Source organism: Terrabacter aeriphilus, from assembly GCF_039542985.1.
Taxonomy (GTDB): Bacteria; Actinomycetota; Actinomycetes; order Actinomycetales; family Dermatophilaceae; genus Terrabacter; species Terrabacter aeriphilus.
Genome location: NZ_BAABIW010000014.1, coordinates 1 through 110,839 on the forward strand (window position 1 = coordinate 1; position 110,839 = coordinate 110,839).

116 protein-coding genes and 1 tRNA gene (1 of these 117 cut by a window edge) are annotated in these 110,839 nt (G+C 73.6%); 72 read left to right on the forward strand and 45 right to left on the reverse strand.

The window, feature by feature from the left end; genetic code table 11:
* Nucleotides 1-171 precede the first annotated feature (171 nt).
* The 5 genes from ABD979_RS09095 to ABD979_RS09115 are packed head-to-tail and all read right to left on the reverse strand — an operon-like array spanning nucleotide 172 to nucleotide 4,119.
* Nucleotides 172-882 (reverse strand): haloacid dehalogenase type II, encoded by a 711-nt coding sequence (locus tag ABD979_RS09095; RefSeq protein ID WP_345507152.1) that lies wholly within the window; start codon nucleotides 880-882, stop codon nucleotides 172-174.
* 37 nt (nucleotides 883-919) lie between these two features.
* Entirely contained in the window at nucleotides 920-1,282 is a 363-nt protein-coding gene (locus ABD979_RS09100) for a flagellar assembly protein FliW (protein ID WP_345507153.1), read from the reverse strand.
* The gene (gene flgL / locus ABD979_RS09105; protein ID WP_345507154.1) at nucleotides 1,279-2,160 is read right to left on the reverse strand and encodes a flagellar hook-associated protein FlgL; all 882 of its coding nucleotides are present in this window, start codon (nucleotides 2,158-2,160) and stop codon (nucleotides 1,279-1,281) included. The genes ABD979_RS09100 and flgL overlap by 4 nt, the downstream gene beginning before the upstream one ends.
* Nucleotides 2,161-2,162: 2 nt before the next feature.
* Nucleotides 2,163-3,581: a flagellar hook-associated protein FlgK gene (gene flgK / locus ABD979_RS09110; protein WP_345507155.1), complete on the reverse strand. Its 1,419-nt coding sequence runs from the start codon at nucleotides 3,579-3,581 to the stop codon at nucleotides 2,163-2,165.
* Nucleotides 3,582-3,594: 13 nt separating this feature from the next.
* Complete coding sequence (locus ABD979_RS09115; protein ID WP_345507156.1) at nucleotides 3,595-4,119, reverse strand: flagellar protein FlgN; 525 nt, start codon at nucleotides 4,117-4,119, stop codon at nucleotides 3,595-3,597.
* A 226-nt stretch (nucleotides 4,120-4,345) separates the two neighbouring features.
* On the opposite strand from ABD979_RS09115, the gene ABD979_RS09120 reads away from it, so the two are divergent.
* The 34 genes from ABD979_RS09120 (at nucleotide 4,346) to ABD979_RS09285 (ending at nucleotide 36,291) form a co-directional block, all read left to right on the forward strand.
* Nucleotides 4,346-5,173, forward strand: a complete 828-nt coding sequence (locus ABD979_RS09120) for a flagellin N-terminal helical domain-containing protein (protein WP_345507157.1) — start codon at nucleotides 4,346-4,348, stop codon at nucleotides 5,171-5,173.
* Nucleotides 5,174-5,285: 112 nt separating this feature from the next.
* On the forward strand, nucleotides 5,286-6,695 hold the full coding sequence (gene fliD, locus ABD979_RS09125) for a flagellar filament capping protein FliD (RefSeq protein ID WP_345507158.1): 1,410 nt from the start codon (nucleotides 5,286-5,288) through the stop codon (nucleotides 6,693-6,695).
* A gap of 10 nt (nucleotides 6,696-6,705) precedes the next feature.
* The gene (gene fliS / locus ABD979_RS09130) at nucleotides 6,706-7,125 is read left to right on the forward strand and encodes a flagellar export chaperone FliS (RefSeq protein ID WP_345507159.1); all 420 of its coding nucleotides are present in this window, start codon (nucleotides 6,706-6,708) and stop codon (nucleotides 7,123-7,125) included.
* A complete protein-coding gene (locus ABD979_RS09135; RefSeq protein WP_345507160.1) occupies nucleotides 7,118-7,435 on the forward strand; it encodes a hypothetical protein in 318 nt (105 codons plus the stop codon). Before fliS ends, ABD979_RS09135 begins: the two co-directional genes overlap by 8 nt.
* A gap of 100 nt (nucleotides 7,436-7,535) precedes the next feature.
* Complete coding sequence (locus ABD979_RS09140) at nucleotides 7,536-7,877, forward strand: flagellar basal body rod protein FlgB (RefSeq protein ID WP_345507161.1); 342 nt, start codon at nucleotides 7,536-7,538, stop codon at nucleotides 7,875-7,877.
* Entirely contained in the window at nucleotides 7,874-8,266 is a 393-nt protein-coding gene (locus ABD979_RS09145; RefSeq protein ID WP_345507162.1) for a flagellar basal body rod protein FlgC, read from the forward strand. The genes ABD979_RS09140 and ABD979_RS09145 overlap by 4 nt, the downstream gene beginning before the upstream one ends.
* Nucleotides 8,266-8,568 (forward strand): flagellar hook-basal body complex protein FliE, encoded by a 303-nt coding sequence (fliE, locus tag ABD979_RS09150; RefSeq protein ID WP_345507163.1) that lies wholly within the window; start codon nucleotides 8,266-8,268, stop codon nucleotides 8,566-8,568. Before ABD979_RS09145 ends, fliE begins: the two co-directional genes overlap by 1 nt.
* Nucleotides 8,568-10,181, forward strand: a complete 1,614-nt coding sequence (gene fliF / locus ABD979_RS09155) for a flagellar basal-body MS-ring/collar protein FliF (protein WP_345507164.1) — start codon at nucleotides 8,568-8,570, stop codon at nucleotides 10,179-10,181. Before fliE ends, fliF begins: the two co-directional genes overlap by 1 nt.
* The gene (gene fliG / locus ABD979_RS09160; RefSeq protein WP_345507165.1) at nucleotides 10,178-11,215 is read left to right on the forward strand and encodes a flagellar motor switch protein FliG; all 1,038 of its coding nucleotides are present in this window, start codon (nucleotides 10,178-10,180) and stop codon (nucleotides 11,213-11,215) included. The genes fliF and fliG overlap by 4 nt, the downstream gene beginning before the upstream one ends.
* Nucleotides 11,205-12,062: a FliH/SctL family protein gene (locus ABD979_RS09165; RefSeq protein ID WP_345507166.1), complete on the forward strand. Its 858-nt coding sequence runs from the start codon at nucleotides 11,205-11,207 to the stop codon at nucleotides 12,060-12,062. The genes fliG and ABD979_RS09165 overlap by 11 nt, the downstream gene beginning before the upstream one ends.
* Complete coding sequence (locus tag ABD979_RS09170; RefSeq protein WP_345507167.1) at nucleotides 12,059-13,366, forward strand: FliI/YscN family ATPase; 1,308 nt, start codon at nucleotides 12,059-12,061, stop codon at nucleotides 13,364-13,366. The genes ABD979_RS09165 and ABD979_RS09170 overlap by 4 nt, the downstream gene beginning before the upstream one ends.
* Nucleotides 13,363-13,800, forward strand: coding sequence for a hypothetical protein (locus ABD979_RS09175; RefSeq protein WP_345507168.1), 438 nt, complete (start codon nucleotides 13,363-13,365; stop codon nucleotides 13,798-13,800). Before ABD979_RS09170 ends, ABD979_RS09175 begins: the two co-directional genes overlap by 4 nt.
* Nucleotides 13,797-14,939, forward strand: coding sequence for a C40 family peptidase (locus ABD979_RS09180; protein WP_345507169.1), 1,143 nt, complete (start codon nucleotides 13,797-13,799; stop codon nucleotides 14,937-14,939). Before ABD979_RS09175 ends, ABD979_RS09180 begins: the two co-directional genes overlap by 4 nt.
* The gene (locus ABD979_RS09185) at nucleotides 14,936-16,468 is read left to right on the forward strand and encodes a flagellar hook-length control protein FliK (RefSeq protein ID WP_345507170.1); all 1,533 of its coding nucleotides are present in this window, start codon (nucleotides 14,936-14,938) and stop codon (nucleotides 16,466-16,468) included. The genes ABD979_RS09180 and ABD979_RS09185 overlap by 4 nt, the downstream gene beginning before the upstream one ends.
* Nucleotides 16,469-16,484: 16 nt before the next feature.
* The gene (locus ABD979_RS09190; RefSeq protein ID WP_345507171.1) at nucleotides 16,485-16,919 is read left to right on the forward strand and encodes a flagellar hook assembly protein FlgD; all 435 of its coding nucleotides are present in this window, start codon (nucleotides 16,485-16,487) and stop codon (nucleotides 16,917-16,919) included.
* Nucleotides 16,920-17,096: 177 nt separating this feature from the next.
* Nucleotides 17,097-18,272 (forward strand): flagellar hook protein FlgE, encoded by a 1,176-nt coding sequence (locus tag ABD979_RS09195; protein ID WP_345507172.1) that lies wholly within the window; start codon nucleotides 17,097-17,099, stop codon nucleotides 18,270-18,272.
* Between the two features lie 79 nt (nucleotides 18,273-18,351).
* Nucleotides 18,352-18,621, forward strand: coding sequence for a flagellar FlbD family protein (locus ABD979_RS09200; RefSeq protein ID WP_345507173.1), 270 nt, complete (start codon nucleotides 18,352-18,354; stop codon nucleotides 18,619-18,621).
* Nucleotides 18,622-18,630: 9 nt separating this feature from the next.
* Nucleotides 18,631-19,452, forward strand: coding sequence for a motility protein A (locus ABD979_RS09205; RefSeq protein WP_345507174.1), 822 nt, complete (start codon nucleotides 18,631-18,633; stop codon nucleotides 19,450-19,452).
* Nucleotides 19,449-20,246: an OmpA/MotB family protein gene (locus ABD979_RS09210; RefSeq protein ID WP_345507175.1), complete on the forward strand. Its 798-nt coding sequence runs from the start codon at nucleotides 19,449-19,451 to the stop codon at nucleotides 20,244-20,246. The genes ABD979_RS09205 and ABD979_RS09210 overlap by 4 nt, the downstream gene beginning before the upstream one ends.
* 76 nt (nucleotides 20,247-20,322) lie before the next feature.
* Nucleotides 20,323-21,363: a flagellar motor switch protein FliM gene (locus ABD979_RS09215; RefSeq protein ID WP_345507176.1), complete on the forward strand. Its 1,041-nt coding sequence runs from the start codon at nucleotides 20,323-20,325 to the stop codon at nucleotides 21,361-21,363.
* Nucleotides 21,360-22,076: a flagellar motor switch protein FliN gene (fliN, locus tag ABD979_RS09220; RefSeq protein WP_345507177.1), complete on the forward strand. Its 717-nt coding sequence runs from the start codon at nucleotides 21,360-21,362 to the stop codon at nucleotides 22,074-22,076. The genes ABD979_RS09215 and fliN overlap by 4 nt, the downstream gene beginning before the upstream one ends.
* Nucleotides 22,077-22,691, forward strand: a complete 615-nt coding sequence (gene fliO, locus ABD979_RS09225) for a flagellar biosynthetic protein FliO (protein WP_345507178.1) — start codon at nucleotides 22,077-22,079, stop codon at nucleotides 22,689-22,691.
* Entirely contained in the window at nucleotides 22,688-23,560 is an 873-nt protein-coding gene (gene fliP / locus ABD979_RS09230; protein WP_425583949.1) for a flagellar type III secretion system pore protein FliP, read from the forward strand. Before fliO ends, fliP begins: the two co-directional genes overlap by 4 nt.
* Nucleotides 23,557-23,832, forward strand: coding sequence for a flagellar biosynthesis protein FliQ (gene fliQ, locus ABD979_RS09235; RefSeq protein ID WP_345507179.1), 276 nt, complete (start codon nucleotides 23,557-23,559; stop codon nucleotides 23,830-23,832). Before fliP ends, fliQ begins: the two co-directional genes overlap by 4 nt.
* Before the next feature lie 7 nt (nucleotides 23,833-23,839).
* Complete coding sequence (locus ABD979_RS09240) at nucleotides 23,840-24,598, forward strand: flagellar biosynthetic protein FliR (RefSeq protein WP_345507180.1); 759 nt, start codon at nucleotides 23,840-23,842, stop codon at nucleotides 24,596-24,598.
* The gene (locus ABD979_RS09245; protein WP_345507181.1) at nucleotides 24,598-25,746 is read left to right on the forward strand and encodes an EscU/YscU/HrcU family type III secretion system export apparatus switch protein; all 1,149 of its coding nucleotides are present in this window, start codon (nucleotides 24,598-24,600) and stop codon (nucleotides 25,744-25,746) included. The genes ABD979_RS09240 and ABD979_RS09245 overlap by 1 nt, the downstream gene beginning before the upstream one ends.
* Nucleotides 25,743-27,794: a flagellar biosynthesis protein FlhA gene (locus ABD979_RS09250; protein WP_345507182.1), complete on the forward strand. Its 2,052-nt coding sequence runs from the start codon at nucleotides 25,743-25,745 to the stop codon at nucleotides 27,792-27,794. The genes ABD979_RS09245 and ABD979_RS09250 overlap by 4 nt, the downstream gene beginning before the upstream one ends.
* Nucleotides 27,772-28,866 carry a hypothetical protein gene (locus tag ABD979_RS09255; protein WP_345507183.1) on the forward strand — a complete coding sequence of 365 codons (1,095 nt, stop codon included), beginning with the start codon at nucleotides 27,772-27,774 and terminating at the stop codon, nucleotides 28,864-28,866. Before ABD979_RS09250 ends, ABD979_RS09255 begins: the two co-directional genes overlap by 23 nt.
* 52 nt (nucleotides 28,867-28,918) lie before the next feature.
* The gene (locus tag ABD979_RS09260; protein ID WP_345507184.1) at nucleotides 28,919-29,182 is read left to right on the forward strand and encodes a carbon storage regulator; all 264 of its coding nucleotides are present in this window, start codon (nucleotides 28,919-28,921) and stop codon (nucleotides 29,180-29,182) included.
* 253 nt (nucleotides 29,183-29,435) lie between these two features.
* Nucleotides 29,436-30,272 carry a sigma-70 family RNA polymerase sigma factor gene (locus ABD979_RS09265; protein ID WP_345507185.1) on the forward strand — a complete coding sequence of 279 codons (837 nt, stop codon included), beginning with the start codon at nucleotides 29,436-29,438 and terminating at the stop codon, nucleotides 30,270-30,272.
* Between the two features lie 154 nt (nucleotides 30,273-30,426).
* Nucleotides 30,427-33,087, forward strand: a complete 2,661-nt coding sequence (locus ABD979_RS09270; protein ID WP_345507186.1) for a response regulator — start codon at nucleotides 30,427-30,429, stop codon at nucleotides 33,085-33,087.
* Nucleotides 33,084-33,479 (forward strand): response regulator, encoded by a 396-nt coding sequence (locus ABD979_RS09275; protein ID WP_345507187.1) that lies wholly within the window; start codon nucleotides 33,084-33,086, stop codon nucleotides 33,477-33,479. The genes ABD979_RS09270 and ABD979_RS09275 overlap by 4 nt, the downstream gene beginning before the upstream one ends.
* A complete protein-coding gene (locus tag ABD979_RS09280; RefSeq protein WP_345507188.1) occupies nucleotides 33,476-34,633 on the forward strand; it encodes a response regulator in 1,158 nt (385 codons plus the stop codon). Before ABD979_RS09275 ends, ABD979_RS09280 begins: the two co-directional genes overlap by 4 nt.
* On the forward strand, nucleotides 34,630-36,291 hold the full coding sequence (locus ABD979_RS09285; protein ID WP_345507189.1) for a peptide ligase PGM1-related protein: 1,662 nt from the start codon (nucleotides 34,630-34,632) through the stop codon (nucleotides 36,289-36,291). Before ABD979_RS09280 ends, ABD979_RS09285 begins: the two co-directional genes overlap by 4 nt.
* A 4-nt stretch (nucleotides 36,292-36,295) precedes the next feature.
* Here the strand turns inward: ABD979_RS09285 and ABD979_RS09290 are convergent, their stop codons facing one another.
* Nucleotides 36,296-36,490 (reverse strand): hypothetical protein, encoded by a 195-nt coding sequence (locus ABD979_RS09290; protein ID WP_345507190.1) that lies wholly within the window; start codon nucleotides 36,488-36,490, stop codon nucleotides 36,296-36,298.
* Nucleotides 36,491-36,625: 135 nt separating this feature from the next.
* On the opposite strand from ABD979_RS09290, the gene ABD979_RS09295 reads away from it, so the two are divergent.
* Nucleotides 36,626-37,300, forward strand: a complete 675-nt coding sequence (locus tag ABD979_RS09295) for a Crp/Fnr family transcriptional regulator (protein ID WP_345507191.1) — start codon at nucleotides 36,626-36,628, stop codon at nucleotides 37,298-37,300.
* Between the two features lie 71 nt (nucleotides 37,301-37,371).
* On the opposite strand, the gene ABD979_RS09300 is transcribed toward ABD979_RS09295, so the two are convergent.
* From ABD979_RS09300 to ABD979_RS09315, 4 genes are all read right to left on the reverse strand, one after another.
* Complete coding sequence (locus ABD979_RS09300; protein ID WP_345507192.1) at nucleotides 37,372-39,606, reverse strand: MMPL family transporter; 2,235 nt, start codon at nucleotides 39,604-39,606, stop codon at nucleotides 37,372-37,374.
* Nucleotides 39,607-39,620: 14 nt separating this feature from the next.
* Entirely contained in the window at nucleotides 39,621-40,367 is a 747-nt protein-coding gene (locus ABD979_RS09305; protein WP_345507193.1) for an aquaporin, read from the reverse strand.
* A 681-nt stretch (nucleotides 40,368-41,048) separates the two neighbouring features.
* Nucleotides 41,049-42,278, reverse strand: a complete 1,230-nt coding sequence (locus ABD979_RS09310) for a hypothetical protein (RefSeq protein ID WP_345507194.1) — start codon at nucleotides 42,276-42,278, stop codon at nucleotides 41,049-41,051.
* Complete coding sequence (locus tag ABD979_RS09315) at nucleotides 42,275-42,775, reverse strand: SigE family RNA polymerase sigma factor (RefSeq protein WP_345507195.1); 501 nt, start codon at nucleotides 42,773-42,775, stop codon at nucleotides 42,275-42,277. Before ABD979_RS09315 ends, ABD979_RS09310 begins: the two co-directional genes overlap by 4 nt.
* A gap of 154 nt (nucleotides 42,776-42,929) precedes the next feature.
* On the opposite strand from ABD979_RS09315, the gene ABD979_RS09320 reads away from it, so the two are divergent.
* Entirely contained in the window at nucleotides 42,930-43,256 is a 327-nt protein-coding gene (locus ABD979_RS09320) for a DUF952 domain-containing protein (RefSeq protein ID WP_345507196.1), read from the forward strand.
* Between the two features lie 4 nt (nucleotides 43,257-43,260).
* On the opposite strand, the gene arfB is transcribed toward ABD979_RS09320, so the two are convergent.
* From arfB to ABD979_RS09335, 3 genes are all read right to left on the reverse strand, one after another.
* The gene (gene arfB / locus ABD979_RS09325; protein WP_345507197.1) at nucleotides 43,261-43,716 is read right to left on the reverse strand and encodes an alternative ribosome rescue aminoacyl-tRNA hydrolase ArfB; all 456 of its coding nucleotides are present in this window, start codon (nucleotides 43,714-43,716) and stop codon (nucleotides 43,261-43,263) included.
* Nucleotides 43,717-43,827: 111 nt separating this feature from the next.
* Complete coding sequence (locus tag ABD979_RS09330) at nucleotides 43,828-44,604, reverse strand: SDR family NAD(P)-dependent oxidoreductase (protein ID WP_345507198.1); 777 nt, start codon at nucleotides 44,602-44,604, stop codon at nucleotides 43,828-43,830.
* Between the two features lie 43 nt (nucleotides 44,605-44,647).
* Nucleotides 44,648-45,793, reverse strand: a complete 1,146-nt coding sequence (locus tag ABD979_RS09335) for an acyl-CoA dehydrogenase family protein (RefSeq protein ID WP_345507199.1) — start codon at nucleotides 45,791-45,793, stop codon at nucleotides 44,648-44,650.
* Nucleotides 45,794-45,926: 133 nt separating this feature from the next.
* Between ABD979_RS09335 and ABD979_RS09340 the strand changes: the two genes are divergently transcribed.
* A complete protein-coding gene (locus ABD979_RS09340) occupies nucleotides 45,927-47,198 on the forward strand; it encodes an MFS transporter (RefSeq protein WP_345507200.1) in 1,272 nt (423 codons plus the stop codon).
* Between the two features lie 4 nt (nucleotides 47,199-47,202).
* Here ABD979_RS09340 and ABD979_RS09345 read toward each other — a convergent pair whose 3' ends face one another.
* Genes ABD979_RS09345 through ABD979_RS09360 form a run of 4 tightly spaced genes read right to left on the reverse strand, consistent with a single transcriptional unit; the run spans nucleotide 47,203 to nucleotide 50,378 of the window.
* Nucleotides 47,203-48,324: an ABC transporter ATP-binding protein gene (locus tag ABD979_RS09345; RefSeq protein WP_345507201.1), complete on the reverse strand. Its 1,122-nt coding sequence runs from the start codon at nucleotides 48,322-48,324 to the stop codon at nucleotides 47,203-47,205.
* Nucleotides 48,321-49,106 carry an ABC transporter permease gene (locus tag ABD979_RS09350; protein WP_345507202.1) on the reverse strand — a complete coding sequence of 262 codons (786 nt, stop codon included), beginning with the start codon at nucleotides 49,104-49,106 and terminating at the stop codon, nucleotides 48,321-48,323. The genes ABD979_RS09345 and ABD979_RS09350 overlap by 4 nt, the downstream gene beginning before the upstream one ends.
* A 37-nt stretch (nucleotides 49,107-49,143) precedes the next feature.
* A complete protein-coding gene (gene modA / locus ABD979_RS09355) occupies nucleotides 49,144-49,986 on the reverse strand; it encodes a molybdate ABC transporter substrate-binding protein (protein ID WP_345507203.1) in 843 nt (280 codons plus the stop codon).
* Complete coding sequence (locus tag ABD979_RS09360) at nucleotides 49,983-50,378, reverse strand: TOBE domain-containing protein (RefSeq protein WP_345507204.1); 396 nt, start codon at nucleotides 50,376-50,378, stop codon at nucleotides 49,983-49,985. The genes modA and ABD979_RS09360 overlap by 4 nt, the downstream gene beginning before the upstream one ends.
* Nucleotides 50,379-50,530: 152 nt before the next feature.
* On the opposite strand from ABD979_RS09360, the gene ABD979_RS09365 reads away from it, so the two are divergent.
* The 4 genes from ABD979_RS09365 to gabT all read left to right on the forward strand — a co-directional run bounded on the left by ABD979_RS09365 (nucleotide 50,531) and on the right by gabT (nucleotide 53,394).
* Nucleotides 50,531-50,923 (forward strand): ArsR/SmtB family transcription factor, encoded by a 393-nt coding sequence (locus ABD979_RS09365; protein WP_345507604.1) that lies wholly within the window; start codon nucleotides 50,531-50,533, stop codon nucleotides 50,921-50,923.
* Nucleotides 50,920-51,438: an SRPBCC family protein gene (locus ABD979_RS09370; RefSeq protein WP_345507205.1), complete on the forward strand. Its 519-nt coding sequence runs from the start codon at nucleotides 50,920-50,922 to the stop codon at nucleotides 51,436-51,438. Before ABD979_RS09365 ends, ABD979_RS09370 begins: the two co-directional genes overlap by 4 nt.
* Nucleotides 51,439-51,443: 5 nt before the next feature.
* A complete protein-coding gene (locus tag ABD979_RS09375) occupies nucleotides 51,444-51,884 on the forward strand; it encodes a VOC family protein (protein WP_345507206.1) in 441 nt (146 codons plus the stop codon).
* Nucleotides 51,885-52,056: 172 nt separating this feature from the next.
* Nucleotides 52,057-53,394 carry a 4-aminobutyrate--2-oxoglutarate transaminase gene (gene gabT, locus ABD979_RS09380; RefSeq protein ID WP_345507207.1) on the forward strand — a complete coding sequence of 446 codons (1,338 nt, stop codon included), beginning with the start codon at nucleotides 52,057-52,059 and terminating at the stop codon, nucleotides 53,392-53,394.
* Nucleotides 53,395-53,398: 4 nt separating this feature from the next.
* Here the strand turns inward: gabT and ABD979_RS09385 are convergent, their stop codons facing one another.
* From ABD979_RS09385 to ABD979_RS09395, 3 genes are all read right to left on the reverse strand, one after another.
* Complete coding sequence (locus ABD979_RS09385; protein WP_345507208.1) at nucleotides 53,399-54,388, reverse strand: DUF559 domain-containing protein; 990 nt, start codon at nucleotides 54,386-54,388, stop codon at nucleotides 53,399-53,401.
* Nucleotides 54,389-54,600: 212 nt separating this feature from the next.
* Nucleotides 54,601-55,425 (reverse strand): SGNH/GDSL hydrolase family protein, encoded by an 825-nt coding sequence (locus ABD979_RS09390; RefSeq protein WP_345507209.1) that lies wholly within the window; start codon nucleotides 55,423-55,425, stop codon nucleotides 54,601-54,603.
* A complete protein-coding gene (locus tag ABD979_RS09395; protein WP_345507210.1) occupies nucleotides 55,422-56,099 on the reverse strand; it encodes a uracil-DNA glycosylase in 678 nt (225 codons plus the stop codon). Before ABD979_RS09395 ends, ABD979_RS09390 begins: the two co-directional genes overlap by 4 nt.
* Nucleotides 56,100-56,143: 44 nt before the next feature.
* Here ABD979_RS09395 and ABD979_RS09400 point away from each other — a divergent pair, with 44 nt between their 5' ends.
* The 6 genes from ABD979_RS09400 (at nucleotide 56,144) to ABD979_RS09425 (ending at nucleotide 61,433) form a co-directional block, all read left to right on the forward strand.
* Nucleotides 56,144-57,322: an N-acetylglucosamine-6-phosphate deacetylase gene (locus ABD979_RS09400; protein WP_345507211.1), complete on the forward strand. Its 1,179-nt coding sequence runs from the start codon at nucleotides 56,144-56,146 to the stop codon at nucleotides 57,320-57,322.
* Nucleotides 57,323-57,331: 9 nt separating this feature from the next.
* On the forward strand, nucleotides 57,332-57,982 hold the full coding sequence (locus tag ABD979_RS09405; RefSeq protein ID WP_345507212.1) for an HAD family hydrolase: 651 nt from the start codon (nucleotides 57,332-57,334) through the stop codon (nucleotides 57,980-57,982).
* Between the two features lie 36 nt (nucleotides 57,983-58,018).
* Entirely contained in the window at nucleotides 58,019-59,380 is a 1,362-nt protein-coding gene (locus ABD979_RS09410; protein ID WP_345507213.1) for a pyridoxal phosphate-dependent decarboxylase family protein, read from the forward strand.
* 123 nt (nucleotides 59,381-59,503) lie between these two features.
* Nucleotides 59,504-59,848 (forward strand): nucleoid-associated protein NapA, encoded by a 345-nt coding sequence (napA, locus tag ABD979_RS09415; RefSeq protein WP_486389409.1) that lies wholly within the window; start codon nucleotides 59,504-59,506, stop codon nucleotides 59,846-59,848.
* 71 nt (nucleotides 59,849-59,919) lie between these two features.
* Nucleotides 59,920-60,384 carry a GNAT family N-acetyltransferase gene (locus ABD979_RS09420; RefSeq protein WP_345507215.1) on the forward strand — a complete coding sequence of 155 codons (465 nt, stop codon included), beginning with the start codon at nucleotides 59,920-59,922 and terminating at the stop codon, nucleotides 60,382-60,384.
* Nucleotides 60,381-61,433: a P1 family peptidase gene (locus ABD979_RS09425; protein WP_345507216.1), complete on the forward strand. Its 1,053-nt coding sequence runs from the start codon at nucleotides 60,381-60,383 to the stop codon at nucleotides 61,431-61,433. Before ABD979_RS09420 ends, ABD979_RS09425 begins: the two co-directional genes overlap by 4 nt.
* Before the next feature lie 74 nt (nucleotides 61,434-61,507).
* Here the strand turns inward: ABD979_RS09425 and ABD979_RS09430 are convergent, their stop codons facing one another.
* Both ABD979_RS09430 and ABD979_RS09435 read right to left on the reverse strand, forming a co-directional pair.
* Nucleotides 61,508-62,758 carry a M48 family metallopeptidase gene (locus ABD979_RS09430; RefSeq protein ID WP_345507217.1) on the reverse strand — a complete coding sequence of 417 codons (1,251 nt, stop codon included), beginning with the start codon at nucleotides 62,756-62,758 and terminating at the stop codon, nucleotides 61,508-61,510.
* A 140-nt stretch (nucleotides 62,759-62,898) separates the two neighbouring features.
* Entirely contained in the window at nucleotides 62,899-63,786 is an 888-nt protein-coding gene (locus ABD979_RS09435; protein ID WP_345507218.1) for an MBL fold metallo-hydrolase, read from the reverse strand.
* Between ABD979_RS09435 and ABD979_RS09440 the strand changes: the two genes are divergently transcribed.
* Both ABD979_RS09440 and groL read left to right on the forward strand, forming a co-directional pair.
* Nucleotides 63,785-64,255, forward strand: coding sequence for an HIT family protein (locus ABD979_RS09440; protein WP_345507219.1), 471 nt, complete (start codon nucleotides 63,785-63,787; stop codon nucleotides 64,253-64,255). The two genes, ABD979_RS09435 and ABD979_RS09440, sit on opposite strands and share 2 nt — an antisense overlap.
* A gap of 222 nt (nucleotides 64,256-64,477) precedes the next feature.
* Nucleotides 64,478-66,109, forward strand: a complete 1,632-nt coding sequence (groL, locus tag ABD979_RS09445) for a chaperonin GroEL (RefSeq protein ID WP_345507220.1) — start codon at nucleotides 64,478-64,480, stop codon at nucleotides 66,107-66,109.
* A gap of 94 nt (nucleotides 66,110-66,203) precedes the next feature.
* Here groL and ABD979_RS09450 read toward each other — a convergent pair whose 3' ends face one another.
* The 3 genes from ABD979_RS09450 to ABD979_RS09460 form a co-directional block, all read right to left on the reverse strand.
* Nucleotides 66,204-67,478 carry a hypothetical protein gene (locus ABD979_RS09450; protein WP_345507221.1) on the reverse strand — a complete coding sequence of 425 codons (1,275 nt, stop codon included), beginning with the start codon at nucleotides 67,476-67,478 and terminating at the stop codon, nucleotides 66,204-66,206.
* A complete protein-coding gene (locus tag ABD979_RS09455; RefSeq protein WP_345507222.1) occupies nucleotides 67,475-67,987 on the reverse strand; it encodes a SigE family RNA polymerase sigma factor in 513 nt (170 codons plus the stop codon). The genes ABD979_RS09450 and ABD979_RS09455 overlap by 4 nt, the downstream gene beginning before the upstream one ends.
* A 99-nt stretch (nucleotides 67,988-68,086) precedes the next feature.
* The gene (locus tag ABD979_RS09460; protein ID WP_345507223.1) at nucleotides 68,087-68,377 is read right to left on the reverse strand and encodes a WXG100 family type VII secretion target; all 291 of its coding nucleotides are present in this window, start codon (nucleotides 68,375-68,377) and stop codon (nucleotides 68,087-68,089) included.
* A gap of 142 nt (nucleotides 68,378-68,519) precedes the next feature.
* Between ABD979_RS09460 and ABD979_RS09465 the strand changes: the two genes are divergently transcribed.
* A complete protein-coding gene (locus ABD979_RS09465; protein ID WP_345507224.1) occupies nucleotides 68,520-69,308 on the forward strand; it encodes a DUF4031 domain-containing protein in 789 nt (262 codons plus the stop codon).
* A gap of 84 nt (nucleotides 69,309-69,392) precedes the next feature.
* On the opposite strand, the gene ABD979_RS09470 is transcribed toward ABD979_RS09465, so the two are convergent.
* Nucleotides 69,393-69,887 (reverse strand): YajQ family cyclic di-GMP-binding protein, encoded by a 495-nt coding sequence (locus ABD979_RS09470; RefSeq protein WP_345507225.1) that lies wholly within the window; start codon nucleotides 69,885-69,887, stop codon nucleotides 69,393-69,395.
* 154 nt (nucleotides 69,888-70,041) lie between these two features.
* Between ABD979_RS09470 and ABD979_RS09475 the strand changes: the two genes are divergently transcribed.
* Nucleotides 70,042-70,122: transfer RNA gene (locus tag ABD979_RS09475), tRNA-Tyr, on the forward strand.
* 58 nt (nucleotides 70,123-70,180) lie between these two features.
* Here ABD979_RS09475 and ABD979_RS09480 read toward each other — a convergent pair.
* The 3 genes from ABD979_RS09480 to ABD979_RS09490 form a co-directional block, all read right to left on the reverse strand.
* Complete coding sequence (locus ABD979_RS09480; RefSeq protein ID WP_345507226.1) at nucleotides 70,181-71,491, reverse strand: RNA polymerase sigma factor; 1,311 nt, start codon at nucleotides 71,489-71,491, stop codon at nucleotides 70,181-70,183.
* A gap of 32 nt (nucleotides 71,492-71,523) precedes the next feature.
* Complete coding sequence (locus ABD979_RS09485) at nucleotides 71,524-71,880, reverse strand: YciI family protein (RefSeq protein WP_345507227.1); 357 nt, start codon at nucleotides 71,878-71,880, stop codon at nucleotides 71,524-71,526.
* A gap of 149 nt (nucleotides 71,881-72,029) precedes the next feature.
* Complete coding sequence (locus ABD979_RS09490) at nucleotides 72,030-72,782, reverse strand: FadR/GntR family transcriptional regulator (protein WP_345507228.1); 753 nt, start codon at nucleotides 72,780-72,782, stop codon at nucleotides 72,030-72,032.
* Between the two features lie 87 nt (nucleotides 72,783-72,869).
* Between ABD979_RS09490 and ABD979_RS09495 the strand changes: the two genes are divergently transcribed.
* The 3 genes from ABD979_RS09495 to ABD979_RS09505 are packed head-to-tail and all read left to right on the forward strand — an operon-like array spanning nucleotide 72,870 to nucleotide 76,224.
* A complete protein-coding gene (locus ABD979_RS09495) occupies nucleotides 72,870-73,796 on the forward strand; it encodes a proline iminopeptidase-family hydrolase (RefSeq protein ID WP_345507229.1) in 927 nt (308 codons plus the stop codon).
* 47 nt (nucleotides 73,797-73,843) lie between these two features.
* The gene (locus ABD979_RS09500; protein WP_345507230.1) at nucleotides 73,844-75,295 is read left to right on the forward strand and encodes an APC family permease; all 1,452 of its coding nucleotides are present in this window, start codon (nucleotides 73,844-73,846) and stop codon (nucleotides 75,293-75,295) included.
* On the forward strand, nucleotides 75,292-76,224 hold the full coding sequence (locus ABD979_RS09505; protein ID WP_345507231.1) for an acetamidase/formamidase family protein: 933 nt from the start codon (nucleotides 75,292-75,294) through the stop codon (nucleotides 76,222-76,224). The genes ABD979_RS09500 and ABD979_RS09505 overlap by 4 nt, the downstream gene beginning before the upstream one ends.
* 52 nt (nucleotides 76,225-76,276) lie before the next feature.
* On the opposite strand, the gene ABD979_RS09510 is transcribed toward ABD979_RS09505, so the two are convergent.
* From ABD979_RS09510 to ABD979_RS09550, 9 genes are all read right to left on the reverse strand, one after another.
* Nucleotides 76,277-77,296 carry a sensor histidine kinase gene (locus tag ABD979_RS09510; RefSeq protein ID WP_345507232.1) on the reverse strand — a complete coding sequence of 340 codons (1,020 nt, stop codon included), beginning with the start codon at nucleotides 77,294-77,296 and terminating at the stop codon, nucleotides 76,277-76,279.
* Nucleotides 77,293-78,072, reverse strand: a complete 780-nt coding sequence (locus ABD979_RS09515) for a response regulator transcription factor (RefSeq protein WP_345507233.1) — start codon at nucleotides 78,070-78,072, stop codon at nucleotides 77,293-77,295. The genes ABD979_RS09510 and ABD979_RS09515 overlap by 4 nt, the downstream gene beginning before the upstream one ends.
* Nucleotides 78,073-78,107: 35 nt before the next feature.
* Nucleotides 78,108-79,232, reverse strand: a complete 1,125-nt coding sequence (locus ABD979_RS09520) for a glycosyltransferase 87 family protein (protein WP_345507234.1) — start codon at nucleotides 79,230-79,232, stop codon at nucleotides 78,108-78,110.
* Nucleotides 79,229-79,981, reverse strand: a complete 753-nt coding sequence (locus ABD979_RS09525) for a class I SAM-dependent methyltransferase (protein WP_345507235.1) — start codon at nucleotides 79,979-79,981, stop codon at nucleotides 79,229-79,231. Before ABD979_RS09525 ends, ABD979_RS09520 begins: the two co-directional genes overlap by 4 nt.
* Nucleotides 79,978-80,607 (reverse strand): TIGR04282 family arsenosugar biosynthesis glycosyltransferase, encoded by a 630-nt coding sequence (locus ABD979_RS09530; RefSeq protein WP_345507236.1) that lies wholly within the window; start codon nucleotides 80,605-80,607, stop codon nucleotides 79,978-79,980. The genes ABD979_RS09525 and ABD979_RS09530 overlap by 4 nt, the downstream gene beginning before the upstream one ends.
* The gene (locus ABD979_RS09535; RefSeq protein WP_345507237.1) at nucleotides 80,604-81,347 is read right to left on the reverse strand and encodes a glycosyltransferase family 2 protein; all 744 of its coding nucleotides are present in this window, start codon (nucleotides 81,345-81,347) and stop codon (nucleotides 80,604-80,606) included. Before ABD979_RS09535 ends, ABD979_RS09530 begins: the two co-directional genes overlap by 4 nt.
* Complete coding sequence (locus ABD979_RS09540) at nucleotides 81,331-81,759, reverse strand: hypothetical protein (protein ID WP_345507238.1); 429 nt, start codon at nucleotides 81,757-81,759, stop codon at nucleotides 81,331-81,333. Before ABD979_RS09540 ends, ABD979_RS09535 begins: the two co-directional genes overlap by 17 nt.
* Nucleotides 81,760-82,350, reverse strand: coding sequence for a molybdopterin-dependent oxidoreductase (locus ABD979_RS09545; RefSeq protein ID WP_345507239.1), 591 nt, complete (start codon nucleotides 82,348-82,350; stop codon nucleotides 81,760-81,762).
* Nucleotides 82,351-82,445: 95 nt separating this feature from the next.
* Entirely contained in the window at nucleotides 82,446-83,003 is a 558-nt protein-coding gene (locus tag ABD979_RS09550; RefSeq protein WP_345507240.1) for a cytochrome b/b6 domain-containing protein, read from the reverse strand.
* A 113-nt stretch (nucleotides 83,004-83,116) separates the two neighbouring features.
* Here ABD979_RS09550 and ABD979_RS09555 point away from each other — a divergent pair, with 113 nt between their 5' ends.
* Together ABD979_RS09555 and ABD979_RS09560 are read left to right on the forward strand one after the other, a co-directional pair.
* Nucleotides 83,117-84,553, forward strand: a complete 1,437-nt coding sequence (locus ABD979_RS09555; RefSeq protein ID WP_345507241.1) for a glycosyltransferase 87 family protein — start codon at nucleotides 83,117-83,119, stop codon at nucleotides 84,551-84,553.
* Complete coding sequence (locus tag ABD979_RS09560) at nucleotides 84,550-85,686, forward strand: NAD-dependent epimerase/dehydratase family protein (RefSeq protein WP_345507242.1); 1,137 nt, start codon at nucleotides 84,550-84,552, stop codon at nucleotides 85,684-85,686. Before ABD979_RS09555 ends, ABD979_RS09560 begins: the two co-directional genes overlap by 4 nt.
* Before the next feature lie 9 nt (nucleotides 85,687-85,695).
* On the opposite strand, the gene serA is transcribed toward ABD979_RS09560, so the two are convergent.
* A complete protein-coding gene (gene serA, locus ABD979_RS09565) occupies nucleotides 85,696-86,904 on the reverse strand; it encodes a phosphoglycerate dehydrogenase (protein WP_425583952.1) in 1,209 nt (402 codons plus the stop codon).
* Between the two features lie 46 nt (nucleotides 86,905-86,950).
* Complete coding sequence (locus tag ABD979_RS09570; RefSeq protein ID WP_345507244.1) at nucleotides 86,951-87,682, reverse strand: GntR family transcriptional regulator; 732 nt, start codon at nucleotides 87,680-87,682, stop codon at nucleotides 86,951-86,953.
* Nucleotides 87,683-87,698: 16 nt separating this feature from the next.
* On the opposite strand from ABD979_RS09570, the gene ABD979_RS09575 reads away from it, so the two are divergent.
* Nucleotides 87,699-90,521 carry an FAD-binding and (Fe-S)-binding domain-containing protein gene (locus ABD979_RS09575; protein ID WP_345507245.1) on the forward strand — a complete coding sequence of 941 codons (2,823 nt, stop codon included), beginning with the start codon at nucleotides 87,699-87,701 and terminating at the stop codon, nucleotides 90,519-90,521.
* Between the two features lie 24 nt (nucleotides 90,522-90,545).
* On the opposite strand, the gene ABD979_RS09580 is transcribed toward ABD979_RS09575, so the two are convergent.
* Both ABD979_RS09580 and ABD979_RS09585 read right to left on the reverse strand, forming a co-directional pair.
* Entirely contained in the window at nucleotides 90,546-90,833 is a 288-nt protein-coding gene (locus tag ABD979_RS09580; RefSeq protein WP_345507246.1) for a hypothetical protein, read from the reverse strand.
* Between the two features lie 134 nt (nucleotides 90,834-90,967).
* Nucleotides 90,968-91,690: a FadR/GntR family transcriptional regulator gene (locus ABD979_RS09585; RefSeq protein WP_345507247.1), complete on the reverse strand. Its 723-nt coding sequence runs from the start codon at nucleotides 91,688-91,690 to the stop codon at nucleotides 90,968-90,970.
* A 171-nt stretch (nucleotides 91,691-91,861) separates the two neighbouring features.
* Between ABD979_RS09585 and ABD979_RS09590 the strand changes: the two genes are divergently transcribed.
* From ABD979_RS09590 to ppsA, 6 genes are read left to right on the forward strand one after another with little or no spacing between them, the layout of a single operon-like run.
* Entirely contained in the window at nucleotides 91,862-93,655 is a 1,794-nt protein-coding gene (locus tag ABD979_RS09590) for an L-lactate permease (RefSeq protein ID WP_345507248.1), read from the forward strand.
* Nucleotides 93,652-94,422 carry a (Fe-S)-binding protein gene (locus tag ABD979_RS09595; RefSeq protein ID WP_345507249.1) on the forward strand — a complete coding sequence of 257 codons (771 nt, stop codon included), beginning with the start codon at nucleotides 93,652-93,654 and terminating at the stop codon, nucleotides 94,420-94,422. Before ABD979_RS09590 ends, ABD979_RS09595 begins: the two co-directional genes overlap by 4 nt.
* The gene (locus ABD979_RS09600) at nucleotides 94,419-95,927 is read left to right on the forward strand and encodes a LutB/LldF family L-lactate oxidation iron-sulfur protein (RefSeq protein ID WP_345507250.1); all 1,509 of its coding nucleotides are present in this window, start codon (nucleotides 94,419-94,421) and stop codon (nucleotides 95,925-95,927) included. The genes ABD979_RS09595 and ABD979_RS09600 overlap by 4 nt, the downstream gene beginning before the upstream one ends.
* Nucleotides 95,924-96,631, forward strand: coding sequence for a LutC/YkgG family protein (locus ABD979_RS09605; protein ID WP_345507251.1), 708 nt, complete (start codon nucleotides 95,924-95,926; stop codon nucleotides 96,629-96,631). Before ABD979_RS09600 ends, ABD979_RS09605 begins: the two co-directional genes overlap by 4 nt.
* A complete protein-coding gene (locus tag ABD979_RS09610; protein WP_345507252.1) occupies nucleotides 96,628-97,500 on the forward strand; it encodes a pyruvate, water dikinase regulatory protein in 873 nt (290 codons plus the stop codon). The genes ABD979_RS09605 and ABD979_RS09610 overlap by 4 nt, the downstream gene beginning before the upstream one ends.
* A 25-nt stretch (nucleotides 97,501-97,525) precedes the next feature.
* A complete protein-coding gene (ppsA, locus tag ABD979_RS09615) occupies nucleotides 97,526-99,934 on the forward strand; it encodes a phosphoenolpyruvate synthase (RefSeq protein ID WP_345507253.1) in 2,409 nt (802 codons plus the stop codon).
* Between the two features lie 81 nt (nucleotides 99,935-100,015).
* Here ppsA and ABD979_RS09620 read toward each other — a convergent pair whose 3' ends face one another.
* A complete protein-coding gene (locus tag ABD979_RS09620) occupies nucleotides 100,016-100,756 on the reverse strand; it encodes a GAF and ANTAR domain-containing protein (RefSeq protein ID WP_345507254.1) in 741 nt (246 codons plus the stop codon).
* A 182-nt stretch (nucleotides 100,757-100,938) separates the two neighbouring features.
* On the opposite strand from ABD979_RS09620, the gene ABD979_RS09625 reads away from it, so the two are divergent.
* Nucleotides 100,939-101,601, forward strand: a complete 663-nt coding sequence (locus tag ABD979_RS09625) for an HAD family hydrolase (RefSeq protein ID WP_345507255.1) — start codon at nucleotides 100,939-100,941, stop codon at nucleotides 101,599-101,601.
* Nucleotides 101,602-101,630: 29 nt separating this feature from the next.
* Here the strand turns inward: ABD979_RS09625 and ABD979_RS09630 are convergent, their stop codons facing one another.
* Together ABD979_RS09630 and ABD979_RS09635 are read right to left on the reverse strand one after the other, a co-directional pair.
* The gene (locus tag ABD979_RS09630) at nucleotides 101,631-103,847 is read right to left on the reverse strand and encodes a catalase (RefSeq protein WP_345507256.1); all 2,217 of its coding nucleotides are present in this window, start codon (nucleotides 103,845-103,847) and stop codon (nucleotides 101,631-101,633) included.
* A gap of 49 nt (nucleotides 103,848-103,896) precedes the next feature.
* Nucleotides 103,897-104,454: a DUF2231 domain-containing protein gene (locus tag ABD979_RS09635; protein ID WP_345507257.1), complete on the reverse strand. Its 558-nt coding sequence runs from the start codon at nucleotides 104,452-104,454 to the stop codon at nucleotides 103,897-103,899.
* A 115-nt stretch (nucleotides 104,455-104,569) separates the two neighbouring features.
* Between ABD979_RS09635 and ABD979_RS09640 the strand changes: the two genes are divergently transcribed.
* From ABD979_RS09640 to ABD979_RS09675, 8 genes are all read left to right on the forward strand, one after another.
* Nucleotides 104,570-105,751 carry a glycosyltransferase family 2 protein gene (locus ABD979_RS09640; protein WP_345507258.1) on the forward strand — a complete coding sequence of 394 codons (1,182 nt, stop codon included), beginning with the start codon at nucleotides 104,570-104,572 and terminating at the stop codon, nucleotides 105,749-105,751.
* A 23-nt stretch (nucleotides 105,752-105,774) separates the two neighbouring features.
* Complete coding sequence (locus ABD979_RS09645) at nucleotides 105,775-106,434, forward strand: hypothetical protein (RefSeq protein WP_345507259.1); 660 nt, start codon at nucleotides 105,775-105,777, stop codon at nucleotides 106,432-106,434.
* Nucleotides 106,434-106,982, forward strand: a complete 549-nt coding sequence (locus tag ABD979_RS09650; RefSeq protein ID WP_345507260.1) for a phage holin family protein — start codon at nucleotides 106,434-106,436, stop codon at nucleotides 106,980-106,982. Before ABD979_RS09645 ends, ABD979_RS09650 begins: the two co-directional genes overlap by 1 nt.
* Nucleotides 106,979-107,623 (forward strand): DUF3618 domain-containing protein, encoded by a 645-nt coding sequence (locus tag ABD979_RS09655; RefSeq protein WP_345507261.1) that lies wholly within the window; start codon nucleotides 106,979-106,981, stop codon nucleotides 107,621-107,623. The genes ABD979_RS09650 and ABD979_RS09655 overlap by 4 nt, the downstream gene beginning before the upstream one ends.
* 41 nt (nucleotides 107,624-107,664) lie before the next feature.
* Nucleotides 107,665-108,162, forward strand: a complete 498-nt coding sequence (locus ABD979_RS09660) for a DUF4383 domain-containing protein (protein ID WP_345507262.1) — start codon at nucleotides 107,665-107,667, stop codon at nucleotides 108,160-108,162.
* A gap of 76 nt (nucleotides 108,163-108,238) precedes the next feature.
* Entirely contained in the window at nucleotides 108,239-108,985 is a 747-nt protein-coding gene (locus tag ABD979_RS09665) for a histidine phosphatase family protein (protein ID WP_345507263.1), read from the forward strand.
* A complete protein-coding gene (locus ABD979_RS09670; RefSeq protein ID WP_345507264.1) occupies nucleotides 108,982-109,869 on the forward strand; it encodes an NAD(P)H-hydrate dehydratase in 888 nt (295 codons plus the stop codon). Before ABD979_RS09665 ends, ABD979_RS09670 begins: the two co-directional genes overlap by 4 nt.
* 305 nt (nucleotides 109,870-110,174) lie before the next feature.
* On the forward strand, nucleotides 110,175-110,839 hold the 5' portion of the coding sequence (locus tag ABD979_RS09675) for an ANTAR domain-containing protein (protein WP_345507265.1). It continues 79 nt past the right edge of the window; the window shows 665 of its 744 coding nt (coding positions 1-665); its start codon is at nucleotides 110,175-110,177; its stop codon lies beyond the right edge, outside the window.

A 110,839-nucleotide genomic window follows, 5' to 3' on the forward strand; every position in this document is an offset into this window, starting at 1 on the left:
ACCTCACCCGGAGGTTCTCCTCATCGTCAACGCCTACGTGTCACCAACGTCCAGGCCGAGTACAGCTAGACGTCGTCGACCGACGCCGCGTCGCTCACGCAGCCTGTCCACCCGCACGTATGCCGCGCGTGTGCCGCGCGTGTTGACCGTCGGTCCACGCCCCCGCCCGCGTCAGGGCGCGGGCAGCCGCTCCAGCCGCGCCGCGAGCTCGGGCAGGGAGGAGATGACGAGGTCGGGCGCCCGGAACGGCTCCGGGTAGGGCGCCCCGGTCCGGTTCAGCCAGACCCCGCCCAGCCCGGCGGCCTCGGCTCCGTGCACGTCCCACGGGTGCACCGCGACGAGCGCGGCGTCGTCCGTGGCGACGCCGCACGCCGTCAGGGCGTGCTCGTAGGCGGCGCGCGCGGGCTTCCACGCCGGCGCGTCCTCGACGGAGAGGAGCCGCTCGAACCGGTCGGCCACGCCCCCGCGCTCGAGCAACGCCTCCGCCACCGACGCCGAGCCGTTGCTTAACGTGACGAGCCGGATGCCGAGGGCGGTGAGGTCCCGCACGCCCGCCACGACGTCGTCGTGGAGCGGGAGGGCGAGGAAGCCTGCCATGACGTGCGCGGTCGCCGCCTCGACATTGGCCTTGCCGTGCAGCACGGTCCGCAGCGAGGCCCGGGCCACGTCGGCGAAGGCGGGGTTGTCACCGGTCACGGTGAGGGCGAAGCCGTCACGCAGCAGCCCGGCGAACCACGACGCGGCGAGGTGGGGCGGCACGCCGACCTCGGTGAAGCGGTCGCCGAGGTGGGTCATGTCCGACAGCGTCTCGTTGACGTCGAAGACGAGCAGGCGGGGGCGTCGGTCGAGCCGGTCGCGCGGAGCGTTCGTCGGTGCGGTCATGCCCCCATCGTCCACCCGGCGCGCGCCGGAGGAGCGGTCAGACGCCGAGCGGTGCCCGCAGCGGCCAGTCCTCGAGGATCGCCTGGACGGCTCGGCCCTCGGCCTCGTTGACGAGCACCGGGGCGGCGAGGTTGACCGACGTGCCCGCCTCGCCGGGGGTGGCGACGACGAGGGTGCGAGCCGGCTCGTCCCGCTCGAGACCGATCTGGGCGCGGTGGTCGGCGACGTCGGGGGCGTAGGACGGCGCATACAGCGAGGCGTCGAGCACGAAGAGGCGCACGTCGGGGGCCTCGGTCGGCCGGAGGCTGAAGACGCCGTCGGCGCCCTCGACCGGGTCGAGGTTGTAGACGGTGTGCGGCGCGAGGCCGGGCAGGGGCTGCTCGAAGACGAGGGTGCTCATCGCAGGAACTCCGTGAGGCTGGGCTGCAGGACCTTGGCTGTGACGGCGAGGGCGGCCTGGTAGGCGGTCTGCTGGAGCTGCATGTCCATGACCGCCTTGCCGAGGTCGACGTCCTCCACCGCGCTGCGGTGCGCGTCGAGGGCGGTGATCGCCGTGGTGTTCGCGGCTGACGCCCGGGTGAGCACGCCGAGCCGGGTGCCCACGTCGGCGCGGGTGGCGACGACCGTGGTCATGGCCGAGTCGAGCGCGGCGAGCCGTGGCGCCGGGTCGACGCCCGCGCGCAGGTCGGCGGCGATGTCGTCGAGCAGGGAGAAGACCGACGTGGCGCCGGACCCGAAGGCCGCCTGCCCGTCGGCGTCGACCGAGACCGAGTCGGTGGGGCCGATCCGTCGCGAGACGCTGCCACCCGAGCCGTTGAAGGTCGGGGGAGTGCCGTCGGTGAAGGCGGCCTCCGCGTCCGACGTGCCGGCGAAGACGCTGCGGCCGAGGTAGCGGGTGTTCGCGGCCGAGAGGAGGTCCTTGCGCACGCCGTCGATGACGGTCGCGAGCGCGTCGCGGGCGGTCTGGTTGAGCGTGCCGTTCGCGCCCTGGATCACCGTGTCGCGGGCCTGGCGCAGCAGGCCCGTGGCGCCGTCGAGGGCCGCGTCGAGGGTGTTGAGCCAACCGGTGCCGTCGTCGATGTTGCGCTTGTACTGGTTCTGCGCCGCGATCTCCGCGCGCACCCGCATGGCCTCTCCCGTTCCCGTCGGGTCGTCGGACGGGCGCGTGATGCGCTCGCCGGAGGTGGCGACCTCCTGGGCCGTGGCCAGGCGGGCCTGCCGTGCGGCGAGGGCACGTTGGGCGGCCATGGACATCGTCTGGTCGGTGACTCGAAGCATGATCAGCGTCCTACGGATCCGGTGCGGTTGATGAGCGTGTCGAGGGCCTCGTCGATGGCCGAGAGCACCCGGGCGGCCGCCTGGTAGGCGTGCTGGGAAGCGATGAGGCTCACGCTCTCCTCGTCGAGGCTGACGGAGGCCCCGGAGGCCTGGGCCGACTTCGCGCCGGAGGCCGAGGTCTCGGCGATGCCGGCCTGCTGGGTGGCAGACCGGCTGGCGCTGCCGGTCGATGTCACGAAGGCCGACCACCGGGCCCCGGCCGAGTCGGTGCGGCGGGCCAGCTGCGCGATGGCGTCGGCGTTCGAGCCGTCGAGCGGCCCGGCGCCGGCCGCGGCGTTCGCGACGCCGGCCGCCGAGGTCGGCACGACCGAGAGGGCGCGCGCGGCCGGCAGGGTGGGGTCGAGGCGGAAGAAGTCGAGACCGGTCGCGCCCGTCGAGGTCTGCCCGGTGCGGTGCACCGCGTTGACGGAGGTCGCGAGGGTCGTCGCGACCGCGTCGTAGGAGGCGGCCGCCTCGGCGATGGGGCCGCCGGCGCCGCTCGCGTCCGCGGGGGCGAGCACCGAGAGCGTGCCGGCGAGCGTGCCCCCGTCGAGGCCGACCTCGAGGTCGGGGCGGTCGGTCCAGGAGAGACGGGGGGTGGTGCCCGCCGACATGCTCGTGACGCCGTCGAGCTGCACGGCGCGCGCCTGGTCGCCGCGGACGAGGGCGTTGCCGCCGAGGTAGACGGTCACGGTGCCGTCGGGCTCGTCGCGCACGCTCGCCCCGGAGATGGTCGCGATCGTCTCGGTGAGCCGGGCCCGCGCGTCGATCATCTCGTTCGCCGAGCCACCGCGCGCGATCGTCGAGCGGATGTCGGTGTTGAGGGCGGCGACCTGCGTGGCGGCGTCGTTCAGCGAGGCGACCATCTGCTGCGCGTCGCCCGCCGTGTCGCTCCACTGCGCCTCGAGGGCGGTGCGTCCCGCCGAGAGCGTCGACGCGAGCTGGCCGGCCGAGCGCAGCAGGGCGCTGGTCGCGCCGGCCTCGCCGGGACGGTTGGCCACGTCCTGCCACCCGGCGAAGAACGCCTGCAGCTGCGCCGACAGCCCGGACGCGCCGGGCTCCTTGAGGTTGGCCTCGATGCGGTCGAAGGCCGCAGCCCGGGCGCCGGTGTAGCCGGCCGAGGAGGCCGTCGTGCGCACCGACGCGTCGAGCAGGGCGTTGCCGAGGCGGGCGATGCGGTCGACCGAGACACCCTGGCCGGCCTGCACGCCCGTGGTGCCGAGCCCCATCGGGGCGGGGGCGCCGATGGACGACTGCTCGATGCGCTGGCGCGTGTAGCCCGCGGTGCCGGCGTTGGCGACGTTGTGCCCGGCGAGGTCCATCGCCTGCTGGGCCGCGGACAGACCGCGGTAGGCGGTGTTGAGGGCGCCGAAGGTGCTCATCGTGCCTTTCCGGTCAGAACGAGTGGTCGAACAGGTGGGCGTCCCCCGAGGTGGCCGACCGTCCGTGGGCGTCGTAGGTCGTGGGCGCGGGGTCGGTGGTGGCCAGCGTCTCCTGCGTCGAGCGCGAGGCGGCGCGCAGGAACTGGGCGTTCGCGTCGCGCAGCTGCCGGATGGCGGCCGCCTGGTCGGTCATGGCCGTGAGGTGCGCGGAGAGCAGCTCGGCCCAGGGGCCGTCGGTCGCGCCGGCCGCGAGGTCGCGGAGCGTCGCGTCGGGCGGCAGGCCCCAGTCGTGCGCCACGGCCGCGGCCGCGGTGGCCCGCTCGAGGCCGGCGATGCGGAGGCGCTCGAGCACCTGCTCGACCTCCCGCGTGGCGTGGGAGAGCCAGCGGGCCCTGCCCGCGGAGAGCAGCAGCTGCTCCTCCTCGAGCTTGAAGGTCAGCAGGTCGAGGAGCTCGCGCTCACGCCACAGGTGCGCCGACAGGTCGTGGACCGTGGTCCGCCCGCCGTCGTCAGCACCCCATCGAGCTCCGGAATCCACTCGAGCCCTCTCCCATCCAGCGACGTCACGAAACGGTGCGCGTCTTCGCACCTGCAGTCTGGACTATCGGCAGGGGTGGGTGGCGCTTAAGCACGGAGGGGGCGCAGGGTCCGGAAAAGAATTTTCTCCGCCGGCACTTAACGCAGCCCGAGCCCCTGCCGATAGGGGCAGCTGAAGGCCCACGGACGGGCCTTGCACGACACCACCACTTCATGGAGGAACTTCAATGGGTCTCACCGTCAACACCAACCTCTCGGCCATGCAGGCCTACCAGAACCTCAACCGCACGTCGGCCAACATGGCGAGCTCGATGGCCAAGCTCTCGAGCGGTCTGCGCATCAACACGGCGGCCGACGACGCGGCCGGCCTGACGATGTCCGAGGGTCTGCGGGCCCAGGTCAACGGCTTCGGCGTCGCTGCCCGCAACGCCCAGGACGCCATCAACCTCGTCCAGTCGGCCGACGGCGCCCTCGGCGAGGTCCACTCGATCCTGCAGCGTGTGCGTGACCTCGCCGTCCAGGCGGGTAACGACACGAACAACGCCGACGCCCGCACCGCCATCAAGACCGAGGTCGGCGACCTCGCGAAGGAGCTGACCCGCATCGCCGGGGCCACCAACTTCAACGGGATCAAGCTGCTCGACGGCACCAACGCCTCCCTCACCATGCACATCGGTGCCGGTGGCGAGGCCGCCGACGACCAGATCGGCGTCACCCTCACGAACGTCACCACCGTCGCCACCGCGGTGGACGCGCTGACGTTCGACACGGCGGCCAACGCCGCCACGTCGGTCAAGGCGATCGACACGCAGATCGCGGCCATCTCGACGGCCCGGTCGACGCTCGGTGCGCAGCAGAACCGCATCAACCACGCGATGACGATCGCCAACGTGTCCGCCCAGAACCTCGCCGCGTCGCAGTCGCACATCACCGACACCGACATGGCCTCGGAGATGGTCAACTACACGAAGGCGAACATCCTCTCGCAGGCCGGCACGGCCATGCTCGCGCAGGCCAACCAGTCCGGCCAGGGCATCCTCAAGCTCCTCGGCTGAGCCCTCACCGGTGCGCTGACGGCGGCCGGGTGCCTCGCACCCGGCCGCCGGCAGGGCTCCTCACGCACGCCCGGCGTCGGTTCCGGGCCCCGGACTCACGCAAGGAGCTGTCGTGGCAGTCTCGGTCAACGGGCTCGGCAGCGGGCTCGACATCACCTCGATCGTCAACTCGCTCATGGCCGTCGAGGCGCTGCCCCAGCAGCAGCTGAAGTCGACGCAGAGCCAGCAGGAGCAGCTGATGGGCGTGCTCCGCGGGCTCAACACCAAGGCCGCCGCGCTCGCGACGCTCGCCACCAAGACCGGCAAGCCGAACGCCGCGAACCTGCTGACGGCCACCTCGAGCGCACAGAACGTCACCGCGACGGCGACCGGCGCGGCGAGTCCCGGTGCCATCGACGTGCTCGTCTCGCAGGTCGCCCGCACGCAGCTGGCCGTCACGGCACCGATGTCGGCCTGGCCGGCCGACGGCGCCGGCAGCGCAGCCAGGCTGACGTTCGTCGACAGCACCGGCGCCACGACCGAGGTCGCCCCGAAGAGCACGTCGCTCGACGACGTCGTCTCGGCGGTCAACGCCTCCGGCGGACCGGTGCGCGCGCTCAAGGTGAGCGCCGGCACCGACGGCTCCGGCACCCCGCTCTACCGCCTCCAGCTGACCGCCGCCCAGGGCGGCGCGAAGGGCGCGTTCACGGCATACGAAGGCTCGGCCGCCGAGGTGACGGCAGGGACGGCGACCGACCTCATGTCACGAGCCGGCTCGGCGGTCGTCTCGACCGCCCAGGACGCGAAGGTGACCCTCTACGCCGGCACGGCCGCCGAGCAGGTGGTCTCGTCGTCGACGAACACCTTCACCGACCTGCTGCCCGGGGTCAGCGTCACGACGACGCCCGCCGCGGTGGGCACGTCCGCGACGATCACCGTCGCGAGCGATGCCGCCGGCATCTCCAAGCAGGCGAACGACCTCGTGACGGCGGTCAACGACCTCCTCGGCACGATCGCCGCCAACTCGAGCGTCAGGACCACCACGTCCTCCTCGGGGACGTCCGGCGCATCGGGCGGGGCGCTCACGGGCAACTCGACGATGCGCTCGGTCGCGGCGTCGATCACCGATGCCGTCTACCGTCCCACCGCCAACGGCCGGTCGCCCTCGGAGCTCGGCATCGCCATCCAGCGTGACGGCACCATCGCCTTCGACCAGGCCAAGTTCTCCGCCGCGCTCGCGGCCGACGGGGCCGGCACCCGCGCCGCCCTCGAGGAGATCTCGAGCCGGGTCGGTGCTGCCGCCACGAGCGCCTCGGCGCCCGCCAGCGGCTCGATCAGCCAGCTCATCGCGGGGCGCCAGTCCATCGTCAACGACCTCAGCAGCCGGGTCGCCGGCTGGGACCAGCGTCTCGCCGACCGCCGCACGGCCCTGTTCAAGATGTACAACGCGATGGACACCGCCCTCGGCACCCTCAAGTCCCAGCAGACCTGGCTCACGAGCCAGATCGCCGGACTGCCGACCACCTCCTCGAACTCGAAGTAAGGACACCCCGGTGATCAGTGCCACCCTCGCCCGCCAGCAGTACGCCCGCGACGCGGTGCTCTCCGCCAGCCCGGCCCGCCTCCTGACGATGCTCTACGACCGGCTCCTGCTCGACCTCCACCGCGCGCAGGCCGCGCAGGAGGTCGCCGACTGGCAAGTGGCGAGCAACCAGCTCATCCACGCCCAGGACATCATCATCGAGCTCTCCGCGACCCTGAAGCCGGGCGTCTGGGACGGCGCCGACAACCTCCGCGCCCTCTACGAGTACGTGCGGATGGCCCTCGTCAACGCCAACATCCACCGCGACGTCGCCCGCACCCGCGAGGCGATCACGCTGCTCACCCCGCTCCAGGAGGCCTGGTACGCCGCGGCCGAGCACGCGCGCGACGGTGCCGTTCCCGTCGGGGTCGGCGGGCCGGCTCTTGGCTGAGACCTGGGAGGCCGTGCTCGACCAGCTCGAGGGCGACCTCGCGGGCGCCCAGCGCGTGCTCGACGCCGAGGTCACCGCCGACGACGCGGGCGCGCTGCGCCCCGTCCCCGATGCCTGGCTGCCGCCGTCGGGCCTCGGCCCGCTGCCCCCCGAGCTGGCCGCACGGGCGCACGACCTCGCCGCGGCGCAGGTCGAGCTGGCCCGCCGTCTCGAGCAGGCCCGTCGCCGGGCCGCCCGCCACCTCACGGTCCTCGACGCCGTGCCGGCCGCGCCCTCACCGGCGCCGGTCTTCGTCGACGCCCGGGGCTAACGCATCTGCCAGCCCTGCCGATAGTCCCGGTCGAGCACGGATTGCTCACCGCGTCAGGCCACGGATCGGCCACCCACCTTGCGAGTCATGCAGGAGAAGTGTGCTCGATTCCGTGACGTCCGCCGCCCTGACCAGCGCCCTCAACGGGCTCTCCCAGCGTCAGCGCGCCATTGCGGACAACATCGCCAACGTCAACACCCCGGGCTACCACGCCCAGCGGGTGCAGTTCGAGAACGCCCTCGCCGCCTCCGTGCGCGCCGGTGACGGTGCCGTCTCCGCGTCGACCTCGATCTCCGAGGAGCCCACGCGGACGAACGGCAACAACGTCAACCTCGACACCGAGACGCTCTCCAACATCGACACCGTGCTCCGGTTCCAGTTCGCGAGCCAGGCCCTCAACGGCAAGTTCTCGGCCCTCCGCACCGCGATGAAGACGTCATGACCTTCGACGCGATCGGGATCGCGGGCAGCTCGCTGACGGTGCACCGCAAGTGGCTCGACGCCGTCGCCGACAACCTCGCCAACGTCAACACGGCCACCGCGACGAGCGGCCCGGCCTTCCAGGCTCGCTACATCGAGGCGCAGGCCGGCCCCGGCACGTCGGGCGTCTACGTCGCTGCCATGCGTGAGGGCGACGCCACCGGCCGCCTCGTCTACGAGCCCGGCCACCCCCTCGCCGACGCCGAGGGCTACGTGCGCTACCCGGAGATCGACCTCAACGAGCAGATGGGCTCGCTCATCATGGCCCAGCGCGGCTACCAGGCGAACGCCCAGGTCGTCGACCGTGCCAAGACGATCTACGAGGCCGCCCTGCAGATCGGCAGGCCGTGATGAGCATCGCCCCCATCGGTCCGCTCGGGCCCGTCGGCGCCTACGCCCCGACGTCCGCCGTGTCGGCGACCGGCACGGGCGGCGGCGGCTTCGCGGCCAGCCTCGCCGGCGCCGTCGACAACCTCCAGCAGCTGCAGTCGACCTCGAACCAGCTCTCCGTCCAGGCCGTCACCGGCAGCCTCGACGACATCCACACCGCCACCATCGCGGCCTCCCGCGCCCAGGTGACCCTCGAGCTCGCCGCCACCGTGCGGAACAAGGGCGTCGAGGCCTTCAACGAGATCATGAGGATGCAGGCCTGATGCCCCCGTTCCTGACGTCGGCCGTCTCGCGGTTCGGCACCACCCTCAAGGGATTCACCGTCGGCCAGCGCACGGTGGCCGCCATCGGCATCGCGCTGCTCGCGCTCGGCGGCGTCGCGCTCACGACGTGGGCCACGCAGCCGAGCTACGCCCCCCTCTTCACCGGGCTGGCGAGCGCCGACGCGAGCGCCGTCGTGCAGCAGCTCGGCAAGGACAACGTGCCCTACCAGCTCGCCGACGGCGGCTCGACGGTGCTCGTGCCCCAGGAGAAGGTCTACGACGAGCGCCTCAAGGCCGCGTCGGCGGGCCTGCCCGCGGCGCCCGCCTCGGGCTACTCGCTCCTCGACAAGATGGGCGTCACGACCTCCGAGTTCCAGCAGAACGTCACCTACAAGCGCGCTATCGAGGGCGAGCTCGCCACGACGATCAGCCACCTCGAGGGCGTGCAGGCCGCAACCGTGCAGCTCGCGATCCCGGAGAAGACCGTCTTCACGGCCCAGCAGGGCAAGCCGACGGCATCCGTCTTCGTGCAGACCCTGCCCGGCCAGACGCTGCCGACCGACCGCGTCGAGGCCATCGTGCACCTCACCTCGGCCGCCGTGCCCGACCTCGTGCCGGCCAACGTCACCGTCGTCGACGCCCAGGGCGCCGTCCTGTCGGCCGTCGGCGTGGGCACGAGCGGCACCGGCGCCAAGCAGGCGACGGAGTACCAGCAGCGCACCGAGTCCTCGGTCCAGGCCGTGCTCGACCGCGTGCTCGGCCCCGGCAACGCCACCGTCGCCGTGACGCCGCAGGTCGACCCCCGCTCGGCGCAGCAGAAGTCCGAGACCTACGGCAGCGCCAAGGGCGTCGCGCCGCTCAGCCAGTCGACGACGACGGAGAAGTACACCGGCAACGGCGCCTCGGGCGCCTCGGGCGTGCTCGGGCCGGACAACATCGCCGTGCCCGGCGGCACGGGCGGCACCGGCACCTACGACTCGACGAAGGACACCCGCGACAACGCCGTCAACAAGACGATCGAGGAGCGCACCATCCCCGCGGGCGCCCTGCAGCGCCAGTCGGTCTCGGTCGCCGTCAACCAGACCGCGGCCCGCGCCGTGAACATCCAGAACCTCACCGACCTCGTCTCGGCGGCCGCCGGCATCGACACGAAGCGCGGCGACGTGCTCTCGATGCAGGTCATGCCCTTCAGCACGGCGTCCGCCGACCAGGCCAAGGCGGCGCTCGCCGCCCAGCAGGCCGAGGCCGCCGCGGAGGCGAGCGCCCGCACCACGACGACCCTCATCTGGGCCGGTGCCGCGCTGCTCGTCGTCGGGCTCGTCGCCTTCCTCTGGATGCGCTCGCGCCACCGTGCGGTGCGCGAGCCCGTCGAGCTCGACGGCGAGCTGCTGCCCGACGAGGACACCGTCGCCATCGAGGGCGGTCCGACCCTGACCGTGCCGGCGACGCCCGTCCTGCCCGACCTCACGGCCGTGCCGGCACTGCCCGACCCGAGCGAGGACGCCCTCGACGCCGAGCGCCGCCGCGCCCAGGTCAACCGGCTCGGTTCGACCGAGCCGCAGAAGACCGCCGAGCTGCTCCGCGGCCTGATGGACGAGCGGCAGCCGGTATGACCCTGACCACGACCGCGGCCCCGACGACGCACCTGACGGGCACGCAGAAGGTCGCCATCGTGCTCATGCAGATGAGCCCCGACGCCGCCGCCAAGGTGATGAGCCACTTCAGCGACGCCGAGGCCGAGGACGTCGCGGCGGAGATCGTGCGGCTCAGCCGCGTCGACTCCGACCTGTCCGAGGACGTCATCGCGGAGTTCCACGAGATCGCCGTCTCGGGGCGCCGCACGACGATCGGTGGGCGTGACTTCGCCGCCGGGCTGCTCGAGTCCTCCTTCGGGGCCAACCGGGCCGCCGGCGTCATGGACCGGCTCACCTCCACCATGGCCGGCAAGTCCTACGAGTTCCTCGAGACGGTCGACCCGGCGCAGCTCGTGACGCTCCTCGACGGCGAGCTGCCCGAGACCATCGCCCTCGTGCTGGCCCACCTGCGCCCCGAGCAGGCCTCGCACGTCATCGCCGGCCTCGGCCCCGCGCGCGCGGCCGACGTCGCGCTCGCCCTCGCGACGATGGGCCCGGCCACGCCGGAGGCCGTGCGCGTCGTCGCCGACAACCTGCGTGCCCGCACCGGCTCGTCGGTGGGCTCCGGCCCGCGCCCGCAGCGGGCCCTCGGCGGCATCCAGCCCCTCGTCGACATCATCAACCGCTCCGACGCCGCCACCGAGCGCGCGGTCCTCGACGGCCTGGCCGCGCTCGACCCCGCCCTGGCGGACGAGGTGCGCGGCAAGATGCTGACGTTCGTCGACATCGTCAAGCTCGAGCGCAAGGACGTGCAGCTCGTGCTCCGCGGCCTCGACGCGGCCGTGCTCGCGCGGGCCCTCAAGGGCGCGCCGCCCGCGGTGCACGAGGCCATCACGAGCAACATCTCCGACCGCATCCGCGAGATCCTCGACTCCGAGACCGCCGCCCTCGGGCCGGTGCGTGCCTCGGAGGTCGAGGAGGCCCGCGCCGAGATCGTCCGCTCGATCCGCGACCTCGAGGAGGCCGGGACGATCACCCTGCGCCGCGGCGAGGAGGACGACCTTGTCTACTGACACCTCGCTCGCGCCCCGGTCGCTCGCGCCGGCCGGCCCGGCCGTGCACCGGGTCACGTGGCCCCTCGTCACCGACCTGCACGACGCGCGGGACACGCCCGCGCCCGCGACCGTCCCCGCCCGGCCGACGGTGCCCGCCGTGCCCGCCACCCCAGCCGCCACCGTCGGCGCGGACGGCGCGGTCGCGCTCGCGGTGCAGGCCCTGGACGTCTCCGCCCCCACGGCGTCCGCGGTCGCCACGGCTCCGGTGGCCCGCGGTGCGGCCGAGGCGGTCGTCTTCCCGGCCCTCGACGCGACCGGCGACCCCGCCGGCTACGCCCGGGGCCACGCCGCCGGCTACGCGGCCGGCCTGACCCGAGCGGCCGCCGAGGCCGTGGCCCGGGACGAGCAGCGTCGCGCCGAGCACGACGCCGTCGTCGCGGCCGCCCGGGCCCGCACGGAGCGCGCCGTCGCGGCGCTCGAGGCCGCGGCGCAGCACCTCATGGCCCGCACCGCCCCGGTGCTGGCCGACGCCGACGCGCACCTCGTCGCAGCCGCCGTCGACCTCGCTGAGGCGATCCTCGTCCGCGAGCTCTCCGACGCACCGGACGCGGCCCGCGCAGCGCTCGCGCGCGCCCTCTCGGCGCCGGACCGGGCCGGCGTCGTCACCGTGCGGATGCACCCGGAGGACGCCCTCGTCGTCGCCTCCGAGGGGCAGCCGTCCGGCGTGACCGGCGTGACCGTGGTGCCCGACCCGAGCCTGGGACGGGGCGACGCGGTCGCCGTCTACCCGGACGGCGAGCTCGACGCCCGCATCGGCTCCGCGCTCGACCGGGCGCGCACCGCGCTCCTCGAGGACCGGTCGTGAGGGGCCTCGCGCAGGCCGTGGCCGCTGCCGCGCCCGAGCGCATCGGCGCCGTCACCGCCGTGCGCGGGCTCGCCCTCGAGGTCGCCGGCCTGCCGTGCGCCGTCGGGGACCACATCGACATCGCCTCGGACACGGTGGCCCCCACCCGTGCCGAGGTGGTCGCCTCCGCCCGAGGGACGTTGACCTGCATGCCGTTCGGGCCGCTGGCCGGGCTGCGCGTCGGCCAGCCGGTGCGTGCGGTGCGCGCCGGTGCCGGCGTGCCGACCGGTGCCGGCCTGCTCGGTCGCGTGCTCGACGGCCTGGGCCGGCCCATCGACGGCCGCGGCCCGCTCGTGGCCGGCCGGGTGCCGGCGGACGACCGCGCGCCCTCGCCCATGGAGCGCGCCCGCATCGACACCCCGCTCGCCACCGGTGTGCGCGCCCTCGACACGCTCGTGACCCTCGGCCGCGGACAGCGCATCGGCCTCTTCGCCGGCTCGGGAGTCGGCAAGTCGTCGCTCCTGTCGATGGTGGCCCGCGGCACGGAGGCCGAGATCAGCGTCATCGCCCTCGTGGGGGAGCGTGGCCGTGAGGTGCGCGAGTTCCTCGAGGACGACCTCGGACCGGAGGGCATGGCCCGCTCGGTCGTCGTCGTCGCCACCTCCGACGAGCCCGCCCTCATGCGCCTCCGGGCTGCCGAGACGGCGACGAGCGTCGCCGAGTCGTTCCGCGCGGCGGGCGCGCACGCGCTGCTGATGATGGACTCCCTGACGCGAGTCGCCATGGCACAGCGCGAGATCGGGCTCTCGGCGGGCGAGCCGCCCGCCACCCGGGGCTACCCGCCGTCGGCGTTCGCCCTGCTCGCGCGCCTGCTCGAGCGCGCCGGCACCGCCCGCACCGGCTCCGTCACCGGCATCTACACCGTCCTCGTCGACGGCGACGACCACAACGAGCCCGTCGCCGACGCCGCCCGGTCGATCCTCGACGGCCACGTCGTGCTCGACCGCAAGCTGGCCGTCATGGGGCACTACCCGCCCATCGACGTGCTCGGCTCCATCTCGCGCGTCGCGACCAAGGTCAACCCGCCCGCCCGGACCGCGGCCGCGACCGCGCTGCGTCGGGTGCTCGCGGCCCGCCGGTCCGCGCAGGACCTCATCGACGTGGGCGCCTACACCCGCGGGGCCAACCCGCTCGTCGACGCCGCGCTCGACCACTCCGACCAGATCGAGGCGTTCCTCACCCAGCGCCTCGAGGACCAGACGCCGGCCGAGCTGGCGTGGGCCACCCTCACCGACCTGTCGACGACCCTGGGAGGTCTGCGATGACCACGTCCTTCTCCCTCGCCGGCCTGCTCCGGCTGCGCCGCCTCGAGGAGGACCAGGCCGCTGCCGTCTACGGCGCGGCCACGGCCCGTCATGCGGCCCTCGTGGCCCGCACCGACCGCGCGATCGCCGACGCCGACGCCATCAAGGCCGAGGTCGACACGATCGCCGAGCTCCAGGCGATCGCCGCGGCCCGCGCCGCCTCGAGCGCCATGCTCGCCGAGCTGCACGTGCTGACGGTGACCGCTGCCGACGAGCGCACCTGGGCCGAGCGGGGATTCGCCACCGCGCGCGCCAAGACCCTCGGTCTCAAGAAGCTCGAGACGAAGCACGTCGCGGCCCGGCACACCGCCGAGCTCGCCGCCGAGCAGGTCGTGCTCGACGAGCTCGGCTCCACGGCCCGCGTTCGGGCGGCGCTGCGGGGGGCCGACGCGTGACGTTCACCGAGTCGATGGGGCGGATCCAGCAGATCCAGAGCACCCTCGCGAGCTTCCAGACGCCGGCGACCGCGCGCGCCGCATCCGTCGCCGCCACCGCCCAGGGCTCTGCCTCGGGCACGGGCACCGGGGCGGGCGCGACCGCGTTCGCCGACACCCTCGCGGCGACCCTCGGTGCCGGCGCGACCGGTGCCACCGGTGCGACCGGTGCGACGGGGGCGGCCGCCGCCCTCGGCGGCGCGACCTCGGGCTCCACCGGCGTCAGCGGGTCCGACATCGCCGCCGCTGCGAAGAAGTACGTCGGCGTGCCCTACGTGTGGGGCGGCACCGACCCGCGCAAGGGCATGGACTGCTCGGGCTTCGTGCAGCGCGTCTTCGGTGACGTCGGCATCGACCTGCCCCGCGTCGTCTCGCAGCAGATGAAGCACGGCACCCCGGTCGCGTCGATGGCGCAGGCCAAGGCCGGCGACCTGCTGATCAGCCACGGCGGCAAGCACATCTCCATCTACCTCGGCGACGGCAAGGCCATCGACGCGCCGATGCCCGGCAAGACGATCCAGGTGCGCGACGCCTGGGAGATGCGCTCGAACCTCTACGCGATCCGGCGCATCGTGCCCGAGGGTGGCGCCTCGGCCGCGGCTGCGGTCTCGGCCGCCGGGGCCACCGCGGCGGCGGGGCCGGCCACGGCCAAGCTCGACGCGAGCCAGCGCCGCTACGCCCAGATCATCGTCGACGAGGTGCGCGCCAAGGGTCTGCCGGCCCAGGCGGCGGTCAACGCCATCTCGACGGCCCTGCAGGAGAGCTCGCTCCGGATGTACTGGAACCCCAAGGTCCCCGGCTCCCGCGAGCTCGCTCCCGACGTGTCGGCGCGCGGCACCGACGGCTACTCCGTCGGCCTCTTCCAGCAGCAGGTGCACGGCAACCACTTCTCGTGGGGGACCGTCGCCGAGGCGATGGACGCGCGCGCCTCGACCCGGATGTTCCTCGACCGGCTCACCAAGGTGCCCGGCTGGCAGAGCATGTCGGTGGCCGCCGCCGACCAGGCCGTCCAGCGCTCGGCGTTCCCCCACGCCTACGCCAAGTGGGAGCACACCGCCCGCCAGATCGTCTCCGAGCTCGGCAGGGGCGCGTCCTGGTGACCCCCTCGATGTCACCCTCAGGCTCCGTCGGCCCCGCCGTCACCGGCCGCGCCACCGGCGCTGCCTCGTCAGCGGTCCCCGGCCGTGGCACCGCAGCCGACGGCGACGCCTTCGGTCGTGCCCTCGCCACGGCCCTGACCCCGTCGGGGCCCGCCCGAGACGCGGCAGCGCCCGCGTCGGCGAAGGGCGCCCACCCCTCGAAGGACGCCCCGGCGTCCGCGGCCGCACCGGCTCGCGACCGGGCGACCCGCAGCGGCGAGCCCGCCGGCGCTGCCGCGTCGAGGCGTCCCAGCACGGCGACGGCCCGACCCGATGCGACGTCCTCCGCGGAGGCGACGGCCTCGGCGGACGCGACGGCCTCCACCGACTCGACGACCGCCGCGGCTGGCACGGCGCCCGTCGACCCGACGGCCGGCGCGTCCGTCGCGCAGCCGACCACCGCCGCGCAGGCCGCCACGGCGGCTGCCGCTGCATCGGCCGCCCTCGCGGGGACCGCCGCAGCCGCGGCGACCTCCGCCGAGATCTCCGCCGCGGCACCTGCCCCGGTGTCTGCGTCGACGGACACGGCCGCGGCCGGCGCCACCGGCGCGGTCACGACGACGCCCACGACGCCGGGTGCGACGACGGGTGCGTCCGCCACGGCGACCACCGGCCTCGCCGCCGCCCCGGCCGCCTCCGCCTCGACGGCCGCCGACGCGGACGGCGCTGCCGGGTCGGGGGCTGGCGGCGAGAGGGGCGACGCGCAGCCGGGCTCCGCTGCAGCCGAGACGATCCCGCCGACCGATGGACCGGCTTCCGCCCTCGCGGACGCGAACCGGGGCCCGCTCACGGCCGTCGCCGGTGCGCGCGCGGCCGGGCACGGGGGAGTGGCCCCCGTCTCGACCGCACCCGTCGTCGTCACCGGCGTCGCGGCCCCCGCCGCGACGTCGGACGACACCTCGGCGACCGCGACCACGCCGGCGAGCGGCGCGCCGGCCCTCGACGGCGCGAGTACCCCCGCCGCCCCCATCGGCGTGCCGGTCGTCGCCACGCCGCCGGCGACGGTCGCCGTCGCGGCCGCCGGTCAGGCCCCCGCGGCGGGTCCGACCGCACGACCGGTCGTCGAGCAGCTCTCCCGCCCGGTGCTCGCCATCGCCGCCGCCGGTGCCGGCGAGCACGTGCTGACGCTCAAGGTGACCCCGGAGCACCTCGGGTCGGTGACGGTCCGCGCGCACATCGGGACCGACGGCATCCGGATCGAGCTGTTCTGCCCGACCGACGCAGGACGAGCGGCCGTGCACGCGGTGCTCGGCGACCTGCGGCGCGACCTCGCCGGCACCGGTCTCGGCGCGAGCCTCGACCTCTCCGACCACGGCGCGCCCCAGCCCGACGTCTCGGGTCGCCAGGGCGGGGGCGACCCGGGCTCGGGTGGCCGGGGGAGCGGGGCGCCGGCCCACGCCCGCCCGGCGTCGCACGACGACCCGCCCCGACATCGGCTCGGCACCGCTGCGTACCTGCCGTCCACCACCCGCCTCGACGTCCTCGTCTGACCCGAAGGAAGACCCCATGACCGCGATCCCGTCCGGACCCGTCGGCGCCGTCGGCGCCGCCGGCGCGTCGAGCATGACGTCGACGGCGCCCACCCGCACCCCGAAGCAGGAGATGGACTCCGAGGTCTTCATGAGCCTGCTCGTCACGCAGCTGAAGAACCAGGACCCCAGCTCTCCCATGGACACCAACGCCATGATCGGGCAGTCCACGCAGCTGGCGATGATGGAGAAGCTGACCCAGCTCGCGACCGACTCCGCGCACGGGCTGCAGACGCAGCAGCGCGCGGCCGCCGCCGCCCTGCTGGGCCGCACCGTCAGCTACCTCGGCGCCGACGGCGCCACCGCGACCGGTGCCGTCTCCGGCGTCTCCTACGCGGGCACGAGCCCGACCGTGACCATCGGCTCGGTCTCGGTCCCCATCGACTCGATCACCACCGTGACCGGCGGCTGAGCCGGCGTCCGCGACCTGCGCCGGCGCCACCCCGGCGCCACCCCAGCGCCACCCCAGCGCCACCCCAGCGCCACCCCAGCGCCGTCCGCAGCCCGCGCCGCCCGCACACGACCTGCACCTCACCCGCACGACGACACACACCACACCACGTTCTGACCGCCAAGAAAGGCAGCCACCATGCTCCGCTCGCTCTACTCCGGCATCTCGGGCCTGCGCGCCCACCAGACGATGCTCGACGTCACCGGCAACAACATCGCCAACGTCAACACGACCGGCTTCAAGGGTTCGACGACGCAGTTCCAGGACACCCTGTCGCAGATGACGCAGGGCGCCACCGGCCCGCAGGCCGCCACCGGCGGCACGAACCCGGCCCAGGTCGGCCTCGGGGTGCGCATCGCCAGCGTCACGACGAACTTCACCCAGGGCTCCGCACAGAGCACCGGCAAGGCCACCGACATGATGATCTCGGGCGACGGCTTCTTCGTCACGAACCGCGGCGGCCAGACGAACTACACCCGCGCCGGCGCCTTCGGCCTCGACGCGAACGGCCACCTCGTCGGCCCCGACGGCGGCGTCCTGCAGGGCTGGAGCGCCGACGCGACCGGACAGGTCAACACCGGTGGCCAGATGGGCGACCTGCTGCTCTCCCCGACGACGATGATCCCCGCGCGGGCGACGACCACCGTCGACGTGGCGGGCAACCTGCCCTCCGACGCAGCGACCGGCACGACGCTGAAGCGCGACATCCAGGTCTTCGACGCGGCCGGCAACGCCCGCTCGCTCGCGCTGTCGTTCACGCGGACCGCCGGTGGCTGGAACGTCGCCGCGGCCGACGCCTCGGGTGCGACCGGGGCCGGCGCGCTGACCTTCGCGAACGGCCAGCAGACCGGCGGCGGCTCGGTGACCGTCGGTGGCATCGCCGTCGACCTGAGCACGGTCACCGGCTACGCCGGCAGCAGCACCGTGGTCGCCAAGGGCCAGGACGGCTACAAGGCGGGCAGCCTCGAGGCGTTCAGCGTCGGCACCGACGGCTCGCTCGTCGGCTCCTTCAGCAACGGCGTGCGCCAGGCCGTCGGCCGCGTCGCACTGGCACAGTTCACGAACCCCTCGGGCCTCGAGAAGGTCGGCGGCTCCTCGTTCGCGCCGACCGCGAACTCCGGCAACCCGCAGGTCGGCGCGGCAGGCGACGCCGGCTTCGGCACCCTGCTGGGCGGCGCGCTCGAGATGAGCAACGTCGACCTGTCCCAGGAGTTCACGAACCTCATCGTGGCCCAGCGCGGTTTCCAGGCCAACGCCCGCATCATCACGACCTCCGACCAGGTGCTGCAGGAGCTCGTCGACCTCAAGCGCTGAACCTAATGCCGCACGCGTCCCTGCCGATAGAGGGGGGCGGAGGCACGCAGCAGCCCCGCCCCCCGACAGGAACGACCCCATGATCGCCGTCACCCGCCTCAACGGGTCGCGCTTCGCCGTGAACCCCGACCTCATCGAACGCATCCAGGAGAACCCCGACACGACGCTCGTCATGGTCGGGGGAGCCACCTACGTCGTGCGCGAGGGGCTGCCCGAGGTCATCGGCCTCATCGCCGACTTCCGTGCCCTCGTCATCGCCACCGCCCAGCACGTCGTGCCCGGCGAGCTGCGCCAGCTGAGCGTCGTCCCGTCCCCGTCACCCACGCCCCTGCGGCCCACCGAGCGATAAGGAGCAGCGATGGATCCGTCACTCATCATCGGGCTCGTGCTCGCCTTCGGCTCGGTCGTCGCCATCGTGACGCTCGAGGGCTCGCACATCGGCTCGCTGCTGCTCCCGCCGCCGATGATCCTCGTCTTCGGCGCCACCATCGCGGTGGGCCTCGCCGGCAACACCATCAAGGACACCCTCAAGGCGTTCAAGGCGGTGCCGCGCGCCTTCCTCGGCAAGCCCCCCAAGCCGCAGGACAGCATCGAGAAGATCATCTCCCTCGCCGAGAAGGCCCGTGCCGAGGGCCTGCTCGCTCTCGAGGCCGAGGCGAGCGACAGCAAGGACGCGTTCCTCTCCGGCGCCCTCCAGAACGTCGCCGACGGCACCGACGCCGAGGAGCTGCGGATCCTCATGGAGGACCAGATCGCCTCCAAGGCGCGGGCCGACCACGCCGACTCGAAGTTCTTCGCCTCCCTGGGCGGCTACGCCCCGACCATCGGCATCATCGGCACGGTCGTGTCGCTGACACACGTGCTCGAGAACCTCTCGTCCCCCGACGAGCTCGGCCCGATGATCGCCAGCGCCTTCGTCGCCACCCTGTGGGGGCTGCTCTCCGCGAACTTCATCTGGCTGCCCATCTCGGCGCGCATCGCCCGGCTCAGCGAGCTCGAGGTCGAGTCGATGACCCTCGTCATGGAGGGCGTCCTCGCGGTCCAGGGCGGCGCCCAGCCGCTGCTGCTCGCCGACCGCCTGCGGGCCATGGTGGGCGACACCGGGGACGGCGGCAAGGACAAGGGCGGCAAGGACAAGGGCAGGTCCAAGGGCTCGGACGACGAGCAGGCCGCGGCATGAGCCGGCGGCGGCGGACGCGCAAGGCGCCGGAGGGGTTCCACGTCGACGAGCGGTGGGCCGTGTCCTACATGGACATGATCACCGTCCTCTTCTGCCTCTTCGTCGTGCTCTACGCGATGTCGACCGTCGACAAGAACCGCTTCGAGAAGCTGCGCAACTCGCTCGCGACCGGTTTCGGCACGACCGTCAGCGCGAAGATCGACACCGCGACGGGCACCATCGTGCCGCCGTCGGCGGCGAGCAAGGACAAGGAGGGCTTCGGCGACCTCGCCATGGCCACCAAGGACGTCAAGAAGTTCAGCGGCCTGGCCGAGAAGATGGGCAAGCGGCTCGCGGCCGAGGGGCTGCAGAAGGACGTCCAGTTCCACATCGACCAGCGCGGCCTCACCGTGCGCCTCGTCGGCTCGCAGACCTTCTTCAGCCCCGACAGCGTGACGCTCACCGCGCGGGCCTACAAGATCATGCGCGCCATCACGCCCGTCATCGCGGGCACCGAGCTGCAGGTGTCGGTCGAGGGCCACGCGGCCAACCTCATCACCGCGTTCCCGTCGGTCTGGGAGCTCTCGGCCGAGCGGGCCACCAAGGTCGCGCGCTTCATGGTCGAGCAGGGCGGGCTGCCGGGGGCGCGGGTCGGTGCCACGGGCTACGGCTCCTCGCGACCCGCGCGCAAGGGCACGAGCGCCGCCGACTACCGCCAGAACCGTCGGGTCGACATCGTCGTGCTCTCGAACCAGTCGGAACGGGTGCGCGCCCTCATCCCGGGTGTGCTGAAGGCGCAGGCCAGGTCGTCCTGAGCCCCGCCTGACACCCTCCTGACACCGCCGGCGCGGCGTCCTTACCATGTCGCCGCGCCTGCCGATAGAGGGGTGCGTGACTCTGCTCGAGGTCGACGCGCCCCCCGTCGAACCGTATGACTTCCGCCGCCCGACCACGCTGGCGCGGGAGCACAGCCGCATCCTCGAAGCCGCCTTCGACTCGTTCGCGCGGCAGTGGGGCACCCAGCTCACGGCCAAGGTGCGCACGAAGTCGACGGCGACGACCGAGTCGGTCATCGTCGCGACCTACGACGAGTATGTCGCCTCGCTGCCGACGGTCACCTGCATGGTCCGCTGCGTGCTCGGTGACACCCCCGCCAAGATGGTCGTGCAGTTCCCGACGCCCGCCGCCCTCGGCTGGGTCGCCCGGATGCTCGGAGGCAACTCCGACAAGGCCGGCCTCGAGCGCAAGCTCACCCCGATCGAGCACGCCCTCGTCAAGGCGCTCGTCGAGGAGGCCCTCGAGGTGCTCGCCTACTCGCTCGGGCCGCTCCTGACGCAGGAACCGCGCGTCGAGTCGATCCAGTACAACTCGCAGTTCGCCCAGGCCGCCGCGACCTCCGACCTCATGGTCGTCGTCACCTGCGGCCTGCAGGTGGGGGAGACGACCTCGGCCGTCACCTTCGCCATCCCGGCCGACACGCTCCTGCCGCAGCTCGGGGCGGTCAACCCCGTCGCGAGCACGCACGGCGCCGCCGACCTCGCCCGCCAGCAGGTCGCCCACGTGCCCGTCGAGGTCGCCGTCTCGCTCGCACCCGTCACCGTGACGCCCGAGCAGGTGCTGAGCCTCGCCGTGGGTGACACGCTCGCCCTCCCGCACCACTCGCGCGAGCCGTTCCTCGTGACGGTCGGTGGCGAGGACCTCGCCCGCGCGATGGTCGTGCGCACCGGCTCGCGCGTCGCCGCCCGCATCGTCTCGGTGCTGGCCCCCGAGCCCGACACCCGCGCCGGGCAGCCGCACCCCTCAGGCCCCTCCGGCACCGCCGTGTCCTCGGCGCTCGAGCCGGTCGCCCCCCACGCCCCCTCGCCCTTCGGGTCGACCGGGGCCCCCAGCCCGTATGCCGCCCTCCCACCCCTCCAGGAGAACCACCCGTGAGCACCGCCGCCTCCGCCGCCGAGCACCTCGCCGCCTCCCTGCCCGTCCCCGGCCTCCGGGTGCTCGGCCAGGTCGCCCCCGAGACGGCTGCCGCCGCCCGCGCCGAGGTGCTGGGAGCGGTCGTCGTGTCCGCCTCGCTCGTCGGCCCGGCGCCCGCCGACCTCTCGATCATCGTGCTCGACCCCGGCTTCGTGGCCGAGGCCGGCGGCGGTCCGGGCGCGCCGACGACGGCCGTGCTGCGCCCCGCGTTCGAGCGCGCGGCGCTGACGCTCGGCGACGGCGTGCTCTCCGAGCTCGTCGAGGGCGACCCGGCCGGCCTCTTCGTCGGCGGGGTGGCGAGCGCCGACGGCGAGACCTCCGTCTTCGAGATCTCCGACGGCGTGGCCCCCTTCGGGTGGCTCGCCGTCCGGGTCGGCGCGGCCGCCCCCATCACCTCCTTCGCCGACCACGGCAGCGCCTACGACGGTCGCCTGCGCCGCATCCAGGACGTCGAGATGGCCCTCACCGTCGAGATCGGCCGCACCCGCATGAGCGTGCGCGAGGCACTGTCGATGGAGCCGGGCACCGTCGTGGAGCTCGACCGCTCCGCCGGCGCACCCGTCGACGTGCTCCTCAACGGTCGCCGCATCGCCATCGGCGAGGTCGTCGTCGTCGACCAGGACTACGGCGTGCGCATCTCCCGCATCCTCGACACCGCCGAGGCCCGGCCCTGAATGGACACCCTCCTGCTGGCGGCTCGCGTCGTCGTCTCGCTCGTCGCGGTCTTCGGACTCATGTGGCTGGTGCAGCGGAAGGTGCGCACCGGTGGTGCCGCGACCCGGGCCAAGGCCCTCAGCGTCGTGGCCCGTCAGTCCGTGGGCCAGAAGGCGTCGGTCGTGCTCGTCGACACCGACGGCAAGCGCTTCATGCTCGGCGTGACGGAGCACGGCATCTCGGTGCTGCACACCGGTGAGGCCCCCGTCGTCCCCGAGCCCGTGCCGTCGCCCGTGCAGTCGCCGGTCGGGTCGTTCCTCGGGTGGCCCGTCGACGCGTCGACCGACGCCCCCGTCGACCCGACGACCGACGCTCCGGTCGACCCGACCGCCGACGCGCCCGTCGGGCTCGACGACGCCACGGACCCGCAGTCGACCTCCCAGCCGACCCCGCTGCCGACGCCCCTGCCGACGCGCCGCGAGGTGCGTCAGGCCTCCTTCCAGGCCGAGCTCGCGCGTCAGCGCGCCGGGCTCGCACCGTCGGCCGGCGCTGCCCCCAAGGGCACCGGCTCGATCCTGGAGCCGGCCACGTGGCGCCTCGCCGCCGACGCGATCCGCGCCGGTCGACGCTCGTGACCGCCCTCCTCGCGACGGTCGCCACCCGACCGGCCCGGCCCACCGGCTGCGTCCGCCGCCTCCTCGTGCTCCTCGCGCTCGCCGTGCTCGCCGCCGCCGTCGTGATGGTCGTCTCGGCCTCGGCGGGTCATGCAGCCGGCCTCGCCTCGGCCCTGCCGGCCGCTCCGACGCCGCCCTCGCCGGGCGACGGCAAGGGCGTCATCAACCTCGAGATCAACTCGCCCGACAACGGTCCCTCGTCGTCGGTCGTCACGCTGCTCGGGATCACGCTGCTGTCCGTGGCCCCCGCGCTCCTGCTCATGATGACCTCGTTCACGAAGATCTTCGTGGTGCTCTCGATGACCCGCAACGCCCTCGGCCTGGCCTCCGTGCCGCCGAACCAGGTGCTCGCGGGCCTGACGCTCTTCCTGTCGATCTTCATCATGTGGCCCGTGCTCTCGCACGTGAACGAGCTGGCCGTGCAGCCGTACCTGAACGGACAGCTCGACTTCGGCGGCGCGCTCACCGCCGGCGCGAAGCCGCTGTCGACCTTCATGCTCGCGCACACCCGCGAGGAGGACATCGCGCTGATGACCCGGGCCGCGGGCATCGCGAACCCGGCGACCCCGGAGGCGACGCCGCTGCAGACGCTCGTGCCGGCATTCATGATCTCGGAGCTGCGCGCGGCCTTCATCATCGGCTTCGTCATCTTCATCCCGTTCCTCGTCATCGACCTCGTCGTCTCCTCGGCGCTCATGTCGATGGGCATGATGATGCTGCCGCCGGTCATGGTGTCGCTGCCCTTCAAGGTGCTGCTCTTCGTGCTCGTCGACGGGTGGGGCCTCATCATCACCTCCCTCGTGCAGAGCTACGCGGGGAGCGTGACATGAACCCGTCCGCCGTCCTCGACATCGGCCTCCAGGCCCTGACGACCGCGGCCAAGCTGTCGGCCCCGGTGCTCGTCACCGCCCTCGTCGTCGGCCTCGCCATCTCCCTCGTGCAGTCGATCACGCAGCTGCAGGAGGTGACGCTGTCGTTCGTGCCCAAGGCCGTCGCCGTCGTCATCGCGCTCGCCGTCAGCGGCCACTGGATGATCGCCGAGATGATCACCTTCACCAACGACCTGTTCGCGCGCATCCCCAGCCTGCTCGGATCGGCCTGACACGACGATGAACATCCCCATCGACCAGGCGTGGGCGGAGGCGACCCTGCTCGCCATCGTCCGCATGACGGCGTTCCTCTTCATCGCACCGCCGTTCTCGCACAACGCCTTCCCGGCCCGGATCAAGGCGATGCTCGGCGTCGGCCTCGGACTCGCCGTGTCGATGCGCGCCGGCGCGACGTACTCGGGCCGCGGCGACGCGGCCTTCGTCACCGGCCTCGTCCTCGAGCTCGTCACCGGCTTCGCGCTGGGCTTCATCGTCTACCTCGTCTTCGCGGCCATCCAGTCCGCCGGCGCCCTCATCGACCTCGCCGGCGGCTTCCAGCTCGCGCAGGGCTACGACCCGCAGACCATGGTCAACGGCGCGCAGTTCACGCGCCTGACCCAGATGACCGCGCTGGCCCTGCTCTTCAGCAGCGACGGCTACCAGCTCGTCATCGGCGGGCTCACGAGCACCGTCGGCGCGATCCCGCTCGGCGGCGGCATCGACCTGTCGCGGCCCGTCGAGATGATGACGACGTCCGTCACGGGCATGTTCGTCTCCGCCGTGCAGATCGCCGGCCCGCTCATGGCGGTCCTCTTCCTCGCCGACGTCGGCCTCGGCCTGCTGACGCGCGTGGCCCCCGCCCTCAACGCCTTCCAGCTCGGCTTCCCGCTCAAGATCCTCATCACGCTCGGCCTCGCGGGCTTCATGTTCCTCGCCCTGCCGCGCATCGTCTCGGCCCTCGCCAACCAGGCGGCGCGCATGCTGATGGGGGTGAGCTGATGGCTGACGACGGTCAGGAGAAGACCGAGCAGGCCACCGACAAGCGCATGCGCGAGGTGCGCCAGAAGGGCCAGCTGTCGAAGTCGCAGGACCTCACGGCCTGGCTCGCGGTCGGGCTCGGCGCCGCGATGATCCCGATGACGATCTCGCGCGGCGCCGACGCGAGCGTCAGCCAGCTCTTCACGATGCGCTCGGTCGCCCAGGACCCCGACCCCGCGCGGGCGCTCGCCGCCCTGGGAGAGGGGCTGTCGTCGGTCGGCTGGACCCTGATGCCCATGGTGGCCGCGGTCTTCGTCGGTGTCATCGTGGGCGCGGTGCTCCAGGGGGGCGTGCACGTCAAGAAGCTCTCGCCCTCGTTCCAGAACTTCAACCTCGTCCAGGGCATCGGCCGGATGTTCGGCAAGCAGGCGCTCTGGGGCGGGGCCAAGGCCCTGCTCAAGACCGCCGTCGTCGGGCTCGTGCTGTGGACGGTCGTGCAGGACCTCGTGCCGGTGCTGCTCACCGCCGGCGGCCTGCCCGTGTCGGGCCTCATCGACGTCACGAGTGACGGCGCGGCCTCGCTCCTGCGCTTCGCGGTCCTCGCCGGCCTCGTGCTCGCCGCCGCCGACGTCATGGTCGTCATGCGCCGCAACCGCAAGAAGACCCGGATGAGCAAGAAGGAGGTCAAGGACGAGGCGAAGACGAGCGAGGGCGACCCGTTGCTGCGCTCGCAGCGCCGCTCGCGCCAGCTCGCGATGTCGCGCAACCGCATGATCGCCGCGATCGCCGACGCCGACGTCGTGCTCATCAACCCCACGCACGTCGCCGTCGCGCTGCGCTACGAGCCCGGCAAGGCCGCCCCCCGCGTCGTCGCCAAGGGGGCCGGCACCATCGCGGCCCGCATCCGCCAGGAGGCGGAGGACAAGCGGGTGCCGATGGTCCGCGACGTGCCACTCGCCCGTGCCCTGCACGCCGGTTGCGAGATCGGCCAGGAGATCCCCGTCGAGCTCTACACCGCCGTCGCCGGCGTGCTCGCCTTCGTCATGGCCCTCAAGGCACGGGGCTCCGCCGCCGGCGTGCACACCGTGCCCCGCCAGCCGCCCACCCCGGGCGGCCGCCACCGTCCCGCACCCGGACCCACCGGTCACACCCAAGGAGCGCACCCGTGAACCGCGACCTCGCCCGGCTCGCCGTGCCCGTCGGCATCGTCGGCATCGTGCTGCTGCTCGTCGTGCCGATCCCGTCGGGGCTGCTCGACGTCCTCATCGTCTGCAACATCGCGCTCGCGCTCGTCATCCTGCTCACGAGCATGTTCGTCAACAAGCCGCTCGACTTCTCGGTGTTCCCCTCGCTCCTGCTCGTGGCGACGCTCTTCCGGCTCGGCCTCAACGTCGCGTCGACGCGGCTCGTGCTCGGCGAGGGCTTCGCGGGCCACGTCATCGAGGCCTTCGGCAAGGTCACCGTCGGCGGCTCGCTCATCATCGGCATCGTCGTCTTCCTCATCCTCGTCGTCATCCAGTTCGTCGTCGTCACCAAGGGTGCCGAGCGCGTGGCCGAGGTCGGGGCGCGCTTCACCCTCGACGCCATGCCGGGCAAGCAGATGGCCATCGACGCCGACCTCAACGCGGGGCTCATCACCGACGTCGTGGCGCGCGAGCGGCGCGCCGAGGTGGCCGCCGAGGCCGACTTCTACGGCGCGATGGACGGTGCGTCGAAGTTCGTCAAGGGCGACGCCATCGCCGGCATCATCATCATCATCGTCAACGTCGTCGGCGGCATCGGCGTCGGCATGGTGCAGCGCGGCCTGTCGATCACCGACGCGCTCAACACCTACAGCCTGCTCACCGTCGGCGACGGCCTCGTGACCCAGATCCCCGCGCTGCTCATGGCCGTCTCGACCGGCATGATCGTCACCCGCTCGAACTCCGAGACCGACCTCGGCCGCAGCGCGTCCAAGCAGCTGTCCCAGTCGCGCACCGCCCTGCTCGTCGCCGGGTGCGCGGCGCTCGTCATGGCGCTCCTGCCCGGCATGCCGCCGCTGCCCTTCCTCGGCGTCGGTGGTCTGCTCATCATCGCCTCGCGCCGCGTCGGCGCCACCCAGGCGTCCGAGGCGGCCGCCGCCTCCGCCGCCGCCGCGGCCGCGGCGGAGGCGCCCGAGCAGGACCCGAACCAGGCGATCCTCGAGAAGATGCGGGTGCACCCCCTCGAGATCCTGCTCGCCCCCGACCTCGTCGACCTCGTCGGCAGCTCGCCCGACGACCTGCTCGGGCGCGTCAAGGCGCTGCGCCAGACGATCGCCATGGACCTCGGGGTCGTCATCCCGCCCGTCCGCACGCGCGACAGCGTCGAGCTGCCCCCGACGACGTATGCCATCCGCGTCGCGGGCGTCGACGTGGCCCGGGGCGTCGCCCCGTCGGGCAAGCTGCTCGCCCTCGGCGAGGCGCTCGACTCGCTGCCCGGTGACGCCGTCATCGAGCCGGTCTTCGGCCTCGCCGGCAAGTGGATCCCGACCGAGCTGCGCCACAGCGCGGAGATGACGGGCGCGACCCTCATCGACCGGGTCAGCGTGCTCGTGACCCACCTGTCCTCGATCGTCAACGTCCACGCGGCGCGGCTGCTCTCGCGGGAGGACGTGCGCGTGCTCACCGAGGGCGTCAAGGCGGTGAGCCCCGCCACCGTCGACGAGCTGACCCCCTCCCTGCTCTCGCTCGCCGAGCTCCACCGGGTGCTGCAGGGGCTGCTCGCGGAGCAGGTGCCGATCAACGACCTCACCCGCATCTACGAGGCGCTCAGCCTCCGGGCCAAGGTGGCCAACGACCCCGAGTCGCTCGTCGAGGCGGCCCGGGCCTCGCTCGGCCCGGCCCTCGTGGCGCGCTTCGCCGACAACGGGCACCTGCCGGTCATCACCATCGAGCCGTCGCTCGAGCAGAGCCTGGTTCAGGACCTGCGCCCGGCCGAGGGCGGCACCCAGCTCGTCGTCGACCCGGCCCGGCTCGACGCCGTGCTCGCCTCCCTGAGCGCGGCCGTGGCCGCCGCGGAGTCGGCCGGCAAGGCGGCCGTGCTCGTGTGCGCGCCCGTGCTGCGGCCGGCCATGCGCAAGCTGCTGCCGCCCGCCCCGCGCGGCGTGCCCGTCCTCTCCTACGCCGAGGTGACCTCGGCCGACGTCAGCATCGAGACGATCGGGGTGGTGCGCCTTGGCGCCTCAGTTCCTGCTTGAGGGTCGCTCCCTCGACGAGCTCACGCGTGAGGCGACCGAGCTCTACGGGGCCGACGCACGCATCGTGCGCGCCGAGCGCGTGCTCGACCCGGGGGTGGCCGGCTTCCTCGGACGTCGCCACCTCGAGGTCATGGTCGAGGTGCCGGACCTGCCCCGGGTGCCGACCGAGGCGGGCCCGGACGTCTGGACGACGGAGGTCGTCGTGGCGCCGGCCGGGCACGTGCTGAGCGACCGCGCCGGCATCCTCGCGCTCCTCGACGACGCCGACAGCAGCGAGGACGACGTCAACGCCGACCTCGTCGGCCGCGCCGACCGCGCCGACCGCGCCGACCGCGCCGACCGCGCCGACCGCGCCGACCGACCGGCCGGCGCCGCGGGGGCGCTGGGCCCGGCGGGGGCGGTCGGCCCGGCTGCGCCCGCGGTCGCCCCCTGGGCGCCCGTGACCGGGACCCCGCTCGTCGGTGCGCCGGTGCGCCCGGCCGCCGTCGTGCCCGACGTCTCCACGGAGTCGCACCAGCTGACCGAGCTGCTCGCGCGCCTCGGCGACGACCGGGCCGGGCGGGCCGTGCCGGCGCCGCTCTCCGCGCCGGGCGACCTCGTGCTCGTCGTCGGCCTCGGCGACAGCGCCCTGCACGTGACGGCCTCGATGATCGAGGTGGCCGGCGGCGGCGCTGCCGGCAGCAGCGGGTGGGCCGTCTACGGCGCCGGCGCGACCGCGCCCGCCACCCGTCCTCGCCTCACCGGCCGGTGGGACGCCGTGCGCTCGCGGGCGCTCGCCGTCGAGGTGGGCGCCGCGGTGCTCGTGGCGTGCGACCCGGGCTCGCCCACCGGTGGGCTGCCGCACCTCGAGGCAGCGGCCTCGCTCGCCCCCGACCAGGTCTGGGTCGTCGTCGACGCCCGGCACAAGCCGGACGACACGAGCGCCTGGGTCGACCGGGTGCGCGCGGTGCTGGAGGTCGACGCGCTCGCCGTCGTGGGAGCGGGGGAGTCGCTCTCGCCGCACACCGTCAACTGGCTGCGCGTTCCCGTAGGGTGGGTGGACGGGATGCCTGCACCACGGACGGTGCTGTGAGGCGCCGCAGGCGACCGGGCTGACGACTCGCACCCACGGAAGGGGATCCCCAATGCTCGTACTCACCCGCAAGCCCGGCGAGAAGATCATGATCGGCGACGACATCGTCATCACGTTCCTCGAGAGCCGCGGCACGGACGGCATCCGCATCGGCATCGATGCCCCACGCCACCTCGAGATCAAGCGCGAGGAGATCTTCGGGGCGGTGGCCGACGCCAACCTCGAGGCCACCCAGGCCAGCGCCGACGACGTGCTGCGCGGACTGCTGGGCCACGGCCCGGACGCACCGTCCGGCACGGCGTCCGACACCAAGTAGGGCACCCCGTCCGACCCCGCGTCGGAGGGCCTCGCCGCAGCCCCTCCGAGGGGTCCCGCGGCGCGCCCCGGGACCACCCGGGAGCGTGACGCGCCGGGCGACACGCCGGACGAAAAGAATTTTCTCGGCATTTTTCTGATTCCGGATACAAACCGAACATAGCGACCCAAAATGGACACGTCCGGAGGCGCCGACATCCCGTCGCACCCGCCCGTGCCGGACGCCACGTCATCGTGTACGTCTGAGGGGTCCAGTGGAAACTACGGAGCGCAACCAGCTCGTCGTCGACAACCTGCCGCTCGTCGGCTACCTGGTGTCGGACCTGTGTGCGCGCTCCACCCACCTCTCGCGTGAGGACCTCGCCTCGGTCGGGGCGATCGGCCTCGTGCTCGCGGCCGACTCCTTCGACCCGACCGCCGGCGTGCCCTTCGGGGCGTACGCCCGTCGCCGCATCTCCGGCGCCCTGCTCGACGAGCTGCGCTCGATGGACTGGGCGGGCCGGGGCACGCGCCAGCGCATCACGGCGCTCAAGTCGATGAGCAGCACGCTCTCGGCCCAGCTCGGTCGCACCCCGACCGACGACGAGATGGCCGCGGCCACCGGACTGACGCGGGAGCAGGTGCGCTCCAGCCTCGCCGACGCCGCCCGCACCGTCGGCACCCTCGACGACACGGCCGACGCCATCGTGGCCGACCTCGCCGCGCCCGAGGACACGCTCCTCGCCCGCGAGCGCACCGAGTACCTCCGCGCGGCGGTCGCCTCCCTGCCGGAGCGCCTCCGGCTCATCGTCACGGCCATCTACCTCGAGGGCAAGGCGGTCAAGGACGTCGCGGCCGAGCTCGGCCTCACCTCCTCGGCCATCTCGCAGCAGCGCAGCGAGGCCCTCCGCCTGCTGCGCAGCGGCCTCGAGGCCCACTACGCCGACGACGTACACCCGGGTGGGGTCGCGCCGCAGACCGAGTCCGGCTCGACGCGCCGAGCGGTCTACCTCGAGACCCTGGCCGGCGCGGTGCCGGCGCTCGGCCGGGCCCGCACGAGCGGCTACGGCCGTCAGCCCGCGGTCGCCGGGTCGCTGGAGGCCGCCGGCTGACCCACGCCGCTGCGCCCGAGGGCGCCGCCGGCTCGTCCGCGGCCACCTCGTCGGCCGCGGGGACCTGAGCCGATTCCGTGGTGCGACGGCGCGTCGGAGAGGACACTCGGGTGGGGGGAGCCCAGGGACTCACCGCGCACGATGGAGGACTCGCATGGGCGGGTTCGGGACGGCCACGGAGGACTCGGCGAGCAGCGACCGCGCCGAGCTGGAGTCGCGTCTGGCCGACGTCCGGGAGCAGTTCCGGGCGACGAGCGACATCCTCAAGGTCCTGACGAGCGGGGCGTCGGCGCAGGCACAGGTCTTCGAGGCGGTGGTGCACAACGCGCGCCGCCTGCTCCACGCGGACGTCGCCCAGATCCACCTGCTCGAGGGCGAGGAGTACCGCCTGCGCTGGTCGAGCGGCCACTCCAGGGCCTACCTCGACGTCGTCGATCGCTACCCGGTCCTGCGCGACCGAGGAACCCTCATCGGGCGCGTCGGGATGGACCGCACGGCCCAGCAGATCACGGACGTCCTCGCCGACCCGGACTACTCGCAGCTCGCCCTGCAGAAGCTCGGCGGCTGGCGATCCATCCTCGGTGCGCCGATGCTCGTCGAGGACGAGGTGGTCGGGGTGCTGACCGTGTGGCGCAACGAGGTGGCCCCCTTCGAGGACCGTGCGGGCGAGCTGATGACGACCTTCGCCGAGCAGGCGGCGCTGGCCCTGCGGCACGTCGAGCTCGTGGGCGCCCTCGAGAACCGGTCGGCCGAGCTGGGGCGCAAGGTCGAGCAGCTCGAGGCCCTCGCCGAGGTCGGCGAGGCGATCAGCTCGACCCTCGTCGCCGACGAGGTGCTGGCCACGATCGTGTCGCACGCCGTCGACCTCTCCGGCACCGACGGCGGGTCGCTCATGGAGTTCGACGAGGCGACCGGCCTCTTCCGGGTGCGCACGGCCTACGGCACGAGCGCCGTCGTCATCGAGGCGCTGCGGGCCGCCGAGATCCACATCGACCGGACCTGGGTCGGCCGCGCGGCCCGCACCCGGCAGGTGCTCCAGATCCCCGACCTCGACGCCGAGCCCGCGCCGGACGACCCCCACCTCGCGGTGCTGCACGGGTCGGGCTGGCGCTCGCTCGTCGCGATCCCGCTGGTGCGACCCGACCGCGTCGTCGGCGCGCTGGTCGTGCGGCGCAAGACGACCGGCTCGTTCAGCGACGAGACGTGCGAGCTGCTCACGGCCTTCGCCAGCCAGTCGGCGGTCGCCCTGACGAACGCCCGCCTCTACCAGGAGCTCGAGCGGCAGAGCGTCGAGCTCGCGCAGGCGAGCCGGCACAAGTCGGAGTTCCTCGCGAGCATGTCGCACGAGCTGCGCACGCCGCTCAACGCCGTCATCGGCTTCTCCGAGGTGCTGCTCGAGCGGATGTTCGGCGAACTCAACGAGCGCCAGGAGGACTACCTCCGGGACATCCTCGCGGCCGGGCGGCACCTGCTCGCCCTGCTCGGCGACATCCTCGACCTCTCCAAGATCGAGGCGGGCCGCATGGAGCTCGACCTCACGACCTTCACCGTCGACGGCATGGTGGTGCAGGCCCTCTCGCTCGTGCGCGAGCGCGCGGCGCTGCACGGCATCCGCCTGTCGCTCGAGATGGACGGCGGGCTCGGGGCCGTGACGGCCGACGAGCTCCGTCTCAAGCAGGTGCTGCTCAACCTGCTGAGCAACGCCGTCAAGTTCACGCCCGACGGCGGAGCCGTCGACGTGCGCGCGTGGCGCGACCGCGAGGAGGTCTGCATCACGGTCACCGACACGGGCGTCGGCATCGACCCGGCCGACCAGGACCGGATCTTCGACTCCTTCCAGCAGGGGGAGCGGTCGGCGTCCTCGAGCGAGGGGACGGGGCTCGGCCTGACCCTGAGCCGTCGCATCGTCGAGCTGCACGGCGGCCGGCTCTGGCTCTCGAGCCGGCCGGGCGAGGGCAGCACCTTCGGGCTCTCGATCCCGCAGCCCGACGCCGCGCCGGACGCCGAGGACGGTGCGTGGGCGGACGACGGGGAGCTCGTGGGTGGCCCGACCGTGGTCGTCATCGAAGACGACCCGCGCTCGGCCGAGCTCGTCGCGCTGCACCTGCGGGCGGCCGGGCTGCGCGCCGTCGGCGCCTCCAGCGGCGAGCAGGGGCTCGACCTCGTGCGCACGCAGGACCCCTTCGCCGTCGTCCTGGACATCCACCTGCCCGGCATGGACGGCTGGGAGGTGCTGACAGCCCTCAAGAGCGACCCGCTGACGGCCGCCGTGCCGGTCGTCGTCGTCAGCGTCGAGCCGGAGCACGGTCGGGGTTTCGCGCTCGGGGCGACGGAGTACCTCGTCAAGCCGGTGAGCGGGGAGCACCTGCTCGCCGCCGTGACACGCCTGCTGTCGCCCACGCAGGCGCACGACGCGCGCACCGGGCTCAGCGTCGTCGTCGTCGACGACGACCCGCTCGCGCTCAAGCTCGTGCGCAGCACCCTCGAGCCGCTCGGCTGGGAGGTCCACACCTGCGCCGGTGGTCAGCGGGCCGCCGACGTCGTGCGCGCGGTCGCGCCATCCGTCGTCGTCATGGACCTGCTCATGCCGCAGGTCGACGGCTTCGCCGTCATCGACGAGCTGCGACCGGACCGCGACTCGGACGGGCCGCCCATCGTCGTGCTGACGGCCAAGACCCTGACCGCACAGGACCGCTCGCGTCTCGAGGGCCGCATCGCCTTCGTCGCCGAGAAGGCGGGCATCGACCTGTCGGGTCTCGCCCGGCGCCTCGCTGCCGTGGCAGGCGCGCACCCCGCGCCGGGGGACGGCTCATGAGCCGCCCGCCGGTCGTGCTCCTCGTCGAGGACAACCCACGCAACCTCAAGCTCGCCCGGGACGTGCTGGAGTACGCCGGCTTCTCCGTCGTCGTCGCAGCCACCGGTGAGCAGGGGGTCGAGCAGGCACGCGCGACCCTTCCCGACGTCATCCTCATGGACCTGCAGCTGCCGGGGATCGACGGCTTCGCCGCGCTGGAGCTGCTGCGCGGTCACGAGGCGACCGCGCACATCCCCGTCGTCGCCCTCACGGCCTTCGCCATGCAGCGCGACCGCGAGCGGGCGCTCGGCTCGGGCTTCGCGGGCTACCTCGAGAAGCCGATCAGCATCCGCGAGTTCCCGACCCAGGTGCGCCGCCACCTCCCGCGTCGGGACGACGGGGCGCCGTCGTGACGGCCCCGGCCGACGGCGTCCCCCCGCCGCTCACGGGTGTGCGGGTCCTCGTCGTCGACGACCTCGAGCAGAACCGCAAGCTCATGCACGCGGTGCTGGAGCCGCACGGCTTCGTCGTGCGTTCCGAAGCCTCCGGTGCCGCCGCCCTCGCCGCCCTGGCGGCGTGCGTGGTGGACGTCGTCCTGCTCGACGTGCAGATGCCGGTCATGGACGGCTACGAGACGTGCGCGCGGATCAAAGCCGACCCCCGGACCGTGATGCTGCCTGTGGTCATGGTGACCGCGAGCGGCACCCGGCAGCGGTTGCGCGCCCTCGAGGTGGGCGCCGACGACTTCGTGACCAAGCCCTTCGACCAGGCCGAGCTGATGGCACGTGTCCGGTCGCTCGCCCGGGTCAAGCGGCTGCACGACACCGTCGTCGAGCAGACCGTCGCCCTCGAGCGGTGGAACGCCGAGCTTGAATCGCGCGTGGCCGAGCAGGTGGCGGACCTCGAGCGACTGAGCCGGCTACGCCGCTTCCTCTCGCCCCAGATCGCCGGGCTCATCGTCGAGTCGGGCGACGAGTCGTTCCTCGAGAGCCATCGCCGCGACATCACGACGGTCTTCACCGACCTGCGCGGCTTCACCGCGTTCGCCGAGACGTCCGAGCCGGAGGAGACGATGTCGGTGCTTCGCGACTACCACGCCGCGCTCGGCGAGCTCGTCTTTGCCTACGAGGGGACGCTCGAGCACTTCGCGGGCGACGGGCTCATGGTCTTCTTCAACGACCCGCCCCCGTGCGCGGACGCCCCCGAGCGGGCCGTGCGGATGGCGCTGGAGATGCGCGACCGCGTCGACGAGCTCGCCGACCAGTGGCGCCGGCAGGGCCACGACCTCGGTTTCGGGGTCGGCATCGCGCAGGGCTACGCGACGCTCGGCCGGGTGGGCTTCGAGGGTCGGTGGGACTACGCCGCCATCGGCACGGTCACCAACGTCGCGGCCCGCCTCTGCGCGGCGGCCGCCACACGGCAGGTCCTGGTCAGCCCGCGGGTGCGGGCCGGTCTCGGCGACCGCTTCGAGACGCGCTCGCTCGGTCCCGTCGAGCTGCGCGGCATCGCGCGGCCCCTCGAGGTCCACGAGGTGATCCGCACCATCGGGCAGGAGGCCCCTCCATGAACTCACCGTCCGTCCCGCAGCCGCCCGCGCCGGACCCGCCCGCACCACCGGCGGGGCCCCTCGGCGTCCTCGGTGACCTCGACGAGGCAGCCCGCGACGAGCTCTTCGACGAGCTGCAGGAGCGGCTTCCCGGGGTGTGGCGCCTCATCCGGCAGGGCGACCCGCTCGAGTCGGTCGTCGTCGTGCCGTCGATGAGCGCCGACAAGCTCGGCCCCTCCGCGGGCGCCGTGAACCAGGCGATGGAGGAGCGGCTGCTCTTCCTGCTGCTGCTCCTGCGCCAGCCGCGCCTCCGGATGGTCTACGTCACGTCGATGCCCATCAACGAGCACGTCGTCGAGTACTACCTGTCGCTGCTGCCGGGGGTCATCCCGAGCCATGCCCGGTCGCGCCTGCAGCTCGTCGCGGTGGGGGACTCGTCGGCGACGCCGCTGACCGACAAGCTGCTCGCCCGTCCCCGGCTGGTGGCGCGCATCGCCGGGCTCGTGCCCGACGTGACGCGCTCCCACCTGGTGCCCTACACGAGCACGACCCGCGAGCGTGACCTCGCGCTCCTGCTCGGGATCCCGATGTATGCCGCCCACCCCCGCCTCTACCCGTTGGGGACCAAGACGGGCTGCCGCCGCGTCTTCGCCGAGGCCGGCGTCGACCACCCCTTCGGGGCCGAGGACCTCCACTCGGTCGGCGAGGTCGTCGACGCCGTACTCGAGCTGCTCGCGGCGCGGCCCGCGGCCCGGTGGGCGATGGTCAAGCTCAACGAGGGCGTGTCGGGCTCGGGCAACGCACTCGTCGACCTGTCGGGTCTAGCTGCGGGACAAGCCAGTTCAGGGGCCGGACGCCTGGCCGACCTGCATGCCGCGGCCGAGGAGCGGGTGCGGGCGATGCAGCTCGAGGACGCCCGTGTCGGCATCGACGCCTACCTCGCGAAGCTCGAGGAGCGTGGCGGGGTCGTGGAGGAGCGGATCGTGGGCGACGAGGTCCGCAGCCCCAGCGTGCAGCTGCACGTGACGCCGCTGGGAGAGCTCGCGGTCCTCTCGACGCACGACCAGGTCCTCGGCGGGCCCACGGGGCAGATGTACCTCGGGGCGCGCTTCCCTGCCGACCCGGCATACGCCACGACGATCAGCCGGGAGGCCGAGAAGGTCGGTCGGGTCCTCGCCGACAAGGGCGTGCTCGGCCGGTTCGCCCTCGACTTCGTCGTCGTCCGGCAGGGCGACCGCTGGCAGACCCACGCCATCGAGGTCAACCTCCGCAAGGGCGGCACGACGCACCCCTTCCTGACGCTGCAGTTCCTGACCGACGGCGAGTACCTGCAGGAGGAGGGCCGCTACCTGACGCCGTCCGGGGCGGAGCGCCACCTCGTGGCCACCGACCACCTCGAGGACGAGTCGCTGCGGGGTCTCGGCGTCGACGACCTCTTCGACCTCGTCGCAAGGGCCGGCCTCCACTTCGACCAGTCCCGCCAGACCGGCGTCGTCTTCCACATGATCAGCTCCATCACCGAGTGCGGCCGGGTCGGCATGACGGCGATCGGGGACACGCCAGACTCCGCCCAGGATGTGTTCGACCGGGCGGAGTCGGCGTTGCTCGCCGAGGCGCGTGCGTCGCTGGTGCCGCTACCCGTTCCCCGGCGGGTGCGCCTCGGCGAGGGTCTGCGGTGACCGCTCAGGGGGCGATCGAGGCCGAGTGGATGAGGGCGCCGACGTATGCCTGGTGCCAGGTGAGCCGGGCCACGGCCGCGCGAGCGGACGCCCCTCCGCAGTCGCACGCCCACGTCCAGCCGCCGCGCGAGGTCCTCGTCACCCGGGGGTGGTGGTGCGCGAGGTCCGGGTGGACCCGTCGTCGTGTCGTCGTCGTCATCGAAGTCCCTCTCCTCCTCGAGGGGTTCGCTGCCCCCCGCCCTGCGGATGTGCTCACCGACGACGATCCCGTCCCACGGCGCAGCCGTCTGTGCGCGCGGCGACACCCGGGCCGCGATCACGCGCGGACGCGCCGGTGAACGTCGACCTCGGCCTGCTCTCCGACCTCGCGCCCCAGGAGCGCCGCGAGGTCGTGGCGAGCATGCACCGCCACACGTATGCCGCGGGCGACGTCGTCTTCCACGAGGGCGACCCCGCCGACTCCGTGCACTTCGTCGTCGAGGGGCGGGTCGTCGCCCAACGGTCCTCCGAGCGCGGCGACCGCCTCGCGTACGCGGTGATGGGGCCGGGACAGGCCTTCGGCGAGCTGGCGATGGTCGTGCGCGGTGGCCGTCGGACGGCGACGATCGAGGTCGTCGAGCCGACCGTGACCCTCGCGCTCCGCTTCGCCGACTTCGAGCGGCTCTGCGCCCGTCACCCCGAGGTCGGCCGGCTGCTCGTCCGGCTGCTGGCCGCCCGGGTCAACCGGCTCACCGAGGCCCTCATGGAGGCCCTGCACACGCCCGCGGAGCTCCGCGTCGTCCGGAGCCTGGTGGCGCTGCGTGGCGTCTACTCCCGTGGCGCACAGGCGATCTCACCGGTAGCCGTGCCCCTCAACCAGACGGCGCTCGCCGAGCTGGCCGGGGTCACCCGGCCCACGGCGAACCGGGTCCTGCGCCGCCTCGAGGCGGCGGGAGTGGTGGCCCTCGACCGTGGACGCGTCACGGTTCTCGACCTCACCGCACTGCGCCACGCAGGCCGACCCGGGTAGGCGGCCTGCCCGGTCACGCGGCCCGTCCGCACCGCGCTGCGGGTCCGCGGCGGGCGGCCGATGCACGCCGCTCAGCCCGATGACACCGTCGGCTCGTCCGCGGGCTCCGCGTCGCCCCGACCCCCTCCGCCCACGCGCGCCTCGTGGCGTCCGGCGTGGGGGAGGCCGACGGGCCACCAGATCCGCTCGCCGATGTCGTAGGCCACCGCCGGCACGAGCAGGCTGCGCACGACGAGCGTGTCGAGCAGCACGCCGAACGCGACGATGAAGGCGATCTGGACGAGGAAGAGGATCGGCAGCACCGCGAGGGCCGAGAAGGTCGAGGCGAGCACGATCCCCGCGCTCGTGATGACGCCGCCGGTGACGGCGAGCGCGACCAGGATGCCCGGCCGGGTGCCGCGCAGGCGCGACTCCTCCCGCACGCGGGTCATCAGGAAGATCGAGTAGTCGATCCCGAGGGCGACGAGGAAGACGAAGCCGTAGAGCGGGGTCGACGGGTCGGAGCCGGGGAAGCCGAAGACGTGGTTGAAGGCGATGGCCGACACCCCCATCGTGGCAGCGAAGGACAGGACGTTGGCGCCGACGAGGACGAGCGGCGCCACGATCGAGCGCAGCAGGAGCACGAGGACGACGAAGATCACCGCGAGGATCGCCGGGATGATGACCTTGAGGTCGCGCTCGCTCGCGAGCCGGACGTCGAGGTTCGTCGCCGTCGCGCCGCCGACGAGCACGTCGGGGCCCACGGCGTCGAGCGACGAGCGGAGCGTCTCGATCGTGTCCTCGGCCTCGACGCTGTCGGCCGCGGAGTCGAGCGTGCCCTGCACGAGGACCTGGCCGTCGACGACCGTCGGTGGCTGGCCGGGGACGAATCCGACCTGCGGGCTGCTCACGCCGTCGGCCGACGCGAGCACCTTGACGACGGCGTCGGCCTCGGCCTCGGGTGCGGCGATCTGCACGGGCTGACCCGAGCCGGCGGGGAAGTGCCGGGCCAGCACGGCCTGACCGGTCACGGAGTCGACCTCGGTGAGGAAGAGGTCCGACTGGGCGATCCCGCGCGCGTTCAGCGTCGGCAGGAAGGCCGCGCAGGCGAGGAGCGCGAGCAGGGTGACGACCCACGTGCGACGGGGCCGGCGCCCGACGACACCGGCGACGCGGCCCCAGATGCCGCGGGTCCCGACGGCGTCGGCGCTGTGGACGTGGTCGACCCGCGGGACCTGGGGCCAGAAGATGCGACGGCCGACGAGGAGCAGCGTCGCCGGCAGGAAGGTCAGCGCGGCGACGAAGGCGCCGACGATGCCGAGGGCACCGACCGGGCCCAGGCCCTTCGTGCTGCCGAGCTCGGACAGTCGCAGGCACAGGAGGCCGAGCACGACCGTGGCCGCGCTCGCGGCGATCGGTTCGAGCGAGGCGCGCCACGCGACCTTCATCGCCTCCCACGTCGACTCCCGGTCGTGCAGCTCCTCCTTGAAGCGCGCCACGAGCAGGAGCGCGTAGTCGGTGGCGGCGCCGACGACGAGGATCGAGAGGATGCCCTGGCTCTGCCCGCTGAGGCTGATGGTCCCGTTGCGGGCGAGGGGGAAGACGACGAGGGCCGCGAGGGAGAGCCCGAACATCGCCGTCACGAGCACGGCGAACGGCAGGATCGGGCTCCGGTAGACGATGAGGAGGATGACGAAGACGACGCCGAGGGCGACGAGCAGCAGGATCCCGTCGATGCCGCTGAAGGCGATGACGAAGTCGGCGAAGAAGCCGCCGGCGCCCGTGACGTGGACGGCGAGCCCCGAGGGGGCGAGCGTCGCGGCGCCGGCGTCGCGCAGGGCGCTCGCGACGGCATACAGGGCCGTGTCGCCGTTGATCGTCTCCTCCGCCTTGTCGGCGACGAAGGCCACGAGCACGAGTGCGGCCTTCCCGTCCTCGCTCGGGATCGCCCCCTGCGGCGGGGACTGCAGGAACTCGCCGACGGTGCGCGACGACCCGGCGAGCGGGAGGTCGGGGATGCGCGTGACGAAGGCCTGCACGGCCGTGCGGTCCGCGGCGGTCAGCCCGCTGGCCCGCTCGACGACGACGAGGTAGGGCAGGGTCTGCGTGTCGGTGCTGCGCTCGACGACCTTGCTCACGGCGGTCGACTCGGCCGACGGGGGCAGGAAGTTCGCGTTGTCGTTCGTCGCCACCTCCGAGAGGCGGCCGACGAGCGGGCCGCCCGTGCCGCCCACCCCCAACCACAGGAGCACGACGAGCGCGGCCACCCAGCGCACCCACCGTCCGCCGGCGCGCCGTGCCGATGCGAGCTCGGTGCTGTCGCTCATGGCGGTCGGCCCGCTCAGGCGGGGACGTCTGCCCCGGTGGGGTCGGTGTCGGACCCGGCGGTCCGGGTCTCGAAGAAGGGCGCGGCGAGCGCGGCGACGGCGCCGCCGACGAGGGGCGCGACGATGAACATCCAGACGTGGGTCAGCGACTCGCCGCCGTTGAGCAGGGCCGGGCCGAGGGAGCGGGCCGGGTTGACCGAGGTGCCGTCGAGCGGGATGCCGACGAGGTGGATCACGGTGAGCACGAGGCCGATCGCCAGGCCGGCGAAGCCGGGGGCCGCGGCGCGGCTCGTCACGAGGAGCACGACGAACACGAGCAGGAACGTCATGACGACCTCGAGCACGAACGTGCCGCCGGCCGAGATGGTCTTGCCCCAGTTGTTCGTGCCGAGCGCGCCCGTCGCGTCGGCGACGCCGCCGAAGCCGGAAACCATGAGCTTGAGCAGTGCGGCACCGACGAGCGCGCCCACGACCTGCGCGACCCAGTAGGCGACGGCCTCCTGGGTCGTGATGCCCCGACGCATGAGCACGCCCAGCGTCACGGCGGGGTTGACGTGGCAGCCCGAGACGGGTCCGATCGCGTAGGCCAGGGCGAGCAGCACGAGGCCGAAGGCGAGCGCGACGCCGACCGCGCCGATGGTGTCGATGCCGAAGACGGCGGAGCCGACGGCGAAGAAGACGAGGATGAAGGTGCCGACGCCCTCGGCCACGGCCTTGCGGGCGAGGTCCGGCGTGGGGGCGGTCGTGGTCTGGTCGGGCATGAGGGGTCCTTCCGTGCCGGGTGGAGCCGGATGAGCAGACCCGTTCCCCGGGACGCTCACGCCAAGCGTAGGGCTGCGGCGCGGATGCACAAGGGCCTCATCGGGATTCGGCCGCGCGTGGCGGCGCCGGCGGCCGTCATGGGTCGGGTGAGCCGTCGCCTCGTCGTCGCACGATCGTCGGTGACCGGTCTCTGGGTGGCCCGGCCGAGGCGCCCGTGAGCCGCGACTCCGGTCGCTCGACACGTCGCCGTTCGACGCCGCACCCACCGGGTTCGCGCCTGGCCACCGCGAGCGTGTGGCGAGCCTCGTCGACGGGTCCACCACCAGCAGTCCGGGTGAGCTCGTGGCCGAGGGTCGGTTGACGTCGAACGGGCTCGTTCTGTTGTGCCTCAGTCGGATTCGCCAACACGGTGACGTCCTGCGCTCCGTCCTCGAGCTCAACCACTGCGCCCTCGACGAGGCCGCCGCCGGTGCGCTCCGAGGCGGGGGAGGCGCCGCGTCACCGTCGGACGGCATCCCGGTCACGGTCGAGGGCAACACCGAGACGGCCCCCGCGATGCGCACGACCGTCGGGGGTCAGTCGGTCAATCCCTTTGGTGCGCAGCGCTCCCCGTGCGCCTCGACCTGCCCGCCGACGTGCTCTCGCACCGCACGCCGGGCGCCGGTCGTGCCTCTTGGACTTCACCGCGGCACGACGTACCGCGGCTCCGTCGTGCCGTCGCGGTCGCGAGGCGGCTGCTGCGCCCCGAGCTCGGTGCAGTCCAGGGTGAGGCTGCACGACTGCAGCGTGTTGGCGGTGGCCGGGGAGAGCGGCTGCGAGGTGTTGCGGGAGATGACGAGGCTCGACTCGTCGTCGGCCAGGTGCCACGTCCATCCCGAGACGGCGGCGTCGCCGGTGCCACCGAGCACGGTGGAACCGTCCTCGACCCGGACGACGCCCGCGCTGAACCAGTAGCCACCGTCGACCGCCATCGAGCCGACGAGGTAGGTGCTGCGGCTCGAGAAGGCGGTCGGCATGAACATCGACGGGTTCTTGCCGGCGCCGCAGCGCTCGACGGTCCTCGGGAACGAGGGCTGCGTCAGGTCGACGACGGCCCAGCAGGCCTCGTCCATGGCGTCACCGGCGACCGACCACCGCAGCGCGGCCCGGCGGCCGTTCTCCGAGACCGCCACGACGTGCGCCGGCAGCGCTCGGGTGCCCCCCGTGGACAGGTTCCACTCGAGCGAGCCCTGCTGGGAGTCGCCCCCGAGGTAGACGAGGTCGCCGACGACGGCGGCCACCTCGCGGGGGTCGGTGCGTCGGGCCAGCTCCACGCCGTTGGCGTCGTGGACGACGACGGTGTCGGACGTGCCGCTCTTCGCGACGACGCGCAGGCCGTCGCCCGACACGGCATACATGCCCGAGGTGCCGAGCGCCGCGACGGTGCGCCCCGTCGGCGACAGGATCTCCATCTCGCTCTGCGACGCACCGGTGGAGCGGTGCGACTGCAGCACGAAGCCGCCGCCAGCCAGCACCGCGAAGCTCTCGACGACGGTGCCCTTCTCGAGCTGGATCACCTGGTCGCCGTAGCGGATCGTGTCGTCGAGGGCGTATGCCGTGTCGCGCGTGGCCGTGGCCCGCTCGGTCTGCGGCGTGGTGGGGTCGCCGGTCGGCGACGGCAGTACGGCGGTCGAGGACGCCGACACCGCGGGCACCGGCGGGGGCGTCCCCCGGTCGGCCGACCACACCGTGGGGACGGCCACGGCGATGACGGCGGCGGCCGCCACCGCCCCGAGCGTGGCGCGGGTGCGCCGGTCGCGACGGCGCCGGGCGATCGCGCCGGGCGCGAAGTCTCCGGGCACGTCGACCCGGTCGGCGTGCGCGCGGAGCAGGGACTGGAGCTCGTGCTCCTCGTGGTCCGGTGTGGTCACGGCGTGACCTCCTTCATGGTGCTGCGCAGGGAGCTGATCGCGCGGCTCGTGTGGCTCTTGACGGTGCCGACGGAGATGCCGAGGATCTCCGCCGTCTGGGCCTCGGTGAGGTCCTCGTAGTAGCGCAGGACCACGGCGGCCCGTTGCTGGGGGGCGAGCGAGCGCACGTGCGCCCACAGCTCGCCGTCACGTCCCGTCGCCGGGGCCGCGGCCGGGTCCATGACCCTGATGAGCTCGCTGTCGGTGCGCTCGCGGTGGCGCCAGGCGCGGCGCCACCACGTCGTGTGCTCGTTGACCATGACCTTGCGGACGTAGGCGTCCGGCGACTCGACGGCGCGGATGTGGTCCCACCTGGCGTAGACCCGGGCGAGCGCGGACTGGACGAGGTCCTCCGCGCTGTGCGGGTCACCGGTGAGCAGGTACGCGAACCGCGCGAGCGACGCCTGTCGCGCTCGCACGTAGGCCGAGAAGTCGGCCTCGCGTTCGGTGGCTTCCACTGACGTTCCCCTGTCTGGTGCGGTCGGACGCACCCTTGACGCGGTGGCGGGCCGGGAAGGTTGTCGTCCGGGCACGCCCCGTCCCCGGACGGTGCAACCGGTGCGGTCGCTGCACCCGGGCGGGGAGGCCCGGAGGTTGGTAACGTCGCGCGCCATGATCTACCACCTGGCCGAGCAGGCCGACTGGCAGCAGGCTCTGGCCGAGGGCAGCTACGCGCGCTCGACGCGCGGCCGCTCCCTCGCCGAGGAGGGCTTCATCCACGCCTCGTCCGACGCGCAGTGGCCCGTCGTGCGGCGGCTCTTCTACGCCGACGTCACCGAGCCGCTCGTGCTGCTGCACGTCGACGAGTCGCGCCTCGGTGCGCGTGTCGTGCACGAGGTCGGCGACCCGGCGACGGGCGAGACGTTCCCCCACGTCTACGGCCCCATCGAGGTGGACGCCGTCGTCGGGACGACCGTGCTGGCCCCACCGCACGCCTGACCGGTCACTCCGGCGGCACGCGACCACGGCCGGACTTGACCTCCCCGCGCCGCTTCTTGCCCGCGAGGCGGCGCTGCTGCGAGCCGCGCGTCGGCCGCGTGGCCCGTCGGGCCGGGGCCGGTGGCTCGAGCCCGGCCCGCAGCAGCGCCACGAGGCGCTCGCGGGCCGCGGCCCGGTTGCGCAGCTGCGACCGGTGCTCGGAGGCGACGACGGTGATGCGTCCGCCGACGACGCGGGCCGCGGGTGAGCCCTCGAGCCGCTCGCGCTGCGTCGGGGTCAGCGCGGTGCAGGTGCGCACGTCGAGCACGAGCTCGACCCGGCTGTCGGTCGTGTTGACGCCCTGGCCGCCGGGCCCGGACGCGCGGCTGAACCGCTCGACGAGCTCGCTCGCGGGGATGACCAGGCCCCGCCGCAGGCCGGGGCCCGGCGTCACCTCGAGGTCGGCGCCGGGCTCGTTCACCCCGCCATCATGCCCACACCGCGGGGCCCCGTGCCGCCCTGATGCACCGAGGTGCCCACCCGACGGTCTCGGGTGGGCACCTCTGCACGCGGCGTCAGCAGGTCAGCACGGTCAGCGCGGCGGCATCCGCAGGGCGCCGTCGAGGCGGACGACCTCGCCGTTGAGCATCGGGTTGTCGACGATGTGGCGCACGAGGCTCGCGTACTCCTCGGGGCGACCGAGGCGCGACGGGTGCGGCACCTGCTTCTCGAGCACCTCCTTGACGTCGCCCGGGAGCCCGGCGAGCATCGGCGTCTCGAACGTGCCGGGGGCGATCGTCATGACGCGGATCGCCTTGTCGGCGAGGTCGCGCGCGGCCGAGAGCGTGAGGCCGACGATGCCGCCCTTGCTCGCGGCGTAGGCGGCCTGGCCGATCTGGCCGTCGTAGGCCGCGATGCTCGCGGTGTTGACGATGACGCCTCGGTCGCCGTCGACCGGCTCGTTGGCGAGCATCGCCGCGGCCGCGAGGCGCAGCACGTTGAACGAGCCGACGAGGTTGATCTCGACGACCGTCCTGAAGGTGTCGAGGGGGAGGGGGCCCCCACGCCCGATGACGCGGCCGGGCGTGGCGACACCGGCGCAGTTCACGGCGACGCGCAGCTCGCCGAGCGAGGTGGCCCGGTCGATCGCGGCCTGCACCTGCGACTCGTCCCGCACGTCGGCGGCGACGAACACGGCGCTGCCCGCGCGCTCGGCGTTCAGCTCGTCGACGAGCGCCGGCGCGGTCGACCCCTCGAGGTCGATGATGACGACGGTGGCGCCGTCGGCGACGAGACGGCGCGCGGTGGCACCGCCGAGGCCGGAGCCGCCACCGGTGACGACGGCGACGGTGGACGAGTTCAGCTGCATGACAAGCCTTTCGGACGGCGGGGGTGGGGGCGACGAGCCAGGGTCAGCGGGCGAGGAGCTGGCGCGAGATGACGAGTCGCTGGATCTGGTTGGTGCCCTCGAAGATCTGGGTCACCTTCGCCTCGCGCATGTAGCGCTCGAGCGGGAAGTCCTCGGTGTAGCCGGCCCCACCGAGCACCTGCACGGCGTCGGTCGTCACCTTCATGGCCGCGTCGGTGGCGACGAGCTTGGCCACCGCGGCCTCCTTGCCGAAGCCGCGACCGGCGTCCTTGAGCCGGGCGGCGTGCAGGTAGGTGGCGCGCGCCGACGTCACCGCGGCCTCCATGTCGGCGAGCAGGAAGGCGAGGCCCTGGAAGTCGCCGATCCGGCGCCCGAACTGCTCGCGCTCGGCGGCGTACGCCGTGGCGGCGTCGAGCGCGGACTGCGCGAGACCCGTGGCGGCGGCTGAGATGCCGAGGCGTCCGGCGTCGAGGGCCGACAGCGCCATGTGCATGCCCTGGCCGGGCGTCCCGATGAGCCGCGCGGCGTCCACCGGCACCGCGTCGAACATCACCTGGGCGACGGGGTCGCAGTGCAGCCCCATCTTGCGCTCGGGCTCGGCGAAGGTCAGGCCGGGCGCGTCGCCGGGCACGATGAACGTCGAGAGCCCACGGCCGCCGTCGTCGGACGTGCGGGCGAAGGTCGTGTAGTAGTCGGCGTGCCCGGCGTGCGAGATCCACGCCTTGGTGCCCTTGAGCGCCCAGCCGTCGTCGGTGGGGGTCGCGCGGGTCGTCATCGAGGCGATGTCCGAGCCGGCGAGGGGCTCGGAGAGGCAGTAGGCGCCGAGCTGCTCGCCCGAGAGCATGCCGGGCAGCAGGGCCTCCTGCTGCTCGCGCGTGCCGAACGTCGCGACGGGGTAGGCGGTGAGGCTGTGCACGCTGACGCCCACGGCGACGCTCATCCAGACGGACGCGATCTCCTCGACGACCTGGAGGTAGACCTCGTAGGGCTGGTCGGCGCCCCCGAACTCCTCCGGGTAGGGCAGCGAGAGCAGCCCCGACCGGCCGAGCGTCGCGAAGGCGTCCGCGGGGAAGGTGCGTGCGCGTTCGGCGTCGTCGACCTTCGGGGCGAGGTCCTTGCGGCAGATCTCGCGCGTCAGCTCGATGAGGTCGGTGGCGTCGTCGGTGGGCATCAGCCTCGTCGCTGGCATGCCTAGATACTAGGACGTCCGAGCATTACGTCCGCATCGTGAGACGTTACGAGGCCGTCCGTGGACATCCTGGAACCGGCCGTGGCGCCTAAAGCAGGCGACGGCGGCAGGTGCAGCGCCCTACCGTCGTCCCGTGCTCACGCTCCTGCGCCGTCCGCTGCGCGAGGCCGAGGCCACCCCGACCTTCTACGTGCTGACGGCGGTGGCGGCCTTCGCCTTCGCCCTGTGCTTCACGCTCAACCTCGTCTTCCAGTACCGCGTCGTCGGCCTCGACCCGTTCCAGATGGTGCTCGTGGGCACGGTGCTCGAGGCGACCTGCTTCCTCTTCGAGGTGCCGACCGGGCTTGTCGCCGACCTCTACAGCCGGCGGGTGTCCGTCATCGTCGGCTTCTTCCTCGTCGGCACCGGCTTCGCGTGCGAAGGGGTCGTCGCGACCTTCGGGGCCGCCATCGTCGGCAACGTGCTCTGGGGCATCGGCTACACCTTCACCTCCGGGGCGCTGCAGGCGTGGATCACCGACGAGGTGGGCGAGGAGGCCGTCGCCCACGTCTTCACGCGCGAGACCCAGATCGACCTGGCGGCAGGCGTCGTCGGCACGCTGGCGGCCGGCGCCCTCGGCCTCGTGGCGCTGCGGGTCCCCGTCGTCGTGGCGGGCGCCACCCTGGTGCTGCTCGCGGTCGGGCTGTGGGTGGCCATGCCGGAGCGGCACTTCCGCCCCACGCCGCGCGGGGAGCGCGAGACGTTCGGTCACCTGCGCGACCAGCTCGTGGCGGGCCTGCGCCTCGCGCGCGGCCGACGTGTCGTGCGCGCCTTCCTCCTCGTCAGCCTCCTCGCCGGCCTCGCGAGCGAGGTCTTCGACCGGCTCTGGCGCGTGCGGCTGCTCGACACGTTCGCGATGCCGGAGGTCTTCGGCGGCGACGAGGCCATCGCCTTCACCGCCTTCGCCCTCGTCGGCACCGTGCTCGCGCTCCTCGCGTCGTTGGCGAGCGGCCGCTGGCTGCCGCGGCGCGTCGTCGACACGGCGCCCGGCGTGCCGGTGGCCCTCGCGGCGCTCGCCCAGGTCGTCGCGGTCGCGGGGGTCGCCCTCGTCGGCAACCTCTGGCTCGCGCTCGCCTGCGTGTGGGTGCGAAGTGCGGCCATGGCCTTCAGCGCACCCATCGAGGCGACGTGGATGAACCGCAACCTCGAGGGGCCGACGCGCGCCACGGTCCTGTCGATGACGAGCCAGGCCAACGCCGTCGGGCAGGTCGCCGGTGGTCCGCCCCTCGGCGCACTCGCGACACGGACGTCGATCCCGGTGGCCCTGCTCGTCGCCGCGGTGGTGCAGCTGCCGTCGGTGCTCGTCCTCCTCCGGGTGCGCCGCGTGGCCGGGCGGCCGGCGGTCGAGCACGACGCGACGCGCTGACGGGTCAGCGGGGGTAGGTGCGCACCTCGGTGGCCTTGACGGCCGCCCACACGTCCTGGCCGACCTGCAGGCCCAGGGCGGTGACCGATTCGAGCGTCACCTCGGCGGTCAGGGGCACGACGCCCTCGAGGCCGACCCTCGCCGACTGGCCCTGCATCGTCACCGACCGGATGCGCAGGGCCCAGGCGTTGCGGGGCGACCCCTCCGGCTCGTGGCGGTGCAACGACACGGCGCCGGGCGGGATCGTCGCCCACACCGCGCCCTCCGTCGGGTCGGTCGTGACGAGCACGCCGCCGGTCTCGGTGGTGACGTGGCCGTGCGCGTCCCCCCGGGCGGCATACAGGTTGAGGCCGACGACGGTGCCGACGTAGGCGCTGCGCGGTTCGCCCAGCACCTGCGCGGGCGTGCCCGTCTGGGTGACCTGCCCGTCCTCGACGAAGACGAGCCGGTCGGCGAGGGTGAGGGCGTCGAGCGGGTCGTGCGTCACGAGCACCGTCACCCCGCCGTATGCCGCCAGCCGGGTCGCGAGGTCGCTGCGGGTGCGGGCGCGGGTGTCGGGGTCGAGGGCGGCGAGCGGCTCGTCGAGGAGCAGGAGGGCCGGGTCGGTGGCCAGGGCGCGCGCCAGGGCGACCCGGGCCTGCTGGCCCGACGAGAGCTCGCGCGGGCGGGCCTGGGCCCGGTCGGCGAGACCCACGCGGTCGAGCTCGGCCAGCGCCCGCCGGCGCGCACCCGCCCGGTCGACGCCCCGGCTGCGCGGGCCGAACGCGACGTTGTCGACGGCGCGCAGGTGGGGGAAGAGCAGGCTGTCGGCGAGCATGAGTCCCACCCGGCGCCGGTCGGGCGGGAGGCGGCGCCGGCCGTCGTCCCAGACCGCGCCGTCGACGCGCACGTGCCCCGAGGCGAGCGGCAGCACGCCGGCGAGGGCGAGGACCGTCGAGGTCTTGCCGCCTCCGTTGGGCCCGAGCACGCCGATGACCTCCCCGGGGCCGGCCGTCAGGGCCACGTCGATCTCGGTGACCCCGCGGCTCAGGCGGATCCGAGCATCGAGCCCGTCGAGCCCGTCGAGCCCGTCGAGCCCGTCGAGCCCGTCGAGCCGGGCGGCCCCCGGGGGAGTCCCCGCGGTCACCGCAGCCACCGCCCGCGCAGGGCGCCGAGCACGAGCACGCTGACCGCGAGCAGCAGGATGCTGATCGAGATGGCGACCTGGGGGTCGCGCTCGAGCTCGACGTAGACGAGGAGCGGGAGGGTCTGCGTGCGTCCCTGGAAGTTGCCGGCGAAGGTGATCGTCGCGCCGAACTCACCGAGCGCGCGCGCCCACGCGAGGGCGAGGCCGCTCGCGATGCCCGGCAGCACGAGGGGGATGGCGACGGTGCGCAGGTAGCGCAGATCGCCCGCCCCGAGCGTCCGGGCGACCGCCTCGAGCCGGGGGTCGAGGCCGCGCATCGCCCCCTCGACGGCGAGCACGTAGTAGGGCATGGCCACGAAGGTCTCGGCGAGCACGACCGCCACCGTCGTGAACGGGATCTGGACGCCGAACGGCGCGAGGTGCTGGCCCACGACCCCGTTGCGGCCCCACGTCATGAGCAGCGCCACGCCGCCGACGACCGGGGGCAGCACGAGCGGCACGGTGAGCAGCGCACGCACCCAGCTCGTCGCGCGGTGGTCGGAGCGGGCGAAGAACCAGGCGAGGGGCGTGCCCAGCGCGAGGCACAGCAGGGCGGTGATCGACGTCGTCGTCAGCGACAGCCGGAGCGCCGGCAGCACGGTCGGCGTCGCGAGGTCGGCCGGGATGCGGGCCCAGTCGGCGCGCAGCAGGAGCGCGACGAGGGGGACGACGAGCAGCAGCAGGGCGAGCGCGGCCGGCACGCCGAGGGTGATGCGCGAACGCCACCCGGCGGCATACCTCATGCGACCTCATCCTGCCGGGGGCGGCGCACGGCGTCGCTCAGGGCGCGCCGAACCCGAAGGACTGCACGGTGGCGAGGCCCTCGGCGCTGAGGAGGAAGGCGACGAAGGCCTTCGTCGCGGCGTCGTCGGCCAGCGTGATGACGGGGTAGGTGAGGCTCGTGTTGACGTCCGCGGGGATCGTCACGCCCTTGACCGCGTCCCTGGCCGCGACGACGTCGGAGTGGTAGACGACGGCCGCGTCGGCCTCGGCGAGCTTGACCTTGGCCAGCGTCGCCTTCACGTCGACCTCCTTGCTGACGACGTTGGGGACGACGTCGGCCTTCGTGAAGGTCGTCTGAGCCGCCTTGCCGCACGGCACGGTGTCGGCGCAGAGCACGACCTTGACCGACGGCTTCGCGAGGTCGGCGATCGAGGTGACGCCGCCGGGGTTGGCGGGCGGCACGGCGATCTCGAGGACGTTGGTGGCGAAGGTCTTCATGTCCTTGACCATGCTCTGGTCGAGCGGCTCGGCGGCCGCCGTGCCGGCCAGCGCGACGACCGAGGCCGGTGCGCCGTTGTTCACCTGCTGCACGAGCGTGGCGCTCGAGCCGTACGACGTCTCGACGGTGACGCCGGGGTGCGAGGCCTCGAAGTCCTTCTTCAGCGCGTCGAAGGACTCGGTGAGCGAGGCTGCCGCGAGCACGGTGACGGTGCCCTGCAGGGACGACGACGCGGACGACCCTCCCGGCTGGGCCGAGCCGCCGGTCGAGGGGGCCGGCGTGCTGCTCCCGCACGCGGCGAGGAGCACGGTGGTGAGGGCCGTGACGGCGGGTGCGGCCACGCGGTGCCGGACGAGCGGGCGCCGGGGGAGCGGGCGGGTGTCGGGGCGGAGCGTGCTCACGCGGGGACCTCCACGACCACGTGGGTCGACTTGACGCTGGCGACGGCGACCGAGCCGACCTCGAGCCCGAGCTCGTCGACGGACTCGCTCGAGAGCAGCGAGACGATGCGGAACGGACCGCACTGCAGCTCCACCTTGGCCATCACGGTGTCCTTCGTGATGGCCGTGACGATGCCGCGCATCCGGTTGCGCGCCGAGGCGGCCCCGATGGTGCCGACGGCGGCGGGGTGCGCGAGCTCCTGGGCGACGGCCGCGAGCTGGGCACCGTCGACGGTGCGGCGCCCGGCGTCGTCGGTGGCGCCGTCGAGGCGGCCCGAGTCGACCATCCGGCGGACCGTGTCGTCTGAGACGCCGAGCAGGGCGGCAGCCTCGGTGATGCGCAGTTGCGGCATGAGCGTGACCATACACCCGCATCTGCGGAGTCTCAGGCGAAACGGGGTGGGCACGGGGCTCTGCCGGGCTGAGTGGCTGGCGCCGGGGGGTTGACGGGGTGCGGGTAGAGGTGTGTAATCAACATGTCAGTTGATCAAGGAGTCTGTTGATGATGATCCTCTCGCCCGTCTCGGACGCCGACCTCGACCGCGCCTTCGCGGCCCTGGCCGACCCCGTCCGGCGCGCCATCGTCGCCCGCCTGAGCCGCGGCGCCGCGACCGTCAACGAGCTCGCCGAGCCCTTCGAGATCAGCAAGCAGGCGGTCAGCCGACACATCCAGGTGCTCGAGCAGGCGGGTCTCGTCAGTCGCACCCGCGACGCCCAGCGCCGTCCGGTGCACCTCGAGGCGGCTCGCCTCGAGCTCCTGACGGCCTGGATCGACCGCTACCGACTGGCTGCCGAGCAGCGCTTCCGCTCGCTCGACGCCGTCCTCGAACGCACCACGGCAGCACCCGCAACACCCGCAACCACACCGAACAGCACCGAGAAGGAGCAGCAGTCATGAGCAACGCCCTCACCCTCGACATCCCCGCCGGCGTGCCGTGGATCGACTTCACGCGCGAGTTCGACGCGCCCGTCGAGGCCGTCTTCAACGCCCACCGCGACCCGGAGCTCGTGCGCCAGTGGCTCGGCCCCCGGGGCTACGAGATGGTGGTCGAGCGCTGGGACTTCACGTCCGGCGGCGGCTACCGCTACACCCACCGCGACGGCGACGACGTCTACGGCTTCCACGGCACCTTCCACACGGTCCGCGACAACGAGATGGCCATCCAGACCTTCGAGTTCGAGGGCGCCCCCGACGAGGTCGCGATCGAGTTCATGCGGTTCGTCGACCTCGGTGACGGGCGATGCCGGCTCGAGGGCCGGAGCGTCGGTCGCACCGTCGAGGGGCGCGACATGATGGTCGAGAGCGGCATGGAGCAGGGCATGGCCCAGGGCTACGAGCGCCTCGACGAGCTCCTCACGCAGCCCGCCTCCGCGGCTGCGTCCGCCTCCGCCTCCGCCGGCATGCAGGGCTGAGCGCCGTGGACTGGACGCTCGAGGTCGTCATCGTCCCGGTCAGCGACCTCGCGGCCGCCATCGCCTTCTACCGTGACCAGGTCGGCTTCGACCTCGACCACGACACCGAGAACGAGCACATGCACGTCGCGCAGCTCACCCCGCGCGGCTCCGGGTGCTCGATCGTCGTGGGGAGCCTCCCCGCCCAGAATGCCATGGCGCCCGGATCGCTCCACGGCCTGCAGCTCGTCGTCGCCGATGCGGAGGCGGCGCGGGCCGAGCTCGTCGGCCGAGGTGTGGAGTGCTCCGAGCTCCAGGTCATCGACCCCCGCGACGGTGGCACCTTCTTCGGGTTCTCCGACCCCGACGGCAACTCGTGGGCCGTGCAGCAGATCGCGGCGCGCGCCGACCGGCCGCTCATCCCGCCCGAGGCCCGGGGCCGCTTCGGCGAGGGCGTCGAGCTCTGACCGCACCCACCCGTCTCGCGCCCTGGTCCATCCTGACGACGCGTTCGGTCGCGAACCCGGTGCTCCACCACCGAGTCCACGACCGGACGCCGCCGTCGGGTGCGGAATGAGCACCTTCCGGGCGCACGACCCCGGTTCCGCGCGGGGGGCGTCGGGCGGCATACTGGCTCGCATGAGCAACGTCCCCCAGCAGCGGCTCCTGCAGACCGCGATCCCCGGCCCCAAGTCGGCCGCGCTCCAGGCGCGCAAGACGGCGGCCGTGTCCGCCGGCGTCTCCACCGGCCTGCCCGTCTACGTCGAGCGCGCCGGTGGCGGCATCCTCGTCGACGTCGACGGCAACCAGCTCATCGACTTCGGCTCGGGCATCGCCGTCACGACGGTCGGCAACGCAGCGCCGCGCGTCGTCGACCGCGTCACCGCGCAGGTGCAGGACTTCACGCACACGTGCTTCATGGTCACGCCCTACGAGGAGTACCTCGAGGTGGCCGAGGCGCTCAACGAGCTGACGCCGGGTGACCACGAGAAGCGCACCGCGCTCTTCAACTCCGGCGCCGAGGCCGTCGAGAACGCCGTCAAGGTCGCGCGCCACTTCACCGGCCGCAACGCCGTCGTCGCCTTCGACCACGCCTACCACGGCCGCACCAACCTGACGATGGCGCTGACGGCGAAGAACATGCCGTACAAGCACAAGTTCGGGCCCTTCGCCGGTGAGGTCTACCGCGCGCCGATGAGCTACCCCTACCGCTGGCCGGGCGGCCCCGCCGACTGCGCCAAGGAGAGCTTCGACGCGTTCGTCAGCCAGGTGCACGCGCAGGTGGGGGAGGAGAACCTCGCCGCCGTCATCCTCGAGCCGATCCAGGGCGAGGGCGGATTCATCGTTCCCGCACCGGGATTCGTCAAGCAGGTCGCCGACTGGTGTGCCGACAACGGCATCCTCTTCATCGCCGACGAGGTGCAGACCGGCTTCTGCCGCACCGGTGACTGGTTCGCCAGCGAGCACGAGGGCGTCGTGCCCGACCTCATCACGACGGCGAAGGGCATGGCGGGCGGCCTCCCGCTCGCCGGCGTCACCGGCCGCGCCGACGTCATGGACTCGATCCACGGCGGTGGCCTCGGCGGCACCTACGGCGGCAACCCCGTCGCGTGCGCGTCGGCCCTCGGCGCCATCGAGACGATGAAGGAGGAGGACCTCTGCGGCCGCGCCAAGCAGGTGGAGGCCCTCTTCGTGCCGCGCCTGCAGGCGCTCGCGGAGAAGTACCCGCAGATCGGCGACATCCGCGGTCGCGGCGCCATGCTCGCCGTCGAGCTCGTCAACGGCCCCGGCGACCTCACGCCGAACGCTGCGCTGACCGGAGCCGTCAACAAGGCCTGCCACGCCGAGGGCCTCGTCACCCTGACGTGCGGCACCTACGGCAACGTCTTCCGCTTCCTGCCGCCGCTCGCCGCGAGCGACGAGCTGCTCTCCGAGGGCCTCGACGTCTTCGAGAAGGCGTTCGCCGCGAGCGTCTGAGACGTCACCGACCCGAGCACGTATGCCGTCCCGCTGAGCCAGCGGGACGGCATACGTCGTCGTGGGGCTGCGTCAGCCGTCCCTCACCGGCAGCGAGCTCGGCGGTGCGCCGCCGGACCGTGCGCTCGACGACCCGCGCGACCCAGTCCCGGCGGAGCATCACCTGCTCCCACGTGAAGCGCAGCACGAGCCACCCGCGAGAGGTCAGCTCGTCGTAGCGCTCGCAGTCGCGGCCGAAGGCGGCCCGCTCGGCGTGGAACTCGAAGCTCTCGGCCTCCAGCACGATCCGGAGGTCCGGGTCGGCCAGGTCGACTCGCGCGTAGAGGTCGTCGTAGCGGATCCGGTGCTGAGGGTCCCAGGCCGTCCCGACGCCCAGCGCGATGGCGCGCAGCACCGACTCGAAGGGGTTGGCCGCCCGAGCGCTGCCCTGCCTCACGACGGCCAGGGCGCGAGCCCGGAGGCGCGGGCCCAGGCTCCCGGCCGCCGCGACGAGGGCGCGCCTCGGCAGTCCGCTCCGCAGTGCCGAGTCGACGACCGAGAGCGCCTCGTCGAAGGGCAGGTCGAGGCAGCAGTCGATGACGGTGCGCACCGGTGACGTGACCCAGCCGTCCACGACGTCGCCGGGGTCGAGGGTGCGACGGTGCACCGTCGCGCTGCCACGGGTGCTCGGGCGCGACTTGCGCCGCGCCGGGACCGTGACGTCGGGCAGGCGCGGGACGGTCTTGACCTTCCACCCCCAGTGCAGGGCCGCGGTCCGGTGGGAGGCCACGCCGGTCATCCGCAGGGCGGCCACCCGGCCGTCGTCGGCGGCGGGCAGCGCGTAGGTGCCGTGGCCGACCCGGCGCACGGCACCGGCCTCGACGGCCGGGCCGATGAGCCGCCACGGCACGGCCCGCCGCAGCTCGCGCCACGAGCAGGTGCCGCCGAGACGCGTCAGGGCGGCGACGACGTCGGCGGTCGTGCGGCCCCGCCGGGGTCGGCGCCGGGTGGTCATGACGCCGAGCGTGGCAAAGACGGTCGCGCGCCGGCCCGACTTCTCCACAGGCCGGCGAGGGACGGGTGACGACCCTTCGCGGTCCGTCACCCTCGGGCCGTGCTCAGCCGCAGGCCCCGGGCCGACGAAGGGAAGTCAGTCGTCCCCGCCGACGCGGTCGTGTGCCGTCACGCGGGACCGCGCACACGGCATACGGCCGCGGGTGGCGGCACCTACGACGGGTCGAGCGGGGCGACGTCGGGGCGCTTCGCCGAGCGCTGGTCGCCCGAGCTGCGGCCGGTCAGCCGGCGGTGCACCCACGGGCCGACGTACTCCTTGGCCCACTGCGCGTTGGCCTGCAGCGCCTCGCGCCGACCGATGGGGGGAGCCGGCTCGAGCGGCGTCGCCCAGTCCGTCTCGGCCGGGGTGTGGCCGAGCGCCTCGAGCGCTGCGAGCGCCACGCGGCGGTGCCCCTCGGGCGTCATGTGGATGCGGTCCTCGCTCCACATCCGCCAGTCGCGCAGGGCGTGCAGCCCCCACTGGTCGATGACGTGGGCGCCGTTGCGGCGCGCGATGCTCCAGATGTTCGCCGTGTGGATCGCGGCCCGTCCCCGGGTCGCCTTGACGAGCGGCGCGTCGGCCGGGTCGACGGGCGTCGCCATGAGCACGTCGGCGCCGGTCGCCCGGATGCGCGCGACGGCGGCCTCGAGTCGCGCGGCGAGCCCGTCGAGGTCGGCCTTGGGTCGGAGGATGTCGTTGCCGCCGCCGACGATGCTGACGAGGTCGGGGGAGAGCGAGAGCGCGTCCTCGAGCTGGGGGCCCACGACGTCGGCGAGCTTGCGGCCGCGCACGGCGAGGTTGGCGTAGCCGAAGTCGACGCCGTCGGCGCGCGCGATCTCCGAGAGGTGCGAGGCGAGCCGGTCGGCCCACCCGGCGAACTCGCCGTCGTGGCCGAAGGTCGGGTCGTCGTCGCACATGCCCTCGGTGAACGAGTCGCCGATGGCGACGAAGCGCGTCCAGACCGTGGGCCCGGAGACCTCGGGGGTGGGCTGGGTCATGTCAGGCTCCAGTCGATGGGGTCCGCGCCCTGCTGGGCGAGGAGGTCGTTGGTGCGGCTGAAGGGCCGCGAGCCGAAGAAGCCGGAGCGGGCCGACAGCGGTGACGGGTGCGCCGACTCGACACGCGGCACCTCGCCGAGCGCCGGGGCGAGCGACTGCGCCTGGCGGCCCCAGAGGATCGCGACGAGCGGACCGCCGCGGTCGACGAGAGCCGAGATCGCCTGTGCCGTCACGGTTTCCCAGCCCTTGCCCTGGTGGCTCGCGCTCGCCCCGGGGCGCACCGTGAGCACCCGGTTGAGCAGCATGACGCCGCGCTCGAACCACGGCGTCAGGTCACCGTTGGCCGGCGTCGGCAGGCCGAGGTCGGTGCCGAGCTCCTGGTAGATGTTCTGGAGCGAGCGCGGCACCGGCCGCACGTCCGGGGCCACGCTGAAGCTGAGCCCGACCGGGTGGCCGGGCGTCGGGTAGGGGTCCTGGCCGACGACGAGCACGCGCACGTCGGGCAGCGGCAGCGAGAAGGCGCGCAGCACGCGGTCGCCCGACGGGAGGTAGCCACGGCCGGCCGCGACCTCCTCGCGGAGGAACTCGCCCATCCCCGTGATGGTGTCGGCCACCGGCTCGAGGGCGGGGACCCACGTCGGGTGGACGAGGTCGGCGAGGGGACGGGCTGGCACGCCCACACGCTACCCCCGCCGTCCGTGCGACAGAATCGACCCCGATGAACCTCACACTGCGCGGACCCGCCCTCGTCGACGACGCCGTGCTGCCCGACGTGCTCGTGCAGGTCGACGGCGAGCACCTGACGTCCGTCACCCCGATCGTGGACGGGGCGCCGCTCCCGCCCGGCGCGAGCGGGGCCGAGCCGGTGAGCGGGACGATGGTGCCGGCATACGTCGACCTGCACTGCCACGGCGGCGGCGGCACGGCCTTCACCGACCTGCGCGACGACGCCGCGGCGGCGGCGGCCGAGCACCACCACGCGCGCGGGTCGACGAGCCTGCTCGCGAGCCTCGTGACGATGAGCCCGCGCGACCTCGAGCGCGGGGTGGCCATGCTCGCCGAGCTCGCCGACGACGGCCTCGTCGAGGGCATCCACCTCGAGGGCCCCTGGCTCGCGGCCGCGCGCTGCGGCGCGCACGACCCGACGCTCCTGCGCGACCCGTCGCTCGGCGAGGTCGAGCGCCTGATCGCCCTGGGGCGCGGGCACATCCGGCAGGTCACCCTCGCGCCGGAGCGCACCAACGGGCTCGAGCTCGTCCGCTGGCTCACTGCAGCCGGCATCCACGCCGCCGTGGGCCACACGACCGCGACCTACCCCCAGGTCGGTGCGGCCGTGGCCGCCGGCGCCGACCTCGCCACGCACCTCTTCAACGGCATGGACCCCTGGCACCACCGCAAGCCCGGAGCCGTTGCGGCACTGATGCGCTCGGCCGCCCGGGGGGACGTCACCGTCGAGCTCATCGCCGACGGCGTGCACCTGGCCGACGACACCGTGCGCACGGTGCTCGACCTCGTCGGCGCCGACCACGTCGCCTTCGTCTCCGACGCGATGGCCGCGGCCGGGGTCGGCGACGGCGCCTACGTGCTCGGCGGTCTCGAGGTCGTCGTCGCCGGCGGCGTCGCGCGCCTCGCCCGCGACTCCGACGGAACCGTGCCCGGGTCGATCGCCGGCGGCACGAGCCACGTCGCCGACATCGTGGCGCGCACGGTCGCCTCCGGCGTCCCGCTGCCGTATGCCCTCCGGCCCGCCACGCTCACCCCCGCGCGGGTGCTCGGGCTGGCCGACCGGGGCCGGCTCGGGGCCGGGGCACGGGCCGACCTGCTCGTGCTCGGGGCGGACGCGCGGCCGACCCGGGTGATGAGACGAGGGCGGTGGCTCGGGGCCGGCCTGATCTAGGCTCGGCCGGTGACTCCACCGCGCTGGTCCACCGCCGTCTTCGACCTCGACGGCACGCTCGCCGACACGATCCACCTCATCGTCGAGTCCTACCAGCACGCGTTCCGCACGATCCTCGGCCACGAGGAGGACCCGACCGTCATCCGCTCGTGGATCGGCCGGCCGCTCATCGGGGCCTTCCGCGACCACTCGCCCGAGCACGCCGACGAGCTGTACGCGACGTACCTGCGCTGGAACGCCGACAACACCGAGCGGCTGATCCGCGGCTACGACGGCGTCGTCGAGGTGCTCGGCGCCCTGCGCGCGGCAGGCGTGCACGTCGGCGTCGCCACGTCGAAGCGCCGCGAGTCGGCGCAGCAGGCGATGGACATCCTCGGCATCAGCGCGCACGTCGACGTCCTCGTCGCCATGGAGGACACCGACAAGCACAAGCCCGACCCGACGCCGCTGCTGCTCGCCCTCGAGCGCATGGGTCGATCCTCGACGGGGGCCGTCTACGTCGGTGACGCCGTCGTCGACGTGCTGGCGGGCAAGGCGGCGGGCATGGACACCGTCGCGGTGACGTGGGGCGCGGGGGAGCCCGACGCGCTCCACGGCGTCCGCCCGAGCGCCGTCGTCTCGACGGCCGACGAGCTGCGCGCCGCCCTCCTCGGCGCCTGACGTCGGGCCGGGCCCCGCAGGGCCTAGCATGCGTGCGTGCACAGCTTCGACAAGGACGCCGACCACGTCGCCGTCGACAAGGTCCTCAGCTACGCCCGTGAGCGGCTCCTCATGGACCCGATCCCGCTCGACGGGGCGCAGACCGAGGAGTACCTGACCGCCGCCGCGGGGCAGACCATCACGCGCGACGGCCTCGGCTCGACCCGGGCCATGGAGCTCTTCGAGCACACCCTCGCCCCGGCCTGCCTCTCCACCGACCACCCGCGCTACCTCTCCTTCATCCCGTGCGCCCCGACGCGCGAGGCGGCGGCCTTCGACGTCGTCGTCGGCGCCTCCTCGATCTACGGCGGCTCGTGGATGGAGGGGGCCGGTGCGGTCTACGCCGAGAACCAGGCGCTGCGCTGGATCAGCGACCTCGCCGGCCTGCCGGAGTCGGCGGGCGGCGTCTTCGTGCCCGGTGGCACGGTGGGCAACCTCTCGGCGCTCGTCGTCGCCCGGCACACGGCCCGGGCGAAGGCCCAGGAGGCCGGCACCGGCGCCCGGCCCTACCGGATCGCCGCCACCGACAACGCGCACTCGTCGGTCGTCTCGATGGCGGCCGTCATGGACGCCGAGGTGTGCGGCGTGCACGTCGACGACCAGCTGCGCCTGACCGGCGCCGAGCTGCGGAAGACGTTGGAGCAGAACGGTCCCGAGACGTTCTTCGCCGTCGTCGCGACGAGCGGCACGACGAACTTCGGCGTCGTCGACGACCTCGCGTCGGTCGCGGAGGTGTGCCGTGAGTACGGCCTCTGGCTGCACGTCGACGGCGCCTACGGCGGCGCGGGCCTGGCAGCGCCCTCGGTGCGACACCTCTTCGACGGCATCGAGCACGCCGACTCCTTCATCGTCGACCCGCACAAGTGGCTCTTCGCGCCCTTCGACTGCTGCGCCCTCATCTACCGCGAGCCCGAGCTCGCGCGGGTCGCGCACACCCAGGAGGCCGGCTACCTCGACGTCATCACGAAGTCGGCCGAGTGGAACCCGACCGACTACTCGATCGGCCTCACCCGCCGGGCCCGTGGCCTGCCGCTCTGGTACTCCCTCGCGGTGCACGGCACCGACGCCTACGTCGAGGCCATCGAGAGCACGCTCGAGGTGACCCGCTTCGCCGCAGAGGAGATCGGCCGGCGCGACTACCTCGAGGCGGTGCGCGAGCCGGACCTCTCGGTCGTCGTCTTCCGACGCCTCGGCTGGGGCCCCGAGGACTACCAGGCGTGGACCGACCGGCTGCTCGGGCAGGAGTTCGCCTTCGTCGTGCCGACGACGTTCCGCGGCGAGACGCTGACCCGCTTCGCCATCGTCAACCCGCACACGACCAAGGAGGACGTCGGCGCCATCCTCGACACGATGTCGTGAGCCCCCGTCATGACGTCCGGGGGCCGACCGCGATGGTGCCCGAGGGACGGCTGTGACGCCTGTTCCGGACGGGTCGGGGCGGCCCCGGGGCCGAATGACACCCCTGTCATTTGGGTCTATGGTGTGAGCGGAGCCAACGCACGACCGCACCTTCAGCGAGACGGGGACATGAGCACAGACCACGCCACGGCGCAGCCGCACAGCCACGAGTCCGAGGACGGCCTCAGCGCCCGCGACCTCGAGATCCTGACCTTCGAGCGCCAGTGGTGGAAGTACGCCGGCTCCAAGGAGCAGGCCATAAAGGAGCTGTTCGACATGAGCTCCACGCGGTACTACCAGGTGCTCAACGCGCTCCTCGACAGCCCGGCTGCCCTCGAGGCCGACCCGATGCTCATCAAGCGCCTGCGCCGGATGCGTGCGAGCCGCCAGCGCGCGCGCACGACCCGCCGCCTCGGCATCAACGGCTGACCCTCCCGGCCGATCCCTTCGACCGGGTCGGCTTGCGCGCCTCGCGCACACCGGCGTGGTTCACTTCCCTCATGGCCGAGGTGACGATCCGCCGCGCGGGCGCCGACGACGCCTTCATCGTCGCCGCCCTGCACCTGCAGTTCGCCCGTGAGCTCGGTATGCCGTCCGAGGCGGGCTACCTCGACCGTTTCGTCGACGCGTGGCTCGCCGAGCGGCCCGACCGCCCGACGTGGATCGCCGAGAGCCGGGGCGAGCACGCGGGCATCCTGGAGACCCGGCGCATCCGCGCCCTGCCCTGGCCCGGCCGCAGGGACGTGTCGTGGCTGCACGTCGGCGGGCTGTTCGTCGCGCCCGGCTGCCGTGACCGCGGCGTGGGCCGCGCGCTGACCGAGGCGATGATCGAGTGGTCGCGCACGACCGACGTCAAGTGGATCCGCCTCAACGCCCCCGACGACCGGGCCCAGGAGTTCTACGAGCGCCTCGGCTTCTCCTCGCCCGGTCGCCTCATGGAGTTCGACCTGCGCGACCCGCGATGACCACGCCCGGCCCGACCAACTCGCTCGTGGACGTGGCGGGCCTGCGCGTCGGGCACCGCACGCGCGACGAGCGGGGCTGGCTCACGGGGGTCACCGTCGTCCTCGCGCCCGACGGTGGGGCGGTGGCCGGGGTCGACGTGCGCGGGGGAGGGCCGGGCACCCGGGAGACCGACCTGCTCGACCCGCGCAACCTCGTCGACCGCGTGCACGCCGTCGTCCTCGGTGGCGGGTCGGCCTTCGGCCTGTCGGCCGCCGACGGGGTGATGGCGGCGCTCGCCGCGGACGGCGTCGGCTGGCCGGTCGGCGGGCCCGGGCAGGTCGTGCCGATCGTGCCGGCGGCCATCCTGTTCGACCTCGGGCGCGGCGGAGGTTGGGAGCACCGGCCGGGCCCGGAGGACGGCAGGGCCGCCTACGACGCGGCGTCGCCGGCCGCGGTCGAGGAGGGCTGCGTCGGCGCCGGCACCGGCGCGACCGTGGGCGGCCTCAAGGGCGGCATCGGGTCGGCGAGCGTCGTGCTCCCCTCGGGTGCGACGGTCGCCGCGATCGTCGCCGTCAACGCCGTCGGCTCGGCCGTCGACCCGACCTCCGGGCTCCCGTATGCCGTGGGCCTCGGTCTGCCGGGCGAGCTGGCCCACGTGGGCCGACCGAGCGTCGCCGAGCTCGAGGCCGCGCGGGCACGCGCCGAGGCGACACCGGCCGGGACGGGCCGGGCGGGCCTCGCCACGACGATCGGCGTGGTGGCGACCGACGCGACGTTGACCAAGGCGCAGTGCCAGAAGGCGGCCGGGGTCGCGCACGACGGGCTGGCCCGCTCGCTGCGGCCGGTGCACACGCTCTTCGACGGCGACACCGTGTTCGCGCTCTCGACCGGCGCGCGGCCCGCGCCCGACCCGGTCGAGCACACCGTGCTCATGGAGGCCGGCGCCGACTGCGTGGCGCGGGCCGTGGTGCGCGCGCTCCTCGCCGCGACGTCGGTCGACCGCTCGGCCGACGGTGGCATCGCCGTCCGGTCCTGGTCCGACGCGTTCCCCTCTGCCCTCCGCGGCTGACCGGGCTGACCGCGGGCGGGGTCGGCCGGGTCGGCCGGGTCGGCCGGGTCGGCCGGCGGCTGGGCGCCCTGGCGTCAGGTGTCGAGCAGCTCGTCGCGCAGCCGGCGCGTGAGAGCGGGCCGCTGGCCGGCGAGCTCGGCATCGGCAGCACGTGCCAGGGCTCGGCGGTCGGCCAGCGCCTCGGGCTCGGGCGTGGTGGGGTGGGCCTCGAGCACGCCGAGCCGCAGGTCGTCGCGAGGGTGCGCGGCGTCCCACCGGAGGTCGTGCTCGCGGGCGCGGGACCGGGCGAGAGCGATGTCGCGGGCGGTGAGGTCCGGGCGGGCGCGGACCGTGTCCAGCGCCGTGAAGGGGTCCTCGCGGCGGCGAGCGGCCGCGCCGGCCAGGGTGTGCACGCCGGCGAGGCCCATCGTGGTGAGCAGCAGGCGCACCACGGCCGCGGTTCCGGCCACCTCGGCCGCCCGCAGGTCGGCGGCGTACTCGCGCTGCTGGCCCTCCTGCGACACCGCGCGCTCGAAGGCGAGCAGGGTGACGACGGCCGGCGCCGACACGACGGTGAGGACGAGGCGTCCCAGCCCGTTCATGGTGGTCTGTGACCTGCTGACCTCGAGGCTGTCGTCCACGAGGTCGGAGACGGCGTCGCGGGGCAACGGCGTCAGCAGCGTCGCGAGCCGGTCGAGGAGCCCGTGCGCCTGGCCGACGAGCACAGCGCGCAGCCCGTCCCCGTTGCGGACGTGGCCGAGCTCGTGACAGAGCAGGGCGACCCGCTCGTCGTCGGTGAGGCACGTCCACAGCGGCAGCCCGACGACGAGCGTCGGCCGCGCCGCCCAGCCGACGGCGACGAGCTCGACGCCCCAGCCGGCATCGAGGTGCACCTCGACCGGGGCGCGGGCACCCACGCCGTCGGCGAGATCGGCCAGGAGCCGGTGGGTGGCGGGGAAGTCGGCCGGCTCGAGCCGGACCGTCTCGCTGAGGCGCACCGGCCGGGGCACGAGCGCGCCGACGAACGCCCACCCGGCGACGACTCCGAGCCACCCCCAGAGCCCCTTCGGCGCCACGGTGGCCCAGACGAGCAGACCGACGGCGACGGCCGCGACCCCGAGCACGAGGCAGGCAAGGACGGTGACGGTGGTGCCGCGCGCCGAGCGGGTGGCCGTGACCCCTCGCGCCACGAGGTCGTCGTGCAACCGCCGGGCGGCGACGTCGGTCACCCGCTGTCGTCGGCGTGCCACCCACGACCCGTCGGAGGTCTGCGGCCGCGCCTCGTGCGGGCGCAGCGTCGTGCCGGGGCGCGCGGTGGCAGGTGGGGAGGAGGCATGGTCGGTCACGGTGAGGTCCTTCGGCGACGGGCGGGGCTCGCCGGATGCTACGGCCGCCCCGGCCCGGCAAGAGCCGTTTTGTCGGGATCCGCGTCGCCCCGCCATGCCTGCCTGCCTGCCTGCCTGCCTGCCTGCCGCCGCGATCGCGGTCAGGGGCCAGGTGGCGCCAGCTGGTCCCATCCGCGGCGGAAGGCGGCGTCGAGGTCGCCCAGGGGATAGGGCAGTCGGGCGTCGGCCTCCTGCAACGCCGCCTCGAGGCTCATCCCGCCGAGGCGGCGCTCGCGGATGACCGCGGCCACCGCGGCGACGTCGTCGCGCTGGCGCTCGACGAAGGCGGCGTCGACCGCTCGCCCGTGCCCCGGCACGACGACGGTGCGCTCCTCGACGTCGAGCAGGTGCGTCGTGAGCGTGTCGGCCCACTCGAGGGGCCAGCAGTCGCCGCCGAACGACGGGTGAGCGCTCTCCTCGACGAGGTCGCCGAGGAAGAGGGCCGCCGTGTCGGGCACGAGCACGGCCACGTCGCCGTCGGTGTGGCCGCGGCCGGCATACGTCATCGTGACGACGCGGTCGCCGAGGTCGATCGTCGCGTGGGAGCCGAAGGTGCGGTCCGGCCCGCGGACGACGGTGGCGAGCACCTCGGCGGCGTCGTCGGCGGTGTAGCCGAACTCGGGGCCGTCGCCGGGATCGGCGCGGAACGCCGCCTTGATGCGCTCCTCGTCGGCGCGCCAGGTGCGGCCGACGTTGTCGTGCGCGTGGACCGTGGCGGCGTCGAAGGCCGCGTTGCCGAAGGTGTGGTCGAAGTGGACGTGCGTGTTGACGACGTGGCGCACCTCGATGTCCCGACCGAGGCGGCGCACGTCGCCTCGCACCTGGCTGCCCTCCCGGTCGCTGGCCCGGGTGTCGACGACGACGGCTCCGTCACGCCCGAGCACGAGCCCGACGTTGACGTCCCACTGCGGGTAGCGCGCCACGAAGACACGGTCGGCCACCTCGACGAAGCCGGCTCCGGTCGAGGACGGGCGCGTCGGTGCGGGCATGCGCCCCACCGTAGTGCGGCCGGGTGCGTGGCAGGGTGGGGCCATGGCCTGCGTCTTCTGCTCCATCGTGGCCGGCGAGGCCGAGGCGGACGTCGTGCTCGACGAGCCGGACTTCGTCGGCTTCCTCGACCGGCGACCCGTGTTCAAGGGGCACGTCCTGCTCGTGCCGCGCCGGCACGTCGACACCCTGCTCGACCTCCCGGAGCCGCTGCACGCCGGCCTGCTCGGGGCGACCCGGCGGCTGGCCGCGGCAGCCGTCGAGGGGCTCGGCGCGCAGGGCAGCTTCGTCGCGATGAACAACGTCGTCAGCCAGTCGGTGCCGCACCTGCACGTGCACGTCGTGCCCCGCACCAAGGGCGACGGCCTGCGCGGCTTCTTCTGGCCACGGACGACGTACGCGTCGCCGCAGGAGTCGGGGGAGTATGCCGGTCGCATCGTCGCCGCGCTGGCAGCGGGCGCGGCCCGCTGAGCCGGGCGGGCCGCACGCGGGGGCGGACGACGCCCGGACTGTTTGCACTCTCAGGTCGAGAGTGCCAATAATGGCGTTAGCACTCTCCCTGTGGGAGTGACAGATATGGGCCGTGTGCCGAGGGGCTGGGTTCGCAGCGACGTGAGCTGAGGAGACCGGTCCCGTCCGTCGCGGGCGTCAGGCGGCCCACCACCATCGATTCGCGTGGGAGGAACCACCCGAATGGCCAAGACCATTGCGTTTGACGAAGAGGCGCGCCGCGGGCTCGAGCGGGGAATGAACATCCTCGCCGACGCCGTCCGTGTGACGCTCGGCCCGAAGGGCCGCAACGTCGTCCTCGAGAAGAAGTGGGGCGCCCCCACGATCACCAACGACGGCGTCTCCATCGCCAAGGAGATCGAGCTCGACGACCCGTACGAGAAGATCGGCGCGGAGCTCGTCAAGGAGGTCGCCAAGAAGACCGACGACGTCGCCGGTGACGGCACGACGACGGCCACCGTGCTCGCCCAGGCCATGGTGAAGGAAGGCCTGCGCAACGTGGCCGCCGGCGCCAACCCGATGGCCCTCAAGCGCGGCATCGAGAAGGCCGTCGAGGCCGTCTCCGCCCGTCTGCTCGAGCAGGCCAAGGAGATCGAGACCAAGGAGCAGATCGCCTCGACCGCCAGCATCTCGGCGGCCGACGAGGAGATCGGCGGGCTCATCGCCGAGGCGATGGACAAGGTCGGCAAGGAAGGTGTCATCACCGTCGAGGACTCCAACACCATGGGCCTCGAGCTGGAGATGACCGAGGGCATGCGGTTCGACAAGGGCTACATCTCGGCCTACTTCGTCACCGACACCGAGCGCATGGAGACCGTCCTCGACGACGCCTACGTGCTCGTCGCCAACTCGAAGATCGGCAACGTCAAGGACCTGCTGCCGCTCCTCGAGAAGGTCATGCAGTCGGGCAAGCCGCTCCTCATCATCGCCGAGGACATCGAGGGCGAGGCACTCGCCACCCTCGTCGTCAACAAGATCCGCGGTACCTTCAAGTCGGTTGCCGTCAAGGCCCCCGGCTTCGGCGACCGTCGCAAGGCGATGCTCACCGACATCGCGATCCTCACCGGTGGTCAGGTCATCTCCGAGGAGGTCGGTCTCAAGCTCGAGAACGCCACCCTCGACCTGCTCGGCAAGGCCCGCAAGGTCGTCGTCACCAAGGACGAGACGACCATCGTCGAGGACGCCGACGACCGCAGCCAGATCGAGGGCCGCATCGCCCAGATCAAGGCCGAGATCGAGAAGTCGGACTCCGACTACGACCGCGAGAAGCTCCAGGAGCGCCTCGCCAAGCTCGCCGGCGGCGTCGCCGTCATCAAGGCGGGCGCGGCCACCGAGGTCGAGCTCAAGGAGCGCAAGCACCGCATCGAGGACGCCGTGCGCAACGCCAAGGCCGCCGTCGAGGAGGGCATCGTCGCCGGTGGTGGCGTCGCCCTCATCCAGGCCGCCGACTCGCTCGACTCGCTCGCCCTCGAGGGTGACGAGGCGACCGGCGCGAACATCGTTCGCGTCGCGACCGAGGCCCCGCTCAAGCAGATCGCGATCAACGCGGGTCTCGAGGGTGGAGTCGTGGCCGAGAAGGTGCGCGGCCTCCAGTCCGGTTGGGGCCTCAACGCCGCGTCCGGCGAGTACGTCGACCTCCTCGAGGCCGGCATCATCGACCCGGTCAAGGTGACCCGCTCGGCGCTGCAGAACGCGGCGTCCATCGCGGCCCTCTTCCTCACGACCGAGGCCGTCATCGCCGACAAGCCGGAGAAGTCCGCTCCGGCCATGCCCGGTGGCGACGACATGGGCGGCATGGGCGGCATGGGCTTCTGAGCCCCACCCCCTGACGCCTCGCGACAGACCGAAGGGCGGTTCCCCCACGGGGGAGCCGCCCTTTCGGCGTCGTGGGGGGCGTATGCCGTCCGGCTCAGTTGTCGGCGACGGCGTGCGTGGTGCGAGGGGTGTCGCCGTCCTCGGGGGCGGGCTCCGGGGCGCTCGGTCCGATCTGCCGGCACGCGCCCGTGAGCTCGCAGCGCACGAGACCGTTGCGGGCGAAGTCGGGTGAGTCCACCGACATCACGAGGGCGGTGCCGTCGTCCGTGATCCGTGAGCTCTCGACCTGCAGGCCCGAGTCCCCGACGGCGTCGAGGACGACGCGGCCCGTGGTCGCGTCGACGACCGACCCGGGCGCAGCGAGGAGGTGGCGGCCGTCGGGGGAGATCCCCGTCGGGGTCACGTCGCCGCAGACCGCGAGCCGCACGACCGGTGGGTCGACGGTGAGGTCGAGCAGGCGGTAGCAGTGGCCGGCGGGGCGAGCGCCGTCGGTCTCGTCGGGGACCGGGTCGACCACGAGGGCCGTCCGGCCCGCCGCGTCAAGTCCTCGGACGATGCCCCGGATGCTGGTCCTGCGACCCGTGTCGAGCTCGATGCGGACCGACGAGCCGGTGTCGTCGTAGCCCGCGAGCTCCGCCGCGTAGAGGGTGTCCCCGACGAGTGCCGCCGGCCCCGCGTCGACGCGGACGGTCCTCAGCTCGCGACCGCGGCTGTCGGCGACGTGGATGACGCCGGTGCCGGGAGTGAGGACGGCCGAGTCGTCACGCCAGGCGATCCGGGTGCGGTCGGCGCTGACGACGAAGCGGTCGGCGCCGCTCAGCACCGAGGACGTGCCGTCGGGCAGCACGATGGTGACCTCCTGGTCGGCGCCGGAGGTCGGACGGTAGACGTAGCCGCCGTGGTCGAGCCGGCTGAAGGCGGCGAAGCCGGCCTCGTCGGGGGCCTTCAGCGGCGGGCGCGCGCCGTCGCGCACGAGCCCCGCGACGGCATACGGGACGCCGGGGTCGGTCGTGGGTGCGCTGGCGGCGAGCGTCGGACGGGCGGTGACCCGGGCGTCCGCGGCCGAGGCCGTGCGCGTCGGGACGGCCGTGGGGGCAGGCGTCGTGCTCGTCGGGACGCCTGTCTGCGTGGCGGAGAGGCTCGGGGCCCGGGTGGCGGGGACGGCGCTCGTGCGGCCCCCGAGGCCTGACCATGCGAGGGGGACCGCGACGGCGAGGACCGCGACGGCGGCGACACCGGCGGCCACGGCGCGACGGCGGTCGCTCCGGCGCTTGGCGTCGAGGACCGCCTCGACGAAGCTGCCCCTGGCGTTGACGTGCTCCGCCTCGCTGTCGAGGTGGGCCCGGAGGTCGAACTCTTCGGGGCTCATGCCGTGGCCTCTCTCATCGTGACGCGCAGGTTCTTCAGGGCCCGGCTCGTGTGGCTCTTGACGGTACCGACGGAGCAGCCGAGGATCTCGGCCGTCTGGGCCTCCGTGAGGTCCTCGTAATAGCGCAGCACGAGGGCGGCCCGCTGCTGCCGGGGCAGCGCCGCGATCTGGGCCCGGAGGTCGTGGTCGGCGGCCGGCTCACTCGTGACCGCGGGGTCGGTGAACGTGACGAGGTCGCTGTTCGTCACCTCCCGGCGGCGCACGGGACGCCGCCACCAGCTGTGGTGCTCGTTGACGATGGCGGCCCGCACGTAGGCGTCGGGGGAGCCGGTGATGTGGTCCCACCGGCGGTAGACCTTGAGCAGCGCAGACTGCACGATGTCCTCGGCCTGGTGGGGGTCGCCCGTCAGCAGGTAGGCGAAGCGGACGAGCCGCTGCTGACGGGCCAGCACGAAGGCCGAGAAGTCGGCCTCGTCGTCGAGCTCTTCCACGATGTCCCCTGTCGTCACGTGCGGTCCCCCTCTAGACGCAGCGGGCGTGGACGAGGTTGTCCGAGATGGGCCCGAATCTGCCAGGGGAGGCAGAAGGAGGGGACGAGACAGGGCGGCTCAGCGCAGGAAGAGGGCGCGGGTCGCGTTCTCGTGCTCGGCGTAGGCCGTCGAGGCCTTGAGCGTCAGGCGCCCGACGTCGGCGAGCGCCTCGGTCATCTGGGCCTGGATGCGCTGGTAGTCGTGCATGACGCGCTCGAACTCCACCTTGGCGGGGCCCTGCCAGTCGGCGCCCATGCCGGCGAGCCGCCCGCGCAGCTCGGTCGTGCTCGAGGTGATGGTGTCGGCGAGGCGGTTGATGTCGGCCGCGGCCGCGGCGATGCGCTCGGTGTCGACGACGGAACGGGTCATGGTCTGCTCCCTGGTCGGTGGTGGGCGGCGCGCCGGGCGGCGGCCGTGCTCCCGACGGTAGGACGGGCGGGAGCACGGCGTCGGCCGTCGTCCACAGGATCGCGCCGCCCGGCGTCGCGCGACCTGGCCTAGGCTGCGAGGCATGACCGTGTGGATCGACCAGCCCATCTGGCCTGCCCACGGACGGCTCTTCGCCCACCTCGTCAGCGACGCCTCCTACGAGGAGCTGCACGCCGTCGCCGTCGCCGCGGGCCTGCACCCCCGGTCGTTCGACGGCGACCACTACGACGTGCCGGACGCCCGCTGGCAGGACGCCGTCGACGCCGGTGCGACACCCACGAGCGGCGCCGACCTCGCCCGCCGCCTCAACGCGTCGGGCCTGCGGCTGCGCAAGCGCAAGCGCGACCGGGGTGTGCGGCGCATCCTCGACGTCAGCTTCCCCAACGGCGCGAGCGACGTCGACCTCGTCGCGTCCGACGACCCGGTGGCGCACGAGAGGGTGCTCGCCGCCATGGTCTTCGTCCGGGACCGCCGGGGCGACTTCGCCGTGGTCCACAGCGTGCGGCGCGCGGAGTGGGGCTCGCCGGGTGGCTGGCGCGAGGGCGACGAGACGCCTATCGAGAACGCGGTGCGCGAGACCTTCGAGGAGACCGGCCTGCGCCTGCGTCACTCCGAGGTGTTCCCTTGCGGTTACGAGCGATTCACGCCGCGCACCGACGACAACGTCATCGGCGCGGACCGCCCGTACCTGCAGGTCTTCCGCTGCCGCATCGACGACGCGCGTCCGGAGCTGACCGAGGGCGACGACGGCATCCACGCCACGCGCTGGGTCACGCCGGAGGAGTACGCGGCCCTCTGCGGCCACCTCTTCTGGTGGCCCCTGGCCCTCGAGGTCTTCCCCGACCTGCGTGGTCTCGCCCGCCCTGCCTGAGACGCAGGTATGCCGCCCGCTGCAGCGGACGGCATACCTGCTCTGACGCTCGGATCCGCTTGTCGGGCAAGCGAACCGGGCGGCTCAGCGCTGGTTGGTGAAGGTGAGCGCGACGTCGAGGTCGGCCTCGCGCAGCATCCGCTGCACGGCCTGGAGGTCGTCGCGCGACTTGCTCGAGACGCGCAGCTCGTCGCCCTGGATCTGGCTCTTGACGCCCTTGGGGCCCTCGTCGCGGATCAGCTTGTTGATCTTCTTCGCGTTCTCCTGCGAGATGCCTTCCTTGAGCGGGGCGTCGAGGTGGTACTCCTTGCCCGAGAGGCGCGGGCCGGCCTCGGGGACGTCGAGGTGCTTGAGGCTGACCTTGCGCTTGACGAGGTGGGTCTGCACGACGTCGAGGACGGCGAGGCAACGCTCCTCGGTGTTCGCCTTCATCTTGATGACCTCACCGGCGAGGTCGACGGAGGCGCCGACGTTCTTGAAGTCGTAGCGCGTCGCGATCTCCTTGCCGGCGCTGTTGACCGCGTTCGCGATCTCCTGCTTGTCGAACTTGCTGACGATGTCGAAGGAGGAGTCGGCCATCGGGGGGTCCTTCCGGGGCTGCGGGTGGGTCGCTCGGGTGCGAGCCGGGGGTTCACGGGCCACCTTACGGCCGCCCCGAGGACGCGTCGAAAGCGCCGCCGTGGCCCGATTACGGACCGCGCCCGATCTCTTGCTATCCTTCCAGACGCACCACGGCAGGTTGTCCGAGCGGCCAATGGAAACGGACTGTAAATCCGTCGCGAAAGCTACGAAGGTTCGAATCCTTCACCTGCCACCCAGTGCTCGGAAGGGCCTCTGACCAGCGGAGACGTCGGTCAGGGGCCCTTCTGCCGTCAGAGGGCGGAGTCCGGGTGGCGATCCCCGGCCGGCCGGCCTCGGTCGGCATCGGCGGCGCGGCTGACCTCGGCCAGTCGCTGCTCGAGGAAGGCGCGCTCCGCGGCGTTCGTCGTGAGCTCCAGCGCGCGCCGGTAGGACCGAGCGGCGCCGGCGGGGTCGCCGAGGCGGCGCAGCAGGTCGGCGCGGGTGGCGGGCAGGTAGGGGTAGTCGGCGAGCCGGGGATCGGCCGCGAGCTCGTCGAGGATCGGCAGCGCGGCGGCCGGGCCGTCGGCGAACGCCACGGCGGCGGCCCGGTTGAGCGCGACGACCGGGGTGTCCCACACCGCCAGCAGCCGGTCGTAGAGGTGCACGACGCGCGACCAGTCGGTCTGCTCCGCGGACGGTGCCATCGCGTGCACGCCGGCGATCGCCGCCTGCAGGGTGAACCGCCCCGGTGGACCCGACGCCAGTGCCTCGGCCGTCACCGTGAGCCCCTCGAGGATCGCGCGCTGGTCCCAGCGCGTCCGGTCCTGGTCGGCCAGCAGGAGCAGCCGGCCCTGCTCGTCGGTCCGGGTCGCCCGGCGTGCGTCCGTGAGGAGCAGCAGGCCGAGCAGGCCGCGGGTCTCGGCCTGCTCCGGGAGCAGCGCGGCCAGGGTGCGCGCGAGGTGCAGCGCCCGGTCGCAGAGGTCCGCCCGGACGAGCGCGTCCCCCGTGCGGGCCGTGTGACCGGTGCTGAAGAGCAGGTGGACGGCGGTGAGGACGCTGTCGAGGCGCTCCGGCAGCTCCTCCCGGCTCGGGACCCGGTAGGGGATCCGCGCTGCGGAGATCTTCTTCTTGGCCCGGGTGATCCGTGCCGCCATCGTCGGCTCGGACACCAGGAAGGCGCGGGCGACGTCGGTGGTGGGGACGCCGCAGACCAGGCGGAGGGTGAGGGCGACGCGGGCCTCGGGGGCGAGGGTCGGGTGGCAGCAGGTGAACACGAGCCGGAGCCGGTCGTCCGGCACCGCTGCGTCGGGCCGGTCCAGGTCGGCGAGGTCGTGCGGATCGGCGGTCGCCGGCTCCACGAGCAGCGGGAGCTTGCGCCGGAGGGTGACCTCACGACGCAACCGGTCGAGCGCCTGGTTGCGCGCCACCGTGGTCAGCCACGCGCCGGGCCGCTCCGGGACGCCGTCCCGGGTCCAGGCCTGCAACGCCCGCACGTACGCCTCCTGCGCGCACTCCTCCGCGACGTCCAGGTCGCCCGCGACGCGCACCGTGGCGGACAGCACGAACGCCCACTCGGAGCGGTGCGCGTGCGCGAGCGCGTCAGCGACCGCGTCCGCCTGCACGGCGGACGCGGTCGGCTCGTCGCGGGGAGCGATCAGAACGGGTTCGTCGTCGGGTCCACGACCGGGCGGACCTCGACGCCGCCGAAGGGGGCCGGGCACAGCTTGGCGATCTCGACGGCGTGGTCGAGGTCGCGCGCCTCGACGACGTAGAAGCCGCCGAGGGCCTCCTTGGTCTCGACGAACGGGCCGTCCGTCACCGTGCTGCCACCTTTGACCGTGGTGGCCGTCGTCGCGGACGCCAGTGCCTCCCCGCCCGCGAGGGACCCGCCGAGCTCGAAGACCTGCTTGGTGAACGTCGTGTGCGCGTCGACCAGCGCACCCCACGCCTCGGGCGACATGGTCGCGTAGCGGGCCTGGTCTTCGTAGATGAGGATTGCGTACTTGGCCATGGGACTGCCTCCTGCACTGGGTCGCGGGCCGACCTCTCCGGCTCCGTCACTAGCGACGACGAACACCTTGCCGCCGGATCGACAGCCGAGCCCGGACTTTCTCCAGATTACTTCTCGCGGCTCCGCGGGCGGTGCGGACTGCTGCGGGGTCAGGCGCCCTGCGCGCGCCGCAGGCCGGCCCGCATCGTCTCCAGGGTCAGCATGAAGTGGTGCTGCGCGCAGCGGCCCGCCGCCTCGGCCTCGCCGCGCACGACGTGCCCGACGAGCTCGGCGTGCTGCGCGAGCGCCTCGTCGTAGAACTCCTGCGTGTAGGGCTCGACGCCGAACCCCAGCGTCGCGGCGGCCGTCAGGTGCGCGCTGAGCGAGGTCAGGTGCGGGTTGCGGGCGGCGGCGGTCACGAGACCGTGGAGCCGACGGTCGGCGCTGCGGGCCTGCGTCATCGACGTGGCGGACCGGAACTGCTCGAGCTCCTGCTCGAGGGCGGCCGCGTCGTCGTCGGTGCGTCGCTCGGCGGCGGCACGGGCGATCATGCCCTCCACCATGCAGCGGTAGTCGTAGAGCTCGAGCAGCCGCGGGATCTCGCTCTCGAGCGTGCGCCGGGCGACCTCGGGCGCGACGTCCTCCCACGACACCTGCGCCACGAAGGCGCCCCCGCTGCGTCCGCGCCGGGTCTCGAGGAGGCCGAGGTCGGTCACCTGCTGCAGGGCCTGGCGCACCGTCTGGCGGCTCACGCCGAGCGAGGCCGCGAGGTCGCGCTCCGAGGGGAGGCGTTCGCCGGGGGAGTACTCGCCGACCGCGATGGCCGTGACGAGCCGGTCGGTGAGGGTCGTGGCCTTCGTGCGGGGCCCGCCGCCGAGGGGGGCGAAGGCCTCCCCGTCGTCCGGCTCCCGTTCGTGCTGCACGTGCGCAGTGTATGCGTGCGGCCGAGAAAGGTCTTGTCAGCGGACCATTTGCGTGGTCCACTGTTCCCCGATCACCGAGGAGGACGCATGGCGACGACGCACGACGACCGGTTCCCCGAGCCCACGACCGAGGGCGAGGTCGACTTCCGGGGCCACCGCACGTGGTACCGCGTGACCGGGCAGCTCGACCCCGACGCCGAGCAGGCGCCCCTGGTCGTGCTGCACGGCGGCCCGGGCGCCGCCCACAACTACACGCTGATGATGGCCAACCTGGCGCGGCAGGGCCGTGCGGTCGTGCACTACGACCAGCTCGGCTGCGGCGGAAGCAGCCACCTGCCCGACGCGCCGCCGGACTTCTGGACCCCGCAGCTCTTCGTCGACGAGCTGCGCTCGCTCGTCGAGGCCCTGGGGATCGACCGGCGCTTCCACCTCCTCGGCCAGTCGTGGGGAGGGATGCTCGGGCCGGAGGTCGTGCTGTCCGACGACGCCGGCATCCGCAGCCTGACGATCTGCGACTCGCCCGCGTCGATGGAGCTCTGGCTCGAGGCCGCCAACACGCTGCGGGCCCGGCTGCCGGAGGACGTGCAGCAGACCCTGCTCGCCCACGAGGAGGCCGGCACGACCGACTCGGCGGAGTACGCCGAGGCGGAGAAGGTCTTCTACGACCGGCACGTGTGCCGGGTCGTGCCCAACCCGCCCGAGGTGACCGACTCGTTCGCGCAGATCGAGCAGGACCCGACGGTCTACTTCACGATGAACGGGCCCTCGGAGTTCCACGTCATCGGCTCGCTCAAGGACTGGTCGGTCGTCGACCGGCTGGACGCCGTCCGCGTGCCGACCCTCGTGGTCGCCGGAGCGCACGACGAGGCCATGCCCGCCGTGTGGGCGCCCTTCGTCGAGCGCATCCCCGACGTGCGGTCGCACGTCTTCCCCGAGTCCAGCCACATGCCGCACGTCGAGGAGCCCGACGCCTTCATCGAGGTCGTCGAGTCGTTCCTGCGCCAGCACGACTGATCTGCCGCCCGTCCCCACCGAACGTTCCAGCGACCTGGAGGTCACGCATGTCCGCCACCGACCGCGCCGTCCCGGGTGAGGGAGACCTCACCCAGTTCGGCTACAAGCAGGAGCTGAACCGTGGGCTCTCCACGACGGACCTGCTCATCTACGGGCTCGTCTTCATGGTGCCGATCGCGCCGTGGGCCATCTACGGCACGGTCTTCAACGAGGCGAAGGGCATGGTGCCGCTCGTCTACCTCATCGGCCTCGTCGCGATGATCTTCACCGCCCTGTCCTACGCGCAGATGAGCCGCGCGTTCCCCATCGCCGGCTCGGTCTACTCCTACGTCGGGCGCGGCATGAACCCGAAGCTCGGCTTCATCGCGGGGTGGACGATCCTGCTCGACTACCTGCTCGTGCCCACGCTGCTCTACGTCTTCGCGGCCGAGTCGATGTCGGGCATCTTCCCCGCCGTGCCGAAGTGGGCCTGGATCCTGCTCTTCCTCGTGGTCAACACCGCCGTCAACTACGTCGGCATCTCCTTCACGGCGGTCGTCAACCGGGTGTTCCTCACGGCCGAGATCCTCTTCATCGTCATCTTCGTCGTCATGGCCGTCGTCGCCATCAAGAACGGCACGGGCGGCGCGCACGTCACGACGAAGCCGCTCTTCGACGCCGAGAACTTCTCGGCTCCGCTCGTCGGCACCGCGCTGTCGATCGCCGTGCTCTCCTTCCTCGGCTTCGACGGCATCGCGACCCTCTCCGAGGAGAGCAAGGGCGGGCACCGGTCGGCCGGAATCGCCATGATCGCCGGGCTCTTCCTCGTCGCCTTCTTCTTCATCAGCCAGACCTGGCTGGCCGGCATGCTCATCCCGGACACCACCTCGTTCCCGGAGGACGAGGCGGGCAACGCGTTCTTCGACATCGTCGGCCGGATCAGCAGCAACGGCTGGCAGATCGCGTTCCTCGCCATGAACGCGCTCGCCGTCGGCATCGCGAACGCCGTTGCGGCGCAGAGCGCCACGTCGCGCCTCCTCTTCTCGATGAGCCGCGACGGGCAGCTCCCGCGCTTCCTCGCCCACATCAACACGCGCAGCAAGGTGCCGGAGCGGGCGATCCTGCTCGTCGCGGGGATCACGCTCGTGCTCGGCCTCTTCTTCGTCGGCCAGATCGGCCTCATCAGCTCGCTCGTCAACTTCGGCGCGCTGACCTCGTTCCTGCTACTGCACCTCTCGGTCATGACGTACTACGGCGTGCGCCGCAGGTCCTCGAACGTGCTGCTCCACTGGGTCGGGCCGATCATCGGCTTCCTCATCATCGGCTTCGTCCTGTGGAACGCCGAGGCGGCCGCCAAGATCGGTGGCCTCGTGTGGCTGGCGATCGGCATCCTCGTGCTCGTCTACTACAGCCGCAAGGGGATCGGCATCCTGCCGGAGCACCGGGCGGATGCCGACGGCGCCGCTCCGGACCACGCGACCGACTACCAGACCACCGGCGAGCAGAAGGGCCGCGCATGACGACGCACCTCATCACCAGGGACCGGGCGCACGCCGACTTCGCGGCCACGCACGAGCCGGCCCTCACCGTCGATCCCGGCACGGGCGACCACCTGACCTTCGAGACGGACGACACGGCATACGCCCAGATGGAGCAGCTGCGCGACCTCGCGAAGGTGACGGCGACGATCAACCCCGTCACCGGCCCGGTCCACGTGCGCGGCGCCGAGCCGGGCGACGCGCTCGCGGTGACGATCCACTCCATCGAGATGGCCGAGCACGGCTGGTCGGTCTACATCCCCGGAGCCGGCGCGCTCGCCGGGCCGATGGGCGAGGAGTGGTACGTGCGGCGCGTGCCCGTGCGCGACGGCACCGTGCAGCTCACCGAGACGATCAGCTGCCCGGCGGCCCCGATGATCGGGTGCATCGGCGTCGCGTCGGCGGGCGCTGCCATGTCGACCGTCATGCCCTCCTACGCCACCGGGGGGAACATGGACCTCACCGACGCGCGGCCGGGCAGCACCATCCTGCTCCCCGTCGAGGTCGAGGGCGCGCTGCTCTCCATCGGCGACCTCCACGCCGTGATGAGCCGCGGCGAGAGCAGCTTCGTCGCCATCGAGATCGCCGGGCGCGCCACCGTCAGCGTCGACCTCGTCAAGGGCAAGGGCCTGCGCGCCCCGCGGATCGACACCGGTGACGAGCTCGTCTGCGTCGGGCTGGGCGACCCGGTGCAGGTGTCGATCGACCGCGCGTACGAGGACCTCTTCGCCGTGCTGACCGACGAGCACGGCTACAGCAAGCACGACGCCTACACCGTGATGAGCGCGCTCGCGCACACCGAGCTCGGCGGTCCGACGGGATCGGTCGCGCCCGACCCGCTGCACCCGTTCCGGGCCGTCGGTCAGGTGACGCTGGCCCGCATCGCCAAGCAGGTGCTCGAGTCGCGTTGAGCAGCAGGCGTTCTCCGGCTCGGCGAGCTCGGTGCGCTCGGGCGTGACGGCGTCAGGTCCGCGCCGGGGACGTGAGCGGGAGCACGATCTCGAAGCGGCAACCGTCGCCGTCGCGGGGCGTGACCTCGACGTCCCCGCCGTGGGCGCGGGCGATGCCACGGGCCACGGCCAGTCCGAGACCGGCGCCGACCCCGGTCGCCGGCGTGCGGCCGGAGCTCGCGCGCCAGCCGGGCTCGAAGAGCCGGTCGAGGTGCTCCTCCGGCAGTCCGCCGCAACCGTCGGCGACGGCGATGCGGGCCGTGCCGTCGCCGGCGCTCAGCGACACCCCGACGTGGTGCGGGGAGCTCGTGTGGGTCACGGCGTTCGTCAGCAGGTTCGCGACGGCCCGCGACAGCTCGCGCACGTCGACCTCGGCCACGACGCTGGGCCCGGGGGAGCCGACGACCTCGACCCCGCGCGGACGGGCGAGCGCGCGGGCGGAGGCGATGGCGTCCGAGAGGACGTCGCGCAGGTCGACGAGCGAGACCTGGAGGGTGAAGCTGTCGGACTGCAGGCGCGAGAGCGCGAGGAGACCACCGACCATGTCGGCCATCCGGTCGGCCTCGGCCCGGATCGCCGCCGGGTAGCGGCCCTCGGGGGGAGCGTGGCCGTCCTCGAGCGCCTCGGCCATCGCCCGGATGCCGGCCAGCGGCGTGCGCAGGTCGTGCGACATCCACGCGACGAGCTCGCGCCGGCTCGCCTCGACCCGGCGGTCGCGGTCGCGCTCGGCGGCCTCGGCCGCGGCCGTGCGCACGAGCTGCTGCACGCGACGGGCGATGAGCCAGCCGAAGACGCCGGCGATGGGCAGCGACGTGGCGGTGACGACGAGCACGACGGTCTGGTCGTGCTCGTTGATGAACATAGCGCGCGCCGTCACGACGATGCCGACGGCGACGCTCACCACCACGACGACCGGCGCGACCACGGCGGCAGCCGCCAGGTGCCGGGTGGCGAGGGCACGCACGGCGAGCGCGCCGAGGAGCCCCACGACGACCGCGGCGCCGGCGGCGAGGAGCATCGCCTCGCCGATCACGGCCGCACCCCCGCGTCGTCCCACCGGTAGCCCACGCCCCACACGGTGCTGAGCCGCACCGGGGTGCCCGGGTCCACCTCGACCTTCTCGCGCAGGCGCCGCACGTGCACCGTCACCGTCGACTCGTCGCCGAACTCCCAGCCCCAGACGGATGCCATCAGCTCGCGGCGCGAGAAGGCCGTGCCCGGGTGGGCCAGCAGGTGCGCGAGCAGGTCGAACTCGCGGCCGGTCAGGGCGAGGGGCGCGCCGCCCTTCCACGCCTCGTGGCGCCGTCGGTCGAGCCGCAGGTCGCCGTCGACGAGCACGTCGTCGGGGTTCGCCACGCTGCCCGCCGCGCCGTCGCCCGTCGCCGCGGCGCCGTCCCCGGCCGCGCCACCCACGCCACCCACGCCACCCGCGCCCGTGGAGGGTGTGGCGGCGCGGCGCAGGATCGACTGGATGCGCAGCACGAGCTCTCGGGCGCTGAAGGGCTTGGTCACGTAGTCGTCGGCGCCGATCTCGAGGCCGAGCACCCGGTCCGACTCGTCGCCGCGTGCCGTGAGCATGACGACGGGCAGGTCGCCGCGGGTCGCCCGCATGCGCCGGAACACCTCGAGCCCGTCGAGCCCGGGCAGCGTCAGGTCGAGCACGACGAGGTCGGGGGCGGACTCGCGGGCCAGCGTCACCCCGGTCGGGCCGTCGGCGGCCTCCACGACGTCGAGGCCGGCCCGCGCCAGGTAGCCGGTCACGACCTCGCGCAGGATGGGGTCGTCGTCGACGACGAGGATCGTGGGCACGTGGCCAGCGTAGGTGGCGGGCGGCGGTGGCGTCGTCACGGCACGGCCACCCGGTCGACGGCCACCCGGCCGGCGGAGGGTGCGTCGGAGCGGGCCGACGGCGACCCGGCCGCGAGCGCGACGAGGCACGCGAGGCCGGCCACGGTCAGGGTCGACGACGACAGCGGGCCGACGACCGCGACGACCATCGCGGCCGCTCCCACCACTCGCCGACCGAGACGCCAGCAGAGCACCGCGGCGGCCGGCAGCAGGATCCAGTGGTGCGACCACGAGATCGGCGACACGAGGAGCCCGACGAGCGCGCAGACGACGACACCCTCGACCGCCGCCCGCTCGCGCGCACGGCCGAGCGCGACGACGCCGAGCGCGACGACGACCGCGGCACCGACGGCCCAGACCGGCCCGGCGGCCGACGGCGCCACGCGGGTCGCCAGGCCCAGCAGGCTCTGGTTGTCGACGAAACCGGGGTCCCCGACCCGGTGGGTGTCGAGCAGGAGCGTCCCCCAGTAGCGCGCGCTCGCGTCCGGCAGGACCAGCCAGCCCAGCACGACCGTAGCGCCGAAGGCGCCGACCAGCCTTGCTGCAGAGCGGAACTCGCGTCTCACCAGGAGGTGCACCACGAAGACGAGGGGGACGAGCTTGATCCCGGCTGCCACTCCGGTCAGCCAGCCGCGACGGTTCGGGGGCACGACGAGCAGGTCGAGGAGCACGAGTCCGACGACCACGCCGTTCACCTGTCCCAGCTGCAGTCCCCGCAGGACCGGTTCGCTGACGACGGCCAGACCGACGACCAGCCCGACGGCAGGAGTGACGACCGGGCTGGTGAGCGGCCCCGGCCCGGCACGCCGGGTCGTTCGACCGAGGGTGGCGAGCACCCCGGCCGCCGCGGCCACGAGGGTGGCGCCGGACAGCAGGGCGAGCCCCGCCACGGGAGCGGTGGCGATGCCGGCCGCCAGGACGGCTGCGACGGGCGGATACGTGAAGGGCAGCTCGCCGCTCGTCGCATACGGGTCGGCTCCCCGCAGCCACCGCTCACCGGCCCGGCGGTAGACGTCCAGGTCGACGTGGTCGCCGAGCCCGATCCAGGTGGCGAGCCCGCACACCACGACCGCGCCGACGACGTATGCCGTCCGCCGCGCCAGGCGGTCGCGCCCGGTCACGAACGGCCGCCCCGGGCGAGCAGCACGAACCGTCGACGCCCGCGCACGACGGTCCTCGCGGGCCCCAGGCCGGCGCCGGCCGCGAGCTCGAGCAGCGCGCGGCTGCCGACCTGGGCCCACGGGAAGGCCGCGCTCGTCGCGCCGTGCTCGTCGACGAGCTCCGCGTGGAACCGGGCGTGCCGGCCGGTCTCCGGGTGGGCCTCGACCACGACGGTCCCGCCCGGCGCCGTCAGGGACGCGCAGCGGGCGAGCAGGGCGAGGGGGTCGCCGCCGATCCCGATGTTGCCGTCGAGCAGCAGCGTGGTGCCCCAGACGCCCTCGCCCGGGAGCGGGTCGAAGACCGACCTCAGCAGGACCGGGATCCCGGCCGCGCGGGCGATCCCGACCGCGGTGGGTGAGACGTCGATCCCCAGGGCGACGCGACCCCGACGGCGTGACTCGGCCACCATGCGACCGGGGCCGCAGCCCACGTCGAGCACCGGCCCCGCCGTCCTCCGGAGCACCAGCCGGTCGGCGGCGTCCGGCGCGGCGAGGAACCGTGCCACCTCGATCCGGTCGCCGGCGTGCCTCGGCGCGTGCGCACCCGACCCGCCGTCGGGCCGCGACACGCCCGACGGTGCCGCGGGCCTCAGCCGCAGCACCGTCGGACGGTCGGTGACGAGCGCCGCCTCGTACGGCCTTCCCCCGCCGTGGCCGAAGTGCGGGGCGCCGTCGACGGGGGCCACCTCCCGGTCGAGGGGCAGCGTCATGCCGGCACCCCGGTCCCCAGGGCGAGCTCCAGCGCCCGGGCGAAGCGCGTCGCCGGGGCGAGGGCGGCCACGCGCAGGGCGTCGCCGACCGTGTCGACGTCGTCCAGGGGCGGCAGCTCGCCCACCACGAGGCCGCCGGCCACGAGCCGCGCCCGCACCTGCGGCCCGGTCGTGTCGCGCGACATCGGCACGCCGCGGACGAACGATCCGCAGGGCTCGCGCAGGCCGAGCGCCCAGAAGCCGCCGTCCGTGGCGGGGCCGAACCACGCGTCGACCTCGTCCGGCCACGCGTGGACCACCGCGGCGAGCAGCGCCGGGTCGAGGTGGGGCGTGTCCATCCCGACAAGGAGCAGCGGCCCGGCGCACGCGTCGAGCAGGTGGGCGAGGCGCACGTCGAGTGGCCCGGCGCACTGGGCCAGCACCCGCGCGCCACGGGCACTCGCGGGCGCCTCGTCGCCGTCGAGGTAGAGCACGACGTCGTCGGCCACCGCGCGGACGGTGGCGAGCGTGTCGTCGAGCGCGGCCTGGGCCACGTGGGCAGCCTGCTCGGGGGTGAGCGGTGGGCACAGCCGGGTCTTCACCCGCCCCGGGAGGCACTGCTTGGCCACGACGGCGACGGTGGTCATCGGGTCTCCCCGAGCAGTCGGGACATGTCGCGCGCCGCCTGGACGGTGCCGCGCAGCGTGCCGGTCACCTTCGAGCGACCGACCCGCGGGGCGTAGGCCACGTCGAGCTGGCCGATCCGCCAGCCGGCAGCGTGCGCCCTCAGCACCGTCTCGAGGGGGTAGCCGCTGCGCCGGTCGGCGAGGCGCAGCGCGAGCAGACCCTCCCGACGGGCGACGCGCAGCGGCCCGAGGTCAGCCAGCACCAGGCCGGTGCGGGCGCGCAGGCCCAGGGCCAGGGCGCGGTTGGCGAGCCGGGCGTGGGCGGGCCACGCACCCGGCGCGGGCCGTCGTCGCGCCACGGTGAGGTCCCACCGCCCGTCCACGACCGGCTCGGCGAGCCGCGCCACGTCGGCGAGGTCGACCGAGCCGTCGGCGTCGCAGACCGCGACGAGCTCGGCGGTGGACGCGAGCAGGCCGGCGTGCACCGCGGCGCCGTAGCCGCGGCGGGGCTCCCGCACGACCGTGGCGCCGAGCCCGGCCGCCAGCTCTGCGCTGCCGTCATTCGACCCGTTGTCGACGACGACGGCCCGGCAGCGGCTCGGCAGTCCCGCGATGACCGCTGCCAACGCGCCGGCCTCGTCGAGGCACGGCAGCACGACGTCGACCCACGCGCCCGCCGCCTCGCGCGACGACGGGACCGTGAGGGGCCCCGGCTCGTCGACGGGGGCGGGGGATTCGTGGGTCCTAGGCGGTGCGCTCACGGGAACTCCTCTGTGCGACGACGACGCCCGCGACGGTCGCGAGCGCGATGAGGACGAGCACCCAGCCCAGCCGGGCGGCATACGGGCCCGGGAGGACCGTCGGGTTCGGGTTGCCCAGGGACTGCGCGACGATCGCCGGCACGGCGACGAGGCAGAGCAGGGCGGCCACGGTGAGGCCGACGCGCACCACGGCGCGGGCGCCGGCCCGGAGGCGCCGGCCGCCTCGGTCGACCAGCCCGGAGGTGACCGCGGTGGCGGGACCGACCACCCCGTCGTGCACGACCACGGCGGCCGCCAGCCACACGGCCAGGCCGACGAGCTGGGCGGCTCCGAGGGACGTGAGCGCACTCCAGGCGCCGAGGGCGACGAGGCCGATGCCCAATGACGACAGGGTGATCCGCGCAACTCGCACTCAGATCACCTCGATGGATCGGAGCCACTTGGTCTGGAGCACCCCGGGCCGCCCCGGGGCCACGAGGCGGGCCGGGTAACCGTGCTCGAGGTGGAGCGGCTCGCCGTCGATGCCGAGGGCGACGAGCGTGAGGGGGTCGGCGGCGTACTCGGCCGGCAGCTCCGTCACGCGGTAGGCGCCGCTGCGCTCGAGACTGGTCAGTCGCAGGCGGCTGCTCGGTGGGGCGTCGACCTCGGCGAGCAGCCGGCGCAGCACGACGCCGTCCCAGGCCACCCCGACGCTCCACCCCTCGACGCAGGCGATGGGCAGGTCCGAGCGCGACTGGGGGAGGGCGAGCAGCGCGTCCCGCGTCAGCGTGCGCGTCGTCGTGCCGTGCCTCAGCTCGAGGCGCCAGCCGGGGTCGACCGCGCTCGCCGTCACGCCGGCCTGCCGGCTCGTGCGGTTGACGGGCAGGCCCTGCGGCCCGACGGTGCGGGAGCGGGGGGCGAAGAGGTCGAGGGGGGCGAGCCACGGCACCGTCTGGCCCGCGGTCGTCAGCGTCACGGCGCCGACGCCGAGGCCGACGGAGAGGAGCAGCGTGCGGCGGGACACCGCCGCTGACGCCGTCGGCGACTCCGCGGGTGGATCCGCGGGTGAACCCGGGCGTCCCTCGCGGGGATGCGTGTTCCCGACCTCGTTGCGCGACATCAGGATTCGCCTCCGTCACGCCAGTGCTGACGGATCAGCGGCAGCTTGACCCCGATGTGGACGAGCACGGCGCCCGCCATGACCCAGGCGAGGGCGTAGTGCGTCTCGCGGAAGGGGAACGGCCAGGGGTACCACTGGTAGGTGTTGAGCAGCCCGGTCACCGGCTGCAGCAGGCTCGTCGCGACGAGCACCGCGACGGAGCCGCGCTCGAGCCCGTTCGCGACGGACGTCACCGGGGGCCAGCTGAACAGGCGGGGGTAGACGACCCAGAGCTTGGCGAGCACAAGGGGCAGCAGCGCGGTGCCGAGCACGACGTGGGCTCCCTGCGTCCACTGGTAGAGCGACGCGGGGCGCGTCGGCAGGGTGAGCCACTCCGGCGGGTCCTGGGCCACGTGGCTCCACAGGCCGGTGAGGAGCACCACGAGGACGTCGGCGCCGAGCAGGCGCCCGACGACCACCGCCCCGCGCGGGTTGCGCGTCGGCGACTGGAGGGCCGTCTGGACGGCGTCGAGTCGGGGCACGACGATCTCGTCGATGCGTGCGGTCAGTCTGGTCACGTCGACAAGCCTCTGGCGCGGCACGTCCGGGGACCATGACGAGGACCTTACGAAGCGCGAACGTCGTTGTGGCGCAGGTGTCGCCACGGCTCTTTCCTCGTCATGCTCGGCACGTGAGGACTCTCTGGACGACGGCTGCGCTCGGCGCGCTCGCCCTGGTGACGGGGCGCGCCGCGTCGGGCCCGACGATCTTCGACGGCGCGAGCGGCGTGCCCCTGCTCGTCTGGACGGGCCTGGCCTGGGCGCTGTTCGCCGCGGCGTGGTGGGGGCTGCGCGGACTGCCGCGGCGGCCCGCCCTGCTGCTCGTGCTGCTCGGCACGCTGGCCGTCTCCGGGGCGGCACTCGCGGGTCCGCCCAACACGAGCACCGACTCGGCGAGGTACGCCTGGGACGGCATCGTCACGGGCTCCGGCGTGTCGCCGTGGGCGCACGCCCCGGCCGACGACGCCCTCGACCCGGTCCGTGAGCCGTGGCTCTTCCCGGCGCCCACCGTGGATGCCGACGGCGTGGAGCGCTGCGTCGGGCCGCGCACGACGGCCGTGCGGTCGGTGCCCTCGGGCGCCCTGCTCTGCACCACCCTCAACCGCCCGGCGGTCCCGACCATCTACCCGCCCGTCGCCCAGGGCTGGTTCGCCGCCGTGCGCGCCGTCGTGCCGCCGACGGCGACGTGGTGGCCCCTCCAGCTCGCCGGCGCCGCCGTCGTGGTCGGCGTGACGGGCCTGTTGGTGTGGCTGCTGGCAGCCGGAGGGGGAGACCCGCGCCGGGCTGCGTGGTGGGGGTGCTGCCCCTTCGTCGCCTCGGAGGCGGTGACGAACTCGCACGTCGACGTGCTCGGGGTGGCCCTCGTCGTCGGGGCCACCGGCCTGCTCGCCCGGTCGGCCGCCGGCCAGTCGCCGGCCGAGCGCACGCCGCCGTCCCGCGCGCGGGCGGTGCTCGTGGGCGCGCTCGTCGGCCTGGCGGCCGCCGTCAAGGTCGTGCCGGCGATCGTCGCGGTGCCGCTCGTGCGACGCCGGCCGGTTCCCACGCTCGTGGGCGCGGCCCTGGCCCTGGCCCTCGTCTTCGTGCCCGCCCTCGCCGCGAGCGGCCGCGGCGTCATCGGCTACCTGCCCGGCTACCTCGACGAGCAGGGCTACGACAGCGGTGCGGGTCTCACGCTCGCCTCGCTGGTCGTGCCGGGGCGCTGGGCCGTGGCCCTCTCCCTCGTGGTGGTCGTCGCCGTCGTCGTCCTCCAGTGGCGGCGCGTCGAGACGGGGCAGCCGTGGACCGCCCAGCTGCTCGGGGCTGGCACGATCCTCCTCGTCGTCAGCAGCCCCTACCCGTGGTACGCCCTCGTCCTCGTCCCCTGGATCGCGCTCACCGGGCGCTGGGAGTGGTTCGCCGTGCCGCTGCTCATGACGGCGCACCTGCTCGTGCCCGGTGCCGCGCCGATGGCGGTGGTGGTTCCGGCGAGCGTCCTCGTCGTGATCGTGGGCACCTGGGTGCGCCGGCAGCGCGGTCCCGGCGTCCCCGACGGGCGCGCGGTCGCCACGGCGCGGGAGACGGTGGCATGACGGACCGTGGCACGACGGACCGTGGCACGACGGACCGTGGCACGACGGACCGTGGCACGACGGTCCTCGTCACCGGCGGCGCCGGCTTCATCGGGTCGCACGTCGTCGAGGCGCTCGTCGCCGCCGGCCGGCGCGTGCGCGTGCTCGACTCCCTCCGCGCCGACGTGCACGGGACCGACCCCGACCTCACCGTGCTCGAGACGCTCGGAGACGCCGTCGACCTCCACGTCGGCGACGTCACCGGCCGGCACGACGTCGAGGCGGCCCTCGACGGGTGCGACGTGGTCGTGCACCTCGCGGCCAAGGTGGGGCTCGGCGTCGACTTCGACGACACCGAGGACTACGTGCACTCCAACGTCACGGGCACCGCCGTGCTGCTCGCGGCGACGGCCCGCCGCGCGGTGCACCGTCTCGTCCTCGCCTCCTCGATGGTCGTCTACGGCGACGGCGACTACCTCGACGCGCAGGGTCGGGTCGTGCGCCCCCTGCCGCGCTCGCCCGCCGACCTGCGGGACGGTCGGTTCGACCCGGTGGGCCCGGGCGGCGAGCCGCTCCTCCCCACGCTCGTCGGCGAGGAGTCGGTGCTGGCCCCGCAGAACGTGTATGCCGCGACGAAGCTCCACCAGGAGCACCTGGCCCAGGCGTGGGCGCGGTCGACGCCGGGCCGCGCAGCCCTGCTCCGGTTCCACAACGTCTACGGCCCCCGGATGCCGATGGACACGCCCTACGCGGGGGTGGCCTCGATCTTCCGCTCGGCCCTCGAGCGGGGCGAGGCGCCCCAGGTCTTCGAGGACGGGCGGCAGCGGCGCGACCTCGTGCACGTGCGCGACGTCGCCGATGCCGTCGTGCACGCGGCCGGGTGGACCGGGACCGCGGAGGCCGGCTGCGCGCGGGCCTTCAACGTCGGCAGCGGGGTGGTGCACACGGTGGGCGAGCTGGCCACCGCCCTGAGCGGCGCGCTGGGTGGCCCCGCGCCGGAGGTCACGGGTGCGTTCCGGCTCGGCGACGTGCGGCACGTGACCGCGAGCTCGGCCCGCATCGGGGCCGAGCTCGGGTGGCGGGCCCGCATCGCCTTCGACGACGGGGTGGCCGAGCTGGCCGCCGCGCCGCTGCGTCGGGCCGTCAGGACGTGAGGGAGCGCCTCACTCCGCGTCGTCCGACCACGCCTCGAGGTTCACGGCCTCGGCCACGTGCCGCAGCGACGCGAGCGTCTCGTCGGAGACGAGCCGGTCGGTGTCGGTGACGACGTAGCCGTGCTCGCCGCGGGTCGCGAGCGACTGCCCGACGATGTTGACGCCGGCGGCCGCGAGCGTGTTGTTGATGGCCGCGAGCACACCGGGCACGTTGCGGTGCAGCAGCGCCATCCGGAAGGCCCCCTCGCGCGGGGCCGGGGCGACGTCGGGGAGGTTGACCGAGAGCGAGGTGGCCCCCGTGAGGACGTATGCCGTCAGCTTCGTCGAGACGAACGTGCCGATCTCCTCCTGGGCCTCCTCGGTCGACCCGCCGACGTGCGGGGTGAGGATGACGTTGTCGAGGCCCCGCAGGGGCGACTCGAAGAGGTCGCCCTGTGCCTTGGGCTCGACGGGGAAGACGTCGATGGCCGCGCCGGAGAGGTGCCCGCTGAGGATGTGCTCGCGCAGGGCGAGGTCGTCGACGACCATGCCGCGCGAGGCGTTGATGAAGACCGCGCCGGGCCGCATCCGGGCGAACTGCTCCGCGCCGAAGAGGCCGGCGTTGCCGGGCCGGCCGTCGACGTGGAGGCTGACGACGTCGGACTCCTCGAGCAGCTCCTCGAGCGAGCCCATGCGCCGGGCGTTGCCGTGGGCCAGCCGGTCGGCCGTGTCGAAGAAGGCGACCCGCATGCCGATGGCCTCGGCGACGTTGGACAGCTGCGTGCCGATGTTGCCGTAGCCGACGATGCCGAGGGTGCGCCCGCGCGTCTCGTAGGCGCCCTTGGCCGACTTGTCCCAGACGCCGTCGTGCATCCGCTGCGTCTTCTCGGGCAGTCGGCGCGCGAGCGCGAGGATCTCGCCGAGCACGAGCTCGACGACGCTGCGGGTGTTGGAGAACGGCGCGTTGAAGACGCCGACGCCGCGCAGCGTGGCGTGCGCGAGGTCGACCTGGTTGGTGCCGATGCAGAAGCAGCCGATGGCGCGCAGGTCGGGGGCCGCGTCGAGCACGGCCGCCGTGATCTTCGTGTTGGAGCGGATCCCGACGACGTCGACCCCCTGGAGGGCCTCGATCAGCTCGGGCTCGGCGAGCGAGCCCGCACGCACCTCGACGTCGAAGCCGTGACGGGTGAACGTCTCCCGTGCGACGGCGTGGACGTTCTCCAGCAGCAGTACCTTCACGCGTGTCTTCTCCCTACGTGCCCGTGTGGTGCGGTGGTCTCGGTCATCAGGCTGCCCCAACCGGTGCTCGTCCCGTCGGGAGGGGCGCTCCGTGAGACGGGGCGCCCGGCTCGGTGACCCCGCCGAGGGTCCGTGCGAGCAGCGCGCCGGTGCGCTCGAGATGGCGCCGCATCGCCGCCTCGGCGTCGGCGCCGCGCCCGGTGAGGATGGCCTCGACGATGGGGGCGTGCTCGTCGCGGATCTCGGCCAGCGACCGGCCCGACGTGGTCGTCGGGGGTCCGAGCAGGGCGGTCGTGGCGCGCAGGCGCTCGATGACGGCGGCCGCGCGGCGGTTGCCCCCGGCCTGCATCAGCCGGTCGTGGAGGCGGTGGTCGGCCACCCAGAAGTCGTCCTCCGACGCCCGGTCGACCGCGGCGGCCATGGCCCCGAAGGCGTCGCGGATGCCGCCGAGCTCGGTCGCATCGGCCGACTCGGCGGCCCGGCGGGCGGCGCGGGGCTCGAGGGCGAGGCGCAGGTCGAAGATCTCCTCGATGTCGCGCGCCCGGGGGAGCACCACGCGGAAACCGCGGTTCCGCGTGATCTCCACGAGGCCGGCCTCGGCCAGGCGGAGCAGGGCCTCGCGCACCGGGCTGCGCGAGACGCCGAGCAGGTCGGCGAGCTGGTAGACGGAGTACGTCTCGTCGGTCCGCAGCTGCCCGGCGGTGATCCCCGCGCGCACCGCGTCGACGACCCCGTCCGCGAGGGACGTGGCTCCGCGGGGGAGGGACAGCTCGACCATGAGTAACATGTTACCCATGGTCGATGGGGAGTCGTCGGAGGTCGTGCGGTCGCTGGAGGCCGCCGGCCTCGAGGTGCGCGCCGACGCGGGCACCCGCAGCATGTATGCCTCGGACGCCTCGCTCTACCGCATCCCCCCGCTCGCGGTCGTGCGGCCCCGCGACGTCGACGACGTGGCGGCGACGCTGGCGGTGGCCCGCGCGACGGGGGTCCCCGTCACCTCCCGCGGCGCCGGCACGTCCGTGGCCGGCAACGCCGTCGGGCGTGGCGTCGTGCTCGACTTCTCTCGGCACCTGAACCGGGTGCTGTCGCTCGACCCCGAGAGCCGCACGGCCGTCGTCGAGCCCGGCACGGTGCACGCCGTGCTCCAGCGGGCGGCCGCCCCCCACGGCGTGCGCTTCGGGCCCGACCCCTCGACGCACCCGCGCTGCACCGTCGGCGGCATGATCGGCAACAACGCCTGCGGGTCGCGCTCGCTCGCCTACGGCCGCACGTCCGACAACGTCGCGGGGCTCGAGCTGCTCACGGCGGCCGGCGACTCCCTGACGACGGGCTACGACGCGGGAGGGGTGCCGTTCGCGCGGGGGGCGGACGACGTGGTCTCGGGCGTGCGCGCGGTCATGGCGCGCCACCTCAAGACGACGCGCACGGAGTTCGACCGCTTCGGCCGCCAGGTGTCGGGCTACGCCGCGCACCACATGCTGCCCGAGCGGTTCGACCTGACGCAGGCGCTCGTCGGCTCCGAGGGCACGCTCGGCGTCATCACGCAGGCCACGGTGCGTCTCGTCGTCGACGCGAGCGTGCGCGTCGTCGTCGTGCTCGGCTTCCCCGACATCGTCGACGCCGGGCGGGCCGCCCCCGGCGTCGTGGCGCACGGCCCCACGTCGTGCGAAGGCCTCGACTCCCGGCTCATCGACGTCCTCCGGGCCCGTCGCGGCCCGGAGGCGATCCCGCCGCTGCCCAGCGGGCGGGCCTGGCTCTTCGTCGAGTTCGCGGGAGAGGACCACGACGAGGTGCTCGCCCGCGCGCAACGGCTCGCCGCCGAGGCCGACGCGGCCGGCTCGGTCGTGGTCGACGACCCGGTGGTGCAGGCCCGCCTGTGGCGCATCCGCGAGGACGGCGCCGGTCTCGCCGGCCGGGCTCCGTCCGACAAGCCCGCGTGGCCCGGGTGGGAGGACGCCGCCGTGCCGCCCGACCGGCTCGGTGACTACCTCGCCGAGTTCGACGCGCTCGTCGGCGCCTACGGCATGACCTCGGCGCCCTTCGGCCACTTCGGCGACGGGTGCATGCACGTGCGCCTCGACCTCCCGCTCGACCAGCCGGGCGGCACCGCCGTCATGCGCGAGTTCCTCACCGAGTCCGCCCGTCTCGTGGGCCGCTTCGGCGGATCCCTCTCGGGCGAGCACGGTGACGGGCGCGCGCGGTCGGAGCTGCTGCCGCACATGTACTCCTCGGACGCGATCTCGATGTTCGCCGGCATCAAGCACGCCTTCGACCCGGACAACCTGCTCAACCCCGGAGTGCTCGTCGACCCGGACCCGATCGACGAGAACGTCCGTCCCGCAGGCACGTTCACGGTGCCGGGGCTGGCCCTCGCCTACCCGCACGACGGCGGGGACCTCGCGCAGGCCGTGCACCGCTGCACGGGCGTCGGCAAGTGCCGCGCCGACAACACGGCCGCCGGCGGCGTCATGTGCCCCTCCTACCTCGCCACCCGGGAGGAGAAGGACTCGACGCGGGGGCGCGCGCGCGTGCTGCAGGACGTCGTCCGCGGGGAGCTGTCGTGGTCGGATCCCGCGGTGCACGACGCCCTCGACCTCTGCCTCTCGTGCAAGGGCTGCGCCTCGGACTGCCCGACGGGCATCGACATGGCGACGTACAAGTCCGAGGCGCTGCACCAGACCTACCGCCGCCGGCTCCGCCCGCGCTCGCACTACACGCTCGGGCGCCTGCCGATGTGGGCGCGCCTCGCCGGCCGCGTGCCCGGCGTCGCGAACCGGTCGCTCACCCTGCCGCTCCTGAAGCCCGTGGCCCTCTGGCTGGCGGGTGTGGACGGGCGGCGCTCGATCCCCGCCTTCGCCGCGCGCCCCTTCCGGCGCACCTTCGCCGCGCAGCGGTCGGAGCGGACGCCGGTCGTGCTCTTCGCCGACTCGTTCACCGACTCCTTCTCGCCCGAGGTGGCCGAGTCGATGGTGCGGGTGCTGCGCGCGGCAGGCTATGAGCCGCGGCTCCCCAGCGGGTCGGTGTGCTGCGGCCTCACGTGGATCACGACCGGCCAGCTCGACTCGGCGCGCTCGATCCTGCGGCGCACGGTGGCCACCCTCGCCGCCGACGCGCGTGCGGGGGTGCCGATCGTCGGCATCGAGCCGTCGTGCACCGCCGTGCTCCGGTCGGACGTGCACGAGCTGCTGCCGGGTGACCCCGACGCGTCCGTCGTGGCCGCCGGGGTGCGCACCCTGGCCGAGCTGCTCGCGGAGACGCCGGGGTGGCGGGCCCCCGACCTCACGGGCACCGAGGTGGTGGCCCAGCCGCACTGCCACCACCACGCCGTGCTCGGCTGGAAGACCGACGCCGACCTGCTGCGCGACACCGGGGCCACCGTGCGCACGCTGGCCGGGTGCTGCGGGCTCGCCGGCAACTTCGGCGTCGAGCGGGGCCACTACGAGGTGTCGGTCGCGGTGGCCGGGCAGAACCTGCTGCCGGCCCTCGACGCCGCCCCCGACGCGGTCGTGCTCGCGGACGGGTTCTCGTGCCGCACCCAGGTCGACGACCTGCGCTCCCGACCGGCCGTGCACCTCGCGCAGCTGCTCGACCCCGAGCGGACCGCCGGTCGCCCCTGACGGCGGGAGGCCGGGCGCGGCCGGTCAGGCGGTGGCGGTCGGCCCCCGGAGGGCGGCGCGGCGGCTGCGCAGGGCGCCCACGACGAGCCGCTGGTGGCGCAGCAGCAGGCGCCGCTCGGGGTTGCTCACGAGGTGGCCGCCGAACGGGACGAGGGCGGGGAGGTGGCGCAGGCCCTCCTCGGTCGCCGCGAGGTCGGCGATGAGCTCACGGATGCTCCTCGTGGCGAGCGACGGCCCGTGCGGGACGACGTGGTCGCGGTCCGTCGGGTCCGGGTGGGCGGTGGGGTCCGGCAGGGTCTGGGCAGGCGTCATGCGGCGCTCCGGGGTCGTGCGGGTGGCGTCCAGGGAGGGGTCGGCGCCCGCCGGGCCTGGCCCGGCCGGTGCCGGGGACGTCGCTGCGACCGTACGGCGGCGCCGGCCCCGGCCGACAGGGACCTTGGTCCCGATCAGCGGTTGAGGTCGCGCCAGGCCGTGCGGATGTGGGTCTCGACGAGCCGCTCGGCCTCGTCGGCGTCGCCGCGCTCGACCGCCGCGTAGATCGCCTCGTGGTCGGCCCGGAGGCGCACGACGACCTCGTCCCACTCGTCGAGGTGCCGGAAGCGGTCGAGGATCGGCAGGCGCATCGACTCGCGGATCGCGACGGTCATGTCCGCCGCGAGCCGGTTGCCCGCCGCCGTCGCCAGCGCCACGTGGAAGGCGGTGTCGGCGTCGTTGAAGCTGAGGCGGTCGATCCCGGGGTCGGCCATGACGTCGAGGATGTCGCGCAGGCCCTTGAGCTCCTCGCGCGGCGCGTTCGCCGTGAAGAGACGAACGCTCAACCGCTCCAGGGCGATTCGCACCTCGATGACGTCGGGCAGTGGGAAGTTCGCGAGCGCGACGTGCAGCTGCAGCAGCTCGGTCAGCGCCTGGGAGGGCACGGCCGTGATCGTCGTGCCGCCGGCGCTGCCGGCCCCGACGGACGAGCGCACGACCCCCATCGCCTGCAGGGTGCGCACGGCCTCGCGGACGGCCGAGCGGCTCACCTCGAGCGACTGCGCGAGGTCGCGCTCGGCGGGCAGCACGTCGCCGACCGACAGCTCGCCGGCGAGGATGCGCGTCTCGACCCAGTCGAGCACGACCTCGAAGGCCTTGCGGCCCGAGGGGTGGGGGAGCGGGGTGTCGGCGGGCACGACGCAAGCATGCCACTGCGCCGTCCGCGGGACCCACGGCGCAGGAAACCGAATGGTCAGACCTCTTGACGACCGGCGGCGCGGACCCGTACGGTCAACTCCACCTTCAATGGTCAGACCATTGAAGGTCCGAGGCAGACCCACCGCCGTGTCCCCGCCCAGGAGGCCCTCATGACCGCCCTCTCCACCCTGACCGCCCTGCCGGGGCTGCCCGGGCTCGCGCCCGGTGCCTTCCGCCCCGAGCTCGATCCCGTCGCGGGCAGCCTGGGGCTCTCCGCCCTCGTGGCGGCGCTGCCGCTCGCCACCGTCTTCGTCACCCTGGGCCTGCTCCGGTGGAAGGCGCACTGGGCCGGCCTCAGCGCCGTCGCCGTGGCGCTCGTCGTCGCGGTCGTCGGCTTCGGCATGCCGCCGGCCCTCGCCGGGCTCGCCGCGACGGAGGGCGCCGCGTTCGGCCTCTTCCCGATCATGTGGATCGTCTTCACCGCCATCGTGCTCTACCAGGTCACCGTCGCCTCGGGGCACTTCGAGGACCTCCGCGCGACCTTCCACCTCATCTCCGACGACCCGCGCGTGCAGGCGATCATCATCGCCTTCTGCTTCGGTGGCCTCCTCGAGGCGCTCGCCGGCTTCGGCGCACCCGTCGCCATCACCGGCGTCATGCTCATGGCGGTCGGCTTCTCACCGCTGCGAGCCGCGGCGGTCGTGCTGCTCGCCAACACGGCGCCCGTCGCCTTCGGGGCCATCGGCACGCCGATCATCACCGCGGGTGCGCTGACGAAGATCCCGTACGCCGAGATCGGCGCCTACGTCGGGCACCAGACCCCGCTCGTCGCCGTCTTCGTGCCGCTGCTGCTCGTGCTCATGGCCGACGGCCGCCGCGGCGTGCGCCAGACGTGGCCGATCGCGGTCGTCGTCGGCGTCACCTTCGCCGTGCTCCAGTGGTTCTCGGCCACCTACGTCTCGGTGGAGCTGACCGACATCATCGCCTCGCTCGGCGGCCTCGCCGCGGCGGTCCTCTTCCTGCGCGTGTGGAAGCCGCAGGGGCGCCAGCTCGCCCTCGACACGCTGGGCGTCGAGCGGGAGCGCGACCTCGCCCCCGTCGGCGGTCCGGAGGACTCGGCCGCAGCCGGCTCCTCGGCCACGGCGGCCCGGGCCGCCCGGATGGTCGGCGACCACGCGACCTCGATCGCCGAGCTCGACGCCCGCGCCCGGGCGCTGACCCCGCGCCGCATCACGATGGCGCTCTTCCCCTACGTCCTCGTCATCGCCGTGTTCTCGGTCGCCAAGCTCGTCCCGGTCGTCAAGGACTTCCTGGCCACGACGGACGTCAAGATCCCCTGGCCCGGGCTGGCCGGGGAGGTCCTGACGGCGAGCGGCGCCCCGAACAAGTCGGCGACCTACACGCTGCCCTGGCTGAGCGGCCCCGGCACGATGCTCATCGTCTGCGCCCTCGTCGTGGCCCTCGTCTACGGCATCGGCGTGAAGGGTCTGGGCCGCGAGATGGCGGCGACGGCGCACAAGATGCGCTTCGCGTTCCTCACGGTCGCCTCGGTGCTCGCCCTCGCCTACGTCATGAACCTCTCCGGGCAGACGATCACGATCGGCACGTGGATCGCCGGGGCCGGCGCCGCGTTCGCGTTCTTCTCGCCCGTGCTCGGCTGGATCGGCACGGCCGTCACCGGCTCCGACACGAGTGCCAACGCGCTCTTCGCGACGCTCCAGCAGACCGCCGCGTCGAACGCCGGCATCGATCCCACGCTCCTCGTCGCGGCGAACACCTCCGGTGGCGTCGTCGGCAAGATGATCAGCCCGCAGAACCTCACGATCGCCGCGACCGCGGTCGGCCTGCTCGGGCGCGAGTCCGACATCCTGAGGCGGGTGCTGCCCTGGAGCATCGGTCTCATCGCGGCCGTCTGCGTGCTCGTCGGGCTGCAGTCCACCGTTCTTGGTTGGATGTTGCCATGACGACGTCGTCCCGCCCCCGTGCGGACCTCCGGGTCGCGCTCTTCGCGACGTGCTTCAACGACACGATGTGGCCGGGCACGCCCCGCGCCACGGTCCGTCTCCTCGAGCGCCTCGGGGTGCGCGTCGAGTTCCCGCTCGCACAGACGTGCTGCGGGCAGATGCTCACCAACACGGGGTATGCCGGGCAGGCCGTGCCGCTCGTGCGTCGCTTCGTCGACGTCTTCGGTGACTACGACGCCGTCGTCGCGCCCTCCGGCTCGTGCGTGGGCTCGGTGCGCACGCAGCACCCGATGATCGCGGAGCCGACCGGGGACGCCGACCTCGTGGACGCGGTGGGCGAGCTCGGGCCACGGGTGCACGAGCTGTCGGAGTTCCTCGTCGACGTGCTCGGGGTCACCGACGTGGGTGCCTACTTCCCGCACCGCGTCACCTACCACCCCACCTGCCACTCGCTGCGCCTGCTGCGCGTCGGTGACCGCCCGCTCCAGCTGCTCCGGGCCGTGCGCGGCATCGACCTCGTCGAGCTGCCCGGCGCCGAGGAGTGCTGCGGCTTCGGCGGCACCTTCGCGATGAAGAACGCCGACGTGTCGATCGCCATGGGCTCCGACAAGGCCCGCCACGTCGTCGAGACCGGCGCCGAGGTGCTCGTCGCGGGCGACAACTCGTGCCTGGCCCACATCGGTGGGATCCTCGGGCGGCAGCGCTCCGGCGTGCGCCAGCTGCACCTCGCCGAGATCCTCGCCTCGACCGAGCAGGAGCCGGCATGAGCACCACGACCACCGGGGCCGAGGGCGGCGCCGTGGCCGCTCCCGGTCAGCCGGTCCAGCGCACCTCCGCCACGTTCGTCGGCATGCCGAAGTTCCCCACCGCGGCGAAGGAGGCGCTCGCCAACACGCAGCAGCGGCGCAACCTGGCGCACGCGACCCACACCATCCGCGCGAAGCGGGCCGAGGTCGTGGCCGAGCTGCCCGAGTGGGAGGCGCTCCGGGTCGCCGGTGCGGCCGCCAAGGACGAGGCGCTGACGCACCTCGCGCACTACCTCGAGCAGCTCGAGGACAGCCTGACCCGCGCCGGCGCGACGGTGCACTGGGCACGCGACGCGGAGGAGGCCAACCGCATCATCGTCGGCCTCGTGCGCGCCAAGGAGGTCGACGAGGTCGTCAAGGTCAAGTCGATGGCCACGCAGGAGATCGAGCTCAACGAGGCCCTGGAGGCGGCAGGCATCAGCGCCTGGGAGACCGACCTCGCCGAGCTCATCGTGCAGCTCGGGCACGACCGGCCGAGCCACATCCTCGTGCCGGCGATCCACCGGAACCGCAGCGAGATCCGCGAGATCTTCAGCCGCGAGATGGGCGCTGTCGGGCGACCGGCACCCGACGACCTCACCGACGACCCGGCCCGCCTCGCCGAGGCGGCCCGGCTGCACCTGCGCGAGAAGTTCCTCCGCGCCAAGGTGGGCATCTCGGGCGCGAACTTCGCCGTCGCCGAGACGGGCACGCTCGTCGTCGTCGAGTCGGAGGGCAACGGCCGGATGTGCCTGACCCTGCCCGAGACCCTCATCTCCGTCGTCGGCATCGAGAAGGTGCTGCCGACGTGGGACGACCTCGGGCCGATGCTCCAGCTGCTGCCCCGGTCGAGCACGGGGGAGCGGATGAACCCCTACACGACGATGTGGTCGGGGGTGCATGCTGGGGACGGACCGCAGGAGGTGCACGTCGTGCTCGTCGACAACGGTCGCAGCCACGTCCTCGCCGACCGGCTCGGGCGCCAGGCGCTGCGCTGCATCCGCTGCTCGGCGTGCCTCAACGTGTGCCCGGTCTACGAGCGTACGGGTGGCCACGCGTACGGCTCGGTCTACCCCGGCCCCATCGGCGCGGTGCTCAACCCGCAGCTGCGTGGCACCGCGAGCGACGTCGACAAGTCGCTGCCCTACGCCTCGAGCCTCTGCGGCGCGTGCTTCGACGCCTGCCCGGTGCGCATCGACATCCCCGAGCTGCTCGTCGAGCTGCGCGGGAAGGTCGTCGACGCGTCGGGGCCCACCGCCGAGTCGGCGGCGATCAAGGCCGCGGCGTGGGTGCTCTCGGACCCCAAGCGCCTCGCCGGGGCGCAGAAGGCGGCGACGACCGCCGGGCGGCTGCTCGGCAACCGCACGGTCCGCTCGGTGCCGGGCCTCGGCGCGTGGACCAACGCCCGCGACCTGCCCACCCCGCCCAAGGAGACCTTCCGCCAGTGGTGGGTCCGCACGCACGAGACCGAGGGGGACGCGCCGTGAGCGCCCGCGACGAGATCCTGGCCCGGGTGCGCTCGGCCGTGGCCGACGTGACGACCGAGCCCGCAACCCCGGCGCCTTCGGGAAGCCTTGCCGCAGAAAGGCTCCCGGTCGTCGAGGCGGGTGACTCCGGCTCCGGTCGGCTGCCGCTCTTCGTCGAGCGCGTCGCCGACTACCGCGCCACCGTGCTGCACGCCCGCCCGGGCGAGGTCGGCGCGGTCGTCGCGGGAGCGCTGCGCGACGCCGGCTGCCGCTCGGTCGTCGTGCCGACCGGCCTCGACGACGCGTGGTTGCAGGGGCTCGGCGGCGACGTGTCGGTCGTCAGGGAGGCTCAGGCCCCGAGCCACGTCGAGCTCGACGGCGTCGACGCCGTGGTCACGGGGGCCACGGTCGGCATCGCCCTCACCGGGACGATCGTGCTCGACCACTCACCGGGCCAGGGCCGGCGCGAGCTGACGCTCGTGCCCGACACCCACGTCTGCGTCGTGCACGACGACGAGGTCGTGCCCGACGTGCCGGACGCCGTCGCCCGGCTGCGCCCCGACCCCACCGGCGCCCGACCGTTGACGTGGATCAGCGGGCCGAGCGCGACGAGCGACATCGAGCTGCAGAGGGTCGAGGGCGTGCACGGGCCCCGGACGCTCGTCGTCGTGCTCGTCTCGGCGACGGACGGGCACTCGCCGGGGCACGCAGGGGGTGCCGCGTGACTTCCACGGCGAGCACGAGCGGTGGGGTCGAGGAGGCCGGTGCCGTCTCCGGTGACGGCGTCACCCCGGTCTTCTTCCTCGCGGGCGGCACCGGCATCTCGGCCGAGACCCTGGGCAACCTCATGCTCGCCCAGTTCCCGAGCCTGCAGTTCCGGCGGCGCAAGATCCCCTTCATCACGACGGTCGAGCAGGCCCGCGACGTCGTGGGGCAGCTCGACGCGGCCATGACCGACTCGGTCACGGCGCTCGTCTTCTCGACCGTGTCGGACGAGTCGATCCGGCAGGAGCTGCAGCGCACCCAGTGCGCCTTCATCGACCTCTTCGGATCGCACCTCGACACGGTCGAGCGGGTGCTGCACACGAACGCGACGCACACGGCGCCCGCGCTGCACGGCGTCGGTGACGCCCGGCGCTACGACCGGCGGATGAAGGCCATCGAGTTCGCGATGGAGCACGACGACGGCGCGAGCCTGCGCAACCTCGAGCAGGCCGACCTCGTCCTCGTCGCGCCGTCGCGCTGCGGCAAGACGCCCACGTCGATGTACCTCGCCCTCCAGCACGGGCTCAAGGTCGCCAACTACCCGCTCGTCGAGGAGGACTTCGACACGGGCGACCTCCCGCGCCCGTTGCGCACGCTCGGCGACAAGTGCTTCGGGCTGCTGTCGACGGCCGCCCGTCTCAGCCAGGTGAGGGGCGAGCGCCGGCCCGGATCGGTCTATGCCAGCCTTGCCCAGTGCAGCTTCGAGCTGCGGCGCGCCGAAGCGCTCTACCGGGCGCACCGCATCCCCTCGATCAACTCCGCGTCCATGTCCGTGGAGGAGATGGCCGCCGTCATCATGCAGAGCAGTCGCCTGCCCAACCTCGGCTGAGCGCCGAACAGACGAAAGGACCGCCGTGAACGGCACCCACCCCGGCAGCGTCGCCGGAGACCAGGACACCAACGTCGCCTGGTTCGCAGAGCTCGGCCTGCACGACGTCGAGCGCGTCGGCGGCAAGAACGCCTCGCTCGGCGAGATGATCCAGCACCTCTCGAAGGCCGGGGTCCGGGTGCCGGACGGCTTCGCCACGACCGCGGACGCCTACCGCCGGTTCCTCGCCCACGAGGGCCTCGCCGGGCGGATCAGCGCCACGCTGGCCGAGCTCGACGTCGAGGACACCCGTGCGCTCGCCGCGGCGGGCGCCGACATCCGCCGGGCCGTCGAGGAGCAGCCGTTCCCCGCCGACCTCGAGACCGACATCCGCACGGCATACGACCGGCTCGTCGGCGAGAGCGGCGAGGAGGTCAGCTGGGCGGTGCGCTCGAGCGCGACGGCCGAGGACCTGCCCGACGCGAGCTTCGCCGGGCAGCAGGAGACGTTCCTCAACGTCCGGGGCATCGACAACATCCTGCTCGCGATCAAGCGGGTCTACGCCTCGCTCTACAACGACCGCGCCATCTCCTACCGCGTGCACAGCAACTTCGAGCACGACGTTGTCGCGCTGTCCGCGGGCGTGCAGCGCATGGTCCGCTCCGACATCGGCTCGTCCGGTGTCATGTTCACCATCGACACGGAGTCCGGCTTCTCCGACGCCGTGTTCGTCACGAGCAGCTACGGGCTCGGCGAGGCGGTCGTGCAGGGCGCCGTCAACCCCGACGAGTTCTACGTCTACAAGCCGGCACTGCGTGCCGGCCGCCCGGCCATCCTCAAGCGTGGCGTCGGCGGCAAGGCGACGAAGATGGTCTACACCGACGACTCCGAGGTGGGCCGCTCGATCGACTTCGTCGACGTCGCACCGGAGGACCGGGTTCGCTTGAGCCTGAACGACGCCGAGGTGACCGAGCTCGCGCAGCACGCCCTGCGCATCGAGGAGCACTACGGGCGCCCGATGGACATCGAGTGGGGCAAGGACGGTGTCGACGGGCTGCTCTACGTCCTGCAGGCGCGGCCCGAGACGGTCAAGTCGCGCCAGACCGGCAACACCCTGCGGCGCTTCCGGATGGACGAACGGGGTCCGGTGCTCGTCGAGGGCCGCGCGATCGGGCAGAAGATCGGTGCGGGCGCCGTTCGCGTGCTCGGCACCCCCGAGTCGATGCACGACTTCCAGGCCGGCGAGGTGCTCGTGGCCGACATGACCGACCCCGACTGGGAGCCGATCATGAAGCGCGCCAGTGCGATCGTGACCAACCGCGGCGGGCGCACCTGCCACGCCGCCATCATCGCGCGCGAGCTCGGCATCCCCGCCGTCGTCGGCACGGGCCACGCGACCCGCGACCTCGTGGCCGGGCAGGAGGTGACCGTCTCGTGCGCCGAGGGCGACACCGGGTTCGTCTACGACGGTCTGCGGGACTTCTCCGTCAGCGAGACCGAGCTCGACGACATGCCCGAGCTGCCCGTCAAGATCATGATGAACGTCGGCACCCCGGAGCAGGCCTTCGAGTTCTCGCGGCTGCCCAACAAGGGCGTCGGGCTCGCCCGGCTCGAGTTCATCATCAACCGGCAGATCGGGATCCACCCGCGCGCGCTGCTCGAGCTCGACGACCAGGAGCCGGGCATCAAGGCCGAGATCGAGGCCCACATCGCGGCGTATGACAGCCCGCGCGACTTCTTCGTCAAGCGCGTGGCCGAGGGCGTCTCGATGCTCGCCGCGGCGTTCGCCCCCGAGCCGGTCATCGTGCGCATGTCGGACTTCAAGAGCAACGAGTACGCCGGCCTGCTCGGTGGGGAGCGCTACGAGCCCCACGAGGAGAACCCGATGATCGGCTACCGGGGCGCGGCGCGCTACCTGTCGGCCGACTTCGCCGAGTGCTTCGCCATGGAGTGCGAGGCCCTGCGGCTCGTGCGCGACGAGATGGGGCTGACCAACGTCAAGATCATGATCCCCTTCGTGCGCACCGTCGCCGAGGCCGAGGGCGTCATCGCCCTGCTCGCGTCGCACGGGCTGCGGCGCGGGGAGAACGACCTGCAGGTCGTCATGATGTGCGAGATCCCGAGCAACGCGGTCAACGCCGACGCCTTCCTCGACCACTTCGACGGCTTCTCCATCGGCTCGAACGACATGACGCAGCTGACGCTGGGCGTCGACCGCGACTCCTCGCTCGTGGCCGGCAGCTTCGACGAGCGCGACCCCGCGGTCAAGAAGATGCTCGCCCTCGCCATCGAGGCGTGCCGGGCGCGCGGCAAGTACGTCGGCATCTGCGGCCAGGGGCCCTCGGACCACGCCGACCTCGCCGAGTGGCTGCTCGACCAGGGCATCGAGTCGATGTCGCTCAACCCCGACACCGTCGTCGACACGTGGCTCGCCCTGGCGGCGCACGGTCGCTGAGCCGGCTCCACCGCCGCGGCCGGGCGCCCGTCGCCCGGCCGCCGGCGCACCCGGCCGCCACACGGCATCCGGCGTCGGGGGTCAGTCGCGACTGTGCGGGGTGACGTCGACGGTGCCGGTGTCGATGACGTCGAGGGCGACGTCGTGCAGCTTGCGGTTCGTGTTCTGGCTCGCGATCCGCAGCAGGTCGAAGGCCTGGTCGCGGGTGACCTTGTGCTGGGCCACGAGCACCCCCACGGCGGTGCCGATGTCGCGGTTCGAGCTCAGCGCCCTCTCGAGGTTCTTCGTGCGCTCGCGCAGGTGGGCGGCCGCGACGGCCTGGGCGGCGTGGGTGGTGAGGAGCAGGCCCTCGGCCACGTCGCGGTCGGTGAAGGCATCCGGCTCGGTGGCGTACAGGTTGAGGCCGGCGATGAGGCCGCTGCCCTCGAGGTTCATGCGGAAGGAGAGCATGCTGTGCAGGCCGAGCTCGTCGGCGACCCGGCGCCCGTACTCCGGCCAGCGGTCGTCGTGGCGCAGGTCCTTGGGCTGGTAGATGGTGTCGTCGACGATGGCGTCGATGCACGGCCCCGACCCGAGGTCGTACTGGATGGCGTCCGCGCGGCGCGCGGTGTCGTCGTTGGCCGCGGCCGTGGCGAAGGTGCCGCGCGAGAGGGTCGTGATGCTGGCGGTCGTGGCGCTGGAGACGCGCTCGGCGGCCAGGCGCGTCACGGCCTCGAAGGGGCTCTGGAGCGGCGAACCGGACAGCGCCTCGCCGAGGCGGGCGAAGTCCTGTGCCACGCGGAGCAACAGGTCAGGTGCCTGCTCGCTGGTCGACGTCGTCATGAGGGGCCTCCGGTCGGTTGCGCCACCTGCCGGTGGGTGGCGTCGGCGCGGGCCGCAGCACCTGCGCCGAGGATGTTCACTCGGGTCAACCCTAGCCCCGTACCCGAACTCGCCCCGCCCGTCCACGGCGCGCGACCTGACCCGCGCCGAGCCGCACTCCGTCGGCTGGGTACGTCTGCCGCATGACCGACACCGTGATCCTCGACGTCGACGGCACGCTCGTCGACAGCAACTACCACCACACCATCGCGTGGATGCGGGCGTTCGCGGCGCACGACCTCACGCCGCCGGGATGGCGCATCCACCGCGCGATCGGCATGGGTGGCGACAAGCTCGTGGCCCACGTCGCGGACGACGAGGTGGAGGCGCGTCTGGGCGAGGCCCTGCGCGAGGAGTGGACCCGCGAGTTCGACCGGCTCATCCACGAGGTGAGGCCGTTCGAGGGCACGCGTGCGCTGCTCGAGTCGGTCAAGGAGCGCGGCCACCACCTCGTGCTCGCCAGCTCGGGCAAGCAGCAGCACGTCGAGACCTTCCTCGACCTCTTCGACGGCCGCTCGATCGCCGACGCGTGGACGAGCGCCGACGACGCGGACGAGAGCAAGCCTGCTGCCGACCTCCTCCAGGTCGCACTGTCGCGGGTCGGCGGTTCCGCCGGGGTCATGGTCGGCGACTCGATCTGGGACGCGCGAGCCGCGGAGGCCGCCGGCATGCCCTGCGTCGGCCTGCGCACCGGCGGCTTCAGTGAGGCCGAGCTGCGGGATGCCGGGGCCGTGATGGTCGTGGACGGGCCGGGCGCCCTGGGCCGCGAGGTGGCCGCAGGGCGCCTGGACGGGCTGTCGCACTGACCCTTCGGCGCGCCCCCGGCCCGAACCGGTCAGGCGCTCGCCGGGGCGAAGCGCTCCCAGACCCGGTGGAGCGTCAGCAGCTCGGTGACGTCGCCGAGCACGTCTGCCGGGTCGGCGGCCTCGGCCCCGGTCACGACCCCCGCTCCGTCGGTCGGGATGCCGGCGGCACCGAGCGCGGCCGCGCCGAGGTCCCCGAGGGCGGCCAGGGCCTTGCCGTGGCGCCACATCTCGGCGGCGACCACGACGATCCGGGGGTCCGTCGATGCGCCCGCCGCGCCGGCCCGATCCGTGGCGTCGGCCGTCGTGGGCTGCCCGGCACGGGCGTCGAGCCCGGCGACGGCGTCGTCCCCGACGGCGGCGCCGAGCACGACGAGGGCGTCGTACTCGAACGACCGGCAGGTGGCATACGTGCGGTCGACCGGCAGCTCGCCGACCGTGCCACCGCGCGGGGCGATGAGGAACGGCACCATCGAGAACGCCTCGATGCCCGCGACGACCGCGGCCGCGGCGCCGGGGTCGGTCCGGCTGTCGACGACGACGCCGACCTTGCGTCCCTCGGCGGGGAAGGTGCGTCCGACCTGTGACAGCGCGGCGCTCGGCTCGACGTCCTCGAGCGCGATCGTCGGATCCGGGGCGGGCAGTCCCAACGCGTCGGACACCGCGGCGCACAGGTCCTCGTCGATGTTCGCGAGGCACTGCAGCTGGCGCTCCTTGACGGCCTGCTCGTAGCACTTGGCCAGCTCGAAGGCGTACGCACCCTTGATGTGGTCCATCTCGACCGCGCTCATCGACCGGTAGAAGAGCCGCGTCTGCGTGTAGTGGTCGTCGAACGACCGGGCCTGGGCCCGCACCTTCGTGCTCTCCTCGACGACGGCCGGCACCTCGACGAAGGGCCGGTCCTGCGCCCCGGCGTGGAAGGGGCAGCCGCCGTCGAGCGAGTTCGGGCGGTAGGGGGCGACCCCGCTGTGCACGGCGTGCTGGTGGTAGCCGTCGCGCAGCATGTCGTTGACCGGGGCCTGCGCCCGGTTGACCGGGATCTGGTTGAAGTTGGGCCCGCCGAGTCTGGTCAGCTGGGTGTCGACGTAGGAGAACAGCCGGGCCTGCAGCAGCGGGTCGTTGGTGACGTCGATGCCGCGCACGAGGTTGCCGACGTGGAAGGCCACCTGCTCGGTCTCCGCGAAGAAGTTCGTCGGGTTGGCCGTGAGCGTGAGCAGCCCGATCGCCTGGACGGGTGCGAGCTCCTCGGGCACCAGCTTGGTCGGGTCGAGCAGGTCGATGCCCTCGAAGGTCTGCTCGGGGGTGTCGGGGAACGTCTGGATGCCGAGCTCCCACTCGGGCAGGTGCCCCGCCTCGATGGCGTCGGCGAGGTCGCGCCGGTGGAAGTCCGGGTCGCCGCCCGCCGCGAGCTGCGCCTCCTCCCACACGAGCGAGTGCACGCCCGCCTTCGGCTTCCAGTGGAACTTCACCAGGGTGGTGCCGCCATCGTCGTCGACGAGGCGGAACGTGTGGACGCCGAAGCCCTCCATGGTCCGGTAGGAGGCCTGGATGCCCCGGTCGGACATGTTCCACATCGTGTGGTGCTGGGCCTCCGTGTGGAGCGAGACGAAGTCCCAGAACGTGTCGTGCGCCGACTGGGCCTGGGGGATCTCGCGATCGGGGTGCGGCTTGGCCGCGTGCACCACGTCGGGGAACTTGATGCCGTCCTGGATGAAGAACACCGGGATGTTGTTGCCGACGAGGTCGAAGGTGCCCTCGTCGGTGTAGAACTTCACGGCGAAGCCACGGGTGTCGCGCACGGTGTCGGCCGAGCCCCGAGAGCCGAGCACCGTGGAGAACCGCACGAAGACCGGGGTCTCGACCCCGTCGGCGAGGAACCCCGCGGCCGTCACGCCGGCGGCGGTGCCGTAGGAGCGGAAGACGCCGTGCGCTCCGGTGCCCCGGGCGTGCACCACGCGCTCCGGGATGCGCTCGTGGTCGAAGTGCGTGATCTTCTCGCGCAGGTGGTGGTCCTGCAGGAGGGTCGGCCCTCGGTCGCCGGCCTTGAGCGAGTGGTCCGTGTCGTGCAGCCGAGCGCCCGTGCTCGTCGTGAGGAAGGCGCCCGACTGGGCGCGCGCCGTGCCGGGGGCACCCGTGGGCTTGCCTGTCGCAGTGACGACCTCGGGAGCGGCCTGGTCGGGCTGCGGCGGGAACGGCTCGTGCGCCACCTCCGGCTCGGCGACGGTCGGGGGTGTCCGTGGTTCTTCCACAGCGATCTCCTTGTCGTTGGTGCGGTCCCAGTACCCGAACCCTCGGCGTTCAGCCGGTCGTCGTGCCCACCTTCTCGCCGATGGCGAGGTGTCCACCGAGGTAGGCCGACAGGCCGCTCACGGCCAGCCCGGTCATCCCGAGACCGACGCCGAGTCCGTGGTTCCGCGGCCGGACGACCCAGGACGCGGCGTAGAGGCCCACCGACGCACCGTTCAGCAGCGCATGCGCGGCGCCGACCCGACGCGGACGCCTGTCCAGCGCCGCGTACTCGGCAAGACCGGTGAGAGCGGCGGCAGGTGCCGTTGCCAGCCCCGCTCCGACCAGTCGACGTGCGGCGGCGCGAGCCGACGTCCCGCCGGCGAGGTCGAGCACGGCCGCGGAGGTGAAGAAGCCGATCGGCAGGTCGGTGAGGAAGGGATGCGCGGCGTGACCGAGCACCTCCCCGGTCACGAGCCGCCGCCAGGCACCCTCGCCGCGCGCAGCCCGAGCAGTCGGGTCGAGCCGGTCGGCGAGCCGGTCCCAGGTCGGCCGGCCCTCGACCAGTCGTTCGACGAGGCGGACCGCTGCCGGTGGTCGCACGGCCGACGTGTCGTGAGTAGAGGTCATGCGGGAGCAGTACCCGCGGATCCATCTGTCACACAGACGTTTCGGCGCAGGTTGCGCGGGGAACGTCCGCGACGTGAGCACGGCAGGACTGCGACAGGCTCGGTTGGACGCCGAGGTGGTGATCCCGGTGAAGTGGTGCGGAGGTCCGGGGGAGGTCTACCGCATCGACGAGATGGGACGCTATCTCGCGGCCCTCCGACATGCCGTGCGCCACGTCACCGTCGTGGACGGGAGCCCCGCCGGGGAGCGGCGACGGCACGAGGAGGCGTGGGGGGCGTACGCGCGGATCCTCGCGCCGGAGGCGTGGCCCGCGGCGGCGGCGCGGGCCACGAACGGCAAGGTCGTCGGCGCCGTGACCGGCATCCGCGCGGCCCGGCACGAGCTGGTGGTGCTCGCGGACGACGACGTGCGCCACACGCCGGACTCCCTCGCGACGATGATTCGGGCGCTCGCGGACGCGGACCTGGTGCGACCCGTGAACGTCTACGACGCCTGGCCCTGGCAGGCGAGGTGGGACGGTGCCCGCAGCCTCGTCAACGTCGCGATCGCCACCGACTGGCCGGGCACCTTCGCGGTCCGTCGTTCGACGGTCCTCGCCTGCGGCGGATGGAGCGCGGAGGTGCTCTTCGAGAACCTCGAGCTGTGGCGGACGGTGCAGGCCCTCGGGGGCCGCGCCGTGGCACTCGACGGGGTCACGGTGTCGAGGCGCGCCCCCACGCCCTCCATGTTCTGGTCGCAACGGGTCCGGCAGGCGTACGACGACCTGGCGCAGCCGCAGCGCCTCGTCGTGGAGCTCGCGATCCTCCCCGCACTGGGCGCCGTCGCACGCGCCCGTCCTCGTGCGCTCGCGCTGGTCCTGGGCGCCGCCGTGGCCGTCGCGCACCGCGGGCGGTGCCGGGTCGGCACCGACCGAGTGCCCCCGAGCGTGCCCCTGTGGGCCCCCGTGTGGGTGCTCGAGCGTGGGGTGTGCGTGTGGATCGCGCTGGGAAGCCGCCTGAAGGGCGGCATGCGCTACGGCGGGCGTCGCTTCCGGGTTGCGGCACACTCCGCCGGCTGGCTCACGCGCCGACTGGACCCGGACGGTCAGCGCCGCAGGACCGGCCCGTACGGGCGTGCGCGCCAGGACGGCCACGCACGGACGACCCACATACCCGCTCCCGGCGAATCCGACCCATGTCCGAATCCCTGCATGGACCTCCGGCCGGTGGGTACCGAGGGACCACGACCACACAGGACGCACGGGCGGCTCGAGCAGGTGGCTCGCCCCGTGCTCCGGCCACGGAAGGAACGACGATGACTGAACGTCCATATGACACAACGGTGTCGGATGACCTCGGCGCGACGCCGACGCACACCTCCGACGTCTCGCGCGACCGGATCGAGAACGCGACCGCGGGAGTCGAGGGGTCGTTGTCGCACGGCACCGACGGCATGACCGGCAACGTGCAGTCGGGGAACGGGCAGGCCGACAGCGGCTCCAGCGGCACGGCGGAGACGGTCAAGAACGAGGCCGGCTCCGTCGCGGCCGATGCGGCCGAGAGCGGGCGCGCCGTCGCCGGGACGGCGACCTCAGGAGCGCGCGACGTCGTGTCCGAGGCGACCTCGCAGCTGCAGTCGCTCTTCGGGCAGCTGCGCGGCGAGCTCGACGACCAGGCGTCGTCGCAGGGTCAGCGAGCGGCCGAGGGCCTGCGCGGTCTCGCCGACGAGCTGCGCCAGATGGCCTCGCGGTCAGAACAGCAGGGGCTGGCCGGCGAGGCCGCGGGGCAGATCGCCGAGCGGGCCGGGTCGGCGGCCGACTGGATCGAGAACCGTGAGCCGGGAGACATGCTCGACGAGCTGCGCTCGTTCGCGCGTCGGCGTCCCGGCGCGTTCCTCATCGGCGCCGCCGTCGTCGGCGTGGTCGGGGGGCGGATGACCCGTAGCCTCGCGGGCGGTTCGGACGACGACGCTGCCGACGGCACGCGCGGGGCGGCGGTCTGATGAGCACCAGGCCCGACGCCCCTGGCGCCGCCGGTCCGTACGCCGCCGCCGACCCGGCCGTCACGACCGTGCCACCGGTGTCGGCAGCCGTCCCCACCGAGGGGGGCGACGAGGACTTCGTGACGGCGGCGCGCCCTGACCGCGAGAGTTCCCACGAGAAGGCCGAGCACGCCTCGATCGGCGATCTCGTGGGCGACATCAGTCAGGGACTCAGCACTCTCCTGAGGCAGGAGGTCGAGCTCGCCAAGGCAGAGCTCAAGCAGACGACGTCTCGAGCGGGCAAGGCCGCCGGCATGTTCGGCGGGGCGGCCGTCGCCGGCTGGATGGCGCTGCTCTTCCTCTCGCTCGCCGTGTGGGAATGGCTCGCGAGCGCGCTCGACAGCCGTGCATGGGCCGCGGTGATCGTCATGGCCGTCTGGGGCGTCGTGGCCGGCGTGCTCGCCGCCGTCGGACGCCGCACCACGCAACAGATCCAGGGACTACCGCGCACGGCAGAGACCGCCGCGCGAGTTCCCCACGCACTCAAGGGAAACGAGGAGACACGATGACCACCGACTACTCCAGCACCGACCACTCCACCATCGACCGACCGGCGTCCGACGACCCGGAGGCGATCCGCGCCGACATCGAGCGCACGCGGGCCGAGCTGAGCCGCGACGTCAACGCTCTCGGCGAGTCCGTGAGCCCGAGTCACGTGGCGGCCCGCCAGGCCGACCGGCTCAAGGGCCGCGCCGCCTCGGTGCGTGACCGCGTCATGGGCAGCGCCTCGGACACCGGCGACACCGCGTCCGGCGTGATGCAGGATGTGGGCTCCACGGCGTCGCAGGCCGGCCACGCCGTGCAGCGCAAGGCCGCGGGCAACCCCTTGGCGGCCGGGCTGATCGCGCTCGGTGCCGGCTGGCTCGTCGGGTCGCTCCTGCCCGCCTCCGAGAAGGAGCGCTCCATGTCGCAGGCGGTCAAGGAGAAGGCGGAACCCGTTCTCTCCGAGGCGCAGTCGGTCGTCAAGGATGCCGCGAGCGAATCGGCCCAGCACCTCAAGGAGCCGGCGCATGAGGCCGTCCAGTCCGTCAAGGAGACGGCCACGTCGGCGGTCGAGGACGTCAAGTCGGACGCCCGGCAGGCTGCCTCCGACGTGCAGCAGAGTGCCGCCGACTCGGCGCAGTCGGTGTCGGGCACGTCGACCTCCTGAGTCCCGCTGCTCCCACCACCCCAGCAACGAAAGGTGTTCCCATGGACCACAACACCACCGGAACCCATCCGAACCGACGCACCGCCCTCCAGAAGGCCGCCATGCTCGTCGGCGCCGTGTTCCTGCTCGTCGGCGTGGCCGGCTTCATCCCGGGTGTGACGTCGAACTTCGGCGACCTCACCTTCGCCGGGCACCACTCGGAGGCGAAGCTGCTCGGCATCTTCCAGGTGTCGATCCTGCACAACGTCGTCCACCTCCTCTTCGGCGTGGTCGGCATCGCGGCCGCCAGGTCGTGGAAGGCGTCTCGCGGCTACCTCGTCGGCGGTGGCGTGGTCTACCTCGTGCTCTGGGTCTACGGGCTCGTCATCGACAAGGACTCGTCGGCCAACTTCGTGCCGGTCAACCCGGCCGACGACTGGCTGCACCTGCTCCTCGGGCTGGGCATGATCGCGCTCGGCCTGGTGCTCGGTCGTCAGCACCTCGAGCGCGCCTCGGGCCACGACGCGATCGTCGGCGGGCGTCCCGGCAGCACGCGCTAGGGCACTCGCGGGGTCGAGGTGACGGTCGAACGGAGCGAACGGAACGAACGGGGTGGCGGCGGTGGAGGAGAGCGCGATGGTCGACCAGGTGAGCGAGCTCGTGCTCGTGCGCCACGGCGAGAGTGTGGGCAACCTGGCCGACACGGAGGCGCACCGGCGTGAGTCGCGCCGGCTGCGGCTCGACACGCGCGACCCCGACACGCCGCTCTCGCCGCGGGGTCGTGAGCAGGCGGCAGCCCTCGCCCGGCACGTCCTGAAGGGTCCCGGCGCCCACCCCGACGTCGTGTTCAGCTCCCCCTACGTGCGGGCCGCGATGACGGCCCGCACGGTCGGGGAGGCGATCGGCCTCGACCCGGTCACCGACGAGCGGCTGCGGGAGCGCGACCTCGGCGTCTTCGACGGCCTGACCGGCCTGGGCATCCGTGAGAGCCACCCCGAGGAGGCGGAACGGCGCGAGCGTCTCGGCAAGTTCTACTACCGTCCGCCCGGGGGTGAGAGCTGGACGGACGTGGCGCTCCGGGTGCGTCACGTGCTCGCAGACCTGGCCCAGCGGCACGCGGGTCGTCGGGTGTGGGTCTTCACGCACCAGGCGGTCATCATGAGCTTCCGGCTCGCCCTCGAGGGCCTCGACGAGCAGACGGTCCTCGCGCTCGACCGGGACGAGCCGCTGCCCAACTGCTCGCTGACGCGCTACCGGCGGCAGGGCGACGGCGGGCTGGCCCTCCTCTCCTTCGCCGACGTCGGCCACCTCGACGACTCCGAGGCCGAGGCGACCCGCGAGGAGCCGGACTCCGAGCCGGGGCGGCGCGAGGGCGCGCGATGACGGCCCACCCCACGATCCGGATCGACCCGGAGCTGCTCGGTTCCTGGCCGTTGCCCGCAGCCGACGGCGACAAGTCGCAGAGGGGCACCGTGCTCGTCGTCGGCGGCGCCAGGCAGACCCCCGGGGCGGTGCTGCTGGCGGCGGAGGCCGCCCTGCGCGTGGGAGCGGGCAAGGTCCAGGTCGCGACCGCCCGAGACACCGCCGGCGCGCTGGCGGTCGCCCTGCCGGAGGCCTACGTCGAGGGCCTGCCCGTGACCCCGGCCGGTGAGCTCTCGGTGTCCGGCGCCGAGCGGGTGCTCGAGCTAGCCGACGCCGTCGACGTCGTGCTCATCGGGCCGGGCCTCGGCAACCCGTCGACGGCGAACCTCTTCGTGTCGCAGGTCGTCCCCGGCCTCGACACGTCCGTGGTCGTCGACGCGCTCGGGACGGCCTTCCTCACCGACAACCTGCGCGGTCTCTCCCACCTGGCCGGTCGCGCGGTGCTCACCCCGAACGCCACCGAGCTCGCCGTCATGCTGGGGCGCGGCGAGGACGAGGTCGAGCAGGACCCGCTCGCCGCCTGCCGGGACGCCGCGGACAGGACCGGTGCCAGCGTGCTCAGCGGGACGGGCGAGCTGCACGTGGCCGCCCCGGACGGGAGGGCGTGGTGCTGCGACTCGGGGCCGTCGGCTCTGGCCACGGCGGGGTCGGGCGACGTCAAGGCAGGAGTCGTGACCGGGCTGATGGCGCGCGGTGCCCCACCGGAGCAGGCGGGCGCCTGGGGCGCGTGGCTGCACGCCCGGGCGGGCGCCCTGCTCGAGCAACGCGGTGGCGGCTACCTCGCCCGCGACGTCGTCCTCGCGGCGGCGGAGGTGCTGCAGCGCCTGACCCCGAGCGGCCGTTGACCCCGAGCAGCCGGTGAGCGCGAGCTGCCGTTGAGCGCGAGCAGCCGGACCCGCACGCGGTGTCGTGACGCCGGACGAGCCTGTCCGGGCCGACTGTCGGAGCGCCGGTGTACGTTGGTTCTCTTGATCGCGGGCACGGGCCGCGGGGCCCCGAACGGGTCGCGCGGCGCGCAGGCACCTTCAACCGACGAGGGAAGCCGCGCCCGCAAGGGGTTCCCTTGTCTCGCACCTCTCCCCGTCCACCGACCCCTGCTCTCGCAGTGTCGCCGGACGTCGATGTCATCTACCCTGTTGCGCCGCTTTCCGTGCGGGCGCCGTCCCCGGCACTGCGCGAGCCCATCGGGCTCGACGGCTCCCGTTCGTTCGCCGAGACACCTGCCTCCCGCCCGCAGAGCGCCGTCGACGACGTCGCCTCCGTCGTCGGGGGGGTGCTCGCCGCGACGACGCGGGTGGTCCGCGACGCCTCGCACCTCTGCGTCCACGTCGTCCGACGCGGCGGGGGCGTGCGACTGCTCACGGCCACGAGCGAGGTCCCGCCCGCGTTCGACGAGCAGTTCACGACCGGTCGGGGCCCGGCCGCAGCCGTGCTGCGTGGTGACCGACGGCGGGCGGTCCTGCGGTTGGGGTGCGCGGACGACGAGGCGCGGTGGCCGGGCGTGGCCGCGTGCGCGGAGGCCCTGGGGGTGCGGACCCTCGTCGCCGTCAGGCTCGCCTGGCGCGGACGGGTGGTCGGTGTGCTGACCCTCGCGTCGTCCGCGTCGGACGATGTCCCGGAGGCCGTCGTGGAGCTCGTCGCCGCGGTGGCGGACCACCTCGCGGTCACGGTCGCGACGGCGCAGCAGGCCGAGCAGCTCGAGCAGGCTCTGGTGACCCGCCAGGAGATCGGGCAGGCCGTCGGCATCCTCATGGAACGTCACGCCCTCACGGCGGACGCGGCGTTCGCCTACCTCCGGCGTCTGTCGCAGGACGG

Bases quoted from the DNA above. Each gene is read 5' to 3' on its own strand.
- ABD979_RS09655 (WP_345507261.1), top strand. From the start codon at position 106,979: ATGACCACCGACTACTCCAGCACCGACCACTCCACCATCGACCGACCG.
- ABD979_RS09595 (WP_345507249.1), top strand. From the start codon at position 93,652: ATGACGACGTCGTCCCGCCCCCGTGCGGACCTCCGGGTCGCGCTCTTC.
- ABD979_RS09305 (WP_345507193.1), bottom strand. From the start codon at position 40,367: ATGCCCGACCAGACCACGACCGCCCCCACGCCGGACCTCGCCCGCAAG.
- ABD979_RS09465 (WP_345507224.1), top strand. From the start codon at position 68,520: ATGACCGTGTGGATCGACCAGCCCATCTGGCCTGCCCACGGACGGCTC.
- ABD979_RS09580 (WP_345507246.1), bottom strand. From the start codon at position 90,833: ATGACGCCTGCCCAGACCCTGCCGGACCCCACCGCCCACCCGGACCCG.
- ABD979_RS09665 (WP_345507263.1), top strand. From the start codon at position 108,239: ATGGTCGACCAGGTGAGCGAGCTCGTGCTCGTGCGCCACGGCGAGAGT.
- ABD979_RS09320 (WP_345507196.1), top strand. From the start codon at position 42,930: ATGATCTACCACCTGGCCGAGCAGGCCGACTGGCAGCAGGCTCTGGCC.
- fliF (WP_345507164.1), top strand. From the start codon at position 8,568: ATGCCCCCGTTCCTGACGTCGGCCGTCTCGCGGTTCGGCACCACCCTC.
- ABD979_RS09120 (WP_345507157.1), top strand. From the start codon at position 4,346: ATGGGTCTCACCGTCAACACCAACCTCTCGGCCATGCAGGCCTACCAG.
- ABD979_RS09440 (WP_345507219.1), top strand. From the start codon at position 63,785: ATGCGCCCCACCGTAGTGCGGCCGGGTGCGTGGCAGGGTGGGGCCATG.
- ABD979_RS09470 (WP_345507225.1), bottom strand. From the start codon at position 69,887: ATGGCCGACTCCTCCTTCGACATCGTCAGCAAGTTCGACAAGCAGGAG.
- ABD979_RS09210 (WP_345507175.1), top strand. From the start codon at position 19,449: ATGAGCCGGCGGCGGCGGACGCGCAAGGCGCCGGAGGGGTTCCACGTC.
- ABD979_RS09495 (WP_345507229.1), top strand. From the start codon at position 72,870: ATGGCGACGACGCACGACGACCGGTTCCCCGAGCCCACGACCGAGGGC.
- ABD979_RS09195 (WP_345507172.1), top strand. From the start codon at position 17,097: ATGCTCCGCTCGCTCTACTCCGGCATCTCGGGCCTGCGCGCCCACCAG.
- ABD979_RS09385 (WP_345507208.1), bottom strand. From the start codon at position 54,388: ATGACCACCCGGCGCCGACCCCGGCGGGGCCGCACGACCGCCGACGTC.
- ABD979_RS09570 (WP_345507244.1), bottom strand. From the start codon at position 87,682: ATGGTCGAGCTGTCCCTCCCCCGCGGAGCCACGTCCCTCGCGGACGGG.
- ABD979_RS09560 (WP_345507242.1), top strand. From the start codon at position 84,550: ATGACGGACCGTGGCACGACGGACCGTGGCACGACGGACCGTGGCACG.
- ABD979_RS09600 (WP_345507250.1), top strand. From the start codon at position 94,419: ATGAGCACCACGACCACCGGGGCCGAGGGCGGCGCCGTGGCCGCTCCC.
- ABD979_RS09175 (WP_345507168.1), top strand. From the start codon at position 13,363: ATGACCACGTCCTTCTCCCTCGCCGGCCTGCTCCGGCTGCGCCGCCTC.
- ABD979_RS09200 (WP_345507173.1), top strand. From the start codon at position 18,352: ATGATCGCCGTCACCCGCCTCAACGGGTCGCGCTTCGCCGTGAACCCC.
- ABD979_RS09625 (WP_345507255.1), top strand. From the start codon at position 100,939: ATGACCGACACCGTGATCCTCGACGTCGACGGCACGCTCGTCGACAGC.
- ABD979_RS09365 (WP_345507604.1), top strand. From the start codon at position 50,531: ATGATCCTCTCGCCCGTCTCGGACGCCGACCTCGACCGCGCCTTCGCG.
- ABD979_RS09575 (WP_345507245.1), top strand. From the start codon at position 87,699: ATGGTCGATGGGGAGTCGTCGGAGGTCGTGCGGTCGCTGGAGGCCGCC.
- ABD979_RS09400 (WP_345507211.1), top strand. From the start codon at position 56,144: ATGAACCTCACACTGCGCGGACCCGCCCTCGTCGACGACGCCGTGCTG.
- ABD979_RS09330 (WP_345507198.1), bottom strand. From the start codon at position 44,604: ATGCAGCTGAACTCGTCCACCGTCGCCGTCGTCACCGGTGGCGGCTCC.
- ABD979_RS09370 (WP_345507205.1), top strand. From the start codon at position 50,920: ATGAGCAACGCCCTCACCCTCGACATCCCCGCCGGCGTGCCGTGGATC.
- ABD979_RS09530 (WP_345507236.1), bottom strand. From the start codon at position 80,607: ATGACCACCGTCGCCGTCGTGGCCAAGCAGTGCCTCCCGGGGCGGGTG.
- ABD979_RS09275 (WP_345507187.1), top strand. From the start codon at position 33,084: ATGAGCCGCCCGCCGGTCGTGCTCCTCGTCGAGGACAACCCACGCAAC.
- ABD979_RS09650 (WP_345507260.1), top strand. From the start codon at position 106,434: ATGAGCACCAGGCCCGACGCCCCTGGCGCCGCCGGTCCGTACGCCGCC.
- ABD979_RS09420 (WP_345507215.1), top strand. From the start codon at position 59,920: ATGGCCGAGGTGACGATCCGCCGCGCGGGCGCCGACGACGCCTTCATC.
- fliG (WP_345507165.1), top strand. From the start codon at position 10,178: ATGACCCTGACCACGACCGCGGCCCCGACGACGCACCTGACGGGCACG.
- ABD979_RS09190 (WP_345507171.1), top strand. From the start codon at position 16,485: ATGACCGCGATCCCGTCCGGACCCGTCGGCGCCGTCGGCGCCGCCGGC.
- ABD979_RS09300 (WP_345507192.1), bottom strand. From the start codon at position 39,606: ATGAGCGACAGCACCGAGCTCGCATCGGCACGGCGCGCCGGCGGACGG.
- ABD979_RS09635 (WP_345507257.1), bottom strand. From the start codon at position 104,454: ATGACCTCTACTCACGACACGTCGGCCGTGCGACCACCGGCAGCGGTC.
- ABD979_RS09335 (WP_345507199.1), bottom strand. From the start codon at position 45,793: ATGCCAGCGACGAGGCTGATGCCCACCGACGACGCCACCGACCTCATC.
- ABD979_RS09485 (WP_345507227.1), bottom strand. From the start codon at position 71,880: ATGGCCAAGTACGCAATCCTCATCTACGAAGACCAGGCCCGCTACGCG.
- flgL (WP_345507154.1), bottom strand. From the start codon at position 2,160: ATGCTTCGAGTCACCGACCAGACGATGTCCATGGCCGCCCAACGTGCC.
- ABD979_RS09290 (WP_345507190.1), bottom strand. From the start codon at position 36,490: ATGACGACGACGACACGACGACGGGTCCACCCGGACCTCGCGCACCAC.
- ABD979_RS09285 (WP_345507189.1), top strand. From the start codon at position 34,630: ATGAACTCACCGTCCGTCCCGCAGCCGCCCGCGCCGGACCCGCCCGCA.
- ABD979_RS09360 (WP_345507204.1), bottom strand. From the start codon at position 50,378: ATGCCGCAACTGCGCATCACCGAGGCTGCCGCCCTGCTCGGCGTCTCA.
- ABD979_RS09205 (WP_345507174.1), top strand. From the start codon at position 18,631: ATGGATCCGTCACTCATCATCGGGCTCGTGCTCGCCTTCGGCTCGGTC.
- ABD979_RS09245 (WP_345507181.1), top strand. From the start codon at position 24,598: ATGGCTGACGACGGTCAGGAGAAGACCGAGCAGGCCACCGACAAGCGC.
- ABD979_RS09240 (WP_345507180.1), top strand. From the start codon at position 23,840: ATGAACATCCCCATCGACCAGGCGTGGGCGGAGGCGACCCTGCTCGCC.
- ABD979_RS09660 (WP_345507262.1), top strand. From the start codon at position 107,665: ATGGACCACAACACCACCGGAACCCATCCGAACCGACGCACCGCCCTC.
- ABD979_RS09425 (WP_345507216.1), top strand. From the start codon at position 60,381: ATGACCACGCCCGGCCCGACCAACTCGCTCGTGGACGTGGCGGGCCTG.
- groL (WP_345507220.1), top strand. From the start codon at position 64,478: ATGGCCAAGACCATTGCGTTTGACGAAGAGGCGCGCCGCGGGCTCGAG.
- ABD979_RS09100 (WP_345507153.1), bottom strand. From the start codon at position 1,282: ATGAGCACCCTCGTCTTCGAGCAGCCCCTGCCCGGCCTCGCGCCGCAC.
- fliQ (WP_345507179.1), top strand. From the start codon at position 23,557: ATGAACCCGTCCGCCGTCCTCGACATCGGCCTCCAGGCCCTGACGACC.
- flgK (WP_345507155.1), bottom strand. From the start codon at position 3,581: ATGAGCACCTTCGGCGCCCTCAACACCGCCTACCGCGGTCTGTCCGCG.
- ABD979_RS09145 (WP_345507162.1), top strand. From the start codon at position 7,874: ATGACCTTCGACGCGATCGGGATCGCGGGCAGCTCGCTGACGGTGCAC.
- ABD979_RS09500 (WP_345507230.1), top strand. From the start codon at position 73,844: ATGTCCGCCACCGACCGCGCCGTCCCGGGTGAGGGAGACCTCACCCAG.
- ABD979_RS09260 (WP_345507184.1), top strand. From the start codon at position 28,919: ATGCTCGTACTCACCCGCAAGCCCGGCGAGAAGATCATGATCGGCGAC.
- fliE (WP_345507163.1), top strand. From the start codon at position 8,266: ATGAGCATCGCCCCCATCGGTCCGCTCGGGCCCGTCGGCGCCTACGCC.
- gabT (WP_345507207.1), top strand. From the start codon at position 52,057: ATGAGCAACGTCCCCCAGCAGCGGCTCCTGCAGACCGCGATCCCCGGC.
- ABD979_RS09270 (WP_345507186.1), top strand. From the start codon at position 30,427: ATGGGCGGGTTCGGGACGGCCACGGAGGACTCGGCGAGCAGCGACCGC.
- ABD979_RS09350 (WP_345507202.1), bottom strand. From the start codon at position 49,106: ATGAGGTATGCCGCCGGGTGGCGTTCGCGCATCACCCTCGGCGTGCCG.
- ABD979_RS09505 (WP_345507231.1), top strand. From the start codon at position 75,292: ATGACGACGCACCTCATCACCAGGGACCGGGCGCACGCCGACTTCGCG.
- ABD979_RS09590 (WP_345507248.1), top strand. From the start codon at position 91,862: ATGACCGCCCTCTCCACCCTGACCGCCCTGCCGGGGCTGCCCGGGCTC.
- ABD979_RS09390 (WP_345507209.1), bottom strand. From the start codon at position 55,425: ATGACCCAGCCCACCCCCGAGGTCTCCGGGCCCACGGTCTGGACGCGC.
- ABD979_RS09435 (WP_345507218.1), bottom strand. From the start codon at position 63,786: ATGCCCGCACCGACGCGCCCGTCCTCGACCGGAGCCGGCTTCGTCGAG.
- ABD979_RS09620 (WP_345507254.1), bottom strand. From the start codon at position 100,756: ATGACGACGTCGACCAGCGAGCAGGCACCTGACCTGTTGCTCCGCGTG.
- ABD979_RS09450 (WP_345507221.1), bottom strand. From the start codon at position 67,478: ATGAGCCCCGAAGAGTTCGACCTCCGGGCCCACCTCGACAGCGAGGCG.
- ABD979_RS09095 (WP_345507152.1), bottom strand. From the start codon at position 882: ATGACCGCACCGACGAACGCTCCGCGCGACCGGCTCGACCGACGCCCC.
- ABD979_RS09670 (WP_345507264.1), top strand. From the start codon at position 108,982: ATGACGGCCCACCCCACGATCCGGATCGACCCGGAGCTGCTCGGTTCC.
- fliO (WP_345507178.1), top strand. From the start codon at position 22,077: ATGGACACCCTCCTGCTGGCGGCTCGCGTCGTCGTCTCGCTCGTCGCG.
- ABD979_RS09460 (WP_345507223.1), bottom strand. From the start codon at position 68,377: ATGACCCGTTCCGTCGTCGACACCGAGCGCATCGCCGCGGCCGCGGCC.
- ABD979_RS09525 (WP_345507235.1), bottom strand. From the start codon at position 79,981: ATGACGCTGCCCCTCGACCGGGAGGTGGCCCCCGTCGACGGCGCCCCG.